The sequence below is a fragment of the Actinosynnema sp. NPDC037264 genome (assembly GCF_055603705.1).
On record NZ_JBVJVK010000009.1, the window covers coordinates 55076 to 155743 of the forward strand.

General features: G+C 71.6%; 104 protein-coding genes (1 of these 104 running past the window's edge). 80 read left to right on the forward strand and 24 right to left on the reverse strand.

Translation table 11 applies throughout. The annotated features are described in order from the left end of the window. Positions 1-680 carry the 5' portion of an SDR family NAD(P)-dependent oxidoreductase gene (locus ACZ7GX_RS13460; RefSeq protein ID WP_498776271.1) on the reverse strand. It extends 52 nt beyond the left edge of the window, so only the first 680 of its 732 coding nucleotides appear in the window; the start codon lies at positions 678-680; its stop codon lies off the left edge, out of view. Between the two features lie 90 nt (positions 681-770). Here ACZ7GX_RS13460 and ACZ7GX_RS13465 point away from each other — a divergent pair, with 90 nt between their 5' ends. From ACZ7GX_RS13465 to ACZ7GX_RS13560, 20 genes are all read left to right on the forward strand, one after another. Beyond that, positions 771-1916 carry a L,D-transpeptidase gene (locus ACZ7GX_RS13465; protein ID WP_498776273.1) on the forward strand — a complete coding sequence of 382 codons (1146 nt, stop codon included), beginning with the start codon at positions 771-773 and terminating at the stop codon, positions 1914-1916. 452 nt (positions 1917-2368) lie between these two features. Next, complete coding sequence (locus ACZ7GX_RS13470; protein ID WP_498776275.1) at positions 2369-3166, forward strand: alpha/beta fold hydrolase; 798 nt, start codon at positions 2369-2371, stop codon at positions 3164-3166. Further along, a complete protein-coding gene (gene mshA / locus ACZ7GX_RS13475; RefSeq protein ID WP_498776278.1) occupies positions 3163-4416 on the forward strand; it encodes a D-inositol-3-phosphate glycosyltransferase in 1254 nt (417 codons plus the stop codon). Before ACZ7GX_RS13470 ends, mshA begins: the two co-directional genes overlap by 4 nt. Beyond that, positions 4413-4895, forward strand: coding sequence for a type III secretion system chaperone family protein (locus tag ACZ7GX_RS13480; RefSeq protein WP_123745140.1), 483 nt, complete (start codon positions 4413-4415; stop codon positions 4893-4895). Before mshA ends, ACZ7GX_RS13480 begins: the two co-directional genes overlap by 4 nt. 68 nt (positions 4896-4963) lie before the next feature. Continuing rightward, positions 4964-5848 (forward strand): DUF4349 domain-containing protein, encoded by an 885-nt coding sequence (locus ACZ7GX_RS13485; RefSeq protein ID WP_498776280.1) that lies wholly within the window; start codon positions 4964-4966, stop codon positions 5846-5848. A gap of 375 nt (positions 5849-6223) precedes the next feature. After that, positions 6224-7786 carry a 4-coumarate--CoA ligase family protein gene (locus ACZ7GX_RS13490; RefSeq protein ID WP_498776282.1) on the forward strand — a complete coding sequence of 521 codons (1563 nt, stop codon included), beginning with the start codon at positions 6224-6226 and terminating at the stop codon, positions 7784-7786. A 202-nt stretch (positions 7787-7988) separates the two neighbouring features. Then, positions 7989-8252, forward strand: a complete 264-nt coding sequence (locus tag ACZ7GX_RS13495; protein WP_498776284.1) for a hypothetical protein — start codon at positions 7989-7991, stop codon at positions 8250-8252. A gap of 111 nt (positions 8253-8363) precedes the next feature. Further along, positions 8364-9110, forward strand: a complete 747-nt coding sequence (locus ACZ7GX_RS13500) for a phosphoglyceromutase (RefSeq protein WP_498776286.1) — start codon at positions 8364-8366, stop codon at positions 9108-9110. 291 nt (positions 9111-9401) lie between these two features. Next, entirely contained in the window at positions 9402-10601 is a 1200-nt protein-coding gene (locus ACZ7GX_RS13505) for a sensor histidine kinase (protein WP_498776288.1), read from the forward strand. Then, positions 10598-11278 carry a response regulator gene (locus ACZ7GX_RS13510; RefSeq protein ID WP_498776290.1) on the forward strand — a complete coding sequence of 227 codons (681 nt, stop codon included), beginning with the start codon at positions 10598-10600 and terminating at the stop codon, positions 11276-11278. The genes ACZ7GX_RS13505 and ACZ7GX_RS13510 overlap by 4 nt, the downstream gene beginning before the upstream one ends. Positions 11279-11305: 27 nt before the next feature. Next, on the forward strand, positions 11306-12316 hold the full coding sequence (locus tag ACZ7GX_RS13515; RefSeq protein WP_498776292.1) for a Ppx/GppA phosphatase family protein: 1011 nt from the start codon (positions 11306-11308) through the stop codon (positions 12314-12316). Then, on the forward strand, positions 12316-13551 hold the full coding sequence (locus tag ACZ7GX_RS13520; protein ID WP_498776294.1) for an Rv0497 family membrane protein: 1236 nt from the start codon (positions 12316-12318) through the stop codon (positions 13549-13551). The genes ACZ7GX_RS13515 and ACZ7GX_RS13520 overlap by 1 nt, the downstream gene beginning before the upstream one ends. Continuing rightward, positions 13548-14333, forward strand: coding sequence for a sugar phosphate isomerase/epimerase family protein (locus ACZ7GX_RS13525; protein WP_498776296.1), 786 nt, complete (start codon positions 13548-13550; stop codon positions 14331-14333). The genes ACZ7GX_RS13520 and ACZ7GX_RS13525 overlap by 4 nt, the downstream gene beginning before the upstream one ends. Positions 14334-14466: 133 nt before the next feature. Continuing rightward, the gene (locus tag ACZ7GX_RS13530) at positions 14467-15387 is read left to right on the forward strand and encodes a proline dehydrogenase family protein (protein WP_498776298.1); all 921 of its coding nucleotides are present in this window, start codon (positions 14467-14469) and stop codon (positions 15385-15387) included. An 8-nt stretch (positions 15388-15395) separates the two neighbouring features. Further along, a complete protein-coding gene (locus ACZ7GX_RS13535) occupies positions 15396-16202 on the forward strand; it encodes a thioesterase family protein (protein ID WP_498776300.1) in 807 nt (268 codons plus the stop codon). A 69-nt stretch (positions 16203-16271) separates the two neighbouring features. Then, complete coding sequence (proC, locus tag ACZ7GX_RS13540) at positions 16272-17084, forward strand: pyrroline-5-carboxylate reductase (RefSeq protein ID WP_498776302.1); 813 nt, start codon at positions 16272-16274, stop codon at positions 17082-17084. Between the two features lie 120 nt (positions 17085-17204). Further along, on the forward strand, positions 17205-17408 hold the full coding sequence (locus tag ACZ7GX_RS13545) for a helix-turn-helix domain-containing protein (RefSeq protein ID WP_123745150.1): 204 nt from the start codon (positions 17205-17207) through the stop codon (positions 17406-17408). 122 nt (positions 17409-17530) lie between these two features. Continuing rightward, positions 17531-17632, forward strand: coding sequence for a 30S ribosomal protein bS22 (locus ACZ7GX_RS13550; protein WP_015105422.1), 102 nt, complete (start codon positions 17531-17533; stop codon positions 17630-17632). Positions 17633-17855: 223 nt separating this feature from the next. Next, positions 17856-18893, forward strand: a complete 1038-nt coding sequence (locus ACZ7GX_RS13555; protein WP_498776306.1) for an NAD-dependent epimerase/dehydratase family protein — start codon at positions 17856-17858, stop codon at positions 18891-18893. Positions 18894-18912: 19 nt separating this feature from the next. Next, positions 18913-19989 carry a lysophospholipid acyltransferase family protein gene (locus tag ACZ7GX_RS13560; RefSeq protein ID WP_498776307.1) on the forward strand — a complete coding sequence of 359 codons (1077 nt, stop codon included), beginning with the start codon at positions 18913-18915 and terminating at the stop codon, positions 19987-19989. Positions 19990-20471: 482 nt separating this feature from the next. Here ACZ7GX_RS13560 and ACZ7GX_RS13565 read toward each other — a convergent pair whose 3' ends face one another. From ACZ7GX_RS13565 to ACZ7GX_RS13575, 3 genes are all read right to left on the reverse strand, one after another. Continuing rightward, positions 20472-21359, reverse strand: coding sequence for an HAD family hydrolase (locus ACZ7GX_RS13565; protein ID WP_498776309.1), 888 nt, complete (start codon positions 21357-21359; stop codon positions 20472-20474). Between the two features lie 39 nt (positions 21360-21398). Next, positions 21399-22481 carry a DUF5667 domain-containing protein gene (locus ACZ7GX_RS13570; RefSeq protein WP_498776311.1) on the reverse strand — a complete coding sequence of 361 codons (1083 nt, stop codon included), beginning with the start codon at positions 22479-22481 and terminating at the stop codon, positions 21399-21401. A gap of 102 nt (positions 22482-22583) precedes the next feature. Beyond that, positions 22584-23237 (reverse strand): sigma-70 family RNA polymerase sigma factor, encoded by a 654-nt coding sequence (locus ACZ7GX_RS13575; RefSeq protein ID WP_498776314.1) that lies wholly within the window; start codon positions 23235-23237, stop codon positions 22584-22586. A gap of 171 nt (positions 23238-23408) precedes the next feature. On the opposite strand from ACZ7GX_RS13575, the gene ACZ7GX_RS13580 reads away from it, so the two are divergent. The 18 genes from ACZ7GX_RS13580 to ACZ7GX_RS13665 all read left to right on the forward strand — a co-directional run bounded on the left by ACZ7GX_RS13580 (position 23409) and on the right by ACZ7GX_RS13665 (position 39228). After that, entirely contained in the window at positions 23409-24878 is a 1470-nt protein-coding gene (locus tag ACZ7GX_RS13580; RefSeq protein ID WP_498776315.1) for an AMP-binding protein, read from the forward strand. A gap of 5 nt (positions 24879-24883) precedes the next feature. Continuing rightward, entirely contained in the window at positions 24884-25120 is a 237-nt protein-coding gene (locus ACZ7GX_RS13585; RefSeq protein ID WP_498776317.1) for a glutaredoxin family protein, read from the forward strand. A gap of 60 nt (positions 25121-25180) precedes the next feature. Beyond that, a complete protein-coding gene (locus tag ACZ7GX_RS13590) occupies positions 25181-26683 on the forward strand; it encodes a molybdopterin-dependent oxidoreductase (protein ID WP_498776319.1) in 1503 nt (500 codons plus the stop codon). A 258-nt stretch (positions 26684-26941) separates the two neighbouring features. Continuing rightward, a complete protein-coding gene (locus ACZ7GX_RS13595) occupies positions 26942-27712 on the forward strand; it encodes a redox-sensing transcriptional repressor Rex (RefSeq protein WP_230566381.1) in 771 nt (256 codons plus the stop codon). 117 nt (positions 27713-27829) lie between these two features. After that, positions 27830-29152, forward strand: coding sequence for a glutamyl-tRNA reductase (locus tag ACZ7GX_RS13600; RefSeq protein ID WP_498776322.1), 1323 nt, complete (start codon positions 27830-27832; stop codon positions 29150-29152). Further along, positions 29149-30090, forward strand: a complete 942-nt coding sequence (gene hemC, locus ACZ7GX_RS13605) for a hydroxymethylbilane synthase (RefSeq protein WP_498776324.1) — start codon at positions 29149-29151, stop codon at positions 30088-30090. Before ACZ7GX_RS13600 ends, hemC begins: the two co-directional genes overlap by 4 nt. A gap of 14 nt (positions 30091-30104) precedes the next feature. Then, on the forward strand, positions 30105-31637 hold the full coding sequence (locus ACZ7GX_RS13610) for a bifunctional uroporphyrinogen-III C-methyltransferase/uroporphyrinogen-III synthase (protein ID WP_230566384.1): 1533 nt from the start codon (positions 30105-30107) through the stop codon (positions 31635-31637). A gap of 449 nt (positions 31638-32086) precedes the next feature. Continuing rightward, positions 32087-33064 carry a porphobilinogen synthase gene (gene hemB / locus ACZ7GX_RS13615; RefSeq protein WP_498776326.1) on the forward strand — a complete coding sequence of 326 codons (978 nt, stop codon included), beginning with the start codon at positions 32087-32089 and terminating at the stop codon, positions 33062-33064. Next, complete coding sequence (locus ACZ7GX_RS13620; RefSeq protein WP_498776328.1) at positions 33061-33591, forward strand: hypothetical protein; 531 nt, start codon at positions 33061-33063, stop codon at positions 33589-33591. The genes hemB and ACZ7GX_RS13620 overlap by 4 nt, the downstream gene beginning before the upstream one ends. A gap of 172 nt (positions 33592-33763) precedes the next feature. Continuing rightward, positions 33764-34321 carry a hypothetical protein gene (locus tag ACZ7GX_RS13625; RefSeq protein ID WP_498776330.1) on the forward strand — a complete coding sequence of 186 codons (558 nt, stop codon included), beginning with the start codon at positions 33764-33766 and terminating at the stop codon, positions 34319-34321. Next, on the forward strand, positions 34318-34719 hold the full coding sequence (locus ACZ7GX_RS13630) for a hypothetical protein (RefSeq protein WP_498776332.1): 402 nt from the start codon (positions 34318-34320) through the stop codon (positions 34717-34719). The genes ACZ7GX_RS13625 and ACZ7GX_RS13630 overlap by 4 nt, the downstream gene beginning before the upstream one ends. Before the next feature lie 17 nt (positions 34720-34736). Beyond that, positions 34737-35348 carry a hypothetical protein gene (locus ACZ7GX_RS13635; protein ID WP_498776334.1) on the forward strand — a complete coding sequence of 204 codons (612 nt, stop codon included), beginning with the start codon at positions 34737-34739 and terminating at the stop codon, positions 35346-35348. Then, the gene (locus ACZ7GX_RS13640) at positions 35345-35881 is read left to right on the forward strand and encodes a hypothetical protein (RefSeq protein ID WP_498776336.1); all 537 of its coding nucleotides are present in this window, start codon (positions 35345-35347) and stop codon (positions 35879-35881) included. The genes ACZ7GX_RS13635 and ACZ7GX_RS13640 overlap by 4 nt, the downstream gene beginning before the upstream one ends. 22 nt (positions 35882-35903) lie before the next feature. After that, positions 35904-36341: a transport-regulating membrane protein Mce1N gene (gene mce1N / locus ACZ7GX_RS13645; RefSeq protein WP_498776338.1), complete on the forward strand. Its 438-nt coding sequence runs from the start codon at positions 35904-35906 to the stop codon at positions 36339-36341. A 31-nt stretch (positions 36342-36372) separates the two neighbouring features. Further along, positions 36373-36720: a hypothetical protein gene (locus ACZ7GX_RS13650; RefSeq protein WP_498776340.1), complete on the forward strand. Its 348-nt coding sequence runs from the start codon at positions 36373-36375 to the stop codon at positions 36718-36720. A gap of 11 nt (positions 36721-36731) precedes the next feature. Next, a complete protein-coding gene (gene hemL, locus ACZ7GX_RS13655) occupies positions 36732-38021 on the forward strand; it encodes a glutamate-1-semialdehyde 2,1-aminomutase (RefSeq protein ID WP_498776342.1) in 1290 nt (429 codons plus the stop codon). Continuing rightward, the gene (locus tag ACZ7GX_RS13660) at positions 38018-38647 is read left to right on the forward strand and encodes a histidine phosphatase family protein (RefSeq protein ID WP_498776344.1); all 630 of its coding nucleotides are present in this window, start codon (positions 38018-38020) and stop codon (positions 38645-38647) included. Before hemL ends, ACZ7GX_RS13660 begins: the two co-directional genes overlap by 4 nt. Then, positions 38644-39228 (forward strand): TlpA disulfide reductase family protein, encoded by a 585-nt coding sequence (locus ACZ7GX_RS13665; protein ID WP_498776346.1) that lies wholly within the window; start codon positions 38644-38646, stop codon positions 39226-39228. Before ACZ7GX_RS13660 ends, ACZ7GX_RS13665 begins: the two co-directional genes overlap by 4 nt. A gap of 43 nt (positions 39229-39271) precedes the next feature. On the opposite strand, the gene ACZ7GX_RS13670 is transcribed toward ACZ7GX_RS13665, so the two are convergent. Then, positions 39272-40237: a M64 family metallopeptidase gene (locus tag ACZ7GX_RS13670; protein WP_498776348.1), complete on the reverse strand. Its 966-nt coding sequence runs from the start codon at positions 40235-40237 to the stop codon at positions 39272-39274. A gap of 260 nt (positions 40238-40497) precedes the next feature. On the opposite strand from ACZ7GX_RS13670, the gene ACZ7GX_RS13675 reads away from it, so the two are divergent. The 4 genes from ACZ7GX_RS13675 (at position 40498) to ACZ7GX_RS13690 (ending at position 45351) form a co-directional block, all read left to right on the forward strand. Next, complete coding sequence (locus ACZ7GX_RS13675) at positions 40498-41274, forward strand: cytochrome c biogenesis CcdA family protein (protein WP_498776350.1); 777 nt, start codon at positions 40498-40500, stop codon at positions 41272-41274. Between the two features lie 50 nt (positions 41275-41324). Then, entirely contained in the window at positions 41325-42818 is a 1494-nt protein-coding gene (gene resB / locus ACZ7GX_RS13680) for a cytochrome c biogenesis protein ResB (RefSeq protein ID WP_498776593.1), read from the forward strand. Then, complete coding sequence (gene ccsB / locus ACZ7GX_RS13685; RefSeq protein ID WP_498776352.1) at positions 42818-43762, forward strand: c-type cytochrome biogenesis protein CcsB; 945 nt, start codon at positions 42818-42820, stop codon at positions 43760-43762. Before resB ends, ccsB begins: the two co-directional genes overlap by 1 nt. A gap of 155 nt (positions 43763-43917) precedes the next feature. Continuing rightward, positions 43918-45351 carry a MinD/ParA family ATP-binding protein gene (locus tag ACZ7GX_RS13690; protein ID WP_498776354.1) on the forward strand — a complete coding sequence of 478 codons (1434 nt, stop codon included), beginning with the start codon at positions 43918-43920 and terminating at the stop codon, positions 45349-45351. A gap of 37 nt (positions 45352-45388) precedes the next feature. Here the strand turns inward: ACZ7GX_RS13690 and ACZ7GX_RS13695 are convergent, their stop codons facing one another. Both ACZ7GX_RS13695 and ACZ7GX_RS13700 read right to left on the reverse strand, forming a co-directional pair. Further along, positions 45389-45568 carry a hypothetical protein gene (locus tag ACZ7GX_RS13695; RefSeq protein WP_053715371.1) on the reverse strand — a complete coding sequence of 60 codons (180 nt, stop codon included), beginning with the start codon at positions 45566-45568 and terminating at the stop codon, positions 45389-45391. A gap of 52 nt (positions 45569-45620) precedes the next feature. After that, entirely contained in the window at positions 45621-45839 is a 219-nt protein-coding gene (locus tag ACZ7GX_RS13700) for a BldC family transcriptional regulator (protein WP_241828460.1), read from the reverse strand. A gap of 149 nt (positions 45840-45988) precedes the next feature. Here ACZ7GX_RS13700 and ACZ7GX_RS13705 point away from each other — a divergent pair, with 149 nt between their 5' ends. Beyond that, entirely contained in the window at positions 45989-46456 is a 468-nt protein-coding gene (locus tag ACZ7GX_RS13705; protein WP_073886017.1) for an Lrp/AsnC family transcriptional regulator, read from the forward strand. Between the two features lie 11 nt (positions 46457-46467). Beyond that, positions 46468-46725: a DUF4229 domain-containing protein gene (locus ACZ7GX_RS13710; RefSeq protein WP_498776357.1), complete on the forward strand. Its 258-nt coding sequence runs from the start codon at positions 46468-46470 to the stop codon at positions 46723-46725. A 4-nt stretch (positions 46726-46729) separates the two neighbouring features. Here the strand turns inward: ACZ7GX_RS13710 and ACZ7GX_RS13715 are convergent, their stop codons facing one another. Together ACZ7GX_RS13715 and ACZ7GX_RS13720 are read right to left on the reverse strand one after the other, a co-directional pair. Then, on the reverse strand, positions 46730-47041 hold the full coding sequence (locus ACZ7GX_RS13715) for a hypothetical protein (protein WP_498776359.1): 312 nt from the start codon (positions 47039-47041) through the stop codon (positions 46730-46732). Continuing rightward, positions 47038-47355 (reverse strand): PadR family transcriptional regulator, encoded by a 318-nt coding sequence (locus ACZ7GX_RS13720; RefSeq protein WP_498776361.1) that lies wholly within the window; start codon positions 47353-47355, stop codon positions 47038-47040. Before ACZ7GX_RS13720 ends, ACZ7GX_RS13715 begins: the two co-directional genes overlap by 4 nt. On the opposite strand from ACZ7GX_RS13720, the gene ACZ7GX_RS13725 reads away from it, so the two are divergent. Next, positions 47336-48505, forward strand: a complete 1170-nt coding sequence (locus ACZ7GX_RS13725; RefSeq protein ID WP_498776363.1) for an aldo/keto reductase — start codon at positions 47336-47338, stop codon at positions 48503-48505. The genes ACZ7GX_RS13720 and ACZ7GX_RS13725 overlap by 20 nt on opposite strands. Positions 48506-48538: 33 nt before the next feature. On the opposite strand, the gene ACZ7GX_RS13730 is transcribed toward ACZ7GX_RS13725, so the two are convergent. Beyond that, positions 48539-49531 (reverse strand): ADP-ribosylglycohydrolase family protein, encoded by a 993-nt coding sequence (locus tag ACZ7GX_RS13730; RefSeq protein WP_498776365.1) that lies wholly within the window; start codon positions 49529-49531, stop codon positions 48539-48541. A gap of 68 nt (positions 49532-49599) precedes the next feature. Here ACZ7GX_RS13730 and cds1 point away from each other — a divergent pair, with 68 nt between their 5' ends. Both cds1 and ACZ7GX_RS13740 read left to right on the forward strand, forming a co-directional pair. Beyond that, positions 49600-50649 (forward strand): L-cysteine desulfhydrase Cds1, encoded by a 1050-nt coding sequence (gene cds1 / locus ACZ7GX_RS13735; RefSeq protein ID WP_498776367.1) that lies wholly within the window; start codon positions 49600-49602, stop codon positions 50647-50649. A 74-nt stretch (positions 50650-50723) separates the two neighbouring features. Continuing rightward, positions 50724-51122: a hypothetical protein gene (locus tag ACZ7GX_RS13740; RefSeq protein ID WP_498776369.1), complete on the forward strand. Its 399-nt coding sequence runs from the start codon at positions 50724-50726 to the stop codon at positions 51120-51122. A gap of 152 nt (positions 51123-51274) precedes the next feature. Here ACZ7GX_RS13740 and ACZ7GX_RS13745 read toward each other — a convergent pair whose 3' ends face one another. The 4 genes from ACZ7GX_RS13745 to ACZ7GX_RS13760 all read right to left on the reverse strand — a co-directional run bounded on the left by ACZ7GX_RS13745 (position 51275) and on the right by ACZ7GX_RS13760 (position 55501). Next, entirely contained in the window at positions 51275-52147 is an 873-nt protein-coding gene (locus ACZ7GX_RS13745) for a 1,4-dihydroxy-2-naphthoate polyprenyltransferase (RefSeq protein ID WP_498776371.1), read from the reverse strand. 54 nt (positions 52148-52201) lie between these two features. Next, positions 52202-53398: a DUF8814 domain-containing protein gene (locus ACZ7GX_RS13750; RefSeq protein ID WP_498776373.1), complete on the reverse strand. Its 1197-nt coding sequence runs from the start codon at positions 53396-53398 to the stop codon at positions 52202-52204. Between the two features lie 127 nt (positions 53399-53525). Beyond that, positions 53526-54590: an o-succinylbenzoate--CoA ligase gene (gene menE / locus ACZ7GX_RS13755; protein ID WP_498776375.1), complete on the reverse strand. Its 1065-nt coding sequence runs from the start codon at positions 54588-54590 to the stop codon at positions 53526-53528. Next, positions 54590-55501 carry a 1,4-dihydroxy-2-naphthoyl-CoA synthase gene (locus ACZ7GX_RS13760; protein WP_498776377.1) on the reverse strand — a complete coding sequence of 304 codons (912 nt, stop codon included), beginning with the start codon at positions 55499-55501 and terminating at the stop codon, positions 54590-54592. Before ACZ7GX_RS13760 ends, menE begins: the two co-directional genes overlap by 1 nt. A 95-nt stretch (positions 55502-55596) precedes the next feature. Between ACZ7GX_RS13760 and menD the strand changes: the two genes are divergently transcribed. Further along, a complete protein-coding gene (gene menD, locus ACZ7GX_RS13765; RefSeq protein ID WP_498776379.1) occupies positions 55597-57219 on the forward strand; it encodes a 2-succinyl-5-enolpyruvyl-6-hydroxy-3-cyclohexene-1-carboxylic-acid synthase in 1623 nt (540 codons plus the stop codon). 56 nt (positions 57220-57275) lie between these two features. Further along, a complete protein-coding gene (locus tag ACZ7GX_RS13770; RefSeq protein WP_498776381.1) occupies positions 57276-58772 on the forward strand; it encodes a M1 family metallopeptidase in 1497 nt (498 codons plus the stop codon). A 64-nt stretch (positions 58773-58836) separates the two neighbouring features. On the opposite strand, the gene ACZ7GX_RS13775 is transcribed toward ACZ7GX_RS13770, so the two are convergent. Continuing rightward, on the reverse strand, positions 58837-59055 hold the full coding sequence (locus ACZ7GX_RS13775) for a hypothetical protein (protein WP_498776383.1): 219 nt from the start codon (positions 59053-59055) through the stop codon (positions 58837-58839). A 121-nt stretch (positions 59056-59176) separates the two neighbouring features. On the opposite strand from ACZ7GX_RS13775, the gene ACZ7GX_RS13780 reads away from it, so the two are divergent. Together ACZ7GX_RS13780 and ACZ7GX_RS13785 are read left to right on the forward strand one after the other, a co-directional pair. Further along, positions 59177-60076 carry a helix-turn-helix domain-containing protein gene (locus ACZ7GX_RS13780; protein WP_498776385.1) on the forward strand — a complete coding sequence of 300 codons (900 nt, stop codon included), beginning with the start codon at positions 59177-59179 and terminating at the stop codon, positions 60074-60076. Further along, positions 60057-60251, forward strand: coding sequence for a DUF397 domain-containing protein (locus ACZ7GX_RS13785; protein WP_498776387.1), 195 nt, complete (start codon positions 60057-60059; stop codon positions 60249-60251). The genes ACZ7GX_RS13780 and ACZ7GX_RS13785 overlap by 20 nt, the downstream gene beginning before the upstream one ends. A gap of 5 nt (positions 60252-60256) precedes the next feature. On the opposite strand, the gene ACZ7GX_RS13790 is transcribed toward ACZ7GX_RS13785, so the two are convergent. Next, positions 60257-61486 (reverse strand): isochorismate synthase, encoded by a 1230-nt coding sequence (locus ACZ7GX_RS13790; protein ID WP_498776389.1) that lies wholly within the window; start codon positions 61484-61486, stop codon positions 60257-60259. Positions 61487-61549: 63 nt separating this feature from the next. Here ACZ7GX_RS13790 and ACZ7GX_RS13795 point away from each other — a divergent pair, with 63 nt between their 5' ends. The 7 genes from ACZ7GX_RS13795 (at position 61550) to ACZ7GX_RS13825 (ending at position 66364) form a co-directional block, all read left to right on the forward strand. After that, a complete protein-coding gene (locus ACZ7GX_RS13795; RefSeq protein ID WP_498776391.1) occupies positions 61550-61999 on the forward strand; it encodes a DUF3592 domain-containing protein in 450 nt (149 codons plus the stop codon). Positions 62000-62041: 42 nt separating this feature from the next. Further along, positions 62042-62977 (forward strand): 1,2-phenylacetyl-CoA epoxidase subunit PaaA, encoded by a 936-nt coding sequence (paaA, locus tag ACZ7GX_RS13800; RefSeq protein ID WP_498776393.1) that lies wholly within the window; start codon positions 62042-62044, stop codon positions 62975-62977. Further along, positions 62974-63258 carry a 1,2-phenylacetyl-CoA epoxidase subunit PaaB gene (gene paaB / locus ACZ7GX_RS13805; protein ID WP_053715320.1) on the forward strand — a complete coding sequence of 95 codons (285 nt, stop codon included), beginning with the start codon at positions 62974-62976 and terminating at the stop codon, positions 63256-63258. The genes paaA and paaB overlap by 4 nt, the downstream gene beginning before the upstream one ends. A gap of 64 nt (positions 63259-63322) precedes the next feature. After that, positions 63323-64210 (forward strand): 1,2-phenylacetyl-CoA epoxidase subunit PaaC, encoded by an 888-nt coding sequence (gene paaC / locus ACZ7GX_RS13810; protein ID WP_498776395.1) that lies wholly within the window; start codon positions 63323-63325, stop codon positions 64208-64210. After that, positions 64207-64698: a 1,2-phenylacetyl-CoA epoxidase subunit PaaD gene (gene paaD, locus ACZ7GX_RS13815; protein ID WP_498776397.1), complete on the forward strand. Its 492-nt coding sequence runs from the start codon at positions 64207-64209 to the stop codon at positions 64696-64698. Before paaC ends, paaD begins: the two co-directional genes overlap by 4 nt. Next, the gene (gene paaE / locus ACZ7GX_RS13820; RefSeq protein ID WP_498776399.1) at positions 64698-65732 is read left to right on the forward strand and encodes a 1,2-phenylacetyl-CoA epoxidase subunit PaaE; all 1035 of its coding nucleotides are present in this window, start codon (positions 64698-64700) and stop codon (positions 65730-65732) included. Before paaD ends, paaE begins: the two co-directional genes overlap by 1 nt. A 17-nt stretch (positions 65733-65749) precedes the next feature. Continuing rightward, positions 65750-66364 (forward strand): hypothetical protein, encoded by a 615-nt coding sequence (locus ACZ7GX_RS13825; RefSeq protein ID WP_498776401.1) that lies wholly within the window; start codon positions 65750-65752, stop codon positions 66362-66364. Between the two features lie 167 nt (positions 66365-66531). Here the strand turns inward: ACZ7GX_RS13825 and ACZ7GX_RS13830 are convergent, their stop codons facing one another. Further along, complete coding sequence (locus ACZ7GX_RS13830) at positions 66532-67359, reverse strand: inositol monophosphatase family protein (RefSeq protein WP_498776403.1); 828 nt, start codon at positions 67357-67359, stop codon at positions 66532-66534. A 144-nt stretch (positions 67360-67503) separates the two neighbouring features. Here ACZ7GX_RS13830 and ACZ7GX_RS13835 point away from each other — a divergent pair, with 144 nt between their 5' ends. From ACZ7GX_RS13835 to ACZ7GX_RS13925, 19 genes are all read left to right on the forward strand, one after another. Further along, entirely contained in the window at positions 67504-68607 is a 1104-nt protein-coding gene (locus ACZ7GX_RS13835; RefSeq protein ID WP_498776405.1) for a glycosyltransferase family 4 protein, read from the forward strand. 47 nt (positions 68608-68654) lie between these two features. Further along, entirely contained in the window at positions 68655-69764 is a 1110-nt protein-coding gene (locus ACZ7GX_RS13840) for a glycosyltransferase (RefSeq protein ID WP_498776407.1), read from the forward strand. Positions 69765-69887: 123 nt separating this feature from the next. Further along, positions 69888-70592 (forward strand): demethylmenaquinone methyltransferase, encoded by a 705-nt coding sequence (locus tag ACZ7GX_RS13845; protein ID WP_498776409.1) that lies wholly within the window; start codon positions 69888-69890, stop codon positions 70590-70592. Positions 70593-70670: 78 nt separating this feature from the next. Further along, positions 70671-71948 (forward strand): geranylgeranyl reductase family protein, encoded by a 1278-nt coding sequence (locus tag ACZ7GX_RS13850; protein WP_498776411.1) that lies wholly within the window; start codon positions 70671-70673, stop codon positions 71946-71948. Between the two features lie 345 nt (positions 71949-72293). Beyond that, a complete protein-coding gene (locus tag ACZ7GX_RS13855) occupies positions 72294-72659 on the forward strand; it encodes an NADH-quinone oxidoreductase subunit A (protein WP_053715312.1) in 366 nt (121 codons plus the stop codon). Positions 72660-72670: 11 nt separating this feature from the next. Then, positions 72671-73219, forward strand: coding sequence for a NuoB/complex I 20 kDa subunit family protein (locus ACZ7GX_RS13860; RefSeq protein ID WP_498776413.1), 549 nt, complete (start codon positions 72671-72673; stop codon positions 73217-73219). A 125-nt stretch (positions 73220-73344) separates the two neighbouring features. After that, positions 73345-74043, forward strand: coding sequence for an NADH-quinone oxidoreductase subunit C (locus ACZ7GX_RS13865; protein WP_498776596.1), 699 nt, complete (start codon positions 73345-73347; stop codon positions 74041-74043). Further along, on the forward strand, positions 74040-75443 hold the full coding sequence (locus tag ACZ7GX_RS13870) for an NADH-quinone oxidoreductase subunit D (protein ID WP_498776415.1): 1404 nt from the start codon (positions 74040-74042) through the stop codon (positions 75441-75443). The genes ACZ7GX_RS13865 and ACZ7GX_RS13870 overlap by 4 nt, the downstream gene beginning before the upstream one ends. Then, positions 75440-76162, forward strand: a complete 723-nt coding sequence (gene nuoE / locus ACZ7GX_RS13875) for an NADH-quinone oxidoreductase subunit NuoE (RefSeq protein WP_498776417.1) — start codon at positions 75440-75442, stop codon at positions 76160-76162. The genes ACZ7GX_RS13870 and nuoE overlap by 4 nt, the downstream gene beginning before the upstream one ends. Before the next feature lie 14 nt (positions 76163-76176). After that, positions 76177-77475: an NADH-quinone oxidoreductase subunit NuoF gene (gene nuoF / locus ACZ7GX_RS13880; protein ID WP_498776419.1), complete on the forward strand. Its 1299-nt coding sequence runs from the start codon at positions 76177-76179 to the stop codon at positions 77473-77475. Next, complete coding sequence (locus ACZ7GX_RS13885; protein ID WP_498776421.1) at positions 77472-79985, forward strand: NADH-quinone oxidoreductase subunit G; 2514 nt, start codon at positions 77472-77474, stop codon at positions 79983-79985. The genes nuoF and ACZ7GX_RS13885 overlap by 4 nt, the downstream gene beginning before the upstream one ends. Beyond that, complete coding sequence (gene nuoH, locus ACZ7GX_RS13890) at positions 79982-81313, forward strand: NADH-quinone oxidoreductase subunit NuoH (protein WP_498776423.1); 1332 nt, start codon at positions 79982-79984, stop codon at positions 81311-81313. Before ACZ7GX_RS13885 ends, nuoH begins: the two co-directional genes overlap by 4 nt. Beyond that, on the forward strand, positions 81300-81866 hold the full coding sequence (gene nuoI / locus ACZ7GX_RS13895; RefSeq protein ID WP_498776425.1) for an NADH-quinone oxidoreductase subunit NuoI: 567 nt from the start codon (positions 81300-81302) through the stop codon (positions 81864-81866). Before nuoH ends, nuoI begins: the two co-directional genes overlap by 14 nt. Continuing rightward, positions 81863-82705: an NADH-quinone oxidoreductase subunit J gene (locus ACZ7GX_RS13900; RefSeq protein WP_498776427.1), complete on the forward strand. Its 843-nt coding sequence runs from the start codon at positions 81863-81865 to the stop codon at positions 82703-82705. Before nuoI ends, ACZ7GX_RS13900 begins: the two co-directional genes overlap by 4 nt. Then, on the forward strand, positions 82702-83001 hold the full coding sequence (gene nuoK, locus ACZ7GX_RS13905; protein WP_053715303.1) for an NADH-quinone oxidoreductase subunit NuoK: 300 nt from the start codon (positions 82702-82704) through the stop codon (positions 82999-83001). The genes ACZ7GX_RS13900 and nuoK overlap by 4 nt, the downstream gene beginning before the upstream one ends. Positions 83002-83011: 10 nt before the next feature. Next, positions 83012-84946 carry an NADH-quinone oxidoreductase subunit L gene (gene nuoL / locus ACZ7GX_RS13910; protein ID WP_498776429.1) on the forward strand — a complete coding sequence of 645 codons (1935 nt, stop codon included), beginning with the start codon at positions 83012-83014 and terminating at the stop codon, positions 84944-84946. Continuing rightward, the gene (locus ACZ7GX_RS13915; RefSeq protein ID WP_498776431.1) at positions 84943-86505 is read left to right on the forward strand and encodes an NADH-quinone oxidoreductase subunit M; all 1563 of its coding nucleotides are present in this window, start codon (positions 84943-84945) and stop codon (positions 86503-86505) included. Before nuoL ends, ACZ7GX_RS13915 begins: the two co-directional genes overlap by 4 nt. Position 86506: 1 nt before the next feature. After that, positions 86507-88078, forward strand: coding sequence for an NADH-quinone oxidoreductase subunit NuoN (gene nuoN / locus ACZ7GX_RS13920; protein WP_498776433.1), 1572 nt, complete (start codon positions 86507-86509; stop codon positions 88076-88078). 21 nt (positions 88079-88099) lie between these two features. Beyond that, complete coding sequence (locus ACZ7GX_RS13925; RefSeq protein ID WP_498776435.1) at positions 88100-89101, forward strand: polyprenyl synthetase family protein; 1002 nt, start codon at positions 88100-88102, stop codon at positions 89099-89101. Between the two features lie 33 nt (positions 89102-89134). Here ACZ7GX_RS13925 and rarD read toward each other — a convergent pair whose 3' ends face one another. Then, the gene (rarD, locus tag ACZ7GX_RS13930; protein ID WP_498776437.1) at positions 89135-89998 is read right to left on the reverse strand and encodes an EamA family transporter RarD; all 864 of its coding nucleotides are present in this window, start codon (positions 89996-89998) and stop codon (positions 89135-89137) included. A 257-nt stretch (positions 89999-90255) separates the two neighbouring features. Here rarD and ACZ7GX_RS13935 point away from each other — a divergent pair, with 257 nt between their 5' ends. Next, complete coding sequence (locus ACZ7GX_RS13935; protein ID WP_498776439.1) at positions 90256-92169, forward strand: sunset domain-containing protein; 1914 nt, start codon at positions 90256-90258, stop codon at positions 92167-92169. An 85-nt stretch (positions 92170-92254) separates the two neighbouring features. On the opposite strand, the gene ACZ7GX_RS13940 is transcribed toward ACZ7GX_RS13935, so the two are convergent. The 4 genes from ACZ7GX_RS13940 to ACZ7GX_RS13955 form a co-directional block, all read right to left on the reverse strand. Continuing rightward, the gene (locus ACZ7GX_RS13940; protein ID WP_498776441.1) at positions 92255-93310 is read right to left on the reverse strand and encodes a 2-oxoacid:ferredoxin oxidoreductase subunit beta; all 1056 of its coding nucleotides are present in this window, start codon (positions 93308-93310) and stop codon (positions 92255-92257) included. Then, on the reverse strand, positions 93307-95208 hold the full coding sequence (locus ACZ7GX_RS13945; protein WP_498776443.1) for a 2-oxoacid:acceptor oxidoreductase subunit alpha: 1902 nt from the start codon (positions 95206-95208) through the stop codon (positions 93307-93309). The genes ACZ7GX_RS13940 and ACZ7GX_RS13945 overlap by 4 nt, the downstream gene beginning before the upstream one ends. Before the next feature lie 218 nt (positions 95209-95426). Next, the gene (locus tag ACZ7GX_RS13950; protein ID WP_498776445.1) at positions 95427-96188 is read right to left on the reverse strand and encodes an enoyl-CoA hydratase; all 762 of its coding nucleotides are present in this window, start codon (positions 96186-96188) and stop codon (positions 95427-95429) included. Positions 96189-96198: 10 nt separating this feature from the next. Then, positions 96199-96639 (reverse strand): Lrp/AsnC family transcriptional regulator, encoded by a 441-nt coding sequence (locus ACZ7GX_RS13955; RefSeq protein ID WP_230566443.1) that lies wholly within the window; start codon positions 96637-96639, stop codon positions 96199-96201. 75 nt (positions 96640-96714) lie between these two features. On the opposite strand from ACZ7GX_RS13955, the gene ddaH reads away from it, so the two are divergent. Next, a complete protein-coding gene (gene ddaH, locus ACZ7GX_RS13960; RefSeq protein ID WP_498776447.1) occupies positions 96715-97593 on the forward strand; it encodes a dimethylargininase in 879 nt (292 codons plus the stop codon). A 70-nt stretch (positions 97594-97663) separates the two neighbouring features. Here the strand turns inward: ddaH and ACZ7GX_RS13965 are convergent, their stop codons facing one another. Beyond that, complete coding sequence (locus tag ACZ7GX_RS13965; RefSeq protein ID WP_498776449.1) at positions 97664-98233, reverse strand: TIGR03086 family metal-binding protein; 570 nt, start codon at positions 98231-98233, stop codon at positions 97664-97666. A 63-nt stretch (positions 98234-98296) separates the two neighbouring features. On the opposite strand from ACZ7GX_RS13965, the gene ACZ7GX_RS13970 reads away from it, so the two are divergent. Further along, positions 98297-99058 (forward strand): DUF6597 domain-containing transcriptional factor, encoded by a 762-nt coding sequence (locus ACZ7GX_RS13970; protein ID WP_498776451.1) that lies wholly within the window; start codon positions 98297-98299, stop codon positions 99056-99058. Positions 99059-99336: 278 nt separating this feature from the next. On the opposite strand, the gene ACZ7GX_RS13975 is transcribed toward ACZ7GX_RS13970, so the two are convergent. Further along, complete coding sequence (locus tag ACZ7GX_RS13975; RefSeq protein WP_498776453.1) at positions 99337-100374, reverse strand: LysR family transcriptional regulator; 1038 nt, start codon at positions 100372-100374, stop codon at positions 99337-99339. Positions 100375-100668 lie beyond the last annotated feature (294 nt).

The window sequence follows — 100668 nt, forward strand, 5'->3', positions numbered from 1 at the left end:
ATCTGGTCCAGGTTGACGTGCGGCGGCCTGGTCACCGCGAACGCGATCACGTCCGCCACGTCGTCCGCGGTCAGCGGTGTCACGCCCTGGTAGACGGCCGCGGCCCGGTCGGCGTCGCCGTCGAACCGGTTGACGGAGAAGTCGGTCTCGACCATGCCGGGGAGGATCTCGGTCACGCGCACGGGTTGGCCGAGCAGCTCGCCGCGCAGCGTGCGGTGAAGCGCGGATTGGGCGTGCTTGGCGGAGGTGTAGCCGGAGCCGTTGTCGTAGGCCTCGTAGGCGGCGACCGAGGTGACGGTGACCACGTGCCCGTCACCGGAGGCGATCAGCTTCGGCAGCAGGCCCTTGGTGACGCGCAGCGTGCCGAGCACGTTGGTCTCCCACATCCACCGCCAGTGCTCTTCGTCGGCCTCGGCGACGGTGGCCAGGCCGCGCGCGCCGCCGGCGTTGTTGACCAGCACGTTCGCGGCCGGGACGGCGTCGAGGAAGGACTCGACCGACGGGGCGGAGGTGACGTCGAGCTCGACCGCGGTGCCCTCGATCTCATCCGCGATAGCCTTGAGGAGGTCGACCCGCCGAGCGCCGAGCACCACGTGGAAGCCCTCGGCGGCGAGCCTGCGGGCGGTGGCCTCGCCGATGCCCGCACTGGCTCCGGTCACGACTGCGATAGGACGGTTCACACCGGGGATCCTAGGCGTGGGACGCGGATGTGACGCGAATCACTCGCACCGGGAGTCGGGTGGGACGTCCTTCGATCAGGAGGTCGTAACGTGCACAGGACAGTGGCGGCTCTGCTGCTCGGCTTGGCCCTGGTGGCGGGCTGCTCGGCGAAGGTGGAAACGGGCACCGCCAAACCGATCGGCGGCGACAACCCGCCGGTGGCCAAGTTCACCACCGCGCCCGCGGACGGAGCGGTGGACGCGCCCGTGAACGCGCCGGTGCAGGTCACCGTGGCCGAGGGCACGATCGACCAGGTCGCGGTCACCAACCCCGAGGGCAAGGCCGTCGAGGGCAAGCTCGCCGAGGACAAGAAGTCGTGGTCCAGCACGGAGCCGCTCGGGTTCGGCAAGGCGTACACCTACGCGGGCAAGGCGACCGGGACGGATGGCAGGCCGGTCGAGCTGAAGGGCGGGTTCACGACGGTGAACCCCGCGTCGCAGGTGCGCGCGACGCTGTTCCCCGGCGACAACCAGACCATGGGCGTGGCGGTGCCGATCAAGATCGACTTCGACGCCGACGTCGCGGATCGCGCGACGGTGGAGAAGGCGCTGACGGTGACGAACTCCGCCGGGGTCAAGGGCAGTTGGGCGTGGCTCAGCTCGCGCGAGGTCCACTACCGGCCGGAGCAGTACTGGCCCGCGAACACCCAGATCCACGTCGAGGCGAAGCTGTACGGGGTGCCCTACGGTGGCGGTGCGTACGGTCGCGCGGACGTGACCAGCGACTTCACCATCGGCCGCAACCAGGTCGTGAAGATCGACACGTCGTCGCACCAGCTGGTCGTGCAGCGTGACGGGCAGACCGTGGCGACCTACCCGGCGTCGTTCGGCAAGGACGACGACCCGAACCTGGCCACGCCGAACGGCACGTTCGTGGTGATGCAGAAGTTCGACACGTGGAGCTTCGACAACCCCCAGTACGGCTACACCAACGTCGTGAAGAAGTGGTCGGTGCGGTTCTCCAACCACGGTGAGTTCATCCACGAGAACAACGACAACGCGGCGAACATCGGCAAGCTCAACTCGTCGCACGGGTGCGCGAACCTGTTGGAGGCCGATGCCAAGGCGTACTACGACAGCGCGATGGTCGGTGATCCGGTGGTGGTGACCGGGTCGGTCACGACGTTGCCGGCGCAGTTCGACTGGTACGACTGGCAGATCCCTTGGGCGCAGTGGCAGACGATGTCCGCGCTGTGAAGACCTGACTGCTCGCGCAGGTTCGGGTCGGTGGTCACGCTCGGGTCCGGCTCGATTTGACATGGGGCCCTTACGGGCACTCCAGGCAGGCCAAAGCCGGCAGGCCCGGCGGGGAAGAGCGTCCCGCCAGGCCTGCCGGCTTCGACCAGCCTAAAGCACCCGAACCCATGTCAAATCGGGCCTCGGTGGGTGCGCTGCGGGTCCGTTGTGCGGCGGTTGAGGGTCCTTGGTGGGTGCGGTGTGGGTCCGTTGTGCGGCGGTTGAGGGTCCTTGGTGGGTGCGGTGTGGGTCCGTTGTGTGGTGGTTGAGGGCCTCGGTGGGGGTGTGGCGGGTCCGTTGTGGGCGGTTTGGGTTCCTGTCCGTTGTGGGCGGTGGGGTCTGGCTGGTGTGGTTGATGGCGCAAAATCGCTTGCGCGGGAAGTGGTGGGATGATTCGCGCGTTGTCGTAGGTCGTGCGGAACACTCTCCTCGACGCCGAGGGCGTCCGGCTGTCGGTTCGCGAGTCGGGCCCGGCCGATGCCCCTGCGGTCGTGCTGGTGCACGGATGGGCGCAGTCCGGGGAGGTGTGGTCGCCTCAGCCGTCGTGGCGCGGTTACGCGGTGGATCTGCGCGGTCACGGGGCGTCGGACGTCGCCGAGGGCGGTTATCGGGAGTCGGAGGTTTGGGCGGCTGATCTGAAGGCCGTCCTCGATCACGTCGGGCGGCCCGCGGTGGTGGTCGGGTGGTCGTACGGCGGGGTGGTGATAGCCGACTACCTGCGTTTCCACGGCACGGCCGGGATCAGTGGGTTGGTGCTGGTCGGGGCGGTCACCGAGTTGGGGCGGGATCGGCCCGGCGGGGTTGTCGGGCCGGTGATGAAGGCGGCGTTGCCGGCGGCGTTCTCCGACGACCCGGCGGTGGCGGTGCCGGCGTTGGCGCAGTTCTGCCGTGATCAGGCGCCCGGGTTGGCCGGTGACGTGGTGCAGCGGATGTTGGGCACGGCGTTGCGGGTGCCGCCTCGGGTCCGGCGGGAGCTGTTCCGGCGGGACGTGGACAGCGCCGTCGTGCTGAAGGCGGTCGACAAGCCGACACTGGTCGTGCACGGCACCGCCGACGAGGTGGTCGACCCGGCCGCCGGTGAGTACGCGGCGGCCCTGATCCCCGGAGCCGACTTGCGCCGCTACGACGGAACCGGACACTCGCCGTTCCTGGAACGACCGGAGCGCTTCGCGGCCGACCTCGGTCGGTTCGTGGCGGAGGTCTCCCGGTGAAGCGGGTCGCGGTGCTGTCGGTGCACACGTCGCCGTTGGAGCAGCCCGGCACGGGCGACGCGGGCGGGATGAACGTCTACATCGTGGAGACCGCCACGCGGATGGCGCAGCGGGGTATCGCGGTGGAGATCTTCACCCGGGCGACGTCCTCGGAGTTGCCGCCGGTGGCGGAGCTGGCGCCCGGGGTGAAGGTGCGGCACGTGGTCGCGGGGCCGTTCGAAGGGCTGGGCAAGGAGGAGCTGCCCGGCCAGCTCTGCGCCTTCACGGCGGGTGTGCTGCGGGCCGAGGCGCGGCACGAACCAGGTCACTACGACGTCGTGCACTCGCACTACTGGTTGTCGGGGCAGGTCGGGTGGTTGGCGCGGGAGCGGTGGGCGGTGCCGTTGGTGCACACGGCGCACACGTTGGCGAAGGTGAAGAACCTGGCGCTGGCGGCCGACGACACGCCTGAGCCGCGGATGCGGGTGATCGGCGAGGAGCAGGTGGTCGCCGAGGCGGACCGGCTGGTGGCCAACACCGACGTCGAGGCGGCCGAGCTGGTCAAGCTGTACGACGCGGACCCGTCGAAGGTGCTGGTCGTGCCGCCTGGCGTGGACCTGGAGCGGTTCACGCCCGGTGATCGGGACGGTGCCCGGACGGCGCTGGGGTTGCGGCCGGAGTCGGTGGTGCTGGCGTTCGTGGGGCGCATCCAGCCGTTGAAGGCGCCGGACGTGCTGTTGCGCGCGGCGGCGGAGATGGTGGCGCGCGATCCCGGGTTGCGGTCGCGGTTGGTCGTCCTGGTGGTCGGTGGGCCGTCGGGGTCGGGGATGAAGACGCCCGACGAGCTGGTGCGGTTGGCGGCCGAGCTGCGGATCTCGGACGTGGTGCGGTTCCTGCCGCCGCAGGGCGGTGAGGCGTTGGCGAGGGTCTACCGCGCGGCCGACGTGGTCGCGGTGCCCAGTTACAACGAGTCGTTCGGGCTGGTGGCGCTGGAGGCGCAGGCGTGCGGGACGCCGGTGGTCGCGGCGGCGGTGGGCGGGTTGCCGGTGGCGGTGCGCGACTGGGTGTCCGGGGCGTTGGTGGACGGTCACGACCCGGGCGCGTGGGCGCGGGTGCTGTCGAGCATCGCGCTGAACCCCGCGTGCCGGGAGGAGCTGGCCAGCAACGCCGTCGGCCACGCCCGCCGGTTCTCCTGGGACCGCACGACTGATTCACTCCTCGCCGGGTACGCCGAAGCCCGGGACGTGTTCCGCGAGGAGGTCATCGCTTGAGCCTGGACGACGTCATCAAGTCGACGCTGGACGACCGCGAGCTGCGCTACGACCGCAAGGAGCCGGGGCGGTTCTTCGTGACGCTGCCCGGCACGAAGAAGCTCCAGACGAACTGCTGGCTGGTGGTCGGCAGGCACGCCCTGGTGGTGGAGGCGTTCGTCTGCCGCAAACCGGACGAGGCGCACGAGGACGTCTACCGGTTCCTGTTGCGGCGCAACGCCAAGCTGTACGGCGTGCACTACACGATCGACACGACCGGCGACATCTACCTGGTCGGCCGGATCGCGCCGCACGCCGTGACGCCCGACGAGCTGGACCGCGTGCTCGGGCAGGTGGTGGAGGCCGCCGACGGCGACTTCAACACGTTGCTGGAGATCGGGTTCGCCGGCGCCATCCAGCGGGAGTGGGACTGGCGGGTCTCGCGCGGCGAGTCGCTGGCCAACCTCGAGGCGTTCCGGCACCTGGTGTCCGAATCGTGATCGCGCGGGAGCAACGGGGGTGAGCCCGGGCCCCGTCCCACCAGTGACCGGAAACCAGGGAGGGGCACATGGGCAGACGGGTGGGATTGGCGGTCGCCGCGTTCGCGGTGCTGGCGCTGGCGGGTTGTGCGGCGAACAACTCGGGGTCGGCGGCGGATGTGGCCGCGCCGGTGCCGGCGCAGGACAACGCCCAGCGGGGCGGCGGCACGCCGAAGCAGGAGTCGGCCGGCACGGGTGAGGCGCAGCAGGCGGGCACGTCGGCGCAGCAGAACCGGCAGCTCATACGCACGGCGACGGTGGAGTTGCGCGCGCCGGACTCGAACGCGGTGCTGTCCGGGGTCAAGGACCTGGTGATCGCGGAGGGCGGGTACTCGGCGCAGGAGAAGTCGCAGTCCAACCGGGCGTCGGTGACGTTCAAGGTGCCCGGCGACCGGCTCGACCAGGTGATGGAGTCGATCGCCAAGTTGGAGGGCGTCGAGGTCAGCAGGCGTGAGCTGCAGACCGAGGACGTGACCGAGCAGATCGTGGACGTAGAGGCGAGGATCGCCAACCAGCGGGCCAGCGTGGAGCGGGTGCGGGGGCTGCTGGAGCGGGCCACGACCACGTCCGAGATCACCGACATCGAGGCCGAGCTGACCAAGCGGCAGTCCGAGCTGGAGTCGTTGCAACGCCGGTACGAGACGTTGAAGGGCCAGGTCGCCATGTCGACGTTGACCGTCGTCATCTCGGCGACGGGCGAGCCGGTGGTCGTGACGGACGAGAACGACTTCCTGGAGGCGTTCGCCGGTGGCTGGAAGGCGCTGGTGACGGCGTTCGGCTGGCTGCTGGTGGTGCTGGGCGGCGTGCTGCCGTTCGCGGTGGTGCTGGGGGTGCCGGCGTTCGGCTACCTGTGGTGGCGGCGTCGCCGGAGGGCCGTGACCGTCGAGCCGGTCGCGTCGTCGAGCACGCCGTAGCGGGCCGGCCGGCGCGGGAGCGCGGGGCGGCTTGGGAGAGAGGGGGAGTCGCGAACTCAAGCCGCCCCGCGTCAGTCCCCGCTGAGGTGGATCCGGGCGGGGGGAGCCCGGGCTTCCAAGCGGGCCGCGGTTCGACGGGGGGATTGCGAACCGCGGTAGCCGCGCGGGTCGATCGGAGTGCGTGGGAGTCGACCCGCGAAGGCCATGCCAACTTGGCAGATGGCCGGTGATCACCACAAGGGCCGGCGCTAGTCCATTCGTGTGTTCTTAGCCGAGTTAAGTAACGCTGTAGCGCGACCGGCGACCGCCTTGACCAGCGATGTGGCTTGACTCACGATGACGGGATCCCGCCCCCAGGATGAATGAGGCAGCCGCATGGTCTTCCGCAGTCCGTTCCCCGATGTCGCGGTCCCGGACGTCTCGCTGCACGAGTTGCTGTTCGCCGACCTCGGCGAGCGCGTCGACCGGGTGGCCCTGGTCGACGGCACCTCAGGTGCGTCGCTGACCTACGGCCAACTGGCCGGGGCGGTCGACCGCCTGGCCGCCGCGCTGGCCGCCAGGGGGATCGGCAAGGGCGACGTCGTGGGCATCCTCAGCCCGAACACCCCGTACTACGCGGTCGTGTTCCACGGCATCCTGCGCGCGGGCGCCACCGCGACCACCATCAACGCCCTCTACACGGCGGACGAGGTCGCGCACCAGTTGACGGATGCCGGCGCGAAGATGCTGTTCACGGTGTCCGTGCTGCTGCCGAACGCCGCGCCGGGCGCCGAGAAGGCGGGCATCTCCGACGTGGTCGTGCTGGACGCCGCCGAGGGCTACCCCAGCCTGTCGTCGTTGCTGGCGAACGCCGAGCCGGTGCCGGAGGTGTCGATCGACCCGGCGCGGGACGTGGCCGTGCTGCCGTACTCGTCGGGGACGACCGGCCGGGCCAAGGGCGTGATGCTGACGCACCGCAACCTGGTCGCGAACATCATCCAGTGCGGGCCCCTGCTCCAGGTCGGCGGGGACACGAAGATCCTCGCCGTGCTGCCGTTCTTCCACATCTACGGCATGCAGGTGCTGATGAACAACGGCCTGCACGTCGGCGCGACGGTGGTGACGCTGCCGAAGTTCGACCTGGCCGAGTTCCTGCGGGTGATCCAGGACCACCGGACCGACCGCGTGTACATCGCGCCGCCGGTCGCCGTGGCGCTGGCCAAGCACCCGTTGGTCGACCAGTACGACCTCTCCGGCATCGACACGATCTTCTCCGGCGCCGCGCCGCTGGACGTCGACCTCGCGGCGGCCGTGGCCAAGCGGCTGGGCTGCCGCGTCTCGCAGGGCTACGGGATGACCGAGATGAGCCCGGTCAGCCACGCGATCCCGGACGGCCGCGACGACATCCCCGTCGGCACGGTCGGCGTCATCGCGCCGAACATGGAGTGCCGTTTCGTCGACCCGGCCACCGGCGAGGACGTGGGCGTGGGCGAGCGCGGCGAGCTGTGGTGCCGCGGCCCGAACGTCATGAAGGGCTACCTGAACAACCCCGACGCCACCGCCGCCACGCTCGACGAGGACGGCTGGCTGCACACCGGCGACGTCGGGATCATCGACGAGAACGGCCTGGTCAGCATCGTCGACCGGGTCAAGGAGCTGATCAAGTACAAGGGCTACCAGGTGCCGCCGGCGGAGCTGGAGGCAGTGCTGCTGACGCACCCGGAGATCGCCGACGCGGCCGTGGTCGGCGTGCGTGACGCGGAGGGCGAGGAGGTGCCGAAGGCCTTCGTCGTCCGCCAGCCGGGCACGGCGCTGGACGAGTCCGGCGTGATGGAGTTCGTGGCGTCCCAGGTCGCCCCGCACAAGAAGGTGAGGGTCGTGGAGTTCATCGAAGCGATCCCGAAGTCGGCCTCGGGCAAGATCCTGCGCAAGGACCTCCGTGCTCGTGAGGCCAGTTGATCGGGTGACCGGTTGGCGCAGGTGAGCCTTGTGGGCCATGGCTGACCTGCGTCGACTGCGCCGCCAGTGAAGTCGAGCATCGTCACGTCGATGCTGTGGTGATCACTCGATGGTGTTGACACCCACTACTCGGCGAGCAGGGCTCGTCACGCTCCACAACCATGTCGGGTGCAAATCGGAACCACACATCGGAGAACACCGCATGCGCATCCTCGGAAGGCTGGCCGTCGCGGCCGGCGCCACCGCCGTCATCCTGCTGGCTGCCCCGGCCGCCAACGCCTCCGACGCACCGGCGGAGCGGACGGCGAAGGGCGCGATGGACGCCGTTCCCAGTGGCGACCTCCTGGGCGCCCTCTCCGGCGTGCTGGGCCCGCTGGGTGGCGGCCTCGGTGCCGTGACCGGTGGAGCCGGCGGCATCGGGGGCATGACCGGTGGGCTCGTGGACGTCCAGGGCCTCGGCGGCTGATCGGCTTCGGGCCGGGTCGGGGAGACCCGGCCCGGCCCGCCCGCTGCACCGATCAAGATCACACCTGCCGCCGACGTGAGCCGGCCCGGTCCATCTGGCAGGCTGACGCCCATGGCTGTCGGAACCCTGGTGCTGCTCCGCCACGGCGAGAGCGTCTGGAACGCGGAGAACCTGTTCACCGGTTGGGTGGACGTCCCCCTCTCGGAGAAAGGTGTGAACGAGGCGAAGCGCGGCGGCGTGCTGCTGCGCGAAGCGGGCGTGCTGCCGGAGGTCGTGCACACGTCGCTGCTGCGGCGGGCCATCGGCACCGCCAACCTCGCCCTCGACGCGGCCGACCGGCACTGGATCCCGGTCCGCCGGGACTGGCGGCTCAACGAGCGCCACTACGGCGCGCTCCAGGGCAAGAACAAGAAGCAGACGCTGGACGAGTTCGGCGAGGAGCAGTTCATGCTCTGGCGCCGCTCGTACGACACCCCGCCGCCGCCGATCGAGCCCGGCACCGAGTTCAGCCAGGACAGCGACCCCCGCTACGCCGACCTCGGCCCCGACCTGCCGCTCACCGAGTGCCTGCTGGACGTGGTCAAGCGGATGATCCCGTACTGGGAGTCCTCGATCGTGCCGGACCTGCGCGCCGGCCGGACGGTGCTCGTGGCCGCGCACGGCAACTCGCTGCGCGCCCTGGTCAAGCACCTCGACGGCATCTCGGACGATGCCATCGCGGGCCTGAACATCCCCACCGGCATCCCGCTGCGCTACGACCTGGACGACGAGCTGAAGCCGCTCAAGCCGGGCGGCGAGTACCTCGACCCGGACGCGGCGGCGGACGCGATCAAGGCCGTGGCCAACCAGGGCCGCTAGTCGAACCCCACCGGACGGCGGCACGCGCGCAGGGCACACCCGGCGCACGTGCCGCCGTCTCGCGTTCCACCCCTCGGCCGGCGCCCCCGGTACGTCCTCCGCTCGTCACCTGGAGGAGAACCCGGCTTCCGCGGTTCTGCACCTGTCCGAACACGCCTGACTCAATTGGACACGATTGGGTGAACGGCGGTCGTCCGCCGGGAGAACATCGGCCCCGGACGGTGTCGCAGGAGTCACGAACCAGGCGTCAGCTCTAGGCCGCACCCGGCCTGACCTGCTTACGATGCGCTTGTGACCGCAACGGGTTACCTCGTCCTGTCGATCGGCGCTCTGCTGATCGGCGGCGTCGCGTTTCTCGCCGGACGGACCACCGCACGCGCCCGTGAGACGCGTCCGCGCGGACTCACCGTCGCCGACCTCATGGCCAGGGTCGTCCACTCCTCACCCGACGGCATCGTCGTGCTCAACGGCTTCGGTGACGTCGTGCTGCACAACGCCCGCGCCGAGGAGCTGGGCGTGGTGCGCAACAACCGCGTGGACGACCGGGCCAGACGCGCCGCCGAGATGGCCCGCCGCAACGGTGGGGTGATCTCGGTGGACCTGTCGTCGCTGGAGGTCATCAAGGGCCGCCAGCCGCAGGCCGTGCACGCCACCGTGAAGGTGCTCACCGAGGGCTTCGTGGTGGTCGACGCCACCGACGAGTCCGAGTCGGTGCGGCTGGAGGCCACCAGGCGCGACTTCGTGGCCAACGTCAGCCACGAGCTCAAGACCCCGGTCGGCGCGCTCGCGCTGCTGGCCGAGGCCGTGCTGGACGCCGCGGACGACCAGGAGGAGGTCCGCCGGTTCAGCGCCAAGATCATGCAGGAGGCCACCCGGCTGGGCACCCTGGTCACCGAGCTGATCGCGCTGTCGCGCCTGCAGGGCGCGGAGAAGCTGCCGGAGCTCAGCCGGGTCGAGGTCGACGTGGTCATCGACGAGGCGATGGGCCGCTCCAGGCTGGCCGCCGAGTCCGCGGGCATCGAGATCGCCACCGACTCCCCGAGCGGGCTGGAAGTCGAGGGCGACCGGACGCTGCTGGTCACGGCCCTGAGCAACCTCCTGGACAACGCGGTCGCGTACTCGCCGCCGGGCAGCCCGGTGTCGGTCAGCCGCAAGCTCGTCGACGGTTTCGTCGAGATCGCCGTCACCGACCGCGGCATCGGCATCGCCGAGGACCAGCAGACCCGCGTGTTCGAGCGCTTCTACCGCGTCGACAAGGCCCGGTCGCGCGCCACCGGCGGCACCGGGCTCGGGCTCGCCATCGTCAAGCACGTCGCCAACAACCACGGCGGCGAGGTGAGGCTGTGGAGCCTGCCGGGCACCGGCTCCACCTTCACGCTGCGCATCCCGGCTCATCCCGACCAGGAGGAGCCCACCCAGGACCTGCCCACGCAGGAGCTGGCGAGCCCCGTGCCGAGCGGCGCGGGCAGCAACCACGGAGGAGAGCTGTGACCAGGGTGCTCATCGTGGAGGACGAGGAGTCCTTCGCCGATCCGCTCGCCTTCCTGCTGCGCAAGGAGGGCTTTACCGCGGCGCTCGCGGCCACCGGCCAGGAGGCGCTGGAGGAGTTCGACCGCAACGGCGCCGACATCGTGCTGCTCGACCTCATGCTCCCCGGCATGAGCGGCACGGACGTGTGCAAGCAGCTGCGCGCCCGCTCCGCCGTGCCGGTGATCATGGTCACGGCGCGGGACAGCGAGATCGACAAGGTCGTCGGCCTGGAACTGGGCGCGGACGACTACGTCACCAAGCCGTACTCGGCCCGCGAGCTGATCGCCCGGATCCGGGCCGTGCTGCGACGCGGCGGCGAGTCCGAGGAGCTGCTGCCGCAGGTCCTGGAGGCCGGCCCGGTGCGGATGGACGTCGAGCGGCACGTGGTGACCGTGGACGGGGCCGAGGTGAGCCTCCCGCTCAAGGAGTTCGACCTCCTGGAGTACCTGCTGCGCAACGTCGGCCGGGTGCTGACCCGCGGCCAGCTGATCGACCGGGTGTGGGGCGCGGACTACGTCGGCGACACCAAGACCCTGGACGTGCACGTCAAGCGGCTGCGGTCGAAGATCGAGCCCGACCCGTCGGCGCCGCGCCACCTGGTCACCGTTCGCGGACTGGGATACAAGTTCGAATCCTGATCACCCCGACCGGGTACGGTGCACCGCGTGCGCCTAGGGGTGCTTGATGTCGGGTCCAACACCGTCCACCTCTTGGTGGTGGACGCCCATCGTGGTGCCCACCCGACGCCGATGAGTTCGGAGAAGTCCGTGCTGCGCCTCGCGGAGCAGCTGGACGGCTCCGGGCTGCTCGGGCGGGCGGGCGCCGACCAGCTGGTGCGCACCGTCGCCGCGTCCAAGGCGGCGGCGGAGCGGCTCGGCTGCGAGGACCTGATGGCGTTCGCCACGTCCGCGGTGCGCGAGGCGGGCAACTCCGCCGAGGTGCTGGACCGGGTGCGCGCCGAGACCGGCGTCGACCTGCAGGTGCTGACCGGCGAGGACGAGGCGCGGTACACGTTCCTCGCGGTGCGCCGCTGGTACGGCTGGTCGGCGGGCAGGCTGCTGTGCCTCGACATCGGCGGCGGGTCGCTGGAGCTGGCGGTCGGCGTCGACGAGGAGCCGGAGGAGGCGTTCTCGGTGCCGCTGGGCGCGGGCAGGCTGACGCGGACCCGGTTCCGCAACGACCCGCCCACCAGGGCCGAGGTGCGCGAGACCACCGCGTGGCTGGCCGAGCAGCTGGCGCCGGTGGCGAAGAAGCTCCTCCGCGTGGGTGCTCCCGATCGGGTGGTCGCGACGTCGAAGACGTTCCGCACGCTGGCCCGGTTGACCGGCGCGGCGCCGTCCTCGGCCGGTCCGCGCGCGCGACGCGTGCTCACCGACGCGGGCCTGCGCCAGCTCATCGCGTTCATCTCCCGGATGTCCGCGGCCGACCTGGCCGAGCTCGAAGGGGTGAGCGCGAGCCGTGCCCACCAGCTGGTGGCGGGCGCGTTGGTGGCGGAGGCCACCATGCGAGCACTGTCACTCGGCGAGCTGGAGATTTGCCCCTGGGCGCTGCGGGAAGGTGTCATCCTGCGTCGGCTGGACCACACTAATGGTTCGGACCTGGACACCGCGCCGGACCACACCCGCCGGACGGGTGACACTGGACGGACTGGCCGCCACGGGGCACGGTGGAGTTGATGAGTCGAGAGAGCGAGTCGGAGCAGACCCAGCGCACCGTCGCGGAGTTGCTCGCCCAGTACGGCGGCGGGGGCTCCGGCGAGGTGACGCCGCGTCGGCGACGGCGCCGTGCCGAAGAGGCCTCGGACACCGCTCCGCAGGCCATCATCGACCGGGTCAACTCCGACAGCGGCAGGCTGCGCGCCCTCCGCGACGAACCCGCGCCGTCCGCGCCGCCGCCGTCCGCACCCCCGCCGCCGGCCGCACCGCCGCCCGCGCCGTTGCCGCAGCGGCAGCGAGCCGTCGAGTCCGAGCGCACGGCCTACCAGCCGCCGGTGTCCCGCCCCGAGCCGCCGGTCTCCCGGCTGGAGCCGCCGGTCTCCCGGCTGGAACCGCCGGTCTCCCGGCTGGAACCACCCGTGTCCCGGCTCGAGCCGCCGAAGCAGGCCGAATCCGGGCGCAGACGCGCGCCCGAGGTCGACCCCGCCGAGGAGACCCGGGTCGTGCCGCCGATCGTGGCGGACTACCAGGGCGAGCCGTCCCGGCCCAACCTGCCGAAACCGCCGGTCAAGCCCGAGTCGTCGCGCTCGAACGTGGTGCGGCCCGTGCCGCCCGGCGCGCCGCCTGCGGTGAAGCCGCCCGTTCGCGAGCCGGTGACCGAGGTGATGCCGCGCATCACCGACAAGCTGGCGCCGAACGTGCCGCTGGAGTCGTTGCCGACCGAGTCGGTGCTGATCGTGCCGCCCGCGCCGCCGCGCCTGCCCGACCCGCTGCCCGACCAGTCCGCCGAGGACTGGTTCGGCGACGACGAGCCGGAAGAGGCCGTCGAGGGCGAGAGCACCGCGTTCCACCCGTACGTCGACCTCGACGAGGAAGACGAGGACGACGACTACCCGCGCCGCGACTTCAAGCGCCGCGACCTCGACGACGACGGACCGGCCGGGCTGGCCGACATCGACGACGACGAGGACGAGGAGCGCCCCGCCGACCGCTCGGCGGGCAAGGAGTGGCTGCTCATGATCGGGCAGCTGGCCGCGGGCGTGATCGGTGGCGCGGCGCTGTGGCTCGGCTTCAACTTCCTGTGGCGCACGGCCGCGCCCGCCGCGCTGGTGGTGGCCCTGGCGGTGACCGTCGGCCTGGTGATGATGGTCCGCAAGATCCGCCGGGCCGACGACCTCCAGACGACGGTCCTGGCGGTGCTCGTCGGGTTGATCGTGACGGTGTCGCCGGCGGCGATGCTGCTGGTGAACTCTTGATCCCGGTCGGGCTGTCCACCGCGGCCGTGTGGCCGCAGCCCGCGGGCGCCGCGTTCGAGGCGGCGGCGGAGCTCGGGTACGACGGCGTCGAGGTCATGGTGTGGGCCGACCCCGTGAGCCAGGACGTGAAGGCGGTCGACCGGCTCTCGAAGCGCTACCGGGTGCCGGTGCTGGCCGTGCACGCGCCGTGCCTGCTCATCAGCCAGCGCGTGTGGTCGCCGGACCCGGTCGAGCGGCTGCGGCGCAGCGTGCGGGCGGCCGGTGACCTGGGTGCGCGGACGGTCGTGCTGCACCCGCCGTTCGTGTGGCAGCGGCGGTACGCGGACGGTTTCGCTGACCTGGTCGCGTCGCTGGAGGACGAGAGCGGCGTCGCCATCGCGGTGGAGAACATGTTCCCGGTGCGGCGTCCCCTCGGGCGTGGGCGATCGGTGCAGGTCACGGCGTTCCGACCGTCGATCGACCCGACCGACGTCGGCCACCGGAACTACACGCTGGACCTGTCGCACGCCTCGGCCGCGCACGTGGACACGATGGAGCTGGCCAAGCGGATGGGCGACGGGCTGACCCACGTGCACCTGGCGGACGGCGCCGGCCTGCCCAAGGACGAGCACCTGGTGCCCGGCCGCGGCACGCAGCCGTGCGGCGAGCTGCTGTCCCACCTGACCCGGACGGGCTTCACCGGGCAGGTCGTGCTGGAGGTCAACACCCGCCGCGCCCGCACCGCCGCCGAGCGCACCGAACTGCTGACCGAATCACTCCTGTTCGCCCGCCTGCACCTCTGACCACGCAAAACGCGCGTGTCCCACGTTCGCGTCGTGCGTGTCCCACGTTCAGCACCCCCGAATCCGGGGCTCAGGTCGACCGACGGCGAACTCACATCCGCTCCGGCGCCGGTCAGCGGCTAGGGTCTTGATCGTGAACCCGTTGCGCACGTTGATCCTCGCCGCCGCGGGCAACGACGCGGTGCGCCGGGTCGTCGCGACCGCGCCCGTCAGCCGCGACGTGGTGCGCCGGTTCGTGGCGGGCGAGAGCACCGCCGACGCGATCGACGCCGCCGGCCGGCTGATCGGCGACGGCCTGCGCGTCACCCTCGACCACCTCGGCGAGGACACCACCGACCGAGCCACCGCCGAACGGACCGTGCGCGCCTACCTGGAGCTGCTCGACCAGCTGCACGACGTCGGCCTCGCCGCGGACGCCGAGGTGAGCGTGAAGCTGTCCGCCGTGGGCCTCGGCCTGGGCGAGACGGTCGCCCTGGACAACGCCTCCCGCATCTGCGCGGCGGCCGAGCAGGCGGGCACCACGGTCACGCTCGACATGGAGGACCACACCACCACCGACGCCACCCTGCGCGTGCTCGCCGAACTGCGCCGCCACTGGCCGTCGGTGGGCGCGGTGCTCCAGGCGTACCTGCGCCGCACCCTGGACGACGTGCGCGAACTCGCGGACACGCGCGTGCGGCTGTGCAAGGGCGCGTACGCCGAACCGCCGTCGGCGGCCTACCTCGACCCGCACGAGGTCGACCTCAACTACGTGCGCTGCGCCAACGTCCTGCTGGCCGGCTCCGGCTACCCCATGTTCGCCACCCACGACCCGCGCCTGATCGAGATCGTCTCCGAACGCGCCCGCTGGTACGGCAAGGCGGTCGAGGACTTCGAGTTCCAGATGCTCTACGGCGTCCGGCCGGGCGAGCAGCGGCACCTGGCGGCGGAGGGGCACGTCGTGCGCGTCTACGTGCCGTACGGGGGTCAGTGGTACGGGTACCTGATGCGCCGGCTGGCCGAGCGGCCGGCCAACGTCGCGTTCTTCCTGCGTTCGCTGGTCACCCGCTCGTGAGGAGCCCTGTGTCCTTCTCGGTAGCCAGTGCGGTCCGCCCCCTCGGCGACGGCACGTACACCGCGTCCCTGCCCGCCGAGTGGACTGTCGGCCCCAAGCCGCACGGCGGGTTCCTGCTGGCCTTGGTGGCGCGGGCGGCGGTGGACGGCGCGCGGGCGGCCGTGCCGGGTGCGGACGACCTCGCGCCGCTCGCGGTGAGCGCGCAGTTCCTGCGCGCGCCCGAGGTGGGGCCGGTGCTGGTGCGGACCGAGGTGCGCAAGGCGGGGCGGACGGCGACCGTGGTGACGTCGACGCTGGAGCAGCGCGGGCGCAGCTGCGTGGAGGCGGTGGTGACGGTCGGGCGGATGCCGACGGCCGAGCCGGACTACGCCGACCTGCCCGACATGCCCGCCGCGCCGCCCGCGGACGCGGTCGACCTGGCGTCGATGGGCTCCGGCGGTGTGTACAAGCTCGGCGCGGTGTGCGACGTGCGGCTGGACCAGGCGGGCGCCGGGTTCCTGACCGGACGGGTCGGCGACCCCCTGGTGCTGCGGCTGTGGGTGCGTCCGCTGGGTGAGCGGCCGGACCCGTACTTCGCGCTGGTCGCCGGTGACGTCTCGATGCCCGTGACGTTCAACCTCGGCCGGTTCGGGTGGTCGCCGACCGTGCAGCTGACGGGGTTGCTGCGGGCGAACCCGGCGCCGGGGTGGCTGCGGGTGCGGGTGTCGTGCAGCGCGGTGCACGGGCAGTGGTTCGACGAGGACGCGGTGGTGATCGACTCGGCGGGGCGGCTGGTGTGCCAGGCGCGGCAGTTGGCGCTGACGCCGGCGAACTGAGCGGTGAACCCGGGTTCCTGAAAGTGGGACGCGCGTGGGTCCGGCGTGGTGGCGTGGCACGCTTGGCGCATGACGAGGATCGCCGTGTTGGGGGCTGGCAAGATCGGTGAAGCGCTGCTGTCGGGGCTGCTTCAAGGCGGGCGCAAGGCCGACGACCTGCTGTTCACCGAGAAGCACCCGGAGCGGGCCGCCGCGCTGACCGAGCGGTACGGGGTGGAGGGCCTCGACGTGCCCGGCGCGGCGCAGCGGGCCGACGTCCTCGTGGTCGCGGTCAAGCCGCAGGACATCGAACCGCTGCTGGACGAGCTCGCGCCCGTGCTCAAGCCCGGCACGCTCGTGGTGTCCCTGTGCGCGGGCCTGCCGACGTCCCTGTACGAGCGCAGGCTGCCCGACAGCACCCCGGTGGTCCGGGTCATGCCGAACACCCCGATGCTCGTCGGCGAGGCGATGAGCGCCATCTCGGCGGGCAAGTACGCCACCGACGAGCACCTGAACCTGGTCGAGGAGCTGCTGACGACGGTCGGCAAGGTGGCCCGGGTCCCGGAGAACCAGCAGGACGCCGTCACCGCGCTGTCCGGCTCCGGCCCCGCCTACTTCTTCTACCTGGTCGAGGCCATGATCGACGCGGGCATCCTGCTCGGCATCCCGCGCGACCTGGCCGGTCGGCTGATCATCCAGTCGGCGGTCGGCGCGGCCACCATGCTGAACGAGGGCGACCAGCACCCGGTCATCCTGCGGGAGGCCGTCACGTCGCCCGCCGGCACCACCATCATGGCCATCCGCGAGCTGGAGAAGCACGGCGTGCGCGCGGCCATGCTGGCGGCCATCGAGGCGGCCCGCGACCGTTCGGTGGAACTGGGACGCGACCACGAGGCGGACTGATACCGCCATTGGCCGTCGCACCAGTCCCACCCGTCCCGTTACCCTCAGGGGAGCACGTGCGTGTCGAACCGTCGGTGGGGAAGCCGACGGCACGACGCGTGTCGAAGGACGCGGTGATCCATGCCTGCGGAGGAGAAGTCACTCGGTCAAGTCAGATTCATGACGGTCGCCGAGGTCGCGCTGATGATGCGCGTGTCCAAGATGACGGTGTACCGCCTGGTCCACTCCGGTGAGCTGACGGCGGTGCGCGTCGGCAAGTCGTTCAGGGTGCCGGAGAAGGCGGTCAACGAGTACCTGCGGAACGCCTACTTCGACGCCGGGTGAGGCCGCGCTCGGGCAGGCGGGTAAACTCATAGGCCGTTCGTGCCTGGTGTCGGCGCGCCCACTTGACGGGTGTCTCCACCGGCGCGTGGAGACCACCAACGTCTAGTAGTGAAGGAACCCGCATGGGCTCGGTCATCAAGAAGCGCCGCAAGCGCATGTCGAAGAAGAAGCACCGCAAGTTGCTGCGCAAGACGCGGGTCCAGCGCAGGAAGCGCGGCAAGTAGCCCCTGCGGGTTCTAGCACCGCCAGTCCCCGGCCACACCGGTCGCGGGACTGGCGGTGTCTTCGTTCCGCGCCGCCCGGGCGCGATCCGGGTGTCATCCCGCCATCCGGGTGATTCACCGGTAAAGCCTCGGTGACCTGCGTCAAGACGACGTTCCGCGACCGATCGCGGGCGCCGGTTCCCGGTTAGCATCGTCGAGTCGCACCACCCGCACAGGGAGTCGCATGGCGCCCAAGGTCGTTCTCGTCACCGGTTGCAGCCGGTACCTCGGCGGTCACCTCGCCGCGCGCTTCGCGGCGAACCCCGATGTCGAACGCGTGCTCGGCGTGGACACCGAACCGCCGTCGCGCGACCTGCTGCGCCGCATGGGCCGCGCCGAGTTCGTGCGCGCCGACATCCGCAACCCCCTCATCGCGAAGGTCATCGCCACCGCGCAGGTCGACACGGTCGTGCACGCGTCGGTGACGGCGAACCCGGCCGGCCCCAGCGGGCGGACCGTGATGAAGGAGATGAACGTCATCGGCACGATGCAGCTGCTGGCCGCGTGCCAGAAGTCGCCGCACGTGCGCAAGCTGGTGGTCAAGTCGACCAGCGCGGTGTACGGGTCCAGCTCGCGCGACCCGGCGGTGTTCACCGAGGACATGGGCCCCAAGGACCTGCCGTCCAGCGGGTACGCCAAGGACGCGGTCGAGGTCGAGGGCTACGTGCGCGGGTTCGCGCGCCGCCGGCCGGACGTGGACGTCACCTCGCTGAGGTTCAGCAACTTCATCGGCCCCCGCATCGACACGGTCCTGACCAGGTACTTCGCCCTGCCCGTCGTGCCGACGGTGATGGGTTACGACGCCAGGGTGCAGTTGCTGCACTCCGAGGACGCGCTGGCCGTGCTGGAACGGGCCACGCTGCACGACCTGCCCGGCGTCTACAACGTGGGCGGTGACGGCGTGCTGATGCTGTCGCAGGCCATCCGCCGGGCGGGGCGGGTGAGCCTGCCCGTGCCGAGCGCGGCGGTGCCGACGATGGGCCGGTTGTTCCGCAGCGCCAGGCTGGTGGACTTCTCACCGGACCAGATGAGGTTCCTGAACTGGGGCCGGGTGATGGACACGACGCTGCTGAAGCGTGAGTTCGGGTTCACGCCGAGGTGGACTACGCAGCAGGCGTTCGACGACTACGTGAGCGGGCGCGCGTTGCGTCCGCTCATCGACCCGGAACTGGTGGCATCGGTCGAGCGGGGTGTGCTCGACCTGGCCGCCCGGTTCCGCTGACCGGCGAGGAGGTGGACGCGTGGCAGAGGCACGGGTGATCCCGCTGCACGGTGCGGACCGGGAGGGTCCCCGACGACGGCGTGCCGCCGAGCACGCGCCGGCGCCCACGCCGGTCGTGGTGCCGGAGCCGGCGGTGTCGGAGCAGTCCGTGTCGGAGCCGGTCGCCTCCGGGTCGTCGGTGTCGGAGTCGTCGGAGCCGGCGGTGTCGGAGTCGGAGCCGGTCGTGTCGGAGTCTGGCGGGGAGAGGGCGAGGGAGGGTTGGGAGCAGCGCCTGGCGGAGGTGCTGGCGTTCGCCCGCAGGCGCATCCAGGGTGATTACGAGGTCGACGAGTTCGGCTTCGACCCCGACCTGACCGACAACGTCCTGATGCCGCCGCTCAAGCCGCTGTACGAGAAGTGGTTCCGGGTGGAGACGATCGGGATGCACAACGTCCCGGGCGAGGGCGGCGCGCTGATCGTCGCCAACCACTCCGGCACCCTGCCGCTGGACGCCACGATGACGGCGTACGCGGTGCGCGCGGACCACCCGAAGCGCCGCCACCTGCGGATGCTCGGCGCCGACCTGGTGTTCAAGACGCCGGTGCTCGGCGCGCTGGCGCGCAAGTCGGGGCAGACGCTGGCGTGCAACCCGGACGCGGAACGCCTGCTCAGGTCCGGCGAGCTGGTCGGCGTGTGGCCGGAGGGGTTCAAGGGCATCGGCAAGCCGTTCAAGGACCGGTACAAGCTCCAGCGGTTCGGCCGGGGCGGGTTCGTGTCGGCGGCGTTGAACACCGGTGTGCCGATCATCCCCTGCTCGATCGTCGGTGCGGAGGAGATCTACCCGAAGATCGGCGACATCAAGGCGCTGGCCAGGCTGTTCGGCTTCCCCTACTTCCCGGTGACGCCGTTCTTCCCGCTCCTGGGCCCGCTCGGCGCGATCCCGTTGCCGTCGAAGTGGTACATCGAGTTCGGCGAGCCGATCCGGACGGACGTCTACGGCGAGCACGCGGCGGACGACCCGATGCTGGTGTTCAACCTGACCGATCAGGTGCGCGAGACGATCCAGCAGACGCTGTACAGGTTGCTCACGCAGCGGCGGAACGTCTTTTTGGGGTGAGGAGAGCCTGAGAGGGAGTCCTGGGAGGGAGCCCTGGGAGGGAGCCCTGGGAGGGCCCGAAGGGCTTCGGAGAGAGCGAGCCCTGAAGGGCTCGAAGGGCGTTAAAGAGCAAGAGAGTCCTCGCCGGACGGGCAGATCAGCAGGATGACGGCCGGTGGGTGGTTCTGTGCCGGGTCCGTTGTTGGTCCGGGTTTCGTGTCATCCCGCCGACCTCCACAAGGGCTACCACACGTATCAAGGGGGGCGCCCGCAGTGGAAGTTGGGGGTATCGCTGGACGGCGCCCCCCTTGACACGTGCGGTAGGGCTGCGCCAGGTCGGCGGGATGACACGAAGCCCTCGTTTTTGAGGAAGATCGGCACTGTCCCCATAGGGTGGCGGGCCGTGGTCCCTCCAGGTCAGGCGATGTCAGAGGACGGTGATCGCGGCGGGCGGGGGGGTCCGTGAAGCGGTCGCGGTGGCTGAGGTGTGTGAGACGGCGGGGTCAGCGGTCGCGGCGGCGGTAGGCCAGGGTGGCGGCGATGGCGCCGGCCAGGGCGCCCGCGCCGAGGACGGAGGGGACGCCGATCTTCGCGGCCTTGCGGCCGGTGCGGAAGTCGCGGATTTCCCAGCCGCGCTTGCGGGCCGTTTCGCGCAGGCCGGAGTCCGGGTTCACGGCGACCGCCGTGCCGACCACCGAGAGCATCGGCACGTCGTTGACCGAGTCCGAGTACGCCGTGCACCGGCGCAGGTCGAGGCCTTCCTTGGCGGCCAGCGCCCGCACCGCGTGCGCCTTCGCCCGGCCGTGCAGCAGGTCGCCGACCAACCGGCCGGTGTAGATGCCGTCCGTGTGCTCCGACACCGTGCCCAGCGCGCCGGTCAGGCCGAGTCGCCGCGCGATGATCTGCGCCAGCTCCACCGGCGTCGCCGTCACCAGCCACACCCGCTGGCCGGCGTCCAGGTGCATCTGCGCCAACGCCTGCGTGCCCGCCCAGATCCGGTCTGCCATGAGCTCGTCGTAGATCTCCTCGCCGAGCGAGATCAGCTCCGCCACCGACCGGCCGGCCACGAACGACAGCGCCTGCTCGCGGGACGCCGCCACGCTCTGCGGGTCCTCCCGGCCGCCGACGCGGAACTTGAGCTGCTGCCACGCGAACCCGGCCAGGTCGGAGTTCTTGAAGTACTTGCGGGCGGCGAGGCCGCGGGCGAAGTGGAAGATCGACGCGCCCATCATCATGGTGTTGTCGACGTCGAAGAAGGCGGCGGCGGTGAGGTCGGTGGGCGCGCTCCCGGACGGCCCGACCGTCGACGCGGCCTCGGCTGAGGCCTCGCCGGCCAGCGCGGCACGCCGCTCCCGTTCCGCCGAGCCCTCCACCACACGCCTTTTCACCACGTCAGCGCCTCCCGCGGTCCGATGGGGACAGGGTAGCGATCAGCCGCTGAGGCCGGGCAGCGGCAGCGACGGGAGGGTCAACGTGGGCAGCGGGAGCAGCGGTCCGGTGGTCGTGGTGCTCGGCGCGGACGGCGTCGAGCCCGCCGTGGTGCCCGGCACGGTGCCCGGTGCGCTGGTGCCGCCCGGCGCGTTGCCGGACGTGGTGGGCGCGACCGCGGTGGTGGACGGCGGCGCGGACGGCTGGTCGGTCGGCGTGGTGCCGGGGTCGACGGGCCGGGCCGCGCACGCGTCCTCGGCGGGCACCGGTCCGACCTGGTCGACCTGCCCCGACGTCACGGACACGCAGTCGACCCGGGCGTGCAGCGCGGACGCGCGTTCGGCGATCCGGTCGAGCAGGTCGAGCGACGTGCCGGCGCGGTCGGCGGCCTCGGTGGGCAGCGACGCCCGCAGCTCGGCCAGTCGGGTGGCCTGGGAGCCCGCCCAGTCGCGCAGCTCCTCGAGGGCGCGCTGGTCGGAGTTCGAGCCGAGCGCGGCCAGCACGCGGGAACCGGCCGCGGCGTCGGCGTCGAAGTCGGTCAGCGCGGTCAGGTAGCCGCCGAGCGGCCCGCCGCCGGACTCGCGGTACCGGTCGACCATGGTCTCGATCTCGGCGACGCGCGCGGCGGCGAACTCCAGGCGCTTGTAGCCCTTCGACTCCTCGCCGAAGGTGAGGCCGAGCGAGGCCGACTCGGCGGTGCGCTTGACGCCGTACAGCGCTTCGCCCGGCAACGCGTCCCGGCTGAGCAGCAGGCTCATCCCGGCCAGCGAGAACAGCAGGCACAGCGCGGCGGCGAGGGCCACCGCTAATCGACCGCGCGCTCCGGTGCGGCGCTCCCGGACGGGCCGGTCGAGCTTGGTGGGCGGCGGCTCGGCCGCGCCGAGCACGCGTGCCCGCATCCGCGCTCTGGCGGCCTCGTCCGGGCCCGAGGTGACTGCGGCTTTCCGCAGGAGCGCCACCACGGCCAGCTCGTCGGCGAACTCGTCGCCCTCGGGCGGCGCGGACCCGGGATGCGCGTCGACCGCGCGGGCGAACTGCTCGCGCTGCCTGTGCCGCCGCAGCGGCGTGATCCCTTTGCCTGCCATCCCGCTTGGCCAACCATCCCGCACGTCTCGAGCGATCCTGCCCCGAACAACGAACCGGGAGGTCCCGGGGTTACGCGAACGCCGAGTGGTGCGACGGTGATCTCACCGCAGCCACGTGGGCAGCAGTTGGGCCAACCGGCGCACCGCCCGGTGTTGCAGGGCCTTGATGGCGCCCTCGTTGCGACCCATCCTCGCGGCCGTCTCCGCCACGGACAAGCCCTGGATGAAGCGGAGGGTGATGCACTCACGTTGATCGTCACCCAGTTGGGCTACACAGCGGAGCAGTTCGGCGTTGGTCGCGTCGGTCAGGACTTCCTGCTCGGGACCGTCCGTGACCTCGCGGTTGTCCGCCAGTTCGGCCGTCGTGATCTCCAGCCGGTAGCGGCTGGACTTCACGTGGTCGAAGACGATGTTCCGCGCGATCGTGACGAACCAGGCGCCGACGTCGCGGCCCTGGTAGCTGATGGACCCGATGCTGCGCAGCGCGCGGAGGAACGTCTCGCTGGTCACGTCCTCGGCGAGGGTGCGGTCGCCGACGCGGAAGAGCACGTACCGGTAGACCACGTCGACGTACCGGTCGTACAGCGCGCCGAACGCGTCCGTGTCGCCGCCCTGAGCGGCGCGGACCAGGTTCCACGGCTCGTCGGCCGCGTTGCTCTCCACGCTCTCGATCGTGCTGGACTGCCCTCCCGCGCTCCACCTCGACCGGAGCGTCCGGATGGTTCGGACGGAGTTCTCGCGTGCCCGTGCGGTCATCGGCTCGCGGCACCTCCACAGGGTCGCCGTGCCGGCAGCATACGTGTTGTTACTCCGTAGTAGGTAGCGGCAAGTGGTCTCGAATCTGCGACGCGGATGGAGGCAATGCGTGACGCCGCCCGCGCGTGACAGACTGCGCTGAGGTCCGCCGTGGTTCACCAGGAGGTCACGTTGACCGCATCCGCAAGCAACATCGCCGACCTGGTTCGCGCCTCCGCGCACCGTGGACCCAAGCATGCCGCGCTGGTGGATGTCACGACTGCGAACAGCTACACCTGGGCCGAGTTCGACGCCGCCGTGGACGGCGAGGCGCACCGGCTCGTCCGAGCGGGTGTCGAACCGGGCGACCGGGTGGTGGTGCGGCTGCCGACCGGTCCGGAGTTCTGCGTGGCCGTGTTCGGCGTGCTCCGCGCGGGCGGCGTGCTGGTGCCCGCCGGGCCGGGCCAGCCGACGCGCGAGCTGCAGCGCCTGGTCGCCGACAGCGGCGCGAAGCTGCTCATCGGCGACGGCGGCGGCGCGGACGTCGAGGTGCTGCCGGCGCCGACGATGGAGCCGGGCGAGGAGTTCGCCGCGATCGGCTCGGGCGAGGACCTGGCCGTGCTCGGCTACACCTCCGGCACGTCCGGCTCGCCGCGCGGCGCGATGCTGTCGCACCGGGCGCTGCTGGCCAACGTCGAGCAGTGCGCCTCCCTGCGCCCCGCGCCGGTGACGGCGGGCGACCGGGTGCTGCTCGCGCTACCGCTGTTCCACGTCTACGGCCTGGGCCCCGGCCTGCTCCAGGTGGCGGGCGCGGGCGCGACCGCCGTGCTGCTGGAGCGGTTCGACCCGGACCAGGCGTTGACCGCGATCCGCGAGCACCGGGTGACCACGCTGGTCGGCGTGCCGCCGATGTACGCGGCGATCCTGGCCAACCCCGTCGAACGGCTCCGCGAGGACCTGGCCACCGTCCGCCTGTTCACCTCCGGCGCCGCGCCCCTGGCGGCCGGCCTGCTCGACGCCATGCGCGACGCCGTCGGCCTGCCCGTCTACGAGGGCTACGGCCTGACCGAGACCGGCCCCGTGCTGACCACGACCCTGGCCGGCGGCGTGCCCAAGGCGGGTTCGGTCGGCCGTGCGCTGCCCGGCGTGCTGATCCGGCTGGTCGACACCGACGGCCGACCGCTCGACCAGGACGAGGACGAGCCCGGCACCGGCCTGGTCGCGGCCAAGGGCGACAACCTGTTCAGCGGCTACTGGCCGGACGGCGCGCACGGGCCGGACGCCGAGGGCTGGTTCCGCACCGGCGACGTCGGCTACCTCGACGCCGACGGCGACCTGCACCTGGTCGACCGGGCAGGCGACCTGATCATCGTCAACGGCTTCAACGTCTACCCGCACGAGGTCGAGCAGGTGCTGTCCGAGCTGGCCGGCGTGGCCGAGGCGGCGGCGGTCGGCGTGCCGGACGAGCGGACCGGCGAGTCGGTGAAGGTCGTCGTGGTGCCCGCCGACGGCGCGGAGCTCACCGAGGACGCGGTGAAGGACCACTGCGCCGGCCGGCTGGCGAAGTTCAAGGTGCCGACCGTGGTCGAGTTCGCCGCCACCCTCCCGCACTCGCCGACCGGCAAGCTCGCGCGGGCCCGGCTGCGCCTACCCCTAGCCTGAACGTCGTGAGCCACCACGTCACCTTGATGAGCCGGGTCGACTGCCACGCCTGCGACCAGGCCAAAGCCGACCTGGAGCGGATCTGCGGCGAGCTGGGCGTGCCGTGGGACGTGCGGGACGTCGACGCCGACCGCGAGCTGCGCGCCGAGTACGGCGACCGGGTGCCGGTGATCCTCGTCGACGGCGAGGAGCACGGGTACTGGTCGGTCGAGGAGGACCGCCTGCGCGCGGCCCTGCGCTGAGGATTACCGGCCGCTTACGGAATCGGCCGGCCGGCGTCGCGAGGGTGTCGAATTGAGCACATGAACCGCTCGACCGCCGCCCTCGTCGGACTCCTCGGCGTGGCCGCCGCGCTCGCCGCCGGGCACCTCGTCGCGGGCGTGGTCGGGCCGTCGGCCTCGCCGTTCCTCGCGGTCGGCAACACCGCGATCGACTTCACGCCGAGCGCGCTGAAGGACTTCGCGGTCCGGGCGTTCGGGACCCACGACAAGCTCGTGCTGCTGCTGGGCATGGCGGTCGTGCTGGCGGCCGCCGCCGTCGCCGCCGGCCTGCTGTCGCGCCGCTCGCCACTGCCGGGCACGGTCCTCGCCGTCGTCCTCGGCCTCCTGGGCGTCGCCGCCGCGCTCTACCGCCCCGACCTGGGCCAACTCGGCGTCCTCGCGCCCGTCGCGGCCCTGGCCGCCGGCGTCGTGGTCTTCCGGTGGCTGCACGCCAAGGCGCTCAACCCCGCCGAACCCGCGGTCGGCAGGCGCGCGTTCCTCGTCGCCTCGGGCGCGACGGCGGCGGGCGCCGGCCTGGCCGCCCTGGTCGGGCAGTTCGCCGGCGGCCGGGTGGACGTCGAGGCGTCACGACGGGCCGTCGGCGCGCTCGAACCCGCCTCGCCCGCGCCGCCCCTCCCGCCGGGCGCGGACTTCGCCGCCGAGGGCACCCCCGCCTTGATCACGCCGAACGCCGACTTCTACCGGATCGACACCGCGCTGAGCGTGCCGCGGGTGCGCGCCGAGGACTGGGTGCTGCGCGTGCACGGCCTGGTCGACCGCGAGCTCAACCTCCGCTACGACGACCTGCGCCGCCGTGACCTGGTCGAACGCACGATCACCATGGTCTGCGTGTCCAACGAGGTCGGCGGGCCCTACATCTCCACCGCGAACTTCGTCGGCGTGCCGCTGCGCGACGTGCTGCTGGAGGCGGGCGTCGGCCGGGGCGCCGACCAGCTGTTCTCCACCAGCGCCGACGGCTGGACGGCGGGTTCGCCGGTCGACGTGGTCATGGAGCCCGATCGGGGCGCGCTGATCGCGCTGGGCATGAACGGCGAGCCGCTGCCGCTGGAGCACGGCTTCCCGGCCCGCCTGGTCGTGCCCGGCCTCTACGGCTACGTCTCGGCCACGAAGTGGGTCGTCGACCTGGAGCTGACCACGTTCGAGGCGAAGCGCGGCTACTGGCTGGACCGCGGTTGGGCGCGGGACGCGCCGGTCAAGGTGATGTCCCGGATCGACCGCCCGGAGGTCCGGTCGAAGGTCTCCGGCCGGGTCGTGGCCACGGGCGTGGCGTGGGCCCAGCCGACCGGCGTGGGGCGGGTCGAGGTCCGGGTCGACAACGGCCCGTGGCGGACCGCGACCCTGTCCGACGAGGTGAACGGCTCGACGTGGCGCATGTGGCGCGTCGAGCTCGACCTGGCGCCCGGCGGTCACACGATCGAGTCGCGTGCCACGGACCAGGCCGGCTTCACCCAGCCGCAGGCCCGCCTCGCCCCGATCCCCGACGGCGCGACCGGCTGGCACTCCGTCTTCTTCACCGTCGCCTAGATCACCCGAACGGGTGGGGAGCCGTGAGGCCGCTCGGCGGCGTGACACGCCGCTCCCGTGAAGTTCACCCCAAGGTGAGCCACGTCTCCTCGTATCCACCGGAAGGCGCGACGCCCCTTTTCACCGAGGGGCGCTCGCGGTGGTCGGGCGGCCGGCCGTCGACTTTGTGCAAGCGTTCACAAGCGGTACGGTGGGTGTATCACTCCGCTGGTGGCGATACCCGGCGGGTCAGTGCGACGGATGTCGAGGAGTTCCAGCGTGGCGGCTCAGCGGGGCGAGGGTGACGGTGTCGTGACCCGCCCAGGGGAGACCGGTGCCGAAGCGCCCGCCGACGTCCGGGAGCGGGCACGCGCGATCCCCGAGGCGGCCGTGGCGCGCCTCGCGGTCTACCTCCGCGTCCTCTCGGGCATGGTCGAGCAGGGCGTGACGACCATCTCCAGCGAGGAGCTCGCGGGCGCGGCCGGGGTCAACTCGGCCAAGCTCCGCAAGGACCTGTCCTACATCGGCTCGTACGGCACCCGCGGCGTCGGCTACGACGTCGAGGTGCTCGTCAGCCACATCGAGCGGATCCTCGGCCTCACCCGCAAGCACTCGGTCGCGGTCGTCGGCATCGGTAATCTTGGTCACGCGCTGGCCAACTACGGCGGTTTCCCCAGCCGGGGCTTCCCGGTCGCCGCGCTGTTCGACATCGACCCGGACCTGACGGGAGTGCCGGTAGGCGGCATCCCGGTCGACCACATCGACGACATCACGTCCGTCTGCGCGGAGCGCGAGGTCTCGATCGGGGTCATCGCGACACCCCCACAGGCAGCTCAGGCCGTCTGCGACCGTTTGGTATCCGCCGGAGTCCAGTGCATCCTGAACTTCGCACCCGTCGTGCTCCAAGTGCCGGACTACGTCGAAGTGCGCAAGGTCGACCTGGCGGTCGAGATGCAGATCCTGTCGTTCCACGTCGCGCGACGGGCTGACGAGGCCGCCGGTGACGTGGTCAACGGCATCGGTGTGGACGGGGTGGTGATTCGCCCGTGATCGTGCGGGTAGTGAGCCGGTCGGTGGTGACGGCGGTATGACGAGCGAGCTTGCGAGCGAGTCGTTCGACACAGCGTGCCACGGTCTTGTCACACCGAGCCCTGGCGAGGGGTGCGCATGAGCGTGCTCGTCGTCGGTCTGTCACACCGGACCACCCCGGTCCCCGTGCTGGAGCGCGTCGCGGTCGCCGACGCCGACCGCGGCAAGGTCCTCGACCAGCTGCTGAAGGCACCGAGCGTGTCCGAGGCCGTGCTGCTGTCGACGTGCAACCGGGTCGAGGTGTACGCGGTCGTCGAAACGTTCCACGGCGGCATGAACGAGGTCGTGGAGGTGCTCGCCCGGCAAGCCGGGGCCGAGCCCGCCGACCTGTTCGAACACCTGTACGTGCACTACTCCGCCGCCGCGGTCGAGCACCTGTTCTCGGTGGCGGGCGGCCTGGACTCGATGGTGGTCGGCGAGGCCCAGATCCTGGGCCAGCTGCGCAACTCCTACAACGCCGCCGACGAGCACGGCGTGGTCGGCCGCACGCTGCACGAGCTGATCCAGCACGCGCTGCGGGTCGGCAAGCGCGTGCACACCGAGACCGACATCGACCACGCGGGCGCGTCCGTCGTCTCCGAAGCGCTCGCCGACGCGGCGACCGCCCTCGGTGGCCTCGAAGGCCGCACCGCCCTCATCGTCGGCGCGGGCTCCATGGGCGGCCTGGCCGCCGCCCACCTGCGCCGCGCGGGCATCGGCGAGGTCGTGATCGCCAACCGGACGCCCGCCAACGGCGAACGCCTGGCCACGGCCCTGCGCGCGGACGGCGTCAACGCCACCTCGACCGGCCTGGCCGGCCTCGCCGACGAGGTCGCCAAGGCCGACGTGCTGTTCGCGTGCACCGGCTCCGTCGGCACGGTCGTCGGCGCGGAGCACATCGGCGACCGCGCCCCGGACCGGCCGCTGGTCGTCTGCGACCTCGGCCTGCCCAAGGACGTGGACCCCGCCGCGACGCTGCTCGACGGCGTCCGCGTGGTCGACCTGGAGACCCTGCAGCGCAGGCTGTCCGACGCCCCGACCGGGCAGGGCACGCTGCGCGCGGCGGAGATCGTGGCCGAGGAGGTCCGCGCCTACCTGGCCGGGCAGCGCTCGGCCGGGGTCACGCCCACCGTGACGGCGCTGCGCAAGCGTGCCGCCGAGGTGGTGGACGCCGAACTGCTGCGCCTGGACTCGCGGCTGCCCGAGCTGCCCGCCCCGGTCCGCGACGAGCTGGCCAAGACCGTGCGCCGGGTGGTGGACAAGCTCCTGCACACCCCCACCGTGCGGGTGAAGGAGCTGGCCGCGTCGCCCGGTGGGGCCGGGTACGCCGAGGCGCTGCGCGAGCTGTTCGGGCTCGACCCGCAGGCGCCGTCCGCCGTCAGCACCCCCCATTCGACGCAACCCAAAGGTGAGAAGCGGTGAACCGCACCCTGAGGATCGGCACCCGCGGCAGCGCCCTCGCGCTCGCGCAGACCGGCCACGTGGCCGACGCGCTGCGCGACGCGGGCGCGAACGTGGAGATCGTCACGATCTCCACGCCCGGTGACCGCTCGTCCGCACCCATCGCCGAGATCGGCATCGGGGTGTTCACCTCGGCGCTGCGCGACGCGCTCGCGAACGGCGAGATCGACGTGGCCGTGCACTCCTACAAGGACCTGCCCACGGCGCCCGACCCGCGTCTGTCGCTGGCCGCGGTCCCGCCGCGGGAGGACCCGCGCGACGCGCTGGTCGCCCGTGACGGCCTGACCCTGGGCGAGCTGCCGACCGGCGCGAAGGTGGGCACCGGCTCACCCCGCCGCGCCGCGCAGCTCAACGCCCTCGGACTGGGCATCGAGGTGGTCGCGCTCCGCGGCAACGTCGACACCCGCATCCGCAAGGTGGCGAACGGCGAGCTGGACGCCGTCGTGCTCGCCCGCGCCGGCATCGCCCGCCTCGGCCGCACCGCCGAGATCACCGAGACCTTGGAGCCCATCCAGATGCTCCCCGCGCCCGCGCAGGGCGCCCTCGCAGTGGAGTGCCGGGTCGACGACGTCGACGCCGAACACCTCCTCCAGTCCACTTTGGACGATTCGGCCAGTAGGGCCGCTGTCGCCGCCGAGCGTGCCCTCCTGGCCGCGCTCGAGGCAGGCTGCAGCGCGCCGGTCGGCGCACTGGCCGATGTGGTGGAAGACCTCAGCGACGACGGGACCGTGGTTCTCCGCCTGTCCCTGCGCGGGGTCATGGCGACGGAGGACGGCGACCTCCTCCGTGCGTCCGCCACCGGTGACTTGACCGCAGCAGAGGAACTCGGCCGCGCGCTGGCCGCCGAGTTGCTCGACCTCTCCGGCCACGCCACCGCGTCGCCGGCGGGGCGTAGTTGATGGGGAGTGCCCTGATGACCCGCGCACGCAAGACCCCCGGCCGAGTCGCGTTCGTCGGCTCAGGTCCGGGCGACACCGGGCTGCTCACGGTCCGGGCCCGCGACCTGCTCCACAAGGCGGAGCTCGTGGTCACGGACCCGGACGTCCCGGCCGAGGTGGTGGCGCTGGTACCCGACGGCGTCGAGGTGCGACCCGCCGTGGGCGATCCCGCCGACGTCGCGAAGGACCTGGTCGCCGAGGCGAAGAACGGCCACGCCGTGGTCCGCCTCGTAGCCGGCGACCCGCTGACCCTGGACTCCGTGGTGAAGGAGGCCCAGGCCGTCTCCAAGACCACGATCGCGTTCGACGTGGTGCCCGGCGTCCCCGCCGGCACCGCGGTGCCCGCCTACGCGGGCGTCGCACTGGGCGCCGTCCACACCGAAGCCGACGTCCGGGGCGTGGCCGACTGGTCCGGCCTGGCCGCCGCGCCGGGGACGCTCGTCCTGCACGCCACCGGCGGCCACCTGGCCGAGGCCGCGTCCTCGCTCGTCGAGAACGGCCTGGCCCCGCAGACCCCGGTCGCGGTGACCTGCGACGGCACCGGCTTCGGCCAGCGCACCGTGGACACCACGCTCGCCTCCCTGGCCGCCGACGCGGGCGACCTGGGCGGCCCGCTGGTCGTCACCGTCGGCGCCGCCGTGGCCGGCCGGCCCAAGCTCTCCTGGTGGGAGTCCCGCGCGCTGTACGGCTGGCGCGTCCTCGTCCCGCGCACCAAGGAGCAGGCGGGCGCGATGAGCGACCGGCTGCACTCCCACGGCGCGATCCCGGTCGAGGTCCCGACCATCTCCGTCGAGCCACCGCGCAGCCCCGCGCAGATGGAGCGCTCGGTGAAGGGCCTGGTCGACGGCCGCTACCAGTGGGTCGTCTTCACCTCCACCAACGCCGTCCGCGCGGTCTGGGAGAAGTTCCGCGAGTTCGGCCTGGACGCCCGCGCGTTCTCCGGCGTGAAGATCGCCTGCGTCGGCGAGAGCACGGCCGCCAAGGTCCGCAGCTTCGGCATCATCCCGGAACTGGTCCCGTCCGGCGAGCAGTCCTCGGAAGGCCTCCTGGCCGACTTCCCGCCGTACGACGACATACTGGACCCGGTGGACCGAGTCCTGCTCCCGCGAGCGGACATCGCCACCGAAACCCTGGCGGCCGGCCTGCGCGAACGGGGCTGGGAGATCGACGACGTCACGGCCTACCGCACGGTCCGCGCCGCCCCGCCGCCCGCGGACACCCGCGAGATGATCAAGTCGGGCGGTTTCGACGCGGTCTGCTTCACCTCGTCCTCCACGGTCCGCAACCTGGTCGGCATCGCGGGCAAGCCCCACGCCCGCACCCTGGTCGCGTGCATCGGCCCGCAGACCGCCGAAACGGCCCGCGAGTTCGGCCTCCGCGTCGACGTCCAACCGGAGGACGCCAACGTCCCCGCCCTCGTCGACGCCCTGGCCCAGCACGCGGCCCGACTCCGGGCGGAAGGCGCGCTACCCCCACCCCGCAAGACCAAGCGCCTGCGCAGGTCCTGACCCAGGACGCAACGGCCTGAACCAACCGGGCCCCAACGGACCCGGAACCGACCTACCGAGGCCCGATTTGACATGGGTTCGGGTGCCTTAGGCTGGTCGGAGCCGGCAGGCCTGGCGGGACGCTTTTCCCCGCCGGGCCTGCCGGCTACGGCCTGCCTGGGGTGCCCGTAAGGGCCCCATGTCAAATCGAGCCGGCCAGAGCCGAACCGGACCCGGACCTGGGCTTGACCGGACCCGGACTTGGGCTTGACCGGATCGGACCCGGACTTGACCGGACCCGGACCTGGGCTCGACCGGACCGGACCTGGGCTTGATCGCACCGCACTAGCCCCAACCGGCCCAGCCCCGACCCTTACAACAAAACAGGCGTACCCCACCCGCAGCACCCCTTGCGCATACCGAACCACAGGGCACCGACAAAGCAGACCGACCACCAGGGAAGTGCCGCAGTGTTCCCATCCCACCGCCCCCGCCGCCTGCGCACCACGCCGGCCATGCGCCGCCTGGTCAGCGAGACCACCGTGCGCCCGCGTCAGCTGGTGCTGCCCATGTTCGTCAAGGAAGGCGCGTCCGCGCCGACCGAGATCCAGAGCATGCCGGGCGTCTTCCAGCACACCCGCGAGTCGCTGCGCAAGGCCGCCGCGGAAGCGGTACAGGCCGGGGTCGGCGGGATCATGCTGTTCGGCGTGCCCGCCGAGCGCGACGCCGTCGGCTCCGGCGCGACCGACCCGGACGGCATCCTCAACGCCGCCCTGCGCGACCTCCGCCAGGAACTCGGCGACTCGACCGTCCTCATGTCGGACTGCTGCCTGGACGAGTTCACCGACCACGGCCACTGCGGCGTCCTCACCCCCGACGGCGCCGTGGACAACGACGCCACCCTCGAGGTCTACGGCGAGATGGCCGTCGCCCAGGCCGACGCGGGCGCGCACGTCGTCGGCCCGAGCGGCATGATGGACGGCCAGATCGGGTTCATCCGCGCCGCGCTGGACGAAGCCGGCCACACCGACACCGGCGTCCTCGCCTACAGCGCCAAGTACGCGTCCGCCCTCTACGGCCCGTTCCGCGACGCGGTCGAGTCCCAGCTCAAGGGCGACCGCAAGACCTACCAGCAGGACCCGGCCAACGCCCGGGAAGCGCTGCGCGAGGTCGCGCTCGACCTCGCCGAGGGCGCCGACATGGTCATGGTCAAGCCCGCGCTGCCCTACCTCGACGTCCTCAAGGCCGTCGCCGAGGTCTCCGACGTCCCGGTCGCGGCGTACCAGATCTCCGGCGAGTACGCGATGGTCGAGGCCGCCTCCCGCAACGGCTGGATCGACCGCGAGCGGACCGTGCTGGAGATGCTCACGTCGATCCGCCGGGCCGGCGCGGACATCGTGCTCACCTACTGGGCGGTCGAAGCCGCGGGTTGGCTGGACCGGGAATGACGAACGCGCTGAACAGGCCGACCCCGCCCAAGCCGCCCAAGCCGACCCCGCCCAAGCTGGTCGACATCGCGCGCTGGCTGTTCATCCTCAGCGCCGCGGTCGGCGTGGTCCGGTTCATGGTGCAGCTCGCCGACCGCGAGATGCTGATCCGCGAGCTGCGCGTGCAGCAGCCGAACCTGAGCCAGGACGACCTGGACGCCGCCGCGACCGGCGGCATCGTGTTCGGGCTGGTGATCGCGGTCGGCCTGATCCTGGTCTACACGCTGCTGGCGAACCGGATGGCCGGCGGCCGCAACTGGGCGCGGATCGTGCTCACCGTCATCGCCGGCGTCGGGATCTTCCTCGGCGTGGTCCGGCTGGTCGCGGCCGCGTCCGGCTTCGCGGCGGCGTTCGGGCTGGCCGTCAGCGGCGTCGACCTGGCGTTCGGCGTGGTCACGATGCTGATCGACGCGGCCGCCGTGGTGCTGATGTACCAGAGCTCCGTCTCGCGCTACTTCACCACCCGCCCCGCGCCCGGGAGCTCCTGACCCGCCGGCTCTCGCATCCGCTGACCCGCCGGCCGTCGCATCCCCTGACCCGCAGGCTCGCGCATCCCCTGACCTGGCGGTCCTCGCACCCCCGAGGTCGCAGGTCACAGGTCTGCACCCACCGCCTGTCGCGGTGGACAACGACCTTGACCGGGCCCTAGCGTCTCGAGGCGTGACCACCCCACAGGACCCTGAGAACCGGCCTCCCCAGCAGCCGTACACGCCGCCGCAGCAGCCCTACACCCCGGCGCCGCCGCCGCTGAGCGAGTCGGAGCTGGCCCGATCCGGCGGGCAGCCCGCCGTGCCGGAGCCGAAGGAAGTCCGCCTGTCCTTCTTCCTCTGGCTCGCGAGCGCGATCCTGCTCGTCGTGTCGTCCGCGCTCGTGCTCACCCAGCGCGAGACCGCCCTCGAAGAGGCGCGCAAGGCCCCGCCGACGCCGGGCATCACGGTGGAGCAGCTGGAGTCCACCGTCACCGCGATCCTGGTGTTCCTCGTGATCATGGGCGTGGTGCTGGCCGGGCTGATGGTGTTCTTCGCGCTGAAGGCCCGCGCGGGCCGCAACTGGGCGCGCATCGCGCTGACCGTGCTCGGCGCGGCGGTGTTCCTCTACCACCTGGTCGGGTTCTCGCTGGTGGGCCTGGTCATCGTGCTCGTCGTGGCCGCCGCCGTGGTGACCCTGTACCTGCCCGCCTCGAAGGCCTACTTCGACTCGGTGAAACGAGCCGGATGAGCGCGCAGCCGCCCGCGGTGGTGCGCGGCGCGGTCGCCGTGTGGCTCGCCCTCGGCGCGTTCCTGCTGTTGGAGAACGTGGTGCTGTGGCTGCGCCGGGACGAGTTCGAGCAGGCCGCCGCCCGCGCGGGCGACGACCCGGCGGCGGTGCCGGGGCTGCTGGCCCAGCTGACCGTCGTGGCGGTGGCCTTCACGATCGGCTACGGCCTGTTCGGGTGGCTGCTGCGACGCGGCAGGCGGTGGTCACGCGGTGTGCTCACCGGCGTGGCCGTGCTGCACGTGCTGTGGATCGTGCTGCCGGGCGCCAGCGCCGTGAACGTCGTGACGCTGCTGCTGATCGGTGTCGGTTTGGCGTTCACCTGGCTGCCCGGTACGGCACAGTGGGTGAAGCAGCACTGACCCCTGCGGAGAACCCCATGCCGGAACCGGATCCGTTCGCCTCGCCCTTCCACCACGTGGAGCTGCCGGGGCAGGAGCAGTCGAACACGCCCCTGCCGCCCGGCTTCCAGCTGCCCGCGCCCATGCCGCCGGTCGGCCCGGCCGAGTACGCGCCACGTCGCCCGGTCACCGCGACCGTCGCCTCGTGGAGCTGGATCGCGGGCGCGGTGCTGGTGGTGCTCGCGCTGCCCGGCCTGTTCTACACCGGGTTGGACGCGTTCGCCGACGACCTCGTGCACGACTCCGCCGCCGAGCCCGACGCGCTGACCAGGGGCGAGGCGGAGGTGGCCGCCAGGGTGACGCCGGTGCTGTTCGCGCTCGGGTTCGCGGTGCTGTCCGTGCCGTTCGTGCTCGCCGCGGCCAAGCTGCGCTCGGGCCGGAACTGGGCGCGCATCCTGCTCACCGTCCTCAGCCTGCCCGTCGGCGCGTTCGGGATCGTCGCGATGCTGATGTTCGCCTCCGGCGTGACGTACGTGGACTGGCTGGTCGGCGTGGGGTGGTCGTGGGCGTTCCTCGGCGTCTGCGCGCTCGGCTTCGTGGCGATGTACTTGCCCGCTTCGAACGCGTACACCAGGTCGGTGACGAGATGACGCAGCCGCCGTTCGACCCGTACGGCGGGCAGCCGATGCGGCCCGTCGAGTACCCGCAGGCGGGCCCGCAACCGCCGTACCAGTCCCCGTACCCCGGGCAGATGCGCGACGTGGACCAGCACACCGCCGCGCTGGCCCGACCCACCGCCGTGGTCGTCTCCTTCGTCCTCTGGGTCCTGACCGCCCTGTCCTGGCCGGTCGGGTCGGTCGCGCGCACGCTCGCCGAGGACGGCGCGATCGCCGGATTCGGCCCGATCATGGCGCTGTTCACCAGCGCGTGCCTGGCCGTCGCGTGCGTCTGGGGCGCGGTCCTGCTCCTCGGCGGCAGCTACCACGCGCGGCTCGGCCTGTGCGGCGGCGCGCTGGTCATCGGCGTCCTCGCCCTGGCCGCCGCGATCGTCGCGGCCCGCGACGGTGACACCGGTCCGCTGTCCTGGGTGGTGATCGTGCTGCGGCTCGCGCTGCCCGCCGCCGCGTCGGTGTTCAGCTTCCTGCCCGGCACGCGGCAGTACTTCTCCGGGAACCCGGGCTAGGGCGGACGAGGAGCAGCCGACCGTGGACCAGCCGACCCTGTACACCGAACCGGGCACGTCCTGGTGGCCGCTGCTGTGGGGCCCGGTGTTCGCCGTGCTCGGGTTCGCCGTCGAGGCGCTGACCGGCTCCACCCGCCCGCTCCTGTGGTTCGTCGTCGCACTGCTCCTGCTGCTGCCCACGGCGCTCTGGGTGCAGGGCCGCCGTCGCCTGTTCGCCGTGCGCCTCACGCCCGTCGCCCTGCACCAGGGCCGCGAGGAGCTGCCGCTGCGCGAGATCGACGAGGTCGAGGGCGTCGAGCCCCGGTCGGGTGCGAAGGTGCTCGGCGGCGGCTGGTCCCTGCCCCGCGGCACGGAGGCGGTGCCGATCCGGCTCACCGACGGCTCGGTGGTGATGGGCTGGGCGCGGGACGCCGACGCGCTCCGGGCCGAGATCGCGAAGCTGCTGACCGCACATGGGTGACGAGCCGCGCGGGCATGAGAGGCTGACCGACGTGACTGCGGCCACCGTCGAGACCGAGACCGCGCCGGAACCCGAGCCCGAACCCGGCGGGCCGGCGCTGCACCAGCCGAAACGCGCGCTCATCGCGGTCGGCGAGGTGGTGCTCATCGCCCTGCTCGTGCCGTTCGCCGTGTGGTGCTGGAACCGGGGCGTCGTGCACTACAGCTACCCCGTGCCCGACCACCCGCCGCTCGAGTCCACCCGCTTCCGGGGCAACTGGATCGGCGCGTCCGTGGGCCTCGTCACGGTCGCGGGCGTGCTGCTGCTCGACGCCGTGCGCCAGACCGTGCTCGCCGTGCGCACCCGTGGTCGGAAGCAGGTCGCCGAACCGGACGTGTGAGACTGGACGGCGTGACAGCGACGCGATCCCAGGCACTGTTCGAGCGCGCGGCGGCGGTGATCCCCGGTGGCGTGAACTCCCCGGTGCGGGCTTTCCACTCGGTCGGCGGCACGCCGAGGTTCATGGTCCGCGGCGAGGGCCCGCACCTGTGGGACGCCGACGGCAACCGCTACGTCGACCTGGTGTCGTCGTGGGGCCCGATGATCCTCGGGCACGCCCACCCGGACGTGGTGCGCGCCGTCCGCGAGGCGGCCGTGCACGGCCTGTCGTTCGGCACGCCCACCGAGGGCGAGGTCGAGCTGGCCGAGGAGATCATCGACCGGGTCGCGCCGGTGCACCAGGTCCGCCTGGTCAACTCCGGCACCGAGGCCACCATGAGCGCGATCCGGCTGGCCCGCGGCTTCACCGGCCGCCGCAAGGTCGTCAAGTTCGCCGGCTGCTACCACGGCCACGTGGACGCGCTGCTCGCCCAGGCCGGCTCCGGCGTCGCCACGCTCGGCCTGCCCACCTCACCCGGCGTCACGGGCGCGCAGGCCGCCGACACCCTCGTGCTGCCCTACAACGACGTCGAGGCCGTCAAGCTGGCCTTCGCCGAGAACCCGGGCGAGATCGCCTGCGTGATCACCGAGGCCGCGGCGGGCAACATGGGCGCGATCGCGCCCCGGCACAACGCCGAGCTCAGGCAGCTCTGCCAGGACAACGGCGCGCTGCTGATCATGGACGAGGTCATGACCGGCTTCCGGGTGTCCCGCGCCGGCTGGTACGGCCTGGAGAACGTCGAGGGCGACCTCTACACGTTCGGCAAGGTCATGTCCGGCGGCCTGCCCGCGGCGGCGTTCGGCGGCCGGACCGACGTGATGTCGAAGCTCGCGCCCGCCGGCCCGGTCTACCAGGCGGGCACGCTGTCCGGCAACCCGGTCGCGGTGGCGGCGGGCCTGGCCACGCTGCGCGCCGCCACGGACGACGTCTACCGCACCCTCGACGCCAACGCCACGCGCCTGGGCGCGCTGTTCACCACCGCGCTCACCGAAGCGGGCGTCGCGCACCGGGTCCAGTTCGCCGGCAACCTGGTCAGCGTGTTCTTCACCGACACCGAGGTCACCGACTACGCGGGCGCCCAGCGCGCCGAGACGTGGCGCTTCCCGGCGTTCTTCCACGCCCTGCTCGACCGCGGCGTGTACGCGCCGCCGAGCGCCTTCGAGGCGTGGTTCGTCAACGCGGCCATGACCGACGACGACTTCCAGGTCATCGCCGACGCCCTGCCGCACGCCGCCCGCGCCGCCGCGGAGGCGACCCAGTGAGCCGCACGGTCGTCCACCTGCTCAGGCACGGCGAGGTGCACAACCCGACCGGCATCCTCTACGGCCGCCTGCCGGGCTTCAAGCTGTCCGAACGGGGCCAGAAGCAGGCGCTGACCGTGGCCGAGCACCTGGCCGACCACGACATCGCGCACGTCGTGGCCTCGCCGCTGGACCGGGCGCAGCAGACCGCGTCCCCGATCGCCGACTCGCACCGGCTCGAGCTGGACACCGACGAGCGGCTGATCGAGGCGGACAACAAGTTCGAGGGCCTGAAGGTGGCCGTCGGCGACGGCGCGCTGCGCTCGCCCAAGCACTGGCCGAAGCTGGTCAACCCGTTCCGGCCGTCGTGGGGCGAGCCGTACCTGGCGATCGCGCACCGGATGCTCGGCGCGGTGCAGCGGGCCCGGTCCGAGGCCGAGGGCCACGAGGCCGTGTGCGTGTCGCACCAGCTGCCGATCTGGACGCTGCGGCGGTTCCTGGAGGGCAAGCGGATGTGGCACGACCCCCGTCGCCGCGAGTGCTCGCTGGCGTCGTTGACCAGCCTCGTGTTCGAGGGCGAGCAGCTGGTGCGCGTGGTCTACACCGAGCCGGTCGGCGCGACGAACCCGAGGGTGACCGGGGCATGAGGCCCCGTTCCGCCCTCTCGGGCCTCGCGGTCGCGCTCCTGCTCGTCACCGGCTGCTCGACCGGTGACGACGCGGTGGTGGCCGGTTCGGAGTTCCAGCTCGTCGCGCCCGACGGCGAGACGAAGCTGCGCTACGACGGCGACGAGCGCAAGAAGGTCACGGGGCTGTCCGGGCCGAGCCTGATGGAGGACGGCAAGACCGTCTCCCTGGACGACTACGCGGGCAAGGTCGTGATCGTCAACGTCTGGGGAGCGTGGTGCGGGCCGTGCCGGACCGAGGCCCCGGAGCTGCAGAAGGTGCAGGACGAGACCGGGCCGCTCGGCGTGCAGGTCATCGGCGTGGACGTCAAGGAGAGCTCGACCGAGGCGCCGCGGGACTTCATGGCCAACCGGCAGCTGACCTACCCGTCGATCTACGACGAGTCGGGGCGGGCGATGCTGGCCTTCCGCGGGGTGCCGCCCAACGCCGTGCCGTCCACGTTCGTGCTGGACAAGCAGCACCGGGTGGCGGCGGCGTTCCTCGGCGCCGTGATCGCCTCGGACCTGGTCGGGCTGGTCAAGGACCTGGCCGCGGAGTCCTGACGGTCACCGCGGCTCGGGATCACGGCCGGGATCACGGCCGGGATCAGCGCAGCTCGGGCACCTTGGCCTTGAACGCGTCGATCATCGCGTCCCGCCCGACGAGGTTGAACTCGCGGCCGAGCGTGCGCATGATCGAGTTCTCGGTCGGCCGGTACAGGCCGAGCTTGTAGTACCGGGCGCCCTCGAACGCGCCGACCACGCCGCCGTCCGGCGACGCCTGGCCCAGGTAGGCCGACCACTTCGCACCGGTCGGGTCCGCGGTCACGTTGACCTCGGTCGGCTCCTCGCCGCTGTACTGGTCGTACGGGTAGTCGTACTCGTCGGCGAGCTTGCCGATCGAGTGGCCGAGCTCGTGCACGGCGATCTGCCCGGCCTGGTCGTTCGCGCCCGCCGCGGTCGCCACGCCACCGCCCGCGCCGCCGTACTTGGCCGTGTTGCCGAGCGCGATGACCTGGTCGGCCTGCGGCGCGAGGGCGCCGAACTGGCCCGCCTTGGTCTGGTTCACGCACAGCAGGCGTTCGGTCTGGGTGTCGCGGCCCTGGCACCAGAAGCCCATGTCGAGAGCCGTGTCGCGGGCCGTGCCCAGGGTCGGGTCGTGGTCGACGCCCGACTCGTTCGACACGACGTTGACCTGCCAGACGTTGAAGTACTGGCGGTAGGACTTGAACGGCTCGACCGCGGACAGCTCCGTCCACTTGCTCACCACGTGGTCGTGGAAGACGCCGAGCTCGCCCGCCGTGTAGCCGTCGCCGACGAAGACCAGGTCGAACCGCTGGTCCGGCGCGCCGGTCTCCTGGATGGCCACCACGTCGGCGGCCACCGCCTCGGGCGCGGCCCTGGTCTCGACGGCGACCGCCACGGGCGTCCGCGAGATCGTGCCGTCCGGTGAGAAGACCTCCACCCACTCCACGCCGGGACCGCCGGCCTCCGCGGCGCCGCCGGGCAGGGGAGCGGCGACGACGGCGAAGGCGACGGCCAGCACGGGCAAGGTGAGCCGGTGTGCGCGCATGGCAGTCACGCTATGGAGTTGCCCGCTAACCCACAAGGGTTGATGGTCGGGTTTAAACATTCACTGAGACGGGTACAGCCGCCGCGAGGTCGCGTCGATCGTTCGCGACTCATTTCCCGGCGATCACGCTTTTCGATCGTCGGGAAATCAGGCGCGAGCGGTCGACTTCCAGGCGACCGAGCCCGCCATCTGCGGAGCAGTGGCCTCGAACACAGATGCCGGTGGGAGCCGTCAAGTAGTCGATACCTACCCTGGACGGCGTGAATCCGACCGATCTGGCCACCTCCGGCCCGATCCTGCTCGCGACCGGCGTGGCGGTCCTGGCCGGTGCGATCTCGTTCGCCTCGCCGTGCGTGGTCCCGCTCGTGCCCGGCTACCTCGCCTACCTCGCGGGCCTGGTCGGCGCGGAAGCGCCGGCGGTCCAGGACGACGAGGCGAGGAAGACCGGCCGCTGGCGGGTCGCGGGCGCCGCGCTGCTGTTCGTGCTCGGCTTCACGATCGTGTTCGCGCTGATGTCGTTCGTGGTGCTCGGGCTGACCGACCTGTTCTGGGTCCAGGGCGACGTGCTCCAGCGCGTCGGCGGCGTCATCACGATCGCCATGGGACTGGTGTTCATCGGGCTCGTCCCCGGCCTCCAGCGCGACATCCGCCTGCACCGCACGCCGCGCGCGGGCCTGCTCGGCGCGCCGCTGCTCGGCGGGGTGTTCGCGCTCGGCTGGACGCCGTGCCTGGGCCCGACGCTCACGGGCGTGCTGGCGCTGACCCGCAGCACCGAGGTCGGCTCGGTCACCGCCCGCGGCGGGGTCCTCGTGCTCGCCTACTGCCTCGGCCTCGGCCTGCCGTTCGTCCTGATCGCGCTCGGCGCGCGCTGGGCGGTCCGCACGACCGGCTGGCTGCGCTCGCACGTCCGCCAGGTGCAGGTGTTCGGCGGCGTGCTGCTGATGGCCGTCGGCGTCGCCCTGGTCACCGGCCTGTGGGGCGACTTCGTCGCCTGGCTGCGCGACGCCGTCGTCAACGACCTGAAACTGCCGTTGTAGTGCGCGCCCTCCTCGCCTTCCTGCGCAACACGTGGCGCGGCCTGACGGCCATGCGCACCGCGTTGACCCTGCTCTTCCTGCTCGCCCTCGGCGCGATGCCGGGTGCGCTGCTGCCGCAGCGCTCGCTGAACTCCTTCAAGGTCGACGAGTACATCGCCGACAACGGCTGGTGGGGCCGGCTGCTGGACCGGCTGCAGTTCTTCGACGTCTACGCGAGCTTCTGGTTCTCCGCGATCTACGTGCTGCTGTTCGTGTCGCTGGTGGGCTGCCTGCTGCCGCGCACGTGGGAGTACTTCAAGCAGATGCGGGCCAAGCCGGTGCTCACGCCGCGCAACCTGGCCCGGATGCCGCACCACGCCGCCGCCGACACGACCTCGTCCCCGCGAGCCGTCATCGAGCACGCCGAACGCCGGCTCAAGGGCTGGCGGACCGTCACCCGCGACGAGGCGGACGGCGCCCGCACGATCAGCGCCGAACGCGGGTTCCTCCGCGAGACCGGCAACCTGGTGTTCCACTTCTCCCTGCTGGGCCTGCTGGTCGCGTTCGCGCTGGGCAAGATGTTCGGCTACGAGGGCCAGGTCATCGTGCAGGCGAACGGCGGCCAGTTCTGCAACTCGGGCGTCTACAACTACGACACGTTCCGCCCCGGCCTGCGCGTGGACGGCACGCGGCTCAACCAGTTCTGCGTGCGGGTCGACGACTTCGACGCCACCTACCTGCACAACGGCCAGGCGGAGAGCTTCCACGCGGCCATCCAGTACCAGTCGGGCGCGGACCTGCGGACCGGCGCGTGGCGGCCGTACCCGCTGGAGGTCAACAGCCCGCTGCGCACGGCGGGCGACCGGGTCTACCTCCTCGGCCACGGCTACACGCCGCTGTTCACGGTCACCTTCCCCAACGGCGAGACCCGCTCCGGCGCGACCCAGTGGCGCCCGGTCGACCAGGTCACGCTCGCCTCGGAGGGCGCGACGAAGTTCGACCCGCCGAACGTGCCGGACGCCGAGCAGCGCCGCAAGAGCCAGCTCGCGATCACCGGCCTGCTCGCGCCGACCGCCGTCTTCCAGGGCGAGCTGCTCGACTCCGCGTTCCCCGCCGCGAACGACCCGGCGGTCGCGATCGACGTCTACCGCGGCGACCTGGGCACCGACTCCGGTCGCGGCCAGTCCATCTTCTCGATCGACCAGAAGATGGTCCGCGACGGCAAGCTGACCAAGGTCGCCCGGCAGAACCTCTTGCAGGGCGAGCAGCTGACGCTCGACGACGGCACCGTGATCCGCTTCGACGGCGTCCGCGACTGGGTGTCGTTGCAGGTGTCCCACGACCCCACGCAGGTGTGGGTGCTCGTGTTCTCGGTGCTGGTCATCCTGGGGCTGGCCGTCTCGCTGAGCATCAAGCGCCGCCGCGTCTGGGTGCGGGCCGCACCGGGGCCGGACGGGCGTACCGTTGTCGAGGTCGGCGGCCTCGCGCGCACTGATCAGGCCGGGTACGGCGAGGAGTTCACCGAGCTCTCCCGCGACCTGCTCGCCCACAAGGAGGAGAGCTGATGCCGGTCAACACGGCGCTGGCGACCTACAGCGACTGGACCTACGGCGCGGCCGTGGCGATCTACTTCTTCGCCGCCGTGCTGTACCTGTGCGAGGCGGCGTTCGCCCGACCCGCCAAGACCCGCGAACCGGCCGCGGCGGCCGTCGTGTCGGGCGGCACGCGGGCCGACGGCACGTGGACGCCCGGCCGGGTCACCGAGCCGGAGCGGTCCCGCGCCGAACGCCTGGGCCGCATGGGCGTGGCGCTGACCGTGCTCGGCGCGGTGCTGCAGACCGCGTCCCTGGTGCTGCGCGGGTTCGCGACCGAGCGCGCGCCGTGGGGCAACATGTACGAGTACGGCTCGCTGCTCACGCTGGCCGCCGTCGTGACGTGGCTCGTGCTGTCGCGCACGTTCGACGTCCGCAAGCTCGGCGGCTTCGTGCTCGTGCCGATCGTGATCCTGATGTTCCTCGGCGGCACGGTGCTCTACGCCGACGCCGCGCCCGTGCAGCCCGCGTTGCAGTCGTACTGGCTCGTGGTGCACGTGTCGGTGATCTCGGTGTCCAGCGGCGTGCTGCTGGTGCCCGGCGTGGCCAGCGTGCTGTACCTGCTGAAGACCTCCGGCCGCGCGCGGTTCACCCGGCTGCCCGACGCCGACGTGCTCGACCGGCTCGCCTACCGCAGCACGGTGTTCGCGTTCCCGCTGTTCACCATCGGCATCATCTGCGGCGCGATCTGGGCCGAGGCGGCGTGGGGCCGGTTCTGGGGCTGGGACCCGAAGGAGACCGTGGCGTTCGTCTCGTGGGTCGTCTTCGCGGCGTACCTGCACGCGCGGGCCACGGCGGGGTGGCGCGGCAGGCCCGCCGCGTGGATCAACTCGCTCGGCTTCGCGCTGACCGTGTTCAACCTGTTCTTCATCAACCTCGTAACGACTGGGATGCACTCGTACGCGGGCGTCGGCTGATGCCGTAGACCACGTGTAACGCGGTGTTCGCGGCCCCGTCCGCGATGCTCGGGGGAGCGAGCACCCAGTGTCGTGGAACCACTGGTGGCCGACTACCGTCGGACGCGTGGGGTCGGGGAGGTCTCGATCCGCTTCGCTCAGGGAGGACCCCAGCGGTGACCGGTCGCTACGAGAATCCTGAGCCGTCGTGGCAGCAGTCGACCGGAGCGGACGGGCAGCAGCCCAACCCGAACCAGTCGGGCGGCTACCAGGTCGAGCCGGGATCGGGTGCCCACTACGTCGACCCCCAGACCGTCTACCTCGACCCGGCGCAGTCCGGCCCGGTGACCGGCCCCCCGTCGGGCGGGTTCCCGGCGCAGGGCCAGCAGTCCGGGCCGTACCCGGTGCAGGGCCAGCAGTCGGGCCCCTACCCCGTGTCGGGTCAGCAGTCCGGGCCGTACCAGGTCTCGGGCCAGCAGTCCGGCGCGTACCAGGTCTCCGGGCAGCAGTCGGGCGCCTACCAGGTGGCGGGCGGCCAGTCGGGCGCCTACCAGGTCTCCGGCGGCCAGTCCGGCCCGTACCCCGGCCAGCCGGGACCGAACCAGTCGGGACCGCACCAGTACCAGGGCGGGTTCCCCAACAACTTCCCGCAGAGCGTCCAGCCGCAGCACCAGCAACCGCAGCGGGCGGCCAACGCCAACGACGTGTCCTCGCAGCAGTTGATCAAGCGCGCGAAGCGCAAGCCGCAGTCCGGCTGGCGCAAGACCGTGCACTCGGTCACCGGCGGTCTGGTCAACTTCGGCGAGAGCCCCGCGGACGTCCGCAGGCGTGAGCTGATCGGCCGGATCAACCAGCCGCTGCGCGGCTGCTACAAGATCGCCATGCTGAGCCTCAAGGGCGGCGTCGGCAAGACCACGACGACGACCACGCTCGGCTCGACGTTCTCCTCGCTGCGCGGCGACCGGGTCATCGCGGTGGACGCCAACCCCGACCGCGGCACGCTGGCGCTGAAGGTGCCCAGGGAGACCACGGCGACCGTGCGGCACCTGCTGCGCGACGCCTCGAAGATCACCCGGTACAGCGACGTGCGCGCGTACACCTCGCAGTCGCCCAGCCGGCTCGAGGTGCTGGCGTCGGAGCAGGACCCGGCGGTGTCGGAGGCGTTCAGCGACCTCGACTACCTGCGCACGATGGGGCTGCTGGAGCTCTTCTACAACATCGTGCTCACCGACTGCGGCACCGGCTTGATGCACTCGGCCATGAAGGGCGTGCTGGACCAGGCCGACTCGCTGGTGCTGGTGTCCTCAGGCTCGGTGGACGGCGCGCAGACCTCGGCGGCGACGCTGGACTGGCTGGACGCCCACGGCTACCGCGACCTGGTCGCGAAGTCCGTCGCGGTGATCAACTCGGTGCGGCCGGGCTCGGGCAAGGTCGACCTGGACAAGCTGGCCGCGCACTTCGCCCAGCGGTGCCGCGCCGTGGTGCGGATCCCGTTCGACACGCACCTGGAAGAGGGTGCGGAGATCGAGCTGGACAAGCTCGCACCGGACACCCGGCTCGCGCTGCTGGAGCTCGCCGCCACCGTGGCCGACGACTTCCCGAACAACTGACGCGACGAGGGGGCCTCGGTGCGAGGCCCCACCGTTGTCACTCTTCGTCGTCCGGCTTCTTCTTGCGCTGCTCACCGAGCTTGCGCAGGAAGTCCGGGTCGTCGTCCGGCGCCACGATCCGACGACTGGGGGCGGTATCGACCCGGTTCGGTCCGAACGCACGCCACAGCAGCACGGCGATGGTGAGCGCACCGATCACCGCGAGCAGGTAGAGCATGGTCGCCACCTCCTTTGCCACGAGATTACCCGTGTCGCGGAGGTGCACGTCGTCAGTGCCGAACCGGCTCCGTCGCCTCCGTGGTCAGCTGGGACAACAGCTGCTGCACCTCGGACTCCCGGAACCTGCGGTGCCCGCCCGGCGTGCGGATCGAGCCGATCCGACCGGCGGTGGCCCAGCGGGTGACCGTCTTCGGGTCGACCCGGAACAAGTTCGCGACCTCACCCGGTGTCAGCAGGCGTTCCCCCTGGTGTCCCTGCGTCACGGTCACGGCATCCTCCCCGATGGCGATCAGACGTACCGGACGCATCGTGGCACCCCACCCATCGGGTACTCGAACGCTTGGGTGATGGTAAAGAGGTAGTAAGGGACGAAGCACGCGGTTCGGACATCGAGGTCGGTGGGCCTACCCTGTGACCGGTGGACGCTCTTGATCGACAGATCATCGCCGCGCTGCGGGAGAACGGCCGGGCCACCTACGCCGACCTGGGGCGCAAGGTGGGCCTCTCGGCCTCCGCCGTGCACGAACGGGTCGGCAAGCTGGAAGCCACCGGCGTGATCGTCGGCTACCACGCGGTGGTCGACCCGAGCGCCGTCGGCCTCGGCGTGACCGCCCTGGTCAGCATCCACCCCACCGACACCGCGGACGACGACGAGCTGGCCGTCGCGCTGGCCGAGCTGGTCGAGGTCGAGTCGTGCTACCGGGTGGCCGGCGACGAGTCGTTCATCGTGAAGGTGCGGGTCGCCACGGTGGACGACCTGGAACGCTCGCTCGGCCGGCTGCGGCGCATCCAGGGCGTCGCGCGCACGCGCACCACGGTGGTGCTGTCCACCCGGTTCGAGGGCCGTCCGAACACCGCGGCGGCCGGTCCCGCGGACGACGCGTAACCTGGGTAACCGTGCACCTGGGTCGTGATGTGACGCTCTACATCGGCGCGCGCCTTGGCATGGTCGCCGCGGTCACCGCGCTGCTCGTGCTCGTGAACGTGCCGCTGCTGGTCGCCCTCGCGGTGGGCGTGGTGGTGGCCCTGCCGCTGTCGCTGTTCGTGTTCGGCGGGTTGCGCAAGCGGGTCGCGCAGGGCCTCGAGGAGAAGCAGGCGGTGCGCCGCGCCGAACGCGAGAAGCTGCGCGCCCAGTTGCGCGGCGACGCCGCCTAGCGCCTCACAGCACCAGCAGGATCGCCCCGCCGAGGTTGGCCAGCACCATCACGGCCAGCACGGCGCCGATGTTCGTGCTCTCGCGCAGCCGCAGGGCCAGCGCCAGCGGGCCGATCGGCAGCAGCACCGGCTTGCGCTCCCGGTTCGCGATGCGGGCCGCGCCGAACGCCACGCCGAGCGGGTTCAGGCCCAGCTCCCGCGCGCCCTCGACGTCGGCGCGCCACTGCTCCAGGTAGCGGTCCCGTTGCTCGCGCCGCAGCCGCAGGGCGGCGGCTCGGACCACGGCGAGGGCCAGTCGGGTCGTGAGTCTGCTCATCGGGCGACCTCCGGTCGGGTGACGGGCTTGGCCTTCGTTCGGCTCGCGGCCTTCGCGCACACCTTGAGCGCCTCCTGGGCGCCTTCGGGCGTGAGCACGTACATCCGGCGGCGCGGGCCCCGGCGTTCGCTGTCGTCGTCCCACGACGAGGTGACCCACCCGGCCCGTTCCAGGCGGTCGAGCAGCGGGTAGACGCTGCCGGACGGGCGCCCGGTCAGCTTGATGATCTCCAGGCCCCAGCGCGGCTGGTCGCTCCCGAGGAGCACCTCCAGCACGTCGACGGTGGCGCCTCCGATGCGTGCGAGCGGTTCCACGCCTCAAGCCTACCTATGTAGATTAAGGGTTGTCCACCGGGCGGTCCGCCCGTCGTCCCGGACGGTCCGGCTCGGCGGCGAATCGGCGCGGGATTCCCGCCGGGAATTGGCCCGGTCCCCGGCCGCGACCCGTGCCACTGTTCGACCCGTGCAACGGCGATTCCTCGGAAGAACCGGGCTCGAGGTCAGCGAACTCGCGCTCGGCACCATGACCTTCGGCAGCCAGACCGACGAGCCGACCGCCCACCGGATCCTCGACGACTTCACCGCCGCGGGCGGCACCTTCGTCGACACCGCCGACACCTACCAGCACGGCGGTTCGGAGCAGATCCTCGGCAGCTGGCTGCGCTCGCGGAACCGCGACGACCTGGTGATCGCCACCAAGGCGTACGGGGAGATGGCTGCCGGCGCACCGGTGAACGGCGCCGGCCGCAAGCACCTGGTGCGGGCCGTGGAGGCGAGCCTCCGGCGGCTCGGCACCGACTACGTCGACCTCTACCAGATCCACGTCTTCGACGACGCCACCCCGATCGAGGAGACCCTGTCCACCCTCGACCGACTGGTCGGCAGCGGCAAGGTGCGATTCGTCGGCGCCAGCAACTACACCGGCTGGCAGCTGCAGAAGTCGATCGACCTCGCCCGTCACCACGGCTGGGAGCCGTTCGTCAGCCTGCAACCGCTCTACAACCTGCTCGACCGCGACGTGGAGCTCGAACTGCTGCCGATCTGCCGCAACGAGGGCCTCGGCCTGATCCCGTGGAGCCCGCTCGGCGGCGGCCGGCTGACCGGCAAGTACACCCGCGAGATGACCGAGGCCCCGGCCGGCACCAGGCTGGCCGATCGGCGGCAGTCGGTGCACGAGGACGCGACCGAGGGCACCTGGCAGGTCGTGGAGGCGGTCTCGACCGTGGCCGCCGAGGTCGGGAGGACGCCGTCCCAGGTCGCCCTGCGCTGGCTGCTCCAGCGGCCCGGGGTGACCGCCCCGATCATCGGGGTCCGGACGCCGGAGCAGCTCCGGGACAACCTCGGCGCCACCGGCTGGTCGCTCGACGACGACCGGCTGGAGCGCCTGACCGACGTCAGCAGCCGGCCGTTGCCCTACCCGTACGGCCTGCAGCGCCTGCCGCAGTTCGTGCGCCGGCCGTCCTGATCGGAGCGGACGGGTCCGCGGCGGCGCGTCCGGTCACCGCGCGAACGCCACCGCCGCGTCGTCGGCCAGGCGCTCGATCACGTCCCGCAGCTCCAGCGCCTCCAGCCAGTGCCCCGGGATGGCCTCGACGCCGTCCCGGGCGCCGAGCAGGTTCCCGCACAGCGCGCCGGTCGAGTCGCTGTCCCCGGAGTGGTTGACCGCGAGCAGCAGCCCGTCGGCCAGGTCGCGCGCGGCCAGCGCGGTCAGCACCGCGATCGCCAGCGCCTCCTCGCCGACCCACCCGCCGCCCAACGCCGTCTCGATCACCTCGGGCGTCGGCCGCACGCCGCCGACGCCCAGCTCGACGGCGAGGTCCAGCAGGGCCAGCTGCTCCTCGTGGCCGTCCCACCTGATCAGCTCGGCGCGGGCCACCTCGATCGCGGCCGGCAGCGGCGCGCCCGCCAGCAGCTGCCCCACGAGCACGGCCAGCACGCCCGCGGACAGGTAGCCGCTGGGGTGGCCGTGGGTCAGCGCGCCGGTCGCGGCGGCCAGCTCGAACACCTCGCGCACGTCGTCGGACCACAACGCCACCGGCGCCGCGCGCATCACCGCGCCGCAGCCCTTGGAGTCGTTGATCGGCGCGTCCACCGTGCCCAGCACGCCCGAGCGCAACGCGGTCAGGCACGTGTTGCCGGGCGCGCGCAGGTCGTGCAGCTCGGGCACGTCCAGCAGCCACCCGTCCGGTCTGACCTCCGGGCCGCCCTGCGTGCGCAGCCACCGCGCGTACGCCACCCGCACCTCGTGCACCGGGTCGCTGCCGCGCTTGCGGGCCAGCAGCAGGCCTTCCAGCGTGAACAGGGTCATCTGCGTGTCGTCGGTGATCGCGCCGAGCCGGCCGTAGGCGGGCGCGTAGTCGGTGAGGCCCGATGGACCGAACCGGCCCCGGATGCGGTCGATCCGGTCGAACTCGATCGAACCGCCGAGCGCGTCGCCGACGGCGCCGGCGAGGAGGCTGCCGCGGAGTGGGCCGATCGGAAGTGAGGTCACGTCGCAGAAGTTATCGTGCCGGCGTGACGACTTCGGTAGACCGATGTAGCTCCCGGACCAGGGAATGGGTGTGCGAGGCCGTCCGCATCATCGAAGCGGACGCCAACCGCAGCGCCGACACGCACCTGCTGCACTTCCCCCTCCCACCGGAGTGGGGCATCGACCTGTACTTGAAGGACGAGTCGACCCACCCCACCGGCTCGCTCAAGCACCGGCTCGCGCGCTCGCTGTTCCTCTACGCGATCTGCAACGGCTGGGTGGTCGGCGGCACGCCCGTGATCGAGGCGTCGTCCGGCTCCACGGCGGTGTCGGAGGCGTACTTCGCGCGCCTGCTCGGGTTGCCGTTCATCGCGGTGATGCCCCGTTCCACCAGCCAGGAGAAGGTGACGCTGATCGAGCGCCAGGGCGGGCGGTGCCACTTCGTCGACGAGCCGGGCGCGATCTACGACGAGTCCCGGCGGCTCGCGGCCGAGCTGAACGGGCACTTCATGGACCAGTTCACGCACGCCGAGCGGGCGACGGACTGGCGCGGCAACAACAACATCGCCGAGTCGGTGTTCCAGCAGATGGCGCTGGAGTCCGCGCCCGAGCCGGAGTGGGTCGTGGTGGGTGCGGGCACCGGCGGCACGAGCGCCACCATCGGCCGCTACATCCACTACCGGAAGCTGCGGACCCGGTTGGCCGTGGTGGACCCGGAGCACTCGGTGTTCTTCGACGCGTGGCGCGACGGGAGCCCGTCGTTGACCGGGACGCGCGGGTCGCGGATCGAGGGCATCGGGCGACCGCGGGTGGAGCCGTCGTTCATCGGCAACGTGATCGACCGGATGATCAAGGTCCCGGACGCGGCGTCGGTGGCGACGATCCGGCACGTCGAGGACGTGCTCGGGCGGCGCGTGGGCGGGTCGACCGGCACGAACCTGTGGGGCGCGTTCCAGCTGATCGCGGAGATGCGGGCGTCGCGGTTGCGCGGGAGCGTCGTGACGCTGCTGTGCGACGGCGGCGAGCGGTACGCGCACACGTACTACGACGACGAGTGGGTGGCCGCGCAGGGCATGGACCTGGAACCGCACCTGGCCGCGTTGGCGAGGTTCCGCTCGACCGGCATGTGGGGCCGGTGATTCCTGCTTTCATGGGAACGCGCGGGGCGTGCCGTGCGTCGCAGCGGGGATCGGCGCGTGGGAAGGGGTGTGCGGTGAGCGCGTGGCGGACGGCGGAGGTGCTCACGGCGGAGGACGTGCTGGCCAGGTCGGTCGCCGATGCCGACAAGGCGATGCGCGAGGCGGCGAAGCTGCGGTACCCGCAGCGCGAGCCGTCGGCCGACGACGTGCGCCGGGTGATGCAGTACGCGAAGTCGAACGCGGCGACGCCGGAGCTGCAGGCGTTGCAGCGCCGGATCGCGGGCGGCTACCTGAGCTGGCGCCAGGTGCTCATGGGCGAGGCCGCCGACGACCGCGGCGTGAAGGCGGCGCTGGAGGCGGACCGCGACGCCCTGGCCGCGCTGTGCCGCGGCGAGGAACCACGCGTCGAACCGCCGAAGCCCGCACCGCGTGACGACGACGAGCCGATGACGTTCACCGAGGACGCCTGGTAGCGGGCGAGCACTGGCGCGAGCACACCGAGGGCGCGACCACGCCCGCGCGCAGCGATCCGAACAGCCTCAGCCCGCGCACCCGACCGGTCTGGCGCCCGGAGCGCGGGCAGCGCGCCCCGGTGGTCCAGGACCGGCCAGGAATGGGCCAGGGCTCAGCCCAGCACCAGCGCGGCGGGCACGGCGATGCCCCACACCAGCATCGCCAGGCCCGTGTCGCGCAGCACGGGGATCAGGTCGCGGCCCTTGCTGCCGTTCAGCACCCGTCGCGCGCCCAGGACGACCAGCGGCAGGGCCAGGAAGCCGATCAGGGCCAGCGGCACGCGCAGGCCGATCGCCAGCGTGATCAGGAACGGGATCGAGACCAGGGCGAGGTAGAGCCTTCGGGAGTCGCGGTCGCCCAGGGTGGAGGCCAGCGTCCGCTTGCCCGCCTGGATGTCGGTGGGGATGTCGCGCAGGCTGTTCGCGATCATCACGCCGGTCGAGAACGCGCCCATGGCGACCGCGCCGCCGATGCCGATGCCGGTGACCTCACCGGTCTGCACGTACAGCGTGCCGAGCACCGCCGCCGGCCCGAAGAACAGGAACACGGCCAGCTCGCCGAGACCCGAGTACCCGTACGGCTTGCGGCCACCGGTGTAGAACCACGCCGCCGCGATGCACACCGCGCCGAACGCCACCATCCAGTACCGGCCCGACAGCACCACCAGCACCAGGCCCGCCACCGCGGCCACGCCCAGCGCCGCGAACGCCGCCGTGCGCACCGCACGCGGATCGGCCGCACCCGAGCCGACCAGCCGGAACGGGCCGACGCGGTTCGCGTCCGTTCCCCGGATGCCGTCGGAGTAGTCGTTGGCGTAGTTCACACCGACCTGCAACGCCACCGCCACCACGAGCGCCAGCGCCGCCCGGGTCAGGTCGAAGCCGTCGATGTGGTGCGCGGCGCCCGCGCCGACCAGCACCGGCGCGATCGAGTTCGGCAGCGTGCGGGGGCGGGTCCCCGATACCCACTGGGCGACTGTGGCCATGCCGGACATCCTCCGACATGGTGAACGGGGACCCGCTCCCGGGTGGTCGCGTGATCAGCAGGCGGTGGCGCCCGACACGCCCGACACGTACGCCCGGGCGACGAACTTGCCCGTCGCGATCCGGAACCAGATGTTCGAGGTGCCCTGCGAGCCCGTCACGGACTGGCCGGTGACCTGGCACTCGACCCGCACCTGCGCGTAGTTCGCGGCCAAGCCGACCTGCGAGGCCGTCGACGTCGCGCCGCTGCGCACGTTCAGCGGGTCGCCCGCGGTGCGGACGAAGCCCGCCGGGCCCGAACCGGTCCACTGGTAGGTGACGGTGACCCACGCGTTGTCGGTCAGCTTCAGACCGTCCCAGAACGTGCCGTCGGCCAGGTCGATGCCCGCCGGGTTGGCCACGGTGCGGCCGAACTGGTCCTTGCCGCCGTTGTAGCCGTCCTGGTAGGCGGCCTGCGCCTCGGGCTTGCCCTGGGGCAGGTCCTTCCACATCTCCCGGGTGGCCGACGGGTTCCAGTAGTCGTCCTTGGTGTTCCACGGGCCGACGTCCCACACCGGCGCCCACTCGCAGCGGCCGTTCGACGCGCACACCCGCACGCTGTACGTGCCGGTGCCCTTGGCCGACAGGCCGCGCCGCGACGGCAGGGCGACGAAGTGGTCCCGGCTGACGATCACGTGCCCGTTCGCGGTCGTGCCGCCGACCAGGCCCTCACGGGTCGCGTAGACCCGGTAGGACAGGCCCGCGGCCTGCGCGACGACCCCCGACGCGGCGGTCGTCGTGAACGCCCGCAGGTCCACCTGGCTCACGGCGGGCGACGCCTTCTCGGCCGTCAGCGCCAACCGGACCTGCACGGTGGTGACGGAGGTCGGCAGCACGGCTGGCGCGTCGGGACGCGCCTCGACCCACTCGGTCCACTGCTCGTCGCCGACCGCGCCGCGCACGTCGACGGCGACCTCCGCGCCGGCGGGGACGCTGCTCTTCACGGTCGCGGCGACGGCGTTGACCGGCGCGTCGAACGTCCGCGGTTCGAGTTGCAGGAACCCGGTGCGGATGGCGGCCCGCGCGCTCGCGGGCGTCGGTGCGGCGCGGTCGAGCCGCACCGCGCCGTCGTGCGTCGTGACGCCGTTGTCGTCGGCGTCCACTGTGGACAGGTCGGCTCGCCACTCGACGTCGGCCGCGGCCGCGGCGGGCGACGCGAGCCCGGCGGTCAGGACGGTGGCGACGGCGAGCGGTATCAGGTAGCGCCTGGTCATCGCAGCACTCCTCGTCCGGGCGCGCGGTGCGGTGGTGACCGCGGCAGGGCCGCGCGCCTCGGCGCTGCGAGCCAATCGCCTGGCGTGGTTAGCTGTCAACCAACAATCTTGCTAATAAGACAGAAACTCACCCAAACGAGCTAGCGACCGCCCTCCGATCGACCTTGCCGGGTCCGCGCGACGGCAGCTCCGCCACGAACACGACCCGCTTCGGCATGGCGAACCGCCCCACCACGTCGCCGACCGCCGCGCACAGCTCGTCCACGTCGGGCGGTTCATCCGGATTTTCCGGCACCACGGCCGCCGCCACCACTTGGCCCCACTCGGGATCGGCCAGCCCCACCACGCACGCCTCCCGCACGCCGGGCTGGGCCGTCAGCACCCGTTCGACCCTGGTGGGGGCGATGTTCTCGCCGCCGCTGATGATCACGTCGTCGGCCCGGCCGAGCACCTCCACCGTGCCGTCGGCGCGGACGCGGCCGAGGTCGCCGGTGCGGAACCAGTCGCCGAACGGCTCGCCGCCCTGGTAACCCAGCGCCAGCACCGGGCCGCCGACCTCGATCCGGCCGTCGACCAGCCGCACGCGCACGCCGTCCAGCGGCAGCCCGTCGTAGACGCAGCCGCCGGACGTCTCGCTCATCCCGTAGGTGGTGACCACCCGGACGCCGAGCTGCCGCGAGCGTTCGAGGAGGGTGGGCGGGGTGGCCGCACCGCCGATCAGCACGGCGTCGAACTGCCGTGCGGCGGCCAGCCCCGGGCCGTCGGCAGCCACCAGGCGGGCCAGCTGCGTCGGCACGAGGGCGGTGTAGTGCCGTCCCGGCGTGGCCAGCACCGGCCGGGACGCCACGGCGAAGTCGGCGGCGCGGAAACCGGGGGCCAGGTCCATCACGCCCGGCTCGACGCCCGCCACGACCGACCGCACCAGCACCTGGATGCCCGCGATGTGCGTGGTCGGCAGGGCGAGCAGCCACCGGCCGGGCCCGCCGAGGCGGGCGTGGGTCAGCTCGGCGGACGTGGTGAGCGCGTCCGCGCCGAGCAGCACGGTCTTCGGCTCGCCGGTGGAGCCCGACGTCGTGACCGCGAGCGCGGCTCCGGTCTCCCAACCGCGCAACGGCGGCAGGTCCCCGGGCTGTGCCGTCACCGGGCCGCCGCCGGAGGTCAGCGCGGCCCTCAGCTGGTCGAGGGTGACCATCAGTAGAAGTAGGGGTAGTCGGACCAGTCCGGCGGGCGCTTCTCCAGGAAGGCGTCCCGGCCTTCCACCGCCTCGTCGGTCATGTACGCCAGGCGCGTGGTCTCGCCCGCGAAGATCTGCTGCCCGACCAGGCCGTCGTCGATCAGGTTGAACGCGTACTTCAGCATCCGCTGCGCCGTCGGCGACTTGCCGTTGATCTCCTTGGCCCACTCCAGCGCCGTGGACTCCAGCTCGGCGTGCGGCACGACCGCGTTCACCGCGCCCATCCTGTGCATTTCCTCGGCGGAGTAGGTCCGGCCGAGGAAGAAGATCTCGCGGGCGAACTTCTGGCCGACCTGCCGGGCCAGGTACGCCGAGCCGTAGCCGCCGTCGAAGCTGCCGACGTCGGCGTCGGTCTGCTTGAACCTCGCGTGCTCGGCGCCGGCCAGCGTGAGGTCGCACACCACGTGCAGGCTGTGCCCGCCGCCGGCCGCCCAGCCGGGCACGACCGCGATGACGACCTTCGGCATGAACCGGATCAGGCGCTGGCACTCCAGGATGTGCAGCCTGCCCGCGCGGGCCGGGTCGATGGTCTCCGCCGTCTCGCCCGACGCGTACTGGTAGCCGCTGCGCCCGCGGATGCGCTGGTCGCCGCCCGAGCAGAAGGCCCAGCCGCCGTCACGCGGCGACGGGCCGTTGCCGGTGAGCAGGACGCAGCCGACGTCCGAGCTCATCCGGGCGTGGTCCAGCGCGCGGTACAGCTCGTCGACCGTGTGCGGCCGGAACGCGTTGCGCACCTCGGGCCGGTCGAACGCGATGCGCACCGTGCCCTGGTCGACCGCGCGGTGGTAGGTGATGTCGGTGAAGTCGAACCCCTCGACCGCCTTCCAGCGGGCGGGGTCGAACAGCTCGGAAACGTCCTGATCTGCCACGCCAGGGACAATAGGCCCGCGCCGCGGCTGAGAGGCGGTCCGGTCCGGCTCAGCGCGTGGAATCACCTGGTCGCGGGCTGAGCGACAATGTGCGGGTGAACCCGTCCACCGCGCAGGCCAGGGTGCTCGTCGACGAGCTGATCCGCAACGACGTCCGGCACGTCGTGCTGAGCCCCGGATCGCGCAACGCGCCGCTGTCCTTCGCCCTGCACGAGGCAGCCGCGGCCGGCCGGCTCACCCTGCACGTCCGCGTGGACGAGCGCACCGCGGGCTTCCTCGCCCTCGGCCTGGCCAAGGGCGGCGGCGAGGTCACCGCCGTCACCTGCACGTCCGGCACCGCCGTGGCGAACCTGCACCCCGCCGTGCTGGAGGCCCGGCACGCGGGCGTCGGCGTCATCGCGCTCACCGCGGACCGACCCGTCGAGCTCTACCGCACGGGCGCCAGCCAGACCGTGGACCAGCAGCGCGTCTTCGGCCTGGACACGCTCCAGTTCCCCATCGCCGAACGCCGGGAGAACCAGAACGGCCTGTGGCGCTCGCTGGTGTGCCGCGCCGTCGCCACCGCGCGCGACCAGGGCCCGGTGCACGTCAACGTCCCGTTCCGCGAGCCGTTGGTGCCCGACGGCGACGACGACTGGCCGGAGAGCCTGGACGGCCGCCCGTTCGACATGCCGTGGACCCGCGCGGCCCGCCGCACGACCACCTCCACGCACGTCGCCGACCACCTCGGCCCGCGCACCCTGGTGATCGTCGGCGACACCGAGCACGACCTCTCCGACCTGGCCGAACGCGCCGGTTGGCCGGTCGTCGCCGAACCCACCGGCCACGGCCTGCGCCACGGCTCGCTCCTGCTCAACGCGGGCGGGTTGCCCGACCACCTCGTGCCGCAGGCCGTGGTCGTCGTCGGCCGCGCCACCCTCTCCCGCGGCGTGCTCAAGCTCATCGCGCGGACCCCGGTCGTGCACGTGCTGTCCGACGAGCTCGACTGGCCGGACCCGCAGTTCACCGCCACGCACACGTCGACCGACCTGGTCCTGGGCGAGCACGACGTGGACGACGACTGGCTCACCGCCTGGCAGCACGCGGACAAGGCGGTCGCCGACGTGGTGGACGGCCTGCTGGCGGAGGAGCCCTGGCCGACCGGCCTGCACGTGGCCCGCGACCTGGTCGCCGCGCTGCCGCCGGGCGCGAACCTGTTCCTCGGCTCGTCCAACCCGGTCCGCGACGTCGACCTGGTCGCCGGGCCGCGCCGCGACGTGCGCACCTACGCCAACCGGGGCGTGGCAGGCATCGACGGCAGCGTCTCCACCGCCGCCGGCATCGCGCTCACCCGCGGCCCGACCTACGCCCTGATCGGCGACCTGACGTTCCTGCACGACGCGAACGGCCTGCTGATCGGTCCCGGCGAGCCGCGACCCGACCTGACGGTCGTCGTGCTCAACGACGACGGCGGCGGCATCTTCGCGTTGCTGGAGCAGGGCGCGAAAGAGCACGAGCGGACCTTCGAACGCGTTTTCGGCACGCCCCACGGCGTCGACCTGAAGTCGCTGTGCGCGGCGCACCACGTGCCGCACACCGAAGCCTCGACACCGGACCAGCTGAGACGAGCGCTCGACCGGCCGAGCGGAATCCGGGTGGTGGAAATCCGGGCGGAACGCCACGAATTGCGCGATCTGCACCGACGGTTGAAGGACGCCGTGTCAACCGCATTCCAATAGTGGGAATCCTACCGACGGGGGTACAGCCCGCCGGTGGCCGCGACTAGCTTCGCCGCATGTCCCTGAGAGCGAAGCTGACCCTCGGTACCGCCGCCGCGGCGTCCCTGCTCCTGCTGGCCGGCACGGCGACGGCGGCCGAGCCGGGAGCACCCGGCATCGGCGACCCGTACTACCCGAATGCGGGCAACGGCGGGTACGACGTTTCCCATTACGACATCAGGCTCAACTACCGGCCCGGTGACGACACCCTTTCCGGCACCACGACGATCCTGGCCAAAACCACCCAGGACCTGAGCCGGTTCAACCTGGACTTCCTGTTGAAGGTCAGTTCGGTCCGGGTGAACAACAAGGTCGCCGCGTTCTCGCAGTCCGGCGGCGAGCTCGTGGTCGACCCGCGCGGCACGCTGCGCGAGGGCTCGAACGTGACGGTCGTCGTCACGTACTCCGACGTGCCCTCCACGCACGCCGTGGACGGCTACACGTCGTGGAAGCGGACGCCGGACGGCGCGCTGGCCATCGACCAGCCCGACATCGCGCCGTGGTGGTTCCCGAGCAACAACCACCCGACCGACAAGGCGAAGTTCGACATCTCGGTGGCCGTGCCCACCGGCGTCGAGGTGATCTCCAACGGCACGTTCGGCGGCACCGCCCAGCAGATCAACGGCTGGACCCGCTGGCGCTACCGCAGCCTGGAGCCGATGGCCACCTACCTGGCGTTCATCGCGATCGGCCAGTTCGAGATCCGCCAGTCGACCGCGCCGAACGGTCAGCCGGTGCTCAACGCCTACTCGGAGCGGCTCGGCGCGGACTACGGCGCGGCCGTGGCCAGCATCGAGCGCACGCCCGAGGTGACGGAGTTCCTCGAGACGCAGTTCGGGCCGTACCCGTTCGAGGCGCAGGGCGGCGTGGCGACGCCGGGCATCGGCTTCGCGCTGGAGAACCAGACCCGCTCGACCTACGACACCGCGTTCTTCCGCCGCGGCGCGAACACCTACGTCGTGGCGCACGAGGTCGGGCACCAGTGGTTCGGCGACTCGGTGTCGGTGCAGGGCTGGAAGGACATCTGGCTGAACGAGGGTTTCGCCAGCTACGCGGAGTGGCTGTGGTCCGAGCACGTCGGCGAGGGCACGGTCCAGGAGAACTCGGACTTCGTCTACGCCTCCTACCCGGCCGACAGCCCGTTCTGGCAGGTCCTGCCCGGTGACCCGGGCGCGTCGAACCAGTTCCACAGCGCCGTGTACGACCGCGGCGCGCTCACCGTGCACGCGTTGCGCGGCGAGATCGGCGACGAGGCGTTCTTCGAGCTGCTGCGGGAGTGGCCGGCGGCGAAGCGCAACGGCAACGCGACGACGGACGAGTTCATCGCGTTCGCCGAGGCGCTGTCCGGCAAGCAGCTCGACGAGCTGTTCCAGACCTGGCTGTTCACGCCGGGCAAGCCGGCGGTCGCGCCGGGCGCGGCCGGTTTCGCGGCACGTGCCGCGACCGTGACCGAGCCGAAGTCGTTCAAGAAGATCCAGGAGACGCGCGAGCTGCTCGCGGGTCACCAGCACTGAGCAAGTCGAACGTCACACGCGGGGCCGTCCTCGACCCGGGGGCGGCCCCACGTGCGTCCACCTTTCAAGCCTCGCCCGATCGCAACCTGCGCAACGCTTCCGTGCTCGTCCGGCTCAGGTTCTCCAGGCCCCGCTCGGTGAAGATCAGCTCCAGGGCGAACGAGCGCTTGCCGCCGAACTTGAACTGGGCCTCCCCTTCCTCCGCGTCCAACTCGCAGACGATGTCGCAGTCGTCGTCGACCTTCACCCACGCCTCGACGTCCGTACCGCCGGCACTGATCACGGGCACCTCCTGGTCTTACTGTCCGTTGCCGTCCGTTACTATCCGTGTGAGCCCGATGCTAAGGGGAAAGTTCTCCTTAGGCGCTCGCTCGATCGGCTAGATCCTCACGGAGGCCGGGGTCATGCGTGCTCGTCAGACGTTGGAGCGGCGGCAGCTCGGCCTGTCGCTGAGGCGCTACCGCACCCTGCGCAGCGCTTCCCAGGCCGAGGTCGCCGCGATCGTCGGGGTGAGCGATTCGCGGATCAGCAAGGTCGAGGACGGCACCGCCACGCTCACCACCGAGCAGCTCGCGCAGGCGCTCGACTTCCTCGACGTGCACGGCGCCGAACGCGAGACCGTCCTCGAACTCGGCGCCCGCGCTCGCAAACGCCTGCGCCGCAGCGCGAAGGACGTGCAGCCGTACACCGACACGCTTCCCGGCTCGTTCCAACGGCTCGCCGACATGGAAGCGGACGCCACGGCGATCTACTGCTACGACTCCGGCGTGATCCCGGGCATGCTCCAATCTCCGGCTTACATCCGCGCCGGGATGAGCTCGGCCAACGGCGTGTTCTGGGAGCCGTCGGAGACCGAGGTCGAAACCCGCTACACGTTCCGCCGGGACCGACAGGCGAGGATCTTGGAGTCGGACGAGCCGAAGAAGCTCGAATTCGTCTTCACCGAGGACGCGGTCGAGTGTGGCGGAGGAAGCGCGGAGACCAGGCGTGAACAGCTCGAACACCTGCTCCAGCTGGCCGAACAGCACCCGGACATCACCATGCAGGTAGTGAGGTCGGGCGACCTCAGGAACCCCGTTCCGAGCGGCGGGCTGATCGTGCTCGACTTCGACGGCACCGCGCCGAATGTCGCGTTCGCCCCGACGATCTACGGGCCGTCCACGTACTTCGACGACCCGGTCGACACCGCGAACCTGTTGCGGGCGTTCAGGAAAGTCCAAGGCCTTGCCCGTGGCCACGCGGATACGATCGAGTTGATCCACAGGCGGCTACTGGAGGGTGACCATGCCGGACTCACCGCGTGACACGGGCTGGTTCAAGAGCACCTACAGCGCCCCCGCCAGCGACGCGTGCGTGGAGTGCCGCATCACCGCCGACCACGGCGTCGGTGTTCGCGACTCCAAGAACCCGGGCGCGGGCGCGTTGTGGGTCGGTTCCGCCGCCTGGTCGGGGTTCGTGGCGGGCTTGAAAGCGCGATAACCCGGTTATCGGCCTTCGAGGGCTTCCCGAAAGGGCAGCATCTTGGCGTGCGCCTCGTGGACCTCGGAGTCCGGGTCCGACTCGGCGACCAGGCCGCAGCCGGCGAACAGCCGCGCCGTGCGGCCGTCCACCTGCGCGCAGCGCAACGCGATGCCGAGCTCGCCGTCGCCGTTGCCGTCGATCCAGCCGACGGGGCCCGCGTAGCGACCGCGGTCCATGCCCTCCAGCTCCTCGATCATCGCGATGGCGTCCGCGCGCGGCGTGCCGCCGACGGCCGCCGTGGGGTGCAGCGCCTCGCCCAGCGCGAGCAGCGACGGCGTGCCGCTGAGCGTGCCGATGACGTCGCTGGACAGGTGCGAGACGTTCGGCAGCCGCAGCACCGAGGGCCCCTCCACCGACATGGTGTCGCAGAACGGCTGCAGCGTCTGCACCAGCGACGCCACCGCGTACTCGTGCTCGTCGAGGTTCTTGCCCGACGACAGCAGCGCGGCGGCCAGCTCGTCGTCCGACATGCCGTCGTGCGGCCACGTCGTGCCGGCGAGCACGCGTGAGTCGACCACGGACCCGCTGCGCCGCAGCAGCAGCTCGGGCGTGGCGCCGATCAGGCCGTCCACGGCGTACACCCAGCACTCCGGGTACCGCCGGGCCAGGCCTTCGAGCACGAACCGGTGGTCGATGTCGACGTCCGCGACCGCGAGCAGGTCGTGTGCCAGCACGACCTTGTCCAGCTCGCCCGCGCGCATCCGCTCGACCGCCGCGCGCACGGCCTCGCGATACCCGGTGACGGACACCTGCCCGTCGCTGTAGCGCACCTCCGACGGCTTGCGCACCGGCTCGACCCGTCGCTTGCCGCCGCCGCCGATCGTGGTCAGCCAGCTGTGCCCGTTGCGGCGGCCGAGCACGACCTCGGGCACCACGAGCACCGAGTGGCCGGGTCGGTCGGAGAACGCCATGCTGACGAACGCCACCGGTCCGGTGCCGGGCACGCCGAGCTCGTCGTCCACGACGAGGTCGTCGGTGAACTCGCGCCACCAGCGGTCGGCGGCGGCGAACCGGTCCGGTCCCGACACCTCGAACCGGGCCGCCTCACCCCATCCGACCAGGCCCGTTCCGTCCCGCACCCAACTCAGCGCACCGGTCGGCGCGGGTAGCCCGCCCAGCAGGTTGTCGCCCGCGACGCGCCTGGTGTGCACGCGCAGCCGTTGTCGGGTCCGCGAGGCAGGAGCTGAGGTCACGGCGTCGAGGGTATGGACTCATCGCTGAGATCCGGCGCGGAGGCCGCCCTAGACTCCTCAGTTGTGGTGGACGACGCAGTGCGGACAGGTGCCCGCCCCAAGGCCCGGCTCCTGGTCAGCCGGGCGTTGGTGCTGCTGGGCGCGGTGGTGACGCTGATCGGGGTGATCCTGCTCGCGGCGTGCTGGCGCGACGACCTGATGATCGAGGAGCGACTGGGCAAGGCGACCGCCGAGGTGGTGTCCGTCTCGTTCCAGCGGACCGTGGTGCGCTTCGCCACGCCGGACGGCGCGGTGCACAGCCCGTCCCAGGGCCTGCTGTACCCGGAGGGGTTGGAGCCGGGCCAGTTGGTGCGCATCGAGTACGACACGGCCGACCCCGAGGTGGCGCGGGTCGCCGGGCGCACGGCCGTGCTCGCGCTGCTGCCGATCGGCACCTTCCTGCTCGCGGTGTGGGCGGTGCTGCTGCCGCTGCTCTGGTGGGTGACCCGGAGAGGCAAGCACGGCAGGTTGTGACAGTTCTGCCGTAAATCAGCCACCAGGTGTAACATCGGGTGCATGGACCTGGAGGCGCAGTTCGAGCGCACCGTCGCGGCCGAGCAGCGCGTCGAGCCGCGCGACTGGATGCCCGACGGCTACCGGAAGACGTTGATCCGGCAGATCGCGCAGCACGCGCACTCCGAGATCATCGGCATGCAGCCCGAGGGCAACTGGATCAGCCGCGCGCCGTCGCTGCGCCGCAAGGCGATCCTGCTGGCGAAGGTCCAGGACGAGGCCGGGCACGGGCTGTACCTGTACGCGGCGACCGAGACGCTGGGCGCGGACCGCGGCGAGCTGACCGAGAAGCTGATCTCGGGCCGGCAGAAGTACTCCTCGATCTTCAACTACCCGACGCTGTCCTACGCCGACGTCGGCGTGATCGGCTGGCTCGTCGACGGCGCCGCGATCTGCAACCAGGTGCCGCTGTGCCGCACGTCCTACGGGCCGTACGCGCGGGCGATGATCCGCATCTGCAAGGAGGAGTCCTTCCACCAGCGGCAGGGCTACGAGCTGCTGATGACGATGATGTCCGGCACCGACGCCCAGCGCGCGATGGTGCAGGAGTCGGTGAACCGCTGGTGGTGGCCGTCGCTGATGATGTTCGGCCCGCCGGACGCCGAGTCGTCCAACACCGAGCAGTCGATGAAGTGGCGGATCAAGCGCAACACCAACGACGAGCTGCGGCAGAAGTTCGTCGACATGACCGTGCCGCAGGCGGAGAAGCTGGGCGTGACGCTGCCCGACCCGGAGCTGAGGTGGAACGCCGAGCGCGGGCACCACGACTTCGGCCAGCCCGACTGGGACGAGTTCTGGCAGGTCGTCGGCGGTAACGGGCCGACCAACGCGCAGCGCGTCGAGCACCGGCGCAAGGCCCACGAGGACGGCGAGTGGGTGCGTGCGGCGGCTGCGGCGCACGCTTCGAAGCACGCGGCTGTCGAGGAAGGTGTGGCATGAGTGCGTCGTGGCCGCTGTGGGAAGTGTTCGTGCGCGGCAAGCGCGGGTTGAACCACGTGCACGTCGGGTCGCTGCACGCGCCGGACGCCGAGATGGCGCTGCGCAACGCGCGTGACGTCTACACCCGGCGCAACGAGGGCGTGTCGATCTGGGTGGTGCCCGCGACGGCGATCACCGCGTCGTCGCCGGACGAGAAGGACCCGTTCTTCGAGCCGAGCGGGGACAAGGTCTACCGGCACCCGACGTTCTACGAGATCCCCGAGGACGTGCCGCACCTGTGACCCGGGTGCGGGTGTCCCGCAGAACACAGTGACAACGGCCCCCCGACGAACGTGCGGTGACGCGATGAGCTTTGACAACGCGTACGAATCTTTGATCGACCACGAGGACGCGCACTGGGCGTTCGGGACCGGGTTCTCCGAGCCGTTGGCCGGGGTGGACCGCGAGGTGCCCGACGTCGACCGCGCCGACCTGGCCGCGTACTGCCTGATGCTCGGCGACGACGCGCTGGTCATGTCCCAGCGGCTGGCCGAGTGGTGCTCCCGCGCGCCGGAGCTGGAGGAGGACGTCGCGCTGGCCAACATCGCGCTCGACCTGCTCGGCCAGTCCCGGATGCTGCTGACCAGGGCGGGCGAGGTCGAGGGCGCGGGCCGGGACGAGGACGCGCTGGCGTACCTGCGCGACGAGCGGGACTTCCGCAACGTGCACCTGGCGGAGATCGAGTGCGGACCGTTCGCGGGCGGCGACTTCGCCACGACCATGGCGCGGCTGCTGGTGTTCTCGTCGTGGAAGCTCGCGCAGTACTCGCGGTTGCGGGCCGGCGCCGACCCGGTGTTGGCGGCCGTGGCGGCGAAGGGCCTGAAGGAGCTGGCCTACCACCGCGACCACGCCGCCCAGTGGGTCGTGCGGCTCGGTGACGGCACCGAGGAGTCGCACCGGCGGATGCGGGCCGGGTTGGCGCGGGTGTGGCCGTTCCTGGCCGAGCTGTTCACCCCGCACCCGGTCGAGCTGCGGCTGCCCGGTGTCGCGGTCGACCCCGCCGAGCTGCGGTCCGAAGTGGACGGTGTGCTGGACGCGGTGCTGGCGGCGGCGGGGCTGGCGCGGCCGGCGGACGTGCCCGCGGCGCGGGTCAACGGGCTGGCCGGGCGCGACGGCGTGCACACCGAGGCGTTCGGCTACCTGCTGGCCGAGATGCAGCACCTGCACCGGTCGTTGCCGGGGGCGTCGTGGTGAGCACCGCCCTCGAAGTCGCCGCGCGCGTCCGCGACCCGGAGCTGCCGGTGCTGACGCTGGCCGACCTCGGCGTGCTGCGCGAGGTCACCGAGTCCGGCGGTCGGGTGTCGGTGACGATCACGCCCACCTACTCGGGGTGCCCGGCGATCGACGAGATGGCCGCCGACCTGCGGCGGTCGTTGCTGGCGGCGGGGTACGCGGCGGTGGACGTGCGGCTGTCGCTGTCGCCCGCGTGGACCACGGACTGGATCAGCGAGGCCGGGTTGCGCAAGCTGCGGGAGGCGGGCATCGCGCCGCCGTCCCGGCTGGGACCGCGCGCGGTCGGTCCGGTGCCGTTGAACCTGACGCCGCCGTCGCGGCGGGTGACCTGCCCGCGGTGCGGGTCGTCGCGGACCGCGGAGGTGTCGCGGTTCGGGTCCACGGCGTGCAAGGCGCTGCGCCGGTGCGCGGACTGCGCCGAGCCGTTCGAGCACGTGAAGGAGATCTGATGGCACGGCCGGTGTTCCACAAGCTGACCGTCGCGTCGGTCGAGCAGCTGTGCCCGGACGCCGTCGCGGTGACGTTCGAGGTGCCGCCGTCGCTGGCCGCGGACTTCGCGTTCGCCCCAGGGCAGTACGTGACCCTGCGCAACGGCGACGAGCGGCGCTCGTACTCGATCTGCGCGCCTGCCGGCGGTCCGCTGCGGATCGGGGTGCGGCGGGTGGACGGCGGGCTGTTCTCCACGCTGCTGGTGGACCGGTTGCAGCGCGGCGACGTGCTGGAGGTGCTGCCGCCGCAGGGCAACTTCACGCCGTCCGGCGGGTCGCACCACGGTCTGGTGGTGGCCGGGTCCGGCATCACGCCCGCGTTGTCGATCGCGGCGTCGGTGCTGGCCGGCGGGGCGCGGGTGACGATGCTGTACGGGAACCGGCGTGCGGACACGGTGATGTTCGCCGAGGAGCTGGCGGACCTGAAGGACCGCTACCCGGCGCGGTTCCAGCTGGTGCACGTGCTGTCGCGGGAGCCGCGGGACGTCGAGCTGTTCAGCGGGCGGTTGGACGCGGCGAAGCTGCGGGCGCTGTTCTCGACGGTGGTGCCGTGGGCGGACGTCGACGCGTGGTGGCTGTGCGGGCCGTACGGGATGGTGCGGGACGCGGAGGACGTGCTGGGTGCGTTGGGCGTCCCTCCGTCCGCCGTGCACCACGAGCTGTTCTACGTGGACGAGCCGCCGCCTCCGCCGCGCCGCGCGGAACCGTCGGCTTCCGCTTCGGCCACCGCCACGGTGATCCTGGACGGGCGGACCACCGAGGTGCCGCTGCCGGCGGACGTGCCGATCCTCGACGCGGCCCAGCGGGTGCGCGCGGACCTGCCGTTCGCGTGCAAGGGCGGCGTGTGCGGGACGTGCCGCGCGCTGGTCGTGTCCGGTGAGGTGGAGATGCGGCGGAACTACGCGCTGGAGCCGCGCGAGGTGGAGGCCGGTTTCGTGCTGACCTGCCAGTCCGTTGCCGTGACCTCGGCGGTTACCGTGGATTACGACGCCTGATCTGGCACATTGTGCCCATGGCACGGTCGGCGCTCTGGGGACTGCTCATCGGCACGACGCTGATGACGATCCTGTTCATGGTCACCTTGGCGGTGCCGTCCGGTGACGACTCCGCGCCGTTCCTGGCGTCCCTGATCGCGTCCGGGATCGTCGGCGTGGTCCTGGGAGGCGTCCCGGGCACGGTGGTCGGTGTCGTGGTCGGAGCCATCCGCCGCCGTTCCCGGCCCCCGGTCCAGCTGCCACCCCCACCACCCCCGCTCCCCGTCCCGCCTCCGGTGAAAGACCGCTGGTCGGCGATGGTGGGCCGCTGTGAGCTGGCCGTGCAGCGGGTGGGCGCCGCCGTGGCCACCGTGCCCGCGTCACCGGCCAGGGCGTGGCTGGAGCGGATCGCCGCGCAGTTCGCCGCCGAGCTGCCGGACGTGCGCCGGATCGCCGACCTGGGCCGAGCCCTGGCCGCCGACCAGTCCCACCCGGTGACCGACCGCCTGACCGCCGCCGTCCACGACTTCACGTCGTTCGAGGACGAGGTGGGCCGCGTGGCCCTCCGACTCCTGGACCAGACGTCCCTGGACGCGGTCCGCACCCACCTGGAAGTCCTGGAACAACAACTGCCGCACATGGGCAATGGTTAGAGCGTCGGGTGGCGGCCCTGATCGAAGGCGTCCAGCGCGCTCCGGCTGCCCTGAACAGCGCGAAACCCGGCAACCGACCGTCCGGACGGTGAACCGGGTTCACTTCCAGGCCCTACTGGGCCTGGCGTGACCGACTGTACACAGAGCGCGTTGATCCGCCAAACGGTCTAACGAGGCGTGGACGACGCCTGCCACCAGGCCAGGACCTCCTCCGCCACCTCCGGCATGGCGACGAGCAGGCCGTCCACCGGCAGGGGCGCGTCCTCGCCCCGCCGGTCCAGCACGGCGGCGCCCGATTCGACGGCCAGGGCGACCGCGCCGGCCACGTCCCACTCGTGGTAGCTGTCCAGGACGGCGGCGGCGGCGTGGCCCAGGGCCACCTGGGCGACGGCCAGGGCCTTCGAGCCCAGCACCCGCACGCCCGTGCCCGCCACGGCGGCCCGCGAGATGAACTCGCCCATCCCCGGCCACGGGCCGGTCCGCGTCATCTCCGTGCACACGATGGAGCTCACCGCCTGGTCGCCGAGCCGCACCGGCGTGCCGTTCGCCCGCATGCCGCGACCCCGCGCGGCGGCGTAGATCTGGGCCCGGTACGGGTCCGCGACCACCCCGACGACCGGACCCCACCGGTCGATCAACGCCAGGCTGTACGCGCACCAGGGCACACCGGCGACGTAGTTCGCGGTCCCGTCGACCGGGTCGACCACCCAGCGGAACTCCGCGTCGCTCACCACGTCGCTGTCGGTGTCCTCGCAGAACACCGGGATGTGCGGGAACTCGGCCGTCAGCACCCGCCGCGTGTGCCGCTCCAACGTCCGGTCCGTGTCGGTCACCCAGTCGAACGGCGAGGTCTCGTCATCGGGTCGCGCGCCGCGCCCGGCGGTCGCCATGATCACGTCGGACGCGTCGTTGGCGAGTCGGCCCGCTATCTCCAGCGCGATCGACACCAGGCCGGGATCGACGGGCTGCGCGGGTCGGGACGACAAGACGGTCATGCCGACCTAGTGTCACCGCACAGAGTGACCGCGCCACGTACTCCAGGTGAACCCGTGGCCAACGTCGACCGCGACGCGAGGTGTTCGGCGCGCGTTCGCGGAGGTGTCACGCCGCCGTGTCCTTCGCACCGCATGGTGATCGGCGTGCGCGTAGCGATCGTCACCGAGAGCTTCCTGCCCCAGGTCAACGGGGTCACCAACTCGGTGCTGCGGGTCCTGGAACACCTCCGGGCGCGCGGTCACCAGGCGTTGGTGGTGGCTCCCGGCGCGGGTGCCGACCACCACCTCGGCACGCCGGTCGTGCGCGTCCCGGCGGTGGACCTGCCGAGGTTCAGCTCGCTGCCCGTCGGGGTGCCGACGCGCAAGGTGCTGACCGCGCTGGCCGACTTCCGGCCGGACGTCGTGCACCTGGCGAGCCCGTTCGTGATGGGCGCCCGCGGCCTGTCCGCCGCACGCAGGCTCGGCATCCCGACCGTCGCGGTCTACCAGACCGACATCGCCGGGTTCGCCGGCCACTACGGCCTCGGCCTCACCGCCCGTGCCGCCTGGCGGTGGACGCGCCGGCTGCACGCGCAGGCCGACCGCACGCTCGCGCCGTCGACCTGGGCCGTCGACGCGCTCCAGGAGCACGGCGTGCCGCGCGTGCACAGGTGGGGACGTGGCGTGGACGTCGAGCTGTTCCACCCGTCCCGGCGGGACGACGCGTTGCGCGCCTCGTTGGCGCCGAACGGCGAGCTGCTCGTCGGGTACGTCGGCCGGCTGTCGCCGGAGAAGCGGGTGGACCGGCTCGCGGCGCTCGCCGACCTGCCCGGCGTGCGGCTGGTGGTGGTGGGTGAGGGGCCGGAGGAGGCGCAGTTGCGACACGACCTGCCCGGCGCGGCGTTCCTCGGGTTCAAGAGCGGCGCGGACCTGGCCACGGCGTACGCGAGCTTGGACGTGTTCGTGCACACGGGCCCGCACGAGACGTTCTGCCAGGCCGTGCAGGAGGCGTTGGCCAGCGGTGTGCCGGTGGTCGCGCCGGACGCCGGCGGGCCGCGTGACCTGGTGCAACCCGGCACCGGCTACCTGTTCGCCGACGACGGGCAGCTCAGGCGGGCCGTGGTGGAGCTGGGCGACCCGCTGCGCCGCCGCCGGTTCGGGCAGGCGGCCCGGCGCTGGGTGCGCGGGCGCACTTGGTCGGCCGTGTGCGACGAGCTGCTGGGCCACTACGCGGCCGTGCTGGACCTGCCGGAACGCCGTGCAGCATGAGGATCGGGCAGGCATGAACATCGGGCAGGCATGAAGGTCGGGCACGCATGAGGATCGTCCAGCTGGCCAACTTCTACGGTCCGCGCTCCGGCGGCCTGCGCACGGCGCTGCACCACCTCGGCGACGGTTACGCGGCGAACGGGCACCAGGTCACGTTGGTCGTCCCGGGCGCCGCGCACGCCGACGAGGAGCTGTCGCCGGGCGTCCGGCGGGTGACGTTGCCCGCGCCGCGCATCCCCGGCACCGGCGGGTACCGGGCGGTGGACCCGTGGCGCGTGCGGGCGTTGCTCGACCACCTGTCGCCCGACCGGCTGGAGGTGTCGGACCGGCTCACGCTGCGCGGCATGGGCCGGTGGGCGGCGGCGCGCGGCGTGCCGAGCGTGGTGATCTCGCACGAGCGGCTGGACCGGCTGCTGGAGCAGTTCCTGCTGCCCACGCCGTTGGCGCGGCGGGTTGCGGACCGGGCCAACGCGCGGATGGCGGCGTCCTACGACACGGTGGTGTGCACGACGGAGTTCGCGCGGGAGGAGTTCGACCGGATCGGTGCGCGCAACGTGGCCCGCGTGCCGCTGGGCGTCGACCTGCGGACGTTCACGCCGACCCGGCACGACCGGTCGTTGCGGGCGGAGCTGGCGCGGGGCGCCGACGCGCTGCTCGTGCACTGCGGGCGGTTGTCGGCGGAGAAGCACGTCGAGCGCAGCGTCGACACGGCGGCGGAGCTGCACGCGGCCGGGCACGACGTGCGGCTGGTCATCGCCGGCGACGGTCCGCGCCGGGAGGCGTTGGAACGCCGTGCCGCCGGTCTGCCGGTCACCTTCCTGGGGTTCGTCGGCCGGCGCACGGACGTCGCCGACCTCCTCGCCACCGCCGACGTCTCCCTGGCGCCGGGCCCGCACGAGACGTTCGGCCTGGCCGCCCTGGAAGCGCTGGCCTCCGGCACCCCGGTGGTCGTCTCGGCGTCCTCGGCATTGCGCGAGATCGTCCGCCCGTCCTGCGGCGCCGCCGTGCCCGACCACGCCCCGGCGTTCGCCGGCGCCGTGACCAGCCTGCTGGACCACCCCGAGCCGACCCGCCGTTCCGCCGCCCGTGCCCGCGCCGAGGAGTACCCCTGGCAAGCCGCCGTCACCGGCATGCTGACCGCCCTCCGCGCCACCTGACCCCCGCGTGTCCGACCTCCAGGACACGCGCGTTCCGGAGGGGGACACGCGGGGCTGAGGGTCGGCCGGGCCGGGGCTCAGGGTTCGGGTGGCGGGGTTGAGGGCGTCACCTAGGCTTCCGGCATGGCGCGTGCAGGTCTGGACAAGAACCCCCGCGAGGTCGCGGAGATGTTCGACGGCGTGGCCAAGGGCTACGACCGCACGAACTCGGTCATGACCCTGGGGTTCGACCGGCGCTGGCGGGAGTGGAGCAGGCGGGTCCTGGACGCCAAGCCCGGCGAGAAGGTGCTGGACCTGGCGGCGGGCACGGCCGTCTCCACGGTGGAGTACGCGGCCTCGGGCGCGTGGTGCGTGGCGGCCGACTTCTCGCTGGGGATGCTGCTGGGCGGCGCGCACCGGCCGGTGCCGAAGGTGGCCGCCGACGCCCTGCGCCTGCCGTTCGCGGACAACTCCTTCGACGCCGTCACGGTGTCCTTCGGCCTGCGCAACTTCAACGACACCGAGGCCGCGCTGCGCGAGATGGCCCGCGTGGTCAAGCCCGGCGGACGGCTCGTGGTGTGCGAGGTCTCCACGCCGACGTTCCGCCCGTTCCGCTTCGTCTACATGCGCCACCTGCTGCGGATCCTGCCGCTCATCGCCCGGTTCGTCTCCTCCAACCCGGAGGCCTACAAGTACCTCGCCGAATCCATGCGCACGTGGCCCGACCAGCGCGCGCTCGGCGAGATCGTGGCCCGCGCCGGCTGGGAGGACGTCGCCTGGATGAACCTCACCGGCGGCATGGTCGCGCTGCACCGCGGCACGAAGCCCGCACCGCCCCAGGCCTCGTAGCCCTCGAGCGCGCAAAGCCTCAGCAACGCGCAAGTAGACTCGCCCTGGACTTTGTGAACACGGGCACAAGGAGCGGGGATGACGACTCCCAGCCGCCGCAAGGCAGGCGAGGACGCCGAGGTGATCGTGGTCGGCGCGGGGCCCGCGGGCTCCACCGCGGCCACCTACCTGGCACGCGCGGGCCTGGACGTGGTGCTGCTGGAGAAGAGCACCTTCCCGCGCGAGAAGGTGTGCGGTGACGGCCTGACCCCGCGCGGGGTCAAGCAGCTGATCGACCTGGGCATCGACACCCGCGAGGAAGCCGGCTGGCTGCACAACCGCGGCCTGCGCGTGGTCGGCGGCGGCGTCACGCTGGAGCTGGACTGGCCCGAGCTGGCCACGTTCCCGCCCTACGGCCTGGTCCGCCCGAGGCAGGACTTCGACGAGATGCTGGCGAACACCGCCGTCGCCGCGGGCGCCCGCATGCACCAGCAGACCACCGTCACCGGCGCGGTGGTCGAGAACGGCCGGGTCGTCGGCGTCGAGGCCAAGCAGGGCCCGGACAAGACCCCCGTCACCTACAGGGCGCGCATCGTCCTGGCCTGCGACGGCGTCAGCGCCCGCCTCGCCCTCAGCGTCGGCATCCAGAAGGACGACGCCAAGCCGATGGGCGTCGCGGTCCGCCGCTACTACGCCAGCCCCCGCACCAAGGACGACTACCTGGAGTCGCACCTGGAGCTGTGGGACCGCGCCAACGACGTCCTGCTGCCCGGCTACGGCTGGATCTTCGGCATGGGCGACGGCACCGTGAACGTCGGCCTCGGCATCCTCAGCACCTCCAAGGCCTACGGCACCACGGACTACCGCGCGCTGCTCAAGAGCTGGCTCGACGGCACCCCCGAGGAGTGGGGTTTCCGCGAGGAGAACGCCACCGGCAAGATCGGCGGCGCGGCCCTGCCGATGGGGCTGAACCGCAAGCCCCACTACCGCGACGGCCTGCTGCTCGTCGGCGACGCGGGCGGCATGGTCAACCCGTTCAACGGCGAGGGCATCGGCTACGCCATGGAGTCGGCCCGGATCGCGGCCGAGACCGTGGTGCAGGGCCTGGCCCGCCAGGGCGCGAGCCGCGAACGCGCGCTGCACGGCTACCCCGTGCGCATCGAACAGGCCCTGGGCAGCTACTACCGGCTCGGCAACGTCTTCAGCAAGCTCATCGGCAACCCCACGGTCATGCGCACCGCCACCAAGTACGGGCTGCCGCGCAAGACCCTGATGAAGCTGGTCCTGAAGCTGCTCGCGGGCCTTTACGACCCCAAGGACGGCGACTCGTTCGACCGCATCATCACCGCGGCCACGAAACTCGCCCCAACGGCCTAACGGGCCTCCGCTAACCGACGCAGCGCCGACTTGAGAGTCGGCGCTGTTTCGTTTTCGGTGTGCTCCCGTTCACCGACGGGTCAGCCAACTGTTGATCTGCACCGTGAAAGTGCAGGTCAGTGCCTATGACGGGGGTGCCCGTCACGCCTCTGTGTGACGTTCTACACTGACCCTCAGGTCTTGTGAATCAGTTCACAACCGGCTGAGATGCCTTGTGAAGTGTTTCACAAGCGACCTGCGGATTGTTAGGCACGCCTAACCTCCGGAGGCCGCAAGAACACCCTTTAGGGTGCGCAACGGTCGGCGGTGCACCACCACCGCGACGCGAGGAAAGGACGACGGAGAGTGCTGGACCCTTACCTCCCCCTCGTATTGATGTTCGTCCTCGCCGGGGCCTTCGCGCTGTTCTCGGTGACGGCCGCGCCGTACATCGGTCCCCGCCGCTACAACCGCGCGAAGCTCGACGCCTACGAGTGCGGCATCGAGCCGTCGCCGCAACCCGTGGTGGGCGGTGGCCGCATGCCGGTCGCCTACTACCTCACGGCGATGCTGTTCATCCTGTTCGACATCGAAATGGTGTTCCTCTACCCCTTCGCGGTCTCCGCGGACCGGCTCGGCCTGTTCGGCCTGGTGGAGATCGCCCTGTTCGTCGCGACGGTCGGCTTCGCGTACGCCTACGTGTGGCGTCGCGGCGGCCTCGACTGGAACTGAGGGGGAAACCAGTGGGTCTCGAAGAGAAGCTCCCGAACGGCATCCTGCTCGCCAGCGTGGAGAAGCTGGTCAACTGGACCCGCAAGTCCTCGCTGTGGCCCGCCACGTTCGGCCTGGCGTGCTGCGCGATCGAGATGATGACCACCGGCGGCCCGCGCTACGACCTCGCGCGGTTCGGCATGGAGGTCTTCCGCGCCTCGCCGCGCCAGGCCGACCTGATGATCGTCGCGGGCCGGGTGACCAACAAGATGGCGCCGGTGCTGCGGCAGATCTACGACCAGATGCCGGAGCCGCGCTGGGTGCTCGCCATGGGCGTGTGCGCCTCCAGCGGCGGCATGTTCAACAACTACGCGGTCGTGCAGGGCGTGGACCACGTCGTGCCGGTCGACATGTACCTGCCCGGCTGCCCGCCGCGGCCGGAGATGCTGATCGACGCGATCCTCAAGATCCACGCGAAGATCATGGACGAACCGCTCGGGGCGAACCGCGCCGCGCTGCTGGCCGAGTCCGGCCACCAGACGGCCATGATCCCGTCCTCCGAGCGCTTTGCGAAGAAGTGAGCGGCATGGCAAACGACAGCAGCCCAGGCGGAACCGGCGCTGAGCAGGGCAAAGACGTCGAGAAGGCCCCCGGCGCGGGCACCCCGCAGACCGAGGGCAACCCCGAGGCGCTCAGCTCCGCGAGCATGAACGAGGCCCAGCACGAGGAGCACCTCGCGCGCGGCGGCATGGTCGCGGGCAAGGCGCGCCAGGGCATGTTCGGCATCTCCGGCACCGGCGACACCTCCGGCTTCGGCGGCCTGCGGCTGCCCGCCCACGTCGCCGCGCCGTCCGAGCGGCCCTACGGCGGCTGGTTCGACGAGGTCGCCGACGAGCTGCTGGCCGCGATCCGGGAGAAGGGCCTGCCCGCCGACACGGTCCAGCAGATCACCGTCGACCGCGGCGAGATCACCTTCTTCCTGCGCCGCGAGAACCTCGTGGACGTGGCGCGCATCCTGCGCGACGACCCGGCGCTGCGGTTCGAGCTGTGCAGCTCGGTGTCCGGTGTGGACTACGGCGCCGACGCGCCGCAGCGGCTGCACTCGGTCTACCACCTGACGTCGATGACCTACCGCCGGCGCATCCGGCTGGAGGTCGCGGTCGACGTGGACGACGCGCACATCCCCAGCGTGGTCTCGGTCTACCCGACCGCGGACTGGCAGGAGCGCGAGGCCTGGGACATGTTCGGCATCGTCTACGACGGCCACCCGGGGCTGACCCGGATCCTCATGCCGGACGACTGGGACGGCCACCCGCAGCGCAAGGACTACCCGCTCGGCGGCATCCCGGTGGAGTACAAGGGCGCGGAGATCCCCCCGCCAGACCAGAGGCGGTCCTACTCATGACCGAGCGACTTTCCGACGTGACCACCGGCACCGACACCAGTGCCGCGGGCCGTGACAGCGAAGCCCACGACGCCGGCCGCACCACGCCCGACACCGACGCGTACGCGGGCTCGCGCCAGACGACCGAGGGCACCGTCTACACGGTGACCGGCGGCGACTGGGACGAGGTGCTGGCCGAGGCCGCGGGTGACGAGCGCATCGTCATGAACCTGGGCCCGCAGCACCCCTCCACGCACGGCGTGCTGCGCCTGGTGCTGGAGCTGGAGGGCGAGACCGTCACCCAGGCCCGCAGCGTCATCGGCTACCTGCACACCGGCATCGAGAAGAACGTCGAGTACCGCAACTGGACCCAGGGCGTCACGTTCGTGACGCGCATGGACTACCTGGCCCCGCTGCACAACGAGGCCGCGTACTGCATGTCGGTCGAGAAGCTGCTCGGCATCACCGTCCCGCAGCGGGCGCAGACGATCCGCGTGCTGCTCATGGAGCTCAACCGGATCAGCTCGCACCTGGTGGCGCTGGCCACCGGCGGCATGGAGCTCGGCGCGCTGACCGGCATGACCGCGGGCTTCCGCGAGCGCGAAGAGGTCCTGCACCTGCTGGAGTTCCTCACCGGTCTGCGGATGAACCACGCGTTCATCAGGCCCGGCGGCCTGGCGCAGGACCTGCCGGACGGCGCCGAGCAGAAGATCAAGGACTTCATCAAGGTGATGGACTCCCGGCTGCCGGACTACGACAAGCTGCTGTCGGGCCAGCCGATCTGGCGCAACCGCCTCGCGGGCGTCGGCTACCTGCCGGTGGACGCGTGCCTCGCGCTGGGCATCACCGGGCCGATCCTGCGCTCCGCGGGCCTGCCGTGGGACCTGCGCAAGGTCGACCCCTACTGCGGCTACGAGAACTACGAGTTCGACGTGCCCACGTCCAACGCCGCCGACTCCTACGCCCGCTACCTGCTGCGGCTGGAGGAGATCCACCAGTCGCTCAAGATCGTCCGGCAGGCCGTCGACAACCTGACGCCCGGCCCGGTCATGGTGGCCGACGCGAAGGTCGCGTGGCCCGCGCAGCTGACCATCGGCGCGGACGGCATGGGCAACTCGCTCGAGCACGTCCGCAAGATCATGGGCCAGTCCATGGAGTCCCTGATCCACCACTTCAAGCTGGTGACCGAGGGCTTCGCGGTGCCGGCGGGCCAGGTGTACGTGCCGATCGAGTCGCCGCGCGGCGAGCTCGGCTACCACGTCGTCTCCGACGGCGGCACCCGGCCGATGCGCGTGCACGTGCGCGAACCCAGCTTCGTGAACCTCCAGTCGATGCCCGCGATGTGCGAGGGCGGCATGGTCGCCGACGTCATCGCCTCGGTGGCCTCTATCGACCCGGTGATGGGTGGTTGTGACCGATGACGCAGACGCAGGAACCCACCGACCTGTTCGACCAGTCCATCGTGGACAAGGCGCAGGCGATCATCGCGCGCTACCCGCAGGCGCGGTCGGCGCTGCTGCCGATGCTGCACCTGGTGCAGTCGGTCGAGGGGTACGTCAGCCAGGCGGGCATCACGTTCTGCGCCGGCCAGCTCGACCTGACCGACGCCGAGGTCAGCGCGGTCGCGACGTTCTACACCATGTACAAGCGCCGCCCGTGCGGCGAGCACCTGGTGAGCGTCTGCACGAACACGCTGTGCGCCGCGCTCGGCGGTGACGCCATCTACGCCAAGCTCAAGGACCACCTGGACGTCGGCCACGAGGAGACCGCGGGCGAGCCGGGCACGCCGGGCTCGATCACGCTGGAGCACGCCGAGTGCCTGGCGGCCTGCGACCTCGGCCCGGTGCTCCAGGTCAACTACGAGTACTTCGACAACCAGACGCCCGAGGGCGCGCTGGAGCTGGTGAAGTCCTTGCAGGCGGGGGACAAGCCCCACCCGACGCGGGGCGCGCCGCTGACCGACTTCCGCCAGGCCGAGTTGCAGCTGGCCGGGTTCTTCGAGGGTCGTGACGCGGACCTGGACGGCCCGTCGGCCGCACCGGAGACGGTGCGCGGGGCCAAGATCGCCGCGGAACGCGGCTGGACCGCGCCGGCCATGCCGGACAACGCGGAGTTCCCGCCGCTGCCGGAGAAGAAGTAGGTAGGGGAGCTGACGTGGTCGACAACCTGACTCCCGTCCTGACGAAGCGCTGGCTGTCGCCGCGCTCGTGGACGCTGAAGACCTACGAGCAGCTGGAGGGGTACACGGCGCTGCGCAAGGCGCTCAAGGCCCACCCGGACCAGCTGATCCAGCAGTGCAAGGACTCCGGGCTGCGCGGTCGCGGCGGCGCGGGTTTCCCCACCGGCATGAAGTGGGGCTTCATCCCGCAGAACGACGGCAAGCCGCACTACCTCGTCATCAACGCCGACGAGGGCGAGCCGGGCACCTGCAAGGACATCCCGCTGATGATGGCGGACCCGCACTCGCTGATCGAGGGCATCATCATCACCTCGTACGCGATCCGGGCGAACTTCGCCGCGATCTACGTGCGCGGCGAGGTGCTGCACGTGATCCGCCGGCTGCACGCGGCCGTGCGCGAGGCGTACGAGGCGGGCTACCTGGGCAAGGACATCCTCGGCTCGGGCTTCGACCTCGACGTGGTCGTGCACGCGGGCGCGGGCGCCTACATCTGCGGCGAGGAGACGGCGCTGCTGGACTCGCTGGAGGGCAAGCGCGGCCAGCCCCGGCTCAAGCCGCCGTTCCCGGCGACCGCCGGCCTGTACGCCTCGCCGACCGTGGTGAACAACGTCGAGACGATCGCCAGCGTGCCCTACATCGTCAACGGCGGCGCGGACTGGTTCCGCACCATGGGCCGCGAGCGGTCGCCGGGCCCGAAGATCTTCTCGCTGTCCGGCCACGTGGAGCGCCCCGGCCAGTACGAGGCCCCGATGGGCGTCACGCTGCGCGAGCTGCTCGACCTGGCGGGCGGCATGAAGGACGGCATCCCGCTGAAGTTCTGGACGCCGGGCGGCTCGTCCACCCCGCTGTTCACCGCCGAGCACCTGGACGTGCCGCTGGACTTCGAGGGCGCGGCCGAGGCCGGTTCGATGCTGGGCACCACCGCGTTGCAGATCTTCAACGAGACGGTGTCCGTGCCGTGGGCAGTCATGAAGTGGACCGAGTTCTACAAGCACGAGTCGTGCGGCAAGTGCACGCCGTGCCGCGAGGGCACCTACTGGCTCGTGCAGATCCTCCAGCGGATGGTGCGCGGCGAGGGCACGGCCAGTGACATCGACACGCTGCTGGACGTCTGCGACAACATCCTGGGCCGCTCGTTCTGCGCCCTCGGCGACGGCGCGGTCAGCCCCATCACCAGCGGCATCAAGTACTTCAAGCACGAGTTCCTGGCCTTGTGCGACCAGAACTCACCCGAGAAGGATCAGGCAGCAGCCCTGGCGGGAGCAAGCGCATGACCATCGAGGCAACCGCACCCGAGAAGAGCACGGAGCTCGTGGTCCCCGAGGGCCACGTGAAGCTCGTCATCGACGGCGTCGAGGTCGTCGCGCCCAAGGGCGAGCTGCTCATCCGCACCGCGGAGCGGCTCGGCACCGTGATCCCGAGGTTCTGCGACCACCCGCTGCTGGAGCCCGCGGGCGCCTGCCGGCAGTGCCTGGTCGAGGTGGAGATGGGCGGCCGGCCGATGCCGAAGCCGCAGGCCTCCTGCACCATGACGGTCGCCGACGGCATGGTGGTCAAGACCCAGCTGACCTCGCCGGTGGCGGACAAGGCGCAGCAGGGCGTGATGGAGCTGCTGCTCATCAACCACCCGCTGGACTGCCCGATCTGCGACAAGGGCGGCGAGTGCCCGCTGCAGAACCAGGCGCTGGCGCACGGCCGCTCGGACTCGCGGTTCCACGAGCACAAGCGGACGTTCCCGAAGCCGATCCCGATCTCGACGCAGGTCCTGCTGGACCGCGAGCGGTGCGTGCTGTGCCAGCGCTGCACGCGGTTCTCCGCGCAGATCGCCGGCGACCCGTTCATCGAGCTGCTGGAGCGCGGCTCGCAGCAGCAGATCGGTGTCGCGCCGGAGAAGCCGTTCCAGTCGTACTTCTCCGGCAACACCATCCAGATCTGCCCGGTCGGCGCCCTGACCAGCGCCGCGTACCGGTTCCGCGCCCGGCCGTTCGACCTGATGTCCACGCCCGGCGTGTGCGAGCACTGCTCCTCGGGCTGCTCGACGCGCACCGACTGGCGGCGCGGCAAGGTGCAGCGGCGGCTGGCGGGCGACGCGCCCGAGGTCAACGAGGAGTGGACCTGCGACAAGGGCCGCTTCGCGTTCACCTACGCGACGGCCGGCGACCGGATCCGCCGCCCGCTGGTGCGGGACAAGGCCAGCGGCGAGCTGCGCGAGTCGTCCTGGACCGAGGCGCTGCAGCACGCCGCCGAGGGCCTGGCGAAGGCGCGTGACGGCAAGGGCGTCGGCGTGCTGGCCGGCGGTCGCCTCACCGTCGAGGACGCCTACGCGTACTCGAAGTTCGCCCGGATCGCGCTGCGCACCAACGACGTGGACTTCCGCGCCCGCGCCCACTCGGCCGAGGAGCTGGAGTTCCTGACCGGCGCGGTCCTCGGCCGGAACCCCGACAACGGCGGCGTCACCTACGCGGGCATCGAGTCCGCGCCGGCCGCGCTGCTGGTCGCGTTCGAGCCGGAGGAGGAGTCGCCGATCGTGTTCCTGCGGCTGCGCAAGGCGGCCCGCAAGAACCGGACGAAGGTCTACCACCTGGGCCAGTTCACGACGCCCGCGGTGGAGAAGACGAACGGCGTGCTGCTCGCGTGCGTGCCCGGCGGCGAGCCCGCCGCGGTGAACGCGCTGCCCGAGCACGCCGCCGACGTGGTCGAGGAGCTGGCGAAGCCGGGTTCGGTGATCCTGGTCGGCGAACGCGCCGCCGAGGTGCCTGGCCTGTTCTCCGCGGTCGCCGCGTTGGCCGAGCGGACCGGCGCGAACGTCGCCTGGATCCCGCGGCGCGCCGGTGAGCGCGGCGCGCTGGAGGCAGGCCTGCTGCCGACGTTGCTGCCGGGCGGTCGCCTGGTGGGCGACGCGGCCGCGCGGGCCGAGGTCGAGCAGGCGTGGGGCCTGGAGCCCGGCGCGCTGCCCGCCGAGGCGGGCCGCGACACCACGGGCATCCTGACCGCCGCCGCGAGCGGTGGGCTGGACGCGCTGGTCGTCGGCGGTGTCGACCCGTTCGACCTGCCGGACCCGGCGCTGGCCGAGCGCGCGCTGGACTTCACCGGTTTCGTGGTCAGCCTGGAGCTGCGGCACAGCGCGGTCACCGCGCACGCCGACGTGGTGCTCCCGGTCGCGCCCGCGGTGGAGAAGGCGGGCAGCTACTTGAACTGGGAAGGCCGCCCGCGCCCCTTCGGCACCACGATCGAGGGCACCGGCGCGCTGTCGGACGGCCGGGTGCTCGACACGCTCGCCGTGGAGATGGACGCGGACCTGTTCACCCAGACCCCGGCCGCCGCGGCGGCCGACCTGGCGCGACTGGGTTCCGCCGCGGTGACGGCGTCCGCGCCGACCGTGCCCGCGCCGACCGTGCCCGCGCCGCTGCTGTCGCAGCCCAAGGCCGGCCAGGCCGTGCTCGCGACCTGGCGCAGGCTGCTGGACAACGGCTCGTTGCAGGACGACGAGCCGAACCTGGCGGGCACCGCGCGCCCGGTGGTGGCCAAGCTGTCCGCCGCCACCGCCGCGCACCTCGGTGTCGAACTTGGTGGCGAGATCACGGTCGCCACCGATCGGGGCGAGGTGGTGCTGCCGGTCGAGGCGGCCGACCTGCCCGACGGCGTCGTGTGGCTGCCCGGCAACTCCGGCGCGGTCACCGTGCGGCGCAACCTCGTCGCCGGCCACGGGTCCGTGGTGGCCGTCTCCCCGCACGTCACGGGCTCCGCTGAGCAGATCACGTCGCCCGCTGGAGGCAAGGCATGAGCAGCGCTGAACTCCTGGCCGACGATCCGCTCTGGCTGATCGTCGTCAAGGTCGTCGGCATCTTCGCGTTCCTCGTGGTCATGACCCTGTTCATGATCAACTGGGAGCGCAAGGTCGTGGCCCGGATGCAGCAGCGTCCCGGACCGAACCGGGTCGGCCCCGGCGGCTGGCTCCAGTCGCTCGCCGACGGCCTGAAGCTCGCGTTCAAGGAGGACATCCGCCCGGTCCTGGCGGACAAGTGGGTGTTCTTCCTGGCGCCGGTGATCTCCACGATCCCCGCGTTCGTCGCCTTCTCGGTGATCCCGCTCGGCGGCGAGGTCTCGATCTTCGGCGAGCGCACCGCGCTGCAGCTGGTCGACCTGCCGGTCGGCGTGCTGGTCGTGCTGGCCTGCTCCTCGCTCGGCGTCTACGGCATCGTGCTGTCGGGCTGGGCGTCCGGCTCGCCGTACCCGCTGCTGGGCGCGCTGCGCTCGGCCGCGCAGGTGATCTCCTACGAGATCGCGATGGGCCTGTCGATCATCGCGGTCGTCATGCACTCGCACTCGCTGTCCACCGCCGACATCGTCGACGCGCAGAGCGGCGGCTGGTACTTCTACCTGCTGCCGGTCAGCTTCCTCATCTACGTCTGCTCGATGGTCGGCGAGACCAACCGCGCGCCGTTCGACCTCCCCGAGGCCGAGTCGGAGCTGGTCGGCGGCTTCCACACCGAGTACAGCTCGCTGAAGTTCGCGCTGTTCTTCCTCGCCGAGTACGTCAACATGGTCACCGTCTCGGCGCTGGCCACCACCCTGTTCCTGGGCGGCTGGCGGTTCCCGTTCGTCGGCGACGACCACGTCCTCAACAGCGGCTGGTTCGGCCTGCTCTGGTTCGTGGTCAAGACGCTCGGCTTCCTGTTCCTGTTCATCTGGCTGCGCGGCACGCTGCCCCGCCTGCGCTACGACCAGTTCATGCGGCTGGGCTGGAAGTTCCTGGTCCCGATCGCGCTGGTCTGGTTCGTCGCGGTGGCGGTCGCCCGCTACCTGCGCCAGGAGTGGGAGGCCAACAGCGGCCTGGACACCAGCACGGCGCTGATCGTGATCGGCGGGTTCCTCGCGGTGGTGCTGCTGATCGCGTTCCTGCTGCCGGACAAGCGGGAACCGCATGACCCCGACGCCGTGCCGGTCACCGGTGGCGGCTACCCGGTGCCGCCGCTGGACCTGAAGGTCCCCAAGCCGCCGCCGCGCAGGCAGGTGCGGGTGGCCGAGCTGCCCGGCGCCGAGAACCAGACGCAGGAACCGGCCGCGGTACCCGCAGCTTCACACAAGGAGGCCAGCGATGGGCGTGTTTGATCCCGTCAAGGGCTTCGGCGTCACCTTCGGCACGATGTTCAAGAAGGTCGTCACCGAGGAGTACCCCGAGGTCAAGAAGGTCACCGCGCCGCGGTTCCACGGCCGCCACCAGCTCAACCGGCACCCGGACGGGCTGGAGAAGTGCGTCGGCTGCGAGCTGTGCGCGTGGGCGTGCCCGGCGGACGCGATCTTCGTCGAGGGCGGCGACAACACCGAGGACGAGCGCTACTCGCCCGGTGAGCGCTACGGCAAGGACTACCAGATCAACTACCTGCGGTGCATCGGCTGCGGCCTGTGCATCGAGGCGTGCCCGACCCGCTCGCTGACCATGACGAACGAGTACGAGCTGGCCGACGACAACCGGCAGAAGCTGATCTTCACCAAGGAGGACCTGCTCGCGCCCCTGCTGTCCGGCATGGAGCAGCCGCCGCACCCCATGCGGCTGGGCGAGAACGAGCAGGACTACTACGTGAACGGGCCCAAGCTGGCCCGCGAGGCGGGCGTGCCCGCCGGCGCGATCGTGGAGACCGGGCCCGAGGAGGCGGGCAGGTGAGCCTCTCGTTCCTGCTCCAGCAGCCCGACGAGGTCCAGCGGGTGGTCGACACCGTCACCACCGGCGAGGCGGTCGCGTTCTGGATCCTCGGCCCGCTCGCCCTCGCCGGCGCGCTGGGCATGCTCTTCGCGCGCAACGCGGTGCACTCGGCGCTGTGGCTCGTGCTCACCATGCTCAGCCTCGGTGTGCTCTACATGGTCCAGCAGGCGCCGTTCCTCGGCTTCGTGCAGATCATCGTCTACACCGGCGCGATCATGATGCTGTTCCTGTTCGTGCTGATGCTCGTCGGCCGGGACAGCTCCGACTCGGTGGTCGAGGTGCTGCGCGGCCAACGGCTCGCCGCGGCGGTCATCGGCGTCGGCTTCGCCGGCATCGTGGTCGCCTCGGTCGCCCGCGCGCTGACCGACGTCGAGCCGGTCGGCCTGGCCGCGCAGAACACGCGGAACGGCGGGAACGTCGCCAACATCGGCGAGGCGCTGTTCACCGACTACCTGTTCCCGTTCGAGCTGACGTCGGCGCTGCTGATCACCGCGGCGGTCGGCGCGATGGTGCTCGCGTTCACCTCGCGCACCGGCAAGGACGCCAAGAAGACCCAGAAGCAGCTGGTCGAGGAGCGCTTCCGCGGCGACCGCCCCGGCTCGCTGCCCGGCCCCGGCGTGTTCGCCACCGCCAACTCGGTGGCCACGCCCGCCCTGCTGCCGGACGGCTCGGTCGCCGCCGAGTCCCTGTCCGAGCTGATCGAGACGACCGCCAAGGAAACTCTCGAGGACGACGTCGCGGAGGTGTCCGGCAGCGGGCACGAGCCCGACGCGCACGCGCTCAAGGGAGAGTCGTCGTGACCCCTACGTACTACCTGCTGCTGTCCGCGCTGCTGTTCAGCCTCGGCGCGGTCGGCGTTCTGGTGCGGCGCAACGCCATCGTGGTGTTCATGTGCGTCGAGCTGATGCTCAACGCGGTGAACCTCAGCCTGGTCACGTTCGCCCGGATCAACGGCGGGCTGGACGGCCAGGTGATGGCGTTCTTCGTGATGGTCGTCGCGGCGGCCGAGGTCGTGGTCGGTCTGACGATCATCATGGCGATCTTCAAGACGCGTCGCTCGGCCTCGGTCGACGATTCCAACCTGCTGAAGTACTGAGAGGTCCACGGTGACGGAACCTGTTGCCGCCAGCGGGATCGGCAGTCTCGCCTGGTTGTTGCTAGCCCTGCCGGCCTTCGGCGCGCTCGTGTTGCTCGTGGGTGGCAAGCGCACCGACAAGTGGGGTCACCTGCTGGGCTGCGCCACCGTGATCGCCGCGTTCGCGTACGGGGTCGCGCTGTTCTTCGACACGGTCGCGCTGTCGCCGGACGCGCGCACCACCGAGGTGCACCTGTTCGACTGGATCCCGGTCGAAGCGCTGAACGTGGAGTTCGGCCTGCGCCTCGACCCGCTGTCGCTGACGTTCGTGCTGCTGATCACCGGTGTCGGGTCGCTGATCCACATCTACTCGATCGGCTACATGGCGCACGAGGCCGGGCGGCGGAAGTTCTTCGGCTACCTGAACCTCTTCGTCGCCGCGATGCTGCTGCTGGTGCTCGGCAACGGCTTCGTGACGCTGTACTTCGGCTGGGAGGGCGTCGGCCTCGCGTCGTACCTGCTCATCGGCTGGTACCAGCACAAGCCGGAGGCGGCGTCGGCCGCGAAGAAGGCGTTCCTGATGAACCGGGTCGGCGACCTGGGGCTGGCGATCGCCATCTTCCTCATGTTCAAGACCCTGGGCACGACCCAGTACACCGAGGTGTTCGCCCGCGTCGGCGAGTTCTCCTCGGCCGAGGTGCTGGCGATCACGTTGCTGCTGCTGCTCGGCGCGTGCGGCAAGTCGGGCCAGTTCCCGCTCCAGGCGTGGTTGCCGGACGCGATGGCGGGCCCGACGCCGGTCTCCGCCCTCATCCACGCGGCCACGATGGTCACCGCGGGCGTGTACCTGATCGCCCGCTCCAACCCGATCTACAACCTGTCGGCCGACGGCCGCCTGGTCGTGATGATCATCGGCGGCGTCACGCTGCTGATCGGTTGCATCATCGGCTGCGCGTACGACGACTTCAAGAAGGTGCTGGCCTACTCGACGGTCAGCCAGATCGGCTACATGATCCTGGCCGTCGGCCTGGGCCCCATCGGCTACGCGCTGGGCATCATGCACCTGCTCACGCACGGCTTCTTCAAGGCCGGGCTGTTCCTCGGCGCCGGTTCGGTCATGCACGGCATGAACGACGAGGGCAACATCCGCCGCATGGGCGGGCTGATGAAGAAGATGCCGATCACCTTCGTCACCTGGACGCTCGGCTACCTGGCCCTCATCGGCTTCCCGTTCCTGTCCGGCTACTTCTCCAAGGACGCCATCATCGCGGCGGCGTTCAGCATGGAGGGGTGGCGCGGCTGGGTCTTCGGCGGCGTGGCCGCCCTGGGCGCGGGCCTGACCGCGTTCTACATGACCCGCCTGTTCGTCCTGGTGTTCCTGGGCAAGCCCCGCTACACCGAGCTGCGCTCCGCGGACGGCCGCGAGTACCACCCGCACGAGTCGCCGGTCAGCATGACGCTGCCGATGATCGTGCTGGCGGTCGGCTCGGTCGGCGCGGGCTGGTTCTTCTCCTCCGGCCACAACCTGGCTGGCTGGCTCACGCCGTCGCTGGGCGAGCTGCAGGAGCAGCACGGCGTGCTGGACCACGGCGTGGTGAACATCCTGGTGCTGGCCCTGTCGGCGCTCGGCGCCGCGCTCGGCTTCCTGCTCTTCCTGCGCGGGGAGCAGCCGGTGGAACGGCCGGCCCGGGTGTCGTTCCCGGTCCGCGCCGCGCGTGCCGACCTGTACGGCAACGCGCTGAACGAGGCGCTGTTCGCGCGGCCGGGCACCTGGCTCACCCGCGCGCTGGTGTTCGTGGACAACAAGGGCGTCGACGGCCTGGTCAACGGGTCGGCGGCGCTGCTGGGCGGTAGCTCGGGCCGGCTGCGCAGGCTGCAGACCGGGTTCGTGCGCTCGTACGCGCTCTCCATGCTCCTGGGTGCGGTCTTCGTCCTGGGCGCGCTGCTGATGGTGAGGTTCTCGTGAGCTGGACGCTGATCGCGCTGCTCCTGCTGCCGCTCGTCGGCAGCCTGGTGGTGGCGTTCCTGCGGGGCAACGACCGGTTGGCCAAGTCGGTCGCGCTGGCGTTCTCGCTGGTGGAGCTGGGCCTGGCGGTGCTGGCGTGGACGGCGTTCGACCCGGGCGGCGACCGGCTGCAGCTGACCAGCTCGGCCGAGTGGATCCCGGCCTTCGGCGTGCACCTGTCGTTCGGCGTGGACGGCATCGCGCTGGTGATGATCGCGCTGATCGCGTTCCTGGTGCCGGTCGTCATCGGCGGCTCGTGGGCGGACAAGCTGCCCGAGGGCCGCAGCGCGGGCGGGTTCTTCGCGCTGCTGCTGGCCATGCAGACCGGCATGGTCGGTGTCTTCGCGGCCACCGACGTGTTCGTGTTCTACGTGTTCTTCGAGGCCGTGCTCGTCCCGATGTACTTCCTGATCGGCCGCTTCGGCGGGCCGAACCGGCAGTACGCGGCGATGAAGTTCTTCCTGTACTCGCTGCTCGGCGGCCTGATCATGCTGGCCTCGGTGATCGGCCTGTACGTGGTCAGCGCGGACAAGATCGGCCAGGGCACGTTCGACTGGGCCACGCTGGTCACGGTCACCCGCGACCTGCCGCTGTCCACCCAGATCTGGCTGTTCCTCGGCTTCTTCGTCGCGTTCGCGATCAAGGCGCCGCTGGTGCCGCTGCACACCTGGTTGCCCGACGCCGGTGCGGAAGCGCCGGTCGGCGCGGGCGTGCTGCTGGTCGGCATCCTGGACAAGATCGGCACGTTCGGCTTCCTGCGCTACTGCCTGCCGCTGTTCCCGGCGGCCAGCAAGGAGCTCGCGCCGGTCGTGCTGGTCCTGGCCGTGGTCGGCATCCTGTACGGCTCGCTGCTCGCCGTGGGCCAGTCCGACATGAAGCGGTTCGTGGCCTACACCTCGATCGCGCACTTCGGCTTCATCGCGCTGGGCATCTTCGCGTTCAGCTCGCAGGCCGGCGCGGGCGCGGTGCTCTACATGGTCAACCACGGCATCTCGACCGGCATGTTGTTCCTGGTCGTCGGCATGGTGATGGCCCGCGGCGGTTCGCGCCTGATCGAGGACTACGGCGGCATGGCCAAGCTGACCCCGGTGCTCGGCGGGCTGTTCTTCGTGGCCGGCCTGTCGTCGCTGGCGCTGCCGGGCACCAACTCGTTCGTGAGCGAGTTCCTGGTGCTCATCGGCTCCTACCCGAACGAGCCGGTCTACACGATCCTGGCCGCCGTCGGCATGGTCCTGGCCGCGCTGTACGTCCTGTGGCTGTACCAGCGGGTCTTCCAGGGCCCCGTGCGCGGCACCGCGATGCTCAACCTGGTCGGCGGCCCCGGTGCGGCGGTCGACCCGGAGAAGGCCGCCGTGCCGGACCTGAACAAGCGCGAACTGGCCGTGCTCGCGCCGCTGGTGGCACTGATCCTGGTGCTCGGCTTCTACCCGAAGCCGGTGTTGGACGTGATCACCCCGTCCGTCGGGGCGACGCTCAGCGAGGTCGGGGTGGCCGACCCGGTCGCGCAGGAAGGCAAGTGACGTGACGACGTTCCTCTCGCAAGTGGAGCGGCTGCAAGCCCCGGAGATCGACTACGGGGCCGTCGCACCGTTGCTGATCGTGCTCGGCGCGGCCTGCCTCAGCGTGCTGTTCGAGGCGTTCCTGCCCAAGGCGCAGCGGTGGGCGGCGCAGGTCGTCCTGACCCTGCTCACGCTCGCCGCGGCGGGCGCCGGGCTGGCCTGGTACGCGTCCGCGGAGAGCACCCTCGAGCAGGGCAAGCTGACGCTGTCGGGCACGATCGCGGTCGACCGCCCGGTGATCTTCCTGTGGGGCACGCTGCTGCTCCTGGGCCTCGGCGCGGTGCTGCTCATCGCGGACCGGTCGGTCGAGCCGGGCGGCGCGTTCGTCGCGGACGCCTCGATCCTGCCCGGCGCGCCGGTCGGCGTGCGCGAGCAGCTGCGCCGCCGGGAGATGCAGACCGAGGTCTTCCCGCTGACGCTGTTCGCGCTCGGCGGGATGATGACCTTCGTCGCGGCGAACGACCTGCTCACCATGTTCATCGCGCTGGAAGTGCTGTCGCTGCCGCTGTACCTGATGTGCGGCCTGGCCCGCCGTCGCCGCCTGCTGTCGCAGGAGGCCGCGGTGAAGTACTTCCTGCTCGGCGCGTTCGCGTCGGCGTTCTTCCTGTACGGCGTGGCCCTGCTGTACGGCTTCGCGGGCTCCGTGAAGCTGTCCGACATCGCGACCGCCACCACGGCGACCGACCGGTCCGACACGCTGCTCTACGCGGGCTTCGGCCTGCTCATCGTGGGCCTGCTGTTCAAGGCCTCCGTCGGCCCGTTCCACGCCTGGACGCCGGACGTCTACCAGGGCTCGCCCACGCCGGTGACGGCGTTCATGGCGGCGTGCACGAAGGTCGCCGCGTTCGGCGGCATCCTGCGCGTGCTCTACGGCGCGTTCGAGCGGTCGAGCTGGGAGTGGAACGGCGTGCTGTGGGGCGTGGCCATCGCGTCCATGGTGATCGGCGCGGTCCTCGGCCTGACCCAGACCGACGTGAAGCGGATGATCGCGTACTCCTCGGTGGCGCACGCGGGCTTCCTGCTGATCGGCGCGATCTCGCTGAACGACCAGGGCCTGTCCGGCACGATGTTCTACCTGATGGCCTACGGCTTCACCACGATCGCCGCGTTCGGCATCGTCAGCCTGGTGCGCAACGGCGACGGCGAGGCCACCCACCTGTCCCAGTGGGCGGGTCTGGCCAAGCGGTCGCCGGTGGTGGCGGGCGTGTTCACGTTCCTGCTGCTCGCGTTGGCCGGCCTACCGCTGACCAGCGGGTTCGTCGGCAAGTTCGTGGTGTTCGCGGCGGCCGTCGAGGCCGAGATGGTGCCGCTGGTCGTGATCGCCCTGGTGGCCTCGGCGGTGGCGGCGTTCTTCTACCTGCGGGTGATCGTGCTGATGTACTTCAGCGAGCCCGCGGCGGACGGCCCGACGGTGAGCGTGCCCGGCGCGTTCACCACGGTGGCCATCACCCTGGGTGCGGCGATCACGCTCGTGCTCGGCGTCTTCCCGTCGTTCGCGCTCGATTGGGCGGGTGCCGGCACGTTCATCTTCTAGTGGTACGTAGGCTCTGTAGCCGTGACCAGTAGCGAGCGGGCGGGGACGGGGTTCCGGTTTGCGGACCCCGTGCTCGCGGAGGTGGTTCAGGACGGGCTGGCCGAGGTGGAAGAGCTCTTGCACAAGGTCGTGCAGAGCGAGTTCCACCCGGTGATGGAGACGTCCTTGCACCTGGTGTCCGCGGGCGGCAAGCGCATCCGCCCGCTGTTCACCATCCTGTCCGCCCAGTTCGGCGGCACGTGGGACCGGGAGAGCGTGATCAAGGCGGCGGCGGTGGTCGAGCTGACCCACCTCGCCACCCTGTACCACGACGACGTGATGGACGAGGCCACCATGCGCCGCGGCGCGGAGTCGGCCAACGCGAAGTGGGACAACAGCATCGCGATCCTGACCGGCGACTACCTGTTCGCGCACGCGTCGGCGCTGGTCGCGGACCTGGGCACGGGTGCGGCGCGGATCATCGCGGAGACGTTCTCCGAGCTGGTGACCGGGCAGATGCGCGAGACGATGGGCCCGCGGGCCGGTGAGGACCCGGTCGCGCACTACCTGACCACGATCGCGGAGAAGACCGGTTCGCTGATCGCCACGGCGGCGCGGTTCGGCGCGATGTTCTCCGACGTCACGCCGGAGCAGGTCGAGGCGCTGCAGTCGTACGGCGACGTGATCGGGGCGGCGTTCCAGATCTCCGACGACGTCATCGACATCGCCTCGCCGTCGGAGGAGTCGGGCAAGACGCCCGGCACGGACCTGCGCGAGGGCGTCAAGACCCTCCCCATGCTCTACGCCCTGCAGGACGAGCCGGACTCACGCCTGGCGAAGCTCCTGGCCGGCCCCATCACCGACGACGCCGAGGTGGACGAGGCCCTGACCCTCCTCCGCGCCTCCACGGGCCTCCAGCGGGCCCGCCAGACCCTGGACGACTACGCCGCCCGCGCCCGCGCCACCCTGGGCGTCCTGCCCGCCGGCACGGCCCGTGACGCCCTCGAATCCGTGAGCGAGTACGTCGTCACCCGCTCCCACTGACCCGCGTGCCCTACTTCCGGAACGCGGGTCAGATCAGGTCAGGTCGGGGAGGGGGAGGCGGCGGCGGGTGCGGACGGTGTCCGCGGTGAAGATGGCCAGGGCCACCCAGACCAGGGCGAACCCGAACCAGCGCGACGCCGGCATCGGCTCGTGCATCACGAACACGCCCCACGCGAACTGGAGCACGGGCGCCAGGTACTGCAGCATCCCCATGGTCACCAGCGGCACGAGCCGGGCGCCCGCGCCGAACAGGATCAGCGGGACGGCCGTGACCAGCCCGGCCGAGACCAGCCACAGCGCGTGACCCCACCCGCCCGAGTGGAAGGTCCCCGCCGGGCCCAGCCAGACCAGGTACCCGACCGCGATCGGCGCGAGCACGATGCTCTCCGCGGTCAGGCTGGCCGTCGCGTCCAGCGGCACCGTCTTCTTCAGCAGCCCGTAGACGCCGAACGAGCAGGCCAGCACCAGCGAGATCCACGGCAGCCTGCCGTAGTCCACCGCCAGCACGACGACCGCGGCGACCGCGATGGCCAGCGCGGCGTACTGCGGCAGGCGCAGCCGTTCGCGCAGGACGAACACCCCGAGCAGCACGCTCACCAGCGGGTTGATGAAGTAGCCGAGCGCGGCCTCGACGACGTGCGAGGTGTTGACCGCGTGGATGTAGACGCCCCAGTTGACCGCGATGAGCACGGACGCCGCGGCCACCATCGCCCAGCCGCGCGCCGACAGCCTCCGGATGCCCGCCCAACGGCCGAGCACGGCGGTGATGACCACCATCACGACCAGCGACCACGCGATGCGGTGTGCCAGGATCTCCACGGAACCGGCCGGCTGCAGCAGCGGCCAGTACGCGGGCACGATGCCCCAGAGGAGGTACGCGCCGACGCCGAACGCCATCCCACGGCTCGTGCGGTCGACATCCGTCGTGGCAGTGGAGGCAGAGGTCAACGGCGGCACCCGGACTACTGTACGCGGCCGTTTTGGCTGGTCAGTTGCTCCAGGTGGCCTACTATCGATACCTGACCACAGGTCCGGCCGGCCCCACGCGCCGGACCCGGCGGTCAGGGTAGTTTTGCACCGCTTCCCCTTCCGGGTGAAGGCTTGGAAGCGGAGCGTGTCGGGGTGTGTGACAAGCAGCAGTGGGAGGGTCTCCCGTGAGTTCGCTCTTCGGGCAGGTGTGGCTGTGGAGCCTGCTGTCCTTCGTGGCAGGCGTCGCACTCACCTGGCTGGTCCTGGTGCGTCCGGCGAAGCGGGAGCTGGAAGACCTGGAGGAACGCCTCCTCACGTCGCCCCGCCCCGCCACCGGCTCGACCTCGGGCAGCTCGGTCGCGCCGAGGGCCGACGCGGGTGACGAGTTCGACAACTGGCACGTCGAGGCGTCCCGGTCGCTGGCCGACGACGTGCTGACCCCGGCCGCGCCGCGGTACGAGCCCGCCGCCGAGCACGCCCGGTTCGACGCGCCGCCCGAGCCGGCCCGCTACGACGTGACGAACCTGAAGCTCGACCAGCGCGACTCGCTGCTGGAGGAGCTGGACGACGAGCACCGGCCGTTGTCCGACTTCGAGGAGCAGCACGACTTCCCCGAGCACGACGCCGAGCCGCCCCGCAGCCTGTTCGAGCGGCTGACGCCGGGCGAGGACGACCGGGAGGCGCTGGAGCCCCGGCCGCGGTCCTACGCGCCCGACGACGAGCCCGAGCTGCCCGCCGAGACGACGCACCTGATGCCGGCGGTGCCCGCCGCGCCGGTCGCCGAGGTCGCGCCCCGGCAGGACGAGCCGACCGCGCCGCCGGAGGTCGAGGTCTTCCAGCCGCGCGAGGTGTGGCGCGAGGAGCCCGTCCGCGAGGTCTACGACGAGGACGTGGACACCGCCGGCCACGAGGAGGAGGACGAGCCGGAGCCCAGGCCCGGCGCCACCGAGGAGACGGCGCTCATCCCGGCCACCGCGCTGGCGCAGGCCATCGCCGAGGTGGACGGCGAGCAGCGGCGGTCCGAGGAGCCCGAGCCGCAGGTGTGGCCCGAGCACGACCTCACCGGCCACTTCGCGCCGGTGGACGTCGAGTCGGCGCGTGGCGAGCTGTCCGAGCAGGCCACGAGCCCGACGTCCAGCGACGAGGCGTTCCTGAACCAGCTGTCGCGGACCGACGCGCGGCCGACCGAGGCCCTGACCGAGGTGCGCCCGGTCGACCCCCGCCTCGCCGAGCCCGTCGCGCGCCCGGCCGACGACGTCCGCGAAGAAGAAGGCCCGCAGACCGACGTCATCCGCGCCGTGGCCGACTCCGCGCCGGTGGAGCCGGAGCCCGAGGTCGCCGAGCCGCCGCGCGCCCCCGAGCCCGCCGCCGCGCCCCAAGCCGCCACGCCCCGGCCGACCGCCGCACCGGCCGCCGAGCCCGAGGTGGCGGAGCCGCCGGCGTTCGAGCCGACGTTCGTCCCGCCGCCCGCCGAGCAGCCCCTGCCCACCCGGTCGGCCGAGAAGCCCGCGCCGAAGCCGGAGCCGAAGAAGGACGAGCCGGCACGGCCGCGCAGCCTGTTCGAGCCGCTGGCGGACGACGGCGAGGAGCCGGAGCCCGAGCAGCCACGCCCGGCGCCCGCGTCGTCCGGCAACGACCAGCCGTTCGTGCCGACGCTCTCGCCCGAGCTGCTGGCCGGCAACCCGCTGCCGATGAACCCGACCGGCCTGCCGCAGCGGCCCACCCGTCCCGCCGGCGCCCCGCGCACGCCCTCGCCCGCGCCGCTCGCGCCGAAGCCGATCACGCCGCCGCCACCGCGCCCGGTGCGCCCGCGCCCGGTCGGGTTCAGCCCGAGCACCGGCGGTCGGCAGCCCGCGGCCGGCAGCACCCGCTTCCAGGGCCAGCAGGAGGGCTTCAACCCGCGCTCGCCGTTCGGCCCCGGCTCCGTGCTGCCGAAGTCCGACGGCCTGGCCCCCGCGCCGGAGTTCCAGGTCAAGGCGACCCTGACCGGCCGCCGGTACTTCACCAACGAGTCGGCGAACTTCCGCGAGACGCGCGCGGACGTCTGGTTCCGCACCACGACGGACGCGGAGAAGGCGGGCTTCCGCCAGGCTCCGTAGCCACGGCTTCCCTGGGGAGGGAAAGCGCGAAGACCCCCTGTTCCGGGAGGCGGAACAGGGGGTCTTCGTCGTCGTGGGTGGCGTTCTAGCCGGCCACGGTCCAGGTGTCCTTACCGTGCAGCAGCGCGCGCAGGTCCGCGGGCTTCGCGGCCTTGGCCTGCTCCACCTGCTCCCGCGCGGCGTCGTCGTACGTGGTCCGCGCGGTGTTGCGGAACACGCCGGTGACGGTGTGCTGGAGGTCCTGCGTCGACAGCCGCGACAGCGCGAACGCCAGGTTCAGGTCCGACGCGTCGTGCACCACGACGTCCTCCGGCGAGACGTCCGCCGACTTGGCCACGGCCAGGCCGAAGCCCTCCCGGACCACGGCGTACTCGCCGTTGCCGAACGTGATCGGCTGCCCGTCGACCACGTTGATGATCCGGCGCGCGGCCTCGTCGGCGTCCTTGAGCACGTCGAACGCGCCGTCGTTGAAGATCGGGCAGTTCTGGTAGATCTCGACCAGCGCCGACCCGCGGTGCTCGGCCGCCTGCCGCAGCACCTCGGTCAGCCCCGCCCGGTCCGAGTCGACCGCGCGGCCGACGAACGTGGCCTCCGCGCCCAGCGCCAGCGACACCGGGTTGAACGGGTGGTCCAGCGAGCCGAACGGGGTGGACTTGGTGACCTTGCCCTCTTCGGACGTCGGCGAGTACTGGCCCTTGGTCAGGCCGTAGATCCGGTTGTTGAACAGCAGGATCTTGAGGTTCACGTTGCGGCGCAGCGTGTGGATCAGGTGGTTGCCGCCGATGGACAGCGCGTCGCCGTCACCGGTGACCACCCACACCGACAGGTCCGGCCGGGCCACGGCCAGGCCGGTCGCGATGGCCGGCGCGCGCCCGTGGATGGAGTGCATGCCGTAGGTGTTCATGTAGTACGGGAACCGCGACGAGCAGCCGATCCCCGAGACGAACACGATGTTCTCGCGCTTGAGGCCGAGCGTGGGCAGGAACGACTGCACGGCGTTGAGCACCACGTAGTCGCCGCAGCCGGGGCACCAGCGGACCTCCTGGTCCGACTTGTAGTCCTTGGCCTTCTGCGGCTCGTCCGCCGTGGGCACGCCGACCAGCCCACCAACGGTCGGCAAGCCCAGTTCCGTCGCCGTCATTCGGACACTCCCTTGATCACGTCGGCGAGCACGTCCTGAAGCTCTTCGGCCTTGAACGGCAGGCCTTGCACCTTCGTGTAGCTGATCGCGTCGACCAGGTACTTGGCGCGCAGCAGCAGCGCCAGCTGGCCGAGGTTCATCTCCGGCACGACGACCCGGTCGTACCGGGCGAGCACGTCGCCGAGGTTCTTCGGGAACGGGTTGAGGTGCCGCAGGTGGGCGTGCGCCACCGGCATGCCCAGCTTGCGCACCCGCCGCGCCGCCGCGCCGATCGGGCCGTAGGACGAGCCCCAGCCGACGACGAGCACGCGCGCCTCACCGGACGGGTCGTCCACCTCGACGTCGGGCACCTCGATGCCGTCGATCTTGCGCTGCCGCAGCCGCACCATGTAGTCGTGGTTGGCCGGGTCGTAGGAGATGTTGCCGGTGCCGTCGGCCTTCTCCAGCCCGCCGATGCGGTGCTGCAGGCCGGCCGTGCCTGGCACCGCCCACGGCCGCGCCAGCGTCTCCGGGTCGCGCAGGTACGGCCAGAACGTGCCGTCCGGCGCGTTCGGCTCGGTGGCGAACGCCACGCGCAGGTCGGGCAGGTCGGCCACGTCCGGGATGAGCCACGGCTCGGAGCCGTTGGCGATCGCGCCGTCGGACAGCAGCAGCACGGGCGTGCGGTAGACCAGCGCGATGCGCGCGGCCTCCAGCGCGGCGTCGAAGCAGTCCGAGGGCGACCGCGGCGCGACGATCGCGACCGGCGACTCGCCGTTGCGGCCGAACATCGCCTGGAGCAGGTCGGCCTGCTCGGTCTTGGTCGGCAGGCCGGTGGACGGGCCGCCGCGCTGCACGTCGATGACGATCAGCGGCAGCTCGGTCATCACGGCCAGGCCGATGGTCTCCGACTTCAGGGCCACACCGGGGCCGGACGTCGACGTCACGCCGAGCGCGCCGCCGTAGGACGCGCCGAGCGCGGCGCCGATGCCCGCGATCTCGTCCTCGGCCTGCAACGTCGTGATGCCGAAGTTCTTGTGCTTGGACAGCTCGTGCAGGATGTCCGACGCCGGCGTGATCGGGTACGTGCCCAGCACCAGGGGCAGCCCGGACTGCTGGCCTGCGGCGACGAGGCCGTAGGCGAGCGCGGTGTTGCCGGTGATCTGGCGGTAGGTGCCCTGGTCGAGCTTGGCGGGCGCGACCTCGTAGGTGACCGCGAAGGACTCGGTGGTCTCGCCGTAGTTCCAGCCCGCCCGGAACGCCAGCACGTTGGCCTCGGCGATGTCGGGCTTCTTGGCGAACTTCTCGCGGAGGAACCGCTCGGTGCCCTCGGTGGGCCGGTGGTACATCCAGGACAGCAGGCCGAGGGCGAACATGTTCTTCGCCCGTTCCGCGTCCTTCTTGCCGAGGCCGGTGTTCTCCAGGGCGCCGATGGTCAGCGTGGCCATCGCGACCTTGTGCACCTGGTAGGCCTCGGTGAGGGAGTTGTCCTCGAGGGGGTCGGCCGCGTAGCCGACCTTGACCAGGTTGCGCTTGGTGAACTCGTCGGTGTTGACGATCAGGATCCCGCCCTTGGGCAGGTCGTCGATGTTCGCCTTGAGCGCCGCCGGGTTCATGGCCACCAGCACGTCGGGGCGGTCGCCGGGGGTGAGGATGTCGTAGTCGGCGAAGTGCAGCTGGAAGCTGGAGACGCCGGGGAGCGTGCCCTGTGGCGCCCGGATCTCGGCCGGGAAGTTCGGCTGGGTGGCGAGGTCGTTGCCGAAGGCGGCGGCTTCCGAGGTGAAGCGGTCACCCGTCAGCTGCATGCCGTCGCCGGAGTCGCCGGCGAACCGGATCACCACGCGGTCGAGCTTGCGGACCGTGCCGGTCTTGTCCGGCGAGCCACCTGGCGCGGCGCCGTTACCAACGTCGGTAGTCATGTCCTACGCCGATCCCTTTCCTCACAACGCCCGAGGGCTGCTGCCCCCGTGCCCCTCCGCGAGGGTAGTCGTGCCCGCGCGGGAGCCGGTTTCTCCTGTACCACTGTGCGGGACGGTTCGTCCCACCAGGTGCGCGGGGCGCGAACTGGGCAGTATCCGAGTAGTACCGGCCGGTAACTGTTACTCGAAGTTACAGTTATTCGGGCCGGCTGTCCAGGTCAGTCGCGCCTGCTGATCCGGGCCTTCATCGCGGCGAGCTTGGCCTGGAACTCCGGCGTGGCGATCGAGGCCACCTGGGGCGTCAGCTCGGTGTCCACGGCCTGGGCGTGGTCGGCGAGGGTCGCGGTGGTGCGCATGGACGCCTTGATCGTGCGGACCAGGTCGCGCGGGGCGTCGGCCGACGGACGCGCGAACTCGACCGCGGCGGCGACCAGCTCGTCGTGCCCGCCGTCGACCTTCGCCCAGGCCAGCCCGTGGGATACCGCCGCGTCCGCGGGCAAAACCTGGCCGAACAGGGTCATCGCGGTCGCGGTCTGGGGGCCGGCGAGCCGGTGCAGCATCCACGTCATCCCGCCGCCGGGGTGGATGCCGAGCTGGAGGAACCGCGCGTCGAACTTCGCGTTGGCGTTGACCAGGCGCACGTCGCACGCCAGCGCCAGGTTGAGGCCCGCGCCGACCGCCGCGCCGCCGACCGCCGCGATCGTGGGCAGCGCGCAGCCGGCCACCGCGAGGAACCCGGCGTAGATGCGCCGCAGGCCCTCTTCCCGGGCCTCGCCCAGCGCGGTGAGGTCGGCGCCCGCGCAGAACGCCGGTGGCGCGCCCGTGATCACGACGGCGTGCACGTCCGCGTCGTCCTCGCAGGTCCGGACCGCGGCCACGAGCTGGTCGGAGAGGTCGAGCGTGAGCGCGTTGCGGCGTTCGGGGTCGTGCACGGTGATGACCGCCACGCGGTCGGAGCGTTGCAGGAGCACTTCGGCCATGCGCGCGACTCTAAGGTGCCGGCGGGCGGTCCAAGAGTCGGGACAGCACTACGGTCGAGACGGTGCGGTCGATGATCTCGACGGCCCGCAGCCGTTCCAGCGCGGTCTCCAGGTGGTGGATGTTCGCCGCGCGCAGGTGCACGATGGCGTCCGCCGCGCCGGAGACGGTGTAGGCGGCGCGGACCTCGGGCATCGGCTCCAGGCGCTGCTGGATGTCGTGCGGCGCGACGTTGCCGCGGCAGTGCACCTCGACGAACGCCTCCGTGCCCCAGCCGAGCTGCTCGGGGTCGACGACGGCGGTGAAGCCGCGCAGGACGCCCGTGTCCAGCAACTTGTCCACCCGCCGCTTCACCGCGGGTGCGGACAGGCCCACCTCCTTGCCGATGTCGGCGTAGCTGGAGCGGGCGTTCGCCATCAGGCGCGAAATGATTCGCTGGTCGATCGTGTCCACACGCAACATTCTGCCCTAGAAGACGCAATATCGCGGCGTTGTTCGAGGGTCAGACGGCAATCTACATTTCGATCCATGACCTCGGTTTCCTTCGCGGGCCCCGGTGACGAGCCGATCGTGCTCGACGTCGCCACGTCCGCCGCGCAGGTGCGCGTGCCGACCACCCGTCGGTACCTCATGTGCCCGCCCGCGTACTTCACGGTGGAGTACGCGATCAACCCGTGGATGGACCCCACGCAGCCGATCAGCACGTCGTTGGCGATGGAGCAGTGGACGGCCCTGAAGGAGACCTACGAGCGCCTCGGGCACGAGGTCGAGACCATCGAGCCGCAGCCGGGGCTGCCGGACATGGTCTTCTCGGCCAACTCCGGCACGGTCATCGACGGCCAGGTCCTCGGCTCCCGCTTCCGCGCGCCCCAGCGCGCCGCGGAAGCCGACCACTTCCGCCGCTGGTTCCTGGCCAACGGCTACCGCGACGTCGTCATGCCGGAGCGCACGAACGAGGCCGAGGGCGACTTCACCTGGACCGGCAAGTACCTGCTGGCCGGCACGGGCTTCCGCACGGACCCCCTGGCCCACTCGGAGGCCCAGGAGACCCTGGGCGTGCCGGTCATCTCCCTGCAGCTGACCGACCCCCGCTACTACCACCTGGACGTGGCCCTGTTCGTCCTGGCGGACGACCTGATCGCCTACTACCCCGACGCCTTCTCCCCGGGCAGCCGCCGCGTCCTGCGCCGCCTGTTCCCGGACGCCGTCATCGCGACCGCCGAGGACGCCGCCTGCCTGGGCCTGAACGCGGTCTCCGACGGCCGCCACGTGATCCTGCCGGTCGAGGCGACCGCGCTGGCGGACCAGGTCGCCCACCGCGGCTTCGAACCGGTCTTCGTCGACATCTCGGAACTCCGCAAGTCCGGCGGCGGCCCGAAGTGCTGCACGATGGAACTGCGGGACTGATCCCCTTCGACTTCGCGCTGGTCAGCCGGCATCTGGCCGCCTGACCAGCGCAAACATCACGCGGTCGGAGCTACGGCGTGCGGCCCGTCAGGCCGACGATTCGCGCGATCAGGGGCGCGTCCGACGGCACGGGCACCTCGGGGCCGAAGAGGCCCATGTCGCGTCCCATCGACGCGGTCAGGACGAGGTCGGCGTGGACGAACTCCAGCACGTCCCCGTCCCACGACGGCGCCTGGCCCGTGGCCTTGGCCAGGTCCCACGTGTGCACCACCGTCTCGCCCAGCACCATCGCGCCGATCATCCCGGCCGGCGTCTCCTGCGGGCCGCCCATCGTCGTCGTGCCGGTCCACGCCGACGGATCGCCCCACGCGACGGCGCGGTCGCGCAGCAAGTCGCCCAGGTCCGCGGCCCAGTCGCCCCCGGTGAGGTCGACGTCCGCGTCCGAGGCGGCGGGCGGCGGCACGGGCGCCTTGCGCGCGGAGGCGTTCAGCGACGGCCCCCAGAACAGCAGGTGGTTGACGAGCTTGCGGACGTCGAACTCGGCGCACGGCGTCGGCGCGCCCAACTGGTCGGGCTTGATGTTCCCGACGACCTCCAACGCGGTCGCCACGGCTTTGTCGATCAACTGCTCACGGGACATGCCGCCCACCGTAGGAACGGTCGCCGCGGGTGTATTGAACAAAGGCGACATACCCTCGCGACCGTGACGAGGGACGAGCGCGAGTTGGCGTGGCGGCGGCACCAGAGCCACGAGTTCCACCAGCCCTCGCCCGACCTGGCCGTGCACGTGGCGCGGTACTGGGTGGTGCGGTGGCGCTACGACCGGCCGTACCGCCAGCTGATCGTGCCCTACCCGAACGTGCACCTGACGTTCCACGAGGACGGCGCCGTGATCGCCGGCGTGTCCAGCGGGCACGTGTTCAAGGAGCTCGACGGCGCGGGCCGGGTGTTCGGCGTCGCCTTCCGCCCCGGCGCCTTCCGGCCGTTCCTCGGCGCGCCGGTCCAGTCGCTCACCGACCGGACCGTCCCCGCCGAGACCGTCTTCGCCGACCTGCCCGCCCACGCCGACCTCGACGCCGTGGAGGCCCTGCTCCGCCGCAACCTGCCCGAACCCGACCCCAGGGCGGCGGAGGCGGTGGAGATCGTCGAGCGGATCATCCACGACCCCCTGATGACGCGGGTGGACGTGCTCGCCCGCGAGGTCGGCGGCAGCGTCCGGCAGCTGCAACGCCTGTTCGCCGAGCACGTCGGCGTCGGCCCGAAGTGGGTGATCCGCCGCTACCGCCTGCGCGAGGTGACCGAGCGCATGGAGGCCGGCGGCCGGATCGACTGGGCGGCGCTGGCGGCCGACCTCGGCTACGCCGACCAACCGCACTTCGTCCGCGACTTCACCGCCATGGTCGGCGAGACGCCCACCCGGTACGCCGAGCGCTACGGCGACGCCGTGGCCACCGGCCGGCGCTGAACCGTCCGCTGTCACCCATAGGGCTGATCGCTCTAGCGGACCGACCCCGGTCGGTGCTCCGATCGACGGCACTCGCTGTCGACCAAGGTAGGGAGCGCGCCATGAACGACCTCGACGCCCAGCGTCCGTCGCCCCAACCGCAACAGGAGCAGGAGGAGCCCGTGGAACGGCAGAAGCCTCAGGAGCCGAAGCCTCTCACCGGACTGGAGTGGCTGGTGCGCCAAGCCCAACGGCGCCGTGAGGAACGCCCGGCGGACCCGGCGCGTTAGGCCGCACCGCTAGTCCGACACCTCCCGCTGGAACGCTGCCCACAGCAGGTTCAACGGGTGGTCGGCCGGGAACTTCGCCCGCTCGTCCTTGCGGGCGAAGACCCCGACCAAGCGCTCCAGCTGCGGTTTGCGGTCGTTCGTCAGGGCGACCACCCGCAGGCCCGACCCCTCGCGCAGCTCGTTGTTGGCAGCGACCACGCCGAGGCCGGACGTGACGATCATGCAGCCCTCGACCAGCCCGGACCGCAGCAGCGACATGCCGTACTGGATCTCGTCGATCTCCGCCGCGATGTCCAATTCGTTCCGGTAGTCCGATCCGAACCAGCCGCGCAGGAATTCCGCGATCAACCCGTCACCGGGCACGACCAGCGGCAGCTTCGGCAACTCCCCGGTGCCGACGCTCGCGCCGAGCCGGCTCTCCGGCAGGTTCGTGAGCAGCGCCAACCCGCCGCGCCGCCACTCGATCACGTCGAAGTCCTCGACCCCGCTGTTGCGGCCCGCGTGCGTCACCACGCTGCCGCACACGATGTCGACCTCCTTGGACTCCAGGCTCTTCCAGATGTCCTTGGTGCGGATGTGCACGACCTTCAGCTCCACGTCACGCCGGCGGAAGTCGTCCGCCACGTGGTGCCACGCCTTGGCCAGCGAGTCGAGCATGAACCGCGTCGTGCCGACGGTGACCGTGGTGCCGAGCTTGCGGCGGCACTCGTGAATCGAATCCAGCCACTCGGTCAGGGTGGTGCGCGCCAATTCGACCAGCGCCTCGCCGGTCTGGGTGATCAGCACGTCTTTTCCCCGGCCCTGCTTGACGACCAGCGGCTCCCCGCACAACGACTTGAAGTTGCGGTTGAGCGTGTCGATCTGCTTCTGCACACTGGACTGCTCACGGCCGAGCACGCGGGCCGCGCGCAGTGCCGATCGCGTCTCGTACACCGCGATCAAGGTCCTGAGCTGGTCCAACGTGGTGTCCATCAGCAAGGGCGAGGTGTGCAGGAGCCTGCTGAGCTGGTTGCCCGCGGGCAGGAGCAGTTGCGCCGAGGTCGACATGCAGGGCCTCTCGGGTCGGGGCGTGATGTTCTACCGATTAGTTGTACTGAACTTGACCGCAGTTCGTGCTGAAATTATCCGAAGATCTTGATGGATTTCCCTGGACAGGTATACGCGATCCGTAAGAGACTTCTGCCGCAACCAGGTGCTTGTTCACGTGGGTGCAATCAGGGGGGTATTGGGGGGTTGGGGGGGGGGGGGGGGGGGGGGGGGGGGGGGGGGGGGGGGGGGGGGGGGGGGCAGGGGGGGGTGGGGCCTGTGCGTTGGGGGGGGGGAGGGAGGGGGGAATGGGTT

Excerpts from the sequence above, each read along its gene's own strand:
- ACZ7GX_RS13485 (WP_498776280.1), top strand. The coding sequence starts at position 4,964 with ATGGGCAGACGGGTGGGATTGGCGGTCGCCGCGTTCGCGGTGCTGGCG.
- ACZ7GX_RS13490 (WP_498776282.1), top strand. The coding sequence starts at position 6,224 with ATGGTCTTCCGCAGTCCGTTCCCCGATGTCGCGGTCCCGGACGTCTCG.
- ACZ7GX_RS13495 (WP_498776284.1), top strand. The coding sequence starts at position 7,989 with ATGCGCATCCTCGGAAGGCTGGCCGTCGCGGCCGGCGCCACCGCCGTC.
- ACZ7GX_RS13500 (WP_498776286.1), top strand. The coding sequence starts at position 8,364 with ATGGCTGTCGGAACCCTGGTGCTGCTCCGCCACGGCGAGAGCGTCTGG.
- ACZ7GX_RS13520 (WP_498776294.1), top strand. The coding sequence starts at position 12,316 with ATGAGTCGAGAGAGCGAGTCGGAGCAGACCCAGCGCACCGTCGCGGAG.
- proC (WP_498776302.1), top strand. The coding sequence starts at position 16,272 with ATGACGAGGATCGCCGTGTTGGGGGCTGGCAAGATCGGTGAAGCGCTG.
- ACZ7GX_RS13545 (WP_123745150.1), top strand. The coding sequence starts at position 17,205 with ATGCCTGCGGAGGAGAAGTCACTCGGTCAAGTCAGATTCATGACGGTC.
- ACZ7GX_RS13550 (WP_015105422.1), top strand. The coding sequence starts at position 17,531 with ATGGGCTCGGTCATCAAGAAGCGCCGCAAGCGCATGTCGAAGAAGAAG.
- ACZ7GX_RS13555 (WP_498776306.1), top strand. The coding sequence starts at position 17,856 with ATGGCGCCCAAGGTCGTTCTCGTCACCGGTTGCAGCCGGTACCTCGGC.
- ACZ7GX_RS13570 (WP_498776311.1), bottom strand. The coding sequence starts at position 22,481 with ATGGCAGGCAAAGGGATCACGCCGCTGCGGCGGCACAGGCAGCGCGAG.
- ACZ7GX_RS13575 (WP_498776314.1), bottom strand. The coding sequence starts at position 23,237 with ATGACCGCACGGGCACGCGAGAACTCCGTCCGAACCATCCGGACGCTC.
- ACZ7GX_RS13590 (WP_498776319.1), top strand. The coding sequence starts at position 25,181 with ATGAACCGCTCGACCGCCGCCCTCGTCGGACTCCTCGGCGTGGCCGCC.
- ACZ7GX_RS13600 (WP_498776322.1), top strand. The coding sequence starts at position 27,830 with ATGAGCGTGCTCGTCGTCGGTCTGTCACACCGGACCACCCCGGTCCCC.
- ACZ7GX_RS13610 (WP_230566384.1), top strand. The coding sequence starts at position 30,105 with ATGACCCGCGCACGCAAGACCCCCGGCCGAGTCGCGTTCGTCGGCTCA.
- ACZ7GX_RS13620 (WP_498776328.1), top strand. The coding sequence starts at position 33,061 with ATGACGAACGCGCTGAACAGGCCGACCCCGCCCAAGCCGCCCAAGCCG.
- ACZ7GX_RS13630 (WP_498776332.1), top strand. The coding sequence starts at position 34,318 with ATGAGCGCGCAGCCGCCCGCGGTGGTGCGCGGCGCGGTCGCCGTGTGG.
- ACZ7GX_RS13635 (WP_498776334.1), top strand. The coding sequence starts at position 34,737 with ATGCCGGAACCGGATCCGTTCGCCTCGCCCTTCCACCACGTGGAGCTG.
- ACZ7GX_RS13640 (WP_498776336.1), top strand. The coding sequence starts at position 35,345 with ATGACGCAGCCGCCGTTCGACCCGTACGGCGGGCAGCCGATGCGGCCC.
- ACZ7GX_RS13665 (WP_498776346.1), top strand. The coding sequence starts at position 38,644 with ATGAGGCCCCGTTCCGCCCTCTCGGGCCTCGCGGTCGCGCTCCTGCTC.
- ACZ7GX_RS13670 (WP_498776348.1), bottom strand. The coding sequence starts at position 40,237 with ATGCGCGCACACCGGCTCACCTTGCCCGTGCTGGCCGTCGCCTTCGCC.
- resB (WP_498776593.1), top strand. The coding sequence starts at position 41,325 with ATGCGCACCGCGTTGACCCTGCTCTTCCTGCTCGCCCTCGGCGCGATG.
- ccsB (WP_498776352.1), top strand. The coding sequence starts at position 42,818 with ATGCCGGTCAACACGGCGCTGGCGACCTACAGCGACTGGACCTACGGC.
- ACZ7GX_RS13695 (WP_053715371.1), bottom strand. The coding sequence starts at position 45,568 with ATGCTCTACCTGCTCGCGGTGATCGGTGCGCTCACCATCGCCGTGCTG.
- ACZ7GX_RS13715 (WP_498776359.1), bottom strand. The coding sequence starts at position 47,041 with ATGAGCAGACTCACGACCCGACTGGCCCTCGCCGTGGTCCGAGCCGCC.
- ACZ7GX_RS13725 (WP_498776363.1), top strand. The coding sequence starts at position 47,336 with ATGCGTGCGAGCGGTTCCACGCCTCAAGCCTACCTATGTAGATTAAGG.
- ACZ7GX_RS13745 (WP_498776371.1), bottom strand. The coding sequence starts at position 52,147 with ATGGCCACAGTCGCCCAGTGGGTATCGGGGACCCGCCCCCGCACGCTG.
- ACZ7GX_RS13750 (WP_498776373.1), bottom strand. The coding sequence starts at position 53,398 with ATGACCAGGCGCTACCTGATACCGCTCGCCGTCGCCACCGTCCTGACC.
- menE (WP_498776375.1), bottom strand. The coding sequence starts at position 54,590 with ATGGTCACCCTCGACCAGCTGAGGGCCGCGCTGACCTCCGGCGGCGGC.
- ACZ7GX_RS13770 (WP_498776381.1), top strand. The coding sequence starts at position 57,276 with ATGTCCCTGAGAGCGAAGCTGACCCTCGGTACCGCCGCCGCGGCGTCC.
- ACZ7GX_RS13780 (WP_498776385.1), top strand. The coding sequence starts at position 59,177 with ATGCGTGCTCGTCAGACGTTGGAGCGGCGGCAGCTCGGCCTGTCGCTG.
- ACZ7GX_RS13785 (WP_498776387.1), top strand. The coding sequence starts at position 60,057 with ATGCCGGACTCACCGCGTGACACGGGCTGGTTCAAGAGCACCTACAGC.
- paaA (WP_498776393.1), top strand. The coding sequence starts at position 62,042 with ATGGACCTGGAGGCGCAGTTCGAGCGCACCGTCGCGGCCGAGCAGCGC.
- paaB (WP_053715320.1), top strand. The coding sequence starts at position 62,974 with ATGAGTGCGTCGTGGCCGCTGTGGGAAGTGTTCGTGCGCGGCAAGCGC.
- paaC (WP_498776395.1), top strand. The coding sequence starts at position 63,323 with ATGAGCTTTGACAACGCGTACGAATCTTTGATCGACCACGAGGACGCG.
- paaE (WP_498776399.1), top strand. The coding sequence starts at position 64,698 with ATGGCACGGCCGGTGTTCCACAAGCTGACCGTCGCGTCGGTCGAGCAG.
- ACZ7GX_RS13825 (WP_498776401.1), top strand. The coding sequence starts at position 65,750 with ATGGCACGGTCGGCGCTCTGGGGACTGCTCATCGGCACGACGCTGATG.
- ACZ7GX_RS13830 (WP_498776403.1), bottom strand. The coding sequence starts at position 67,359 with ATGACCGTCTTGTCGTCCCGACCCGCGCAGCCCGTCGATCCCGGCCTG.
- ACZ7GX_RS13840 (WP_498776407.1), top strand. The coding sequence starts at position 68,655 with ATGAGGATCGTCCAGCTGGCCAACTTCTACGGTCCGCGCTCCGGCGGC.
- ACZ7GX_RS13845 (WP_498776409.1), top strand. The coding sequence starts at position 69,888 with ATGGCGCGTGCAGGTCTGGACAAGAACCCCCGCGAGGTCGCGGAGATG.
- ACZ7GX_RS13850 (WP_498776411.1), top strand. The coding sequence starts at position 70,671 with ATGACGACTCCCAGCCGCCGCAAGGCAGGCGAGGACGCCGAGGTGATC.
- ACZ7GX_RS13865 (WP_498776596.1), top strand. The coding sequence starts at position 73,345 with ATGAACGAGGCCCAGCACGAGGAGCACCTCGCGCGCGGCGGCATGGTC.
- ACZ7GX_RS13870 (WP_498776415.1), top strand. The coding sequence starts at position 74,040 with ATGACCGAGCGACTTTCCGACGTGACCACCGGCACCGACACCAGTGCC.
- nuoE (WP_498776417.1), top strand. The coding sequence starts at position 75,440 with ATGACGCAGACGCAGGAACCCACCGACCTGTTCGACCAGTCCATCGTG.
- ACZ7GX_RS13885 (WP_498776421.1), top strand. The coding sequence starts at position 77,472 with ATGACCATCGAGGCAACCGCACCCGAGAAGAGCACGGAGCTCGTGGTC.
- nuoH (WP_498776423.1), top strand. The coding sequence starts at position 79,982 with ATGAGCAGCGCTGAACTCCTGGCCGACGATCCGCTCTGGCTGATCGTC.
- nuoI (WP_498776425.1), top strand. The coding sequence starts at position 81,300 with ATGGGCGTGTTTGATCCCGTCAAGGGCTTCGGCGTCACCTTCGGCACG.
- rarD (WP_498776437.1), bottom strand. The coding sequence starts at position 89,998 with ATGGCGTTCGGCGTCGGCGCGTACCTCCTCTGGGGCATCGTGCCCGCG.
- ACZ7GX_RS13940 (WP_498776441.1), bottom strand. The coding sequence starts at position 93,310 with ATGACGGCGACGGAACTGGGCTTGCCGACCGTTGGTGGGCTGGTCGGC.
- ACZ7GX_RS13945 (WP_498776443.1), bottom strand. The coding sequence starts at position 95,208 with ATGACTACCGACGTTGGTAACGGCGCCGCGCCAGGTGGCTCGCCGGAC.
- ACZ7GX_RS13950 (WP_498776445.1), bottom strand. The coding sequence starts at position 96,188 with ATGGCCGAAGTGCTCCTGCAACGCTCCGACCGCGTGGCGGTCATCACC.
- ddaH (WP_498776447.1), top strand. The coding sequence starts at position 96,715 with ATGACCTCGGTTTCCTTCGCGGGCCCCGGTGACGAGCCGATCGTGCTC.
- ACZ7GX_RS13965 (WP_498776449.1), bottom strand. The coding sequence starts at position 98,233 with ATGTCCCGTGAGCAGTTGATCGACAAAGCCGTGGCGACCGCGTTGGAG.
- ACZ7GX_RS13975 (WP_498776453.1), bottom strand. The coding sequence starts at position 100,374 with ATGTCGACCTCGGCGCAACTGCTCCTGCCCGCGGGCAACCAGCTCAGC.